The 115,343-nt window shown below is 44.7% G+C and carries 121 protein-coding genes, 8 pseudogenes and 1 other annotated feature (2 of these 130 running past the window's edge); of the genes and pseudogenes, 23 read left to right on the forward strand and 106 right to left on the reverse strand.

Annotated elements, in window-relative coordinates; all coding sequences use genetic code 11:
* Together dhaK and PAV_RS20905 are read right to left on the reverse strand one after the other, a co-directional pair.
* Positions 1-1,369, reverse strand: the 5' portion of a protein-coding gene (gene dhaK / locus PAV_RS33675; protein ID WP_005549614.1) for a dihydroxyacetone kinase subunit DhaK. It extends 392 nt beyond the left edge of the window; only the first 1,369 of its 1,761 coding nucleotides appear in the window; the start codon lies at positions 1,367-1,369; the stop codon falls past the left edge of the window.
* A 3-nt stretch (positions 1,370-1,372) separates the two neighbouring features.
* Positions 1,373-2,503 carry a glycerol dehydrogenase gene (locus PAV_RS20905; protein ID WP_005549615.1) on the reverse strand — a complete coding sequence of 377 codons (1,131 nt, stop codon included), beginning with the start codon at positions 2,501-2,503 and terminating at the stop codon, positions 1,373-1,375.
* Between the two features lie 199 nt (positions 2,504-2,702).
* Between PAV_RS20905 and PAV_RS20910 the strand changes: the two genes are divergently transcribed.
* Entirely contained in the window at positions 2,703-3,719 is a 1,017-nt protein-coding gene (locus PAV_RS20910) for a PocR ligand-binding domain-containing protein (RefSeq protein WP_005549617.1), read from the forward strand.
* An 81-nt stretch (positions 3,720-3,800) separates the two neighbouring features.
* Here the strand turns inward: PAV_RS20910 and PAV_RS20915 are convergent, their stop codons facing one another.
* From PAV_RS20915 to PAV_RS20940, 6 genes and pseudogenes are all read right to left on the reverse strand, one after another.
* Positions 3,801-4,493 carry a 4'-phosphopantetheinyl transferase family protein gene (locus PAV_RS20915; RefSeq protein WP_005549618.1) on the reverse strand — a complete coding sequence of 231 codons (693 nt, stop codon included), beginning with the start codon at positions 4,491-4,493 and terminating at the stop codon, positions 3,801-3,803.
* Between the two features lie 266 nt (positions 4,494-4,759).
* Positions 4,760-5,008 (reverse strand): acyl carrier protein, encoded by a 249-nt coding sequence (locus PAV_RS20920; protein WP_005549619.1) that lies wholly within the window; start codon positions 5,006-5,008, stop codon positions 4,760-4,762.
* Positions 4,992-6,057 (reverse strand): annotated as a pseudogene (locus tag PAV_RS20925) (HAD-IIIC family phosphatase). Before PAV_RS20925 ends, PAV_RS20920 begins: the two are co-directional and overlap by 17 nt.
* Positions 6,011-6,319: an acyl-CoA dehydrogenase family protein gene (locus PAV_RS32545; protein ID WP_005549622.1), complete on the reverse strand. Its 309-nt coding sequence runs from the start codon at positions 6,317-6,319 to the stop codon at positions 6,011-6,013. The pseudogene PAV_RS20925 and the gene PAV_RS32545 overlap by 47 nt, the downstream one beginning before the upstream one ends.
* Positions 6,320-7,600: 1,281 nt before the next feature.
* Positions 7,601-8,215 carry a class I SAM-dependent methyltransferase gene (locus PAV_RS20935; protein WP_005549625.1) on the reverse strand — a complete coding sequence of 205 codons (615 nt, stop codon included), beginning with the start codon at positions 8,213-8,215 and terminating at the stop codon, positions 7,601-7,603.
* 518 nt (positions 8,216-8,733) lie between these two features.
* Complete coding sequence (locus PAV_RS20940) at positions 8,734-9,204, reverse strand: SRPBCC family protein (protein WP_005549627.1); 471 nt, start codon at positions 9,202-9,204, stop codon at positions 8,734-8,736.
* A 337-nt stretch (positions 9,205-9,541) separates the two neighbouring features.
* On the opposite strand from PAV_RS20940, the gene PAV_RS20945 reads away from it, so the two are divergent.
* Both PAV_RS20945 and PAV_RS20950 read left to right on the forward strand, forming a co-directional pair.
* Positions 9,542-9,970, forward strand: coding sequence for a VOC family protein (locus tag PAV_RS20945; RefSeq protein WP_005549629.1), 429 nt, complete (start codon positions 9,542-9,544; stop codon positions 9,968-9,970).
* A gap of 535 nt (positions 9,971-10,505) precedes the next feature.
* Positions 10,506-11,855, forward strand: a complete 1,350-nt coding sequence (locus PAV_RS20950) for a lytic polysaccharide monooxygenase (RefSeq protein WP_005549632.1) — start codon at positions 10,506-10,508, stop codon at positions 11,853-11,855.
* 114 nt (positions 11,856-11,969) lie between these two features.
* On the opposite strand, the gene PAV_RS20955 is transcribed toward PAV_RS20950, so the two are convergent.
* From PAV_RS20955 to PAV_RS21070, 24 genes are all read right to left on the reverse strand, one after another.
* Positions 11,970-12,383, reverse strand: coding sequence for a 3-hydroxyacyl-ACP dehydratase FabZ family protein (locus PAV_RS20955; RefSeq protein ID WP_005549633.1), 414 nt, complete (start codon positions 12,381-12,383; stop codon positions 11,970-11,972).
* A gap of 116 nt (positions 12,384-12,499) precedes the next feature.
* Complete coding sequence (gene brnQ, locus PAV_RS20960) at positions 12,500-13,843, reverse strand: branched-chain amino acid transport system II carrier protein (protein ID WP_005549634.1); 1,344 nt, start codon at positions 13,841-13,843, stop codon at positions 12,500-12,502.
* A gap of 71 nt (positions 13,844-13,914) precedes the next feature.
* Positions 13,915-14,213: a binding site (T-box leader), on the reverse strand.
* A 197-nt stretch (positions 14,214-14,410) separates the two neighbouring features.
* Entirely contained in the window at positions 14,411-17,068 is a 2,658-nt protein-coding gene (locus PAV_RS20970) for an Ig-like domain-containing protein (protein ID WP_238555882.1), read from the reverse strand.
* A 5-nt stretch (positions 17,069-17,073) separates the two neighbouring features.
* A complete protein-coding gene (locus PAV_RS32555; protein ID WP_167549044.1) occupies positions 17,074-20,763 on the reverse strand; it encodes a S8 family serine peptidase in 3,690 nt (1,229 codons plus the stop codon).
* A 247-nt stretch (positions 20,764-21,010) separates the two neighbouring features.
* Positions 21,011-21,217 carry a hypothetical protein gene (locus PAV_RS20980; protein WP_005549635.1) on the reverse strand — a complete coding sequence of 69 codons (207 nt, stop codon included), beginning with the start codon at positions 21,215-21,217 and terminating at the stop codon, positions 21,011-21,013.
* A gap of 136 nt (positions 21,218-21,353) precedes the next feature.
* On the reverse strand, positions 21,354-21,839 hold the full coding sequence (locus PAV_RS20985; RefSeq protein ID WP_005549636.1) for an 8-oxo-dGTP diphosphatase: 486 nt from the start codon (positions 21,837-21,839) through the stop codon (positions 21,354-21,356).
* Positions 21,840-22,047: 208 nt separating this feature from the next.
* On the reverse strand, positions 22,048-22,737 hold the full coding sequence (locus PAV_RS20990; RefSeq protein ID WP_005549637.1) for an HAD family hydrolase: 690 nt from the start codon (positions 22,735-22,737) through the stop codon (positions 22,048-22,050).
* A 73-nt stretch (positions 22,738-22,810) separates the two neighbouring features.
* Positions 22,811-23,338: a hypothetical protein gene (locus PAV_RS20995; RefSeq protein ID WP_005549639.1), complete on the reverse strand. Its 528-nt coding sequence runs from the start codon at positions 23,336-23,338 to the stop codon at positions 22,811-22,813.
* Between the two features lie 93 nt (positions 23,339-23,431).
* The gene (locus PAV_RS21000) at positions 23,432-23,728 is read right to left on the reverse strand and encodes a DUF5316 family protein (protein WP_005549641.1); all 297 of its coding nucleotides are present in this window, start codon (positions 23,726-23,728) and stop codon (positions 23,432-23,434) included.
* Positions 23,729-23,923: 195 nt separating this feature from the next.
* Positions 23,924-25,618, reverse strand: coding sequence for a M3 family oligoendopeptidase (locus PAV_RS21005; protein ID WP_005549642.1), 1,695 nt, complete (start codon positions 25,616-25,618; stop codon positions 23,924-23,926).
* 111 nt (positions 25,619-25,729) lie between these two features.
* A complete protein-coding gene (locus PAV_RS21010) occupies positions 25,730-26,245 on the reverse strand; it encodes a hypothetical protein (RefSeq protein ID WP_005549644.1) in 516 nt (171 codons plus the stop codon).
* A gap of 13 nt (positions 26,246-26,258) precedes the next feature.
* Positions 26,259-26,687, reverse strand: coding sequence for a hypothetical protein (locus tag PAV_RS21015; protein WP_157267064.1), 429 nt, complete (start codon positions 26,685-26,687; stop codon positions 26,259-26,261).
* Positions 26,688-27,255: 568 nt separating this feature from the next.
* Positions 27,256-27,420: a hypothetical protein gene (locus tag PAV_RS34825; RefSeq protein ID WP_005549647.1), complete on the reverse strand. Its 165-nt coding sequence runs from the start codon at positions 27,418-27,420 to the stop codon at positions 27,256-27,258.
* A gap of 397 nt (positions 27,421-27,817) precedes the next feature.
* Positions 27,818-28,261 carry a GNAT family N-acetyltransferase gene (locus PAV_RS21020; RefSeq protein WP_005549649.1) on the reverse strand — a complete coding sequence of 148 codons (444 nt, stop codon included), beginning with the start codon at positions 28,259-28,261 and terminating at the stop codon, positions 27,818-27,820.
* Between the two features lie 188 nt (positions 28,262-28,449).
* Positions 28,450-29,196: a type I methionyl aminopeptidase gene (gene map / locus PAV_RS21025; protein ID WP_005549651.1), complete on the reverse strand. Its 747-nt coding sequence runs from the start codon at positions 29,194-29,196 to the stop codon at positions 28,450-28,452.
* Between the two features lie 167 nt (positions 29,197-29,363).
* The gene (locus PAV_RS21030; RefSeq protein WP_040736372.1) at positions 29,364-29,585 is read right to left on the reverse strand and encodes a hypothetical protein; all 222 of its coding nucleotides are present in this window, start codon (positions 29,583-29,585) and stop codon (positions 29,364-29,366) included.
* A gap of 62 nt (positions 29,586-29,647) precedes the next feature.
* On the reverse strand, positions 29,648-30,199 hold the full coding sequence (locus PAV_RS21035) for a DUF4269 domain-containing protein (RefSeq protein WP_005549655.1): 552 nt from the start codon (positions 30,197-30,199) through the stop codon (positions 29,648-29,650).
* A gap of 139 nt (positions 30,200-30,338) precedes the next feature.
* Positions 30,339-31,055 carry a pentapeptide repeat-containing protein gene (locus PAV_RS21040; protein WP_005549657.1) on the reverse strand — a complete coding sequence of 239 codons (717 nt, stop codon included), beginning with the start codon at positions 31,053-31,055 and terminating at the stop codon, positions 30,339-30,341.
* Between the two features lie 17 nt (positions 31,056-31,072).
* Positions 31,073-31,399 carry a PadR family transcriptional regulator gene (locus PAV_RS21045; RefSeq protein WP_005549659.1) on the reverse strand — a complete coding sequence of 109 codons (327 nt, stop codon included), beginning with the start codon at positions 31,397-31,399 and terminating at the stop codon, positions 31,073-31,075.
* Between the two features lie 226 nt (positions 31,400-31,625).
* A complete protein-coding gene (locus tag PAV_RS21050; protein WP_005549661.1) occupies positions 31,626-33,341 on the reverse strand; it encodes an ABC transporter ATP-binding protein in 1,716 nt (571 codons plus the stop codon).
* A gap of 128 nt (positions 33,342-33,469) precedes the next feature.
* A complete protein-coding gene (locus tag PAV_RS21055) occupies positions 33,470-34,291 on the reverse strand; it encodes a nucleotidyltransferase domain-containing protein (RefSeq protein WP_005549662.1) in 822 nt (273 codons plus the stop codon).
* A gap of 33 nt (positions 34,292-34,324) precedes the next feature.
* Entirely contained in the window at positions 34,325-34,519 is a 195-nt protein-coding gene (locus PAV_RS21060; RefSeq protein WP_005549664.1) for a hypothetical protein, read from the reverse strand.
* A gap of 120 nt (positions 34,520-34,639) precedes the next feature.
* A complete protein-coding gene (fosB, locus tag PAV_RS21065) occupies positions 34,640-35,065 on the reverse strand; it encodes a metallothiol transferase FosB (RefSeq protein ID WP_005549667.1) in 426 nt (141 codons plus the stop codon).
* 27 nt (positions 35,066-35,092) lie between these two features.
* Positions 35,093-35,641, reverse strand: coding sequence for a GNAT family N-acetyltransferase (locus PAV_RS21070; protein WP_005549669.1), 549 nt, complete (start codon positions 35,639-35,641; stop codon positions 35,093-35,095).
* A gap of 235 nt (positions 35,642-35,876) precedes the next feature.
* On the opposite strand from PAV_RS21070, the gene aac(2')-IIb reads away from it, so the two are divergent.
* Positions 35,877-36,602 carry a kasugamycin N-acetyltransferase AAC(2')-IIb gene (aac(2')-IIb, locus tag PAV_RS21075; RefSeq protein WP_005549670.1) on the forward strand — a complete coding sequence of 242 codons (726 nt, stop codon included), beginning with the start codon at positions 35,877-35,879 and terminating at the stop codon, positions 36,600-36,602.
* An 88-nt stretch (positions 36,603-36,690) separates the two neighbouring features.
* Here the strand turns inward: aac(2')-IIb and PAV_RS21080 are convergent, their stop codons facing one another.
* Complete coding sequence (locus tag PAV_RS21080; protein ID WP_005549671.1) at positions 36,691-37,629, reverse strand: DMT family transporter; 939 nt, start codon at positions 37,627-37,629, stop codon at positions 36,691-36,693.
* A 136-nt stretch (positions 37,630-37,765) separates the two neighbouring features.
* Between PAV_RS21080 and PAV_RS21085 the strand changes: the two genes are divergently transcribed.
* Positions 37,766-39,127: an aminotransferase-like domain-containing protein gene (locus tag PAV_RS21085; RefSeq protein ID WP_040736470.1), complete on the forward strand. Its 1,362-nt coding sequence runs from the start codon at positions 37,766-37,768 to the stop codon at positions 39,125-39,127.
* Between the two features lie 105 nt (positions 39,128-39,232).
* Here PAV_RS21085 and PAV_RS21090 read toward each other — a convergent pair whose 3' ends face one another.
* Complete coding sequence (locus tag PAV_RS21090) at positions 39,233-39,652, reverse strand: VOC family protein (protein WP_005549673.1); 420 nt, start codon at positions 39,650-39,652, stop codon at positions 39,233-39,235.
* 128 nt (positions 39,653-39,780) lie between these two features.
* Here PAV_RS21090 and PAV_RS34830 point away from each other — a divergent pair, with 128 nt between their 5' ends.
* The gene (locus tag PAV_RS34830) at positions 39,781-39,963 is read left to right on the forward strand and encodes an acyl-CoA thioester hydrolase/BAAT C-terminal domain-containing protein (protein WP_157267067.1); all 183 of its coding nucleotides are present in this window, start codon (positions 39,781-39,783) and stop codon (positions 39,961-39,963) included.
* Between the two features lie 106 nt (positions 39,964-40,069).
* Here PAV_RS34830 and PAV_RS21095 read toward each other — a convergent pair whose 3' ends face one another.
* The 13 genes from PAV_RS21095 to PAV_RS21145 all read right to left on the reverse strand — a co-directional run bounded on the left by PAV_RS21095 (position 40,070) and on the right by PAV_RS21145 (position 48,358).
* A complete protein-coding gene (locus PAV_RS21095) occupies positions 40,070-40,615 on the reverse strand; it encodes an NUDIX hydrolase (RefSeq protein ID WP_005549674.1) in 546 nt (181 codons plus the stop codon).
* A gap of 58 nt (positions 40,616-40,673) precedes the next feature.
* Positions 40,674-41,084 carry a hypothetical protein gene (locus tag PAV_RS21100; RefSeq protein ID WP_005549675.1) on the reverse strand — a complete coding sequence of 137 codons (411 nt, stop codon included), beginning with the start codon at positions 41,082-41,084 and terminating at the stop codon, positions 40,674-40,676.
* 59 nt (positions 41,085-41,143) lie between these two features.
* Positions 41,144-41,662, reverse strand: a complete 519-nt coding sequence (locus PAV_RS21105; protein WP_005549679.1) for a DUF6886 family protein — start codon at positions 41,660-41,662, stop codon at positions 41,144-41,146.
* Positions 41,663-41,788: 126 nt separating this feature from the next.
* Positions 41,789-42,331 carry a hypothetical protein gene (locus tag PAV_RS21110; protein WP_005549681.1) on the reverse strand — a complete coding sequence of 181 codons (543 nt, stop codon included), beginning with the start codon at positions 42,329-42,331 and terminating at the stop codon, positions 41,789-41,791.
* A gap of 78 nt (positions 42,332-42,409) precedes the next feature.
* Positions 42,410-42,622 carry an NUDIX hydrolase gene (locus tag PAV_RS21115; protein WP_005549682.1) on the reverse strand — a complete coding sequence of 71 codons (213 nt, stop codon included), beginning with the start codon at positions 42,620-42,622 and terminating at the stop codon, positions 42,410-42,412.
* Between the two features lie 34 nt (positions 42,623-42,656).
* Positions 42,657-43,211: a GNAT family N-acetyltransferase gene (locus tag PAV_RS21120; protein ID WP_005549684.1), complete on the reverse strand. Its 555-nt coding sequence runs from the start codon at positions 43,209-43,211 to the stop codon at positions 42,657-42,659.
* Positions 43,212-43,273: 62 nt separating this feature from the next.
* Positions 43,274-43,402, reverse strand: a complete 129-nt coding sequence (locus tag PAV_RS36965; RefSeq protein ID WP_268594685.1) for a hypothetical protein — start codon at positions 43,400-43,402, stop codon at positions 43,274-43,276.
* A gap of 2 nt (positions 43,403-43,404) precedes the next feature.
* Positions 43,405-43,575, reverse strand: a complete 171-nt coding sequence (locus PAV_RS34835) for a hypothetical protein (protein ID WP_157267070.1) — start codon at positions 43,573-43,575, stop codon at positions 43,405-43,407.
* 216 nt (positions 43,576-43,791) lie between these two features.
* Entirely contained in the window at positions 43,792-43,995 is a 204-nt protein-coding gene (locus PAV_RS21125) for a DUF4177 domain-containing protein (protein ID WP_005549687.1), read from the reverse strand.
* A 131-nt stretch (positions 43,996-44,126) separates the two neighbouring features.
* Positions 44,127-44,801, reverse strand: a complete 675-nt coding sequence (locus PAV_RS21130) for a helix-turn-helix transcriptional regulator (protein WP_005549689.1) — start codon at positions 44,799-44,801, stop codon at positions 44,127-44,129.
* Between the two features lie 339 nt (positions 44,802-45,140).
* The gene (locus PAV_RS21135) at positions 45,141-46,463 is read right to left on the reverse strand and encodes an aromatic amino acid transport family protein (RefSeq protein ID WP_005549691.1); all 1,323 of its coding nucleotides are present in this window, start codon (positions 46,461-46,463) and stop codon (positions 45,141-45,143) included.
* A gap of 361 nt (positions 46,464-46,824) precedes the next feature.
* Positions 46,825-47,715, reverse strand: coding sequence for an L-serine ammonia-lyase, iron-sulfur-dependent, subunit alpha (sdaAA, locus tag PAV_RS21140; protein ID WP_005549692.1), 891 nt, complete (start codon positions 47,713-47,715; stop codon positions 46,825-46,827).
* A 22-nt stretch (positions 47,716-47,737) separates the two neighbouring features.
* Positions 47,738-48,358 (reverse strand): serine dehydratase beta chain, encoded by a 621-nt coding sequence (locus tag PAV_RS21145; protein WP_005549693.1) that lies wholly within the window; start codon positions 48,356-48,358, stop codon positions 47,738-47,740.
* A gap of 848 nt (positions 48,359-49,206) precedes the next feature.
* On the opposite strand from PAV_RS21145, the gene PAV_RS21150 reads away from it, so the two are divergent.
* A complete protein-coding gene (locus tag PAV_RS21150) occupies positions 49,207-49,407 on the forward strand; it encodes a PAS domain-containing protein (RefSeq protein WP_005549695.1) in 201 nt (66 codons plus the stop codon).
* Here PAV_RS21150 and PAV_RS21155 read toward each other — a convergent pair.
* Positions 49,404-50,804: a transposase gene (locus tag PAV_RS21155; RefSeq protein WP_202950506.1), complete on the reverse strand. Its 1,401-nt coding sequence runs from the start codon at positions 50,802-50,804 to the stop codon at positions 49,404-49,406. The two genes, PAV_RS21150 and PAV_RS21155, sit on opposite strands and share 4 nt — an antisense overlap.
* A gap of 175 nt (positions 50,805-50,979) precedes the next feature.
* Between PAV_RS21155 and PAV_RS37725 the strand changes: the two are divergent.
* Both PAV_RS37725 and PAV_RS32560 read left to right on the forward strand, forming a co-directional pair.
* Positions 50,980-51,162 (forward strand): annotated as a pseudogene (locus PAV_RS37725) (PAS domain-containing protein); the annotation flags it as partial.
* A 30-nt stretch (positions 51,163-51,192) separates the two neighbouring features.
* Positions 51,193-51,486, forward strand: a complete 294-nt coding sequence (locus PAV_RS32560; RefSeq protein ID WP_005549697.1) for a helix-turn-helix domain-containing protein — start codon at positions 51,193-51,195, stop codon at positions 51,484-51,486.
* 279 nt (positions 51,487-51,765) lie between these two features.
* Here the strand turns inward: PAV_RS32560 and PAV_RS21165 are convergent, their stop codons facing one another.
* From PAV_RS21165 to PAV_RS21210, 10 genes and pseudogenes are all read right to left on the reverse strand, one after another.
* Positions 51,766-52,317 (reverse strand): GNAT family N-acetyltransferase, encoded by a 552-nt coding sequence (locus tag PAV_RS21165; protein WP_040736473.1) that lies wholly within the window; start codon positions 52,315-52,317, stop codon positions 51,766-51,768.
* A 60-nt stretch (positions 52,318-52,377) separates the two neighbouring features.
* Positions 52,378-53,016: a histidine phosphatase family protein gene (locus tag PAV_RS21170; protein WP_005549701.1), complete on the reverse strand. Its 639-nt coding sequence runs from the start codon at positions 53,014-53,016 to the stop codon at positions 52,378-52,380.
* A 253-nt stretch (positions 53,017-53,269) separates the two neighbouring features.
* Complete coding sequence (locus PAV_RS21175; RefSeq protein ID WP_005549702.1) at positions 53,270-54,073, reverse strand: AAC(3) family N-acetyltransferase; 804 nt, start codon at positions 54,071-54,073, stop codon at positions 53,270-53,272.
* 442 nt (positions 54,074-54,515) lie between these two features.
* Complete coding sequence (locus PAV_RS21180) at positions 54,516-55,190, reverse strand: carboxylesterase family protein (protein WP_005549704.1); 675 nt, start codon at positions 55,188-55,190, stop codon at positions 54,516-54,518.
* Positions 55,191-55,237: 47 nt separating this feature from the next.
* Positions 55,238-56,059, reverse strand: coding sequence for a GNAT family N-acetyltransferase (locus tag PAV_RS21185; RefSeq protein ID WP_005549705.1), 822 nt, complete (start codon positions 56,057-56,059; stop codon positions 55,238-55,240).
* Positions 56,060-56,159: 100 nt separating this feature from the next.
* Positions 56,160-56,693: a GrpB family protein gene (locus PAV_RS21190; RefSeq protein WP_005549706.1), complete on the reverse strand. Its 534-nt coding sequence runs from the start codon at positions 56,691-56,693 to the stop codon at positions 56,160-56,162.
* 424 nt (positions 56,694-57,117) lie between these two features.
* Positions 57,118-57,951: a phosphoenolpyruvate hydrolase family protein gene (locus PAV_RS21195; RefSeq protein WP_005549707.1), complete on the reverse strand. Its 834-nt coding sequence runs from the start codon at positions 57,949-57,951 to the stop codon at positions 57,118-57,120.
* Positions 57,948-59,191 (reverse strand): annotated as a pseudogene (locus PAV_RS21200) (Tm-1-like ATP-binding domain-containing protein). Before PAV_RS21200 ends, PAV_RS21195 begins: the two are co-directional and overlap by 4 nt.
* Positions 59,192-59,299: 108 nt before the next feature.
* Entirely contained in the window at positions 59,300-60,499 is a 1,200-nt protein-coding gene (locus PAV_RS21205) for a phosphoenolpyruvate hydrolase family protein (protein WP_005549710.1), read from the reverse strand.
* 188 nt (positions 60,500-60,687) lie between these two features.
* Positions 60,688-60,906, reverse strand: a complete 219-nt coding sequence (locus PAV_RS21210) for a hypothetical protein (protein ID WP_005549712.1) — start codon at positions 60,904-60,906, stop codon at positions 60,688-60,690.
* A gap of 245 nt (positions 60,907-61,151) precedes the next feature.
* On the opposite strand from PAV_RS21210, the gene PAV_RS21215 reads away from it, so the two are divergent.
* Complete coding sequence (locus PAV_RS21215; protein ID WP_005549714.1) at positions 61,152-61,721, forward strand: DUF1572 family protein; 570 nt, start codon at positions 61,152-61,154, stop codon at positions 61,719-61,721.
* Here PAV_RS21215 and PAV_RS21220 read toward each other — a convergent pair.
* From PAV_RS21220 to PAV_RS21240, 5 genes and pseudogenes are all read right to left on the reverse strand, one after another.
* A pseudogene (locus PAV_RS21220) lies at positions 61,710-62,842 on the reverse strand (HAMP domain-containing sensor histidine kinase). The gene PAV_RS21215 and the pseudogene PAV_RS21220 sit on opposite strands and share 12 nt — an antisense overlap.
* Entirely contained in the window at positions 62,839-63,513 is a 675-nt protein-coding gene (locus PAV_RS21225; RefSeq protein ID WP_005549717.1) for a response regulator transcription factor, read from the reverse strand. The pseudogene PAV_RS21220 and the gene PAV_RS21225 overlap by 4 nt, the downstream one beginning before the upstream one ends.
* Positions 63,514-63,539: 26 nt before the next feature.
* Complete coding sequence (locus tag PAV_RS21230; RefSeq protein WP_005549718.1) at positions 63,540-65,315, reverse strand: ABC transporter ATP-binding protein; 1,776 nt, start codon at positions 65,313-65,315, stop codon at positions 63,540-63,542.
* A 252-nt stretch (positions 65,316-65,567) separates the two neighbouring features.
* Positions 65,568-65,867, reverse strand: a complete 300-nt coding sequence (locus PAV_RS21235) for a carbohydrate-binding protein (RefSeq protein WP_040736380.1) — start codon at positions 65,865-65,867, stop codon at positions 65,568-65,570.
* Entirely contained in the window at positions 65,851-67,260 is a 1,410-nt protein-coding gene (locus tag PAV_RS21240; protein WP_167549045.1) for an MHYT domain-containing protein, read from the reverse strand. The genes PAV_RS21235 and PAV_RS21240 overlap by 17 nt, the downstream gene beginning before the upstream one ends.
* A 331-nt stretch (positions 67,261-67,591) precedes the next feature.
* Here PAV_RS21240 and PAV_RS21245 point away from each other — a divergent pair, with 331 nt between their 5' ends.
* The 5 genes from PAV_RS21245 (at position 67,592) to pgtP (ending at position 73,019) form a co-directional block, all read left to right on the forward strand.
* Positions 67,592-68,269, forward strand: coding sequence for a response regulator transcription factor (locus PAV_RS21245; protein WP_005549722.1), 678 nt, complete (start codon positions 67,592-67,594; stop codon positions 68,267-68,269).
* 28 nt (positions 68,270-68,297) lie between these two features.
* Positions 68,298-69,737, forward strand: a complete 1,440-nt coding sequence (locus tag PAV_RS21250) for a sensor histidine kinase (RefSeq protein WP_005549723.1) — start codon at positions 68,298-68,300, stop codon at positions 69,735-69,737.
* A gap of 73 nt (positions 69,738-69,810) precedes the next feature.
* The gene (locus PAV_RS21255; protein WP_005549725.1) at positions 69,811-70,632 is read left to right on the forward strand and encodes a DUF3919 family protein; all 822 of its coding nucleotides are present in this window, start codon (positions 69,811-69,813) and stop codon (positions 70,630-70,632) included.
* Positions 70,629-71,672, forward strand: a complete 1,044-nt coding sequence (locus PAV_RS21260; RefSeq protein WP_005549726.1) for an ABC transporter substrate-binding protein — start codon at positions 70,629-70,631, stop codon at positions 71,670-71,672. The genes PAV_RS21255 and PAV_RS21260 overlap by 4 nt, the downstream gene beginning before the upstream one ends.
* Positions 71,673-71,675: 3 nt before the next feature.
* A complete protein-coding gene (gene pgtP / locus PAV_RS21265) occupies positions 71,676-73,019 on the forward strand; it encodes an MFS transporter (RefSeq protein ID WP_005549727.1) in 1,344 nt (447 codons plus the stop codon).
* 101 nt (positions 73,020-73,120) lie between these two features.
* Here pgtP and lepB read toward each other — a convergent pair whose 3' ends face one another.
* The 8 genes from lepB to PAV_RS21305 all read right to left on the reverse strand — a co-directional run bounded on the left by lepB (position 73,121) and on the right by PAV_RS21305 (position 78,490).
* Entirely contained in the window at positions 73,121-73,618 is a 498-nt protein-coding gene (gene lepB / locus PAV_RS21270) for a signal peptidase I (RefSeq protein WP_005549728.1), read from the reverse strand.
* A 186-nt stretch (positions 73,619-73,804) separates the two neighbouring features.
* On the reverse strand, positions 73,805-74,998 hold the full coding sequence (locus PAV_RS21275; RefSeq protein WP_005549729.1) for an MFS transporter: 1,194 nt from the start codon (positions 74,996-74,998) through the stop codon (positions 73,805-73,807).
* A gap of 32 nt (positions 74,999-75,030) precedes the next feature.
* Positions 75,031-75,543, reverse strand: a complete 513-nt coding sequence (locus PAV_RS21280) for a MarR family transcriptional regulator (protein ID WP_040736477.1) — start codon at positions 75,541-75,543, stop codon at positions 75,031-75,033.
* Between the two features lie 372 nt (positions 75,544-75,915).
* A complete protein-coding gene (locus tag PAV_RS21285) occupies positions 75,916-76,650 on the reverse strand; it encodes a YdcF family protein (RefSeq protein ID WP_005549731.1) in 735 nt (244 codons plus the stop codon).
* 15 nt (positions 76,651-76,665) lie between these two features.
* A complete protein-coding gene (locus tag PAV_RS21290; protein ID WP_005549733.1) occupies positions 76,666-76,959 on the reverse strand; it encodes a hypothetical protein in 294 nt (97 codons plus the stop codon).
* Positions 76,960-77,191: 232 nt separating this feature from the next.
* Positions 77,192-77,398, reverse strand: a complete 207-nt coding sequence (locus PAV_RS21295; RefSeq protein WP_005549735.1) for a GrpB family protein — start codon at positions 77,396-77,398, stop codon at positions 77,192-77,194.
* Positions 77,399-77,503: 105 nt separating this feature from the next.
* Positions 77,504-77,902 (reverse strand): RidA family protein, encoded by a 399-nt coding sequence (locus PAV_RS21300; protein ID WP_005549737.1) that lies wholly within the window; start codon positions 77,900-77,902, stop codon positions 77,504-77,506.
* A 36-nt stretch (positions 77,903-77,938) separates the two neighbouring features.
* Positions 77,939-78,490 (reverse strand): GNAT family N-acetyltransferase, encoded by a 552-nt coding sequence (locus tag PAV_RS21305; protein ID WP_005549739.1) that lies wholly within the window; start codon positions 78,488-78,490, stop codon positions 77,939-77,941.
* A gap of 183 nt (positions 78,491-78,673) precedes the next feature.
* On the opposite strand from PAV_RS21305, the gene PAV_RS21310 reads away from it, so the two are divergent.
* Together PAV_RS21310 and PAV_RS21315 are read left to right on the forward strand one after the other, a co-directional pair.
* Entirely contained in the window at positions 78,674-79,465 is a 792-nt protein-coding gene (locus PAV_RS21310; RefSeq protein WP_005549741.1) for a helix-turn-helix domain-containing protein, read from the forward strand.
* Positions 79,466-79,509: 44 nt separating this feature from the next.
* The gene (locus PAV_RS21315; RefSeq protein WP_005549742.1) at positions 79,510-80,151 is read left to right on the forward strand and encodes a transglutaminase-like domain-containing protein; all 642 of its coding nucleotides are present in this window, start codon (positions 79,510-79,512) and stop codon (positions 80,149-80,151) included.
* Positions 80,152-80,436: 285 nt separating this feature from the next.
* Here PAV_RS21315 and PAV_RS21320 read toward each other — a convergent pair whose 3' ends face one another.
* From PAV_RS21320 to PAV_RS21335, 6 genes are all read right to left on the reverse strand, one after another.
* Positions 80,437-81,318 carry a GNAT family N-acetyltransferase gene (locus tag PAV_RS21320; RefSeq protein WP_005549743.1) on the reverse strand — a complete coding sequence of 294 codons (882 nt, stop codon included), beginning with the start codon at positions 81,316-81,318 and terminating at the stop codon, positions 80,437-80,439.
* A gap of 156 nt (positions 81,319-81,474) precedes the next feature.
* Positions 81,475-81,984 (reverse strand): AAA family ATPase, encoded by a 510-nt coding sequence (locus PAV_RS21325; protein ID WP_005549744.1) that lies wholly within the window; start codon positions 81,982-81,984, stop codon positions 81,475-81,477.
* A 42-nt stretch (positions 81,985-82,026) separates the two neighbouring features.
* A complete protein-coding gene (locus tag PAV_RS37380; RefSeq protein ID WP_313903368.1) occupies positions 82,027-82,179 on the reverse strand; it encodes a hypothetical protein in 153 nt (50 codons plus the stop codon).
* 4 nt (positions 82,180-82,183) lie between these two features.
* The gene (locus PAV_RS37385) at positions 82,184-82,411 is read right to left on the reverse strand and encodes a histidine phosphatase family protein (RefSeq protein ID WP_051135174.1); all 228 of its coding nucleotides are present in this window, start codon (positions 82,409-82,411) and stop codon (positions 82,184-82,186) included.
* A gap of 100 nt (positions 82,412-82,511) precedes the next feature.
* Positions 82,512-83,423, reverse strand: coding sequence for a PhzF family phenazine biosynthesis isomerase (locus tag PAV_RS21330; protein WP_005549746.1), 912 nt, complete (start codon positions 83,421-83,423; stop codon positions 82,512-82,514).
* Positions 83,424-83,575: 152 nt separating this feature from the next.
* The gene (locus tag PAV_RS21335) at positions 83,576-83,998 is read right to left on the reverse strand and encodes a hypothetical protein (protein ID WP_005549747.1); all 423 of its coding nucleotides are present in this window, start codon (positions 83,996-83,998) and stop codon (positions 83,576-83,578) included.
* A 231-nt stretch (positions 83,999-84,229) separates the two neighbouring features.
* Between PAV_RS21335 and PAV_RS21340 the strand changes: the two genes are divergently transcribed.
* Positions 84,230-84,829, forward strand: a complete 600-nt coding sequence (locus tag PAV_RS21340) for an undecaprenyl-diphosphatase (RefSeq protein ID WP_005549748.1) — start codon at positions 84,230-84,232, stop codon at positions 84,827-84,829.
* A 125-nt stretch (positions 84,830-84,954) separates the two neighbouring features.
* Here the strand turns inward: PAV_RS21340 and PAV_RS21345 are convergent, their stop codons facing one another.
* Together PAV_RS21345 and PAV_RS21350 are read right to left on the reverse strand one after the other, a co-directional pair.
* Positions 84,955-85,320, reverse strand: a complete 366-nt coding sequence (locus PAV_RS21345) for a DUF1634 domain-containing protein (RefSeq protein ID WP_372515460.1) — start codon at positions 85,318-85,320, stop codon at positions 84,955-84,957.
* A gap of 37 nt (positions 85,321-85,357) precedes the next feature.
* Positions 85,358-86,200: a sulfite exporter TauE/SafE family protein gene (locus PAV_RS21350; protein ID WP_202950514.1), complete on the reverse strand. Its 843-nt coding sequence runs from the start codon at positions 86,198-86,200 to the stop codon at positions 85,358-85,360.
* A 148-nt stretch (positions 86,201-86,348) separates the two neighbouring features.
* Between PAV_RS21350 and PAV_RS21355 the strand changes: the two genes are divergently transcribed.
* The gene (locus PAV_RS21355; protein WP_005549754.1) at positions 86,349-86,804 is read left to right on the forward strand and encodes an Lrp/AsnC family transcriptional regulator; all 456 of its coding nucleotides are present in this window, start codon (positions 86,349-86,351) and stop codon (positions 86,802-86,804) included.
* Positions 86,805-86,977: 173 nt separating this feature from the next.
* On the opposite strand, the gene PAV_RS21360 is transcribed toward PAV_RS21355, so the two are convergent.
* The 17 genes and pseudogenes from PAV_RS21360 to PAV_RS21435 form a co-directional block, all read right to left on the reverse strand.
* Positions 86,978-87,475, reverse strand: coding sequence for a GNAT family N-acetyltransferase (locus PAV_RS21360; RefSeq protein WP_005549756.1), 498 nt, complete (start codon positions 87,473-87,475; stop codon positions 86,978-86,980).
* A gap of 77 nt (positions 87,476-87,552) precedes the next feature.
* Positions 87,553-88,100: pseudogene (yqeK, locus tag PAV_RS21365) on the reverse strand (bis(5'-nucleosyl)-tetraphosphatase (symmetrical) YqeK).
* A 357-nt stretch (positions 88,101-88,457) separates the two neighbouring features.
* Entirely contained in the window at positions 88,458-90,404 is a 1,947-nt protein-coding gene (locus PAV_RS21370) for a TOMM precursor leader peptide-binding protein (protein WP_005549760.1), read from the reverse strand.
* Positions 90,401-91,918, reverse strand: a complete 1,518-nt coding sequence (locus tag PAV_RS21375) for a hypothetical protein (protein WP_005549761.1) — start codon at positions 91,916-91,918, stop codon at positions 90,401-90,403. The genes PAV_RS21370 and PAV_RS21375 overlap by 4 nt, the downstream gene beginning before the upstream one ends.
* A gap of 354 nt (positions 91,919-92,272) precedes the next feature.
* Positions 92,273-93,007 carry a YfjL-like protein gene (locus PAV_RS21380; protein WP_005549762.1) on the reverse strand — a complete coding sequence of 245 codons (735 nt, stop codon included), beginning with the start codon at positions 93,005-93,007 and terminating at the stop codon, positions 92,273-92,275.
* Between the two features lie 65 nt (positions 93,008-93,072).
* Positions 93,073-93,537: a VOC family protein gene (locus tag PAV_RS21385; protein ID WP_005549763.1), complete on the reverse strand. Its 465-nt coding sequence runs from the start codon at positions 93,535-93,537 to the stop codon at positions 93,073-93,075.
* Between the two features lie 95 nt (positions 93,538-93,632).
* The gene (locus tag PAV_RS21390; protein WP_005549764.1) at positions 93,633-94,193 is read right to left on the reverse strand and encodes a GNAT family N-acetyltransferase; all 561 of its coding nucleotides are present in this window, start codon (positions 94,191-94,193) and stop codon (positions 93,633-93,635) included.
* Positions 94,187-94,498: a GNAT family N-acetyltransferase gene (locus PAV_RS32570; protein ID WP_005549765.1), complete on the reverse strand. Its 312-nt coding sequence runs from the start codon at positions 94,496-94,498 to the stop codon at positions 94,187-94,189. The genes PAV_RS21390 and PAV_RS32570 overlap by 7 nt, the downstream gene beginning before the upstream one ends.
* 132 nt (positions 94,499-94,630) lie before the next feature.
* The gene (locus PAV_RS21395) at positions 94,631-95,197 is read right to left on the reverse strand and encodes a GNAT family N-acetyltransferase (RefSeq protein WP_005549766.1); all 567 of its coding nucleotides are present in this window, start codon (positions 95,195-95,197) and stop codon (positions 94,631-94,633) included.
* 53 nt (positions 95,198-95,250) lie between these two features.
* Positions 95,251-95,415, reverse strand: a complete 165-nt coding sequence (locus PAV_RS34840) for a hypothetical protein (protein WP_157267072.1) — start codon at positions 95,413-95,415, stop codon at positions 95,251-95,253.
* 68 nt (positions 95,416-95,483) lie between these two features.
* Complete coding sequence (locus tag PAV_RS21400) at positions 95,484-95,957, reverse strand: GNAT family N-acetyltransferase (protein ID WP_005549770.1); 474 nt, start codon at positions 95,955-95,957, stop codon at positions 95,484-95,486.
* 34 nt (positions 95,958-95,991) lie between these two features.
* Positions 95,992-96,411 (reverse strand): GNAT family N-acetyltransferase, encoded by a 420-nt coding sequence (locus PAV_RS21405; RefSeq protein ID WP_005549772.1) that lies wholly within the window; start codon positions 96,409-96,411, stop codon positions 95,992-95,994.
* Between the two features lie 255 nt (positions 96,412-96,666).
* Positions 96,667-97,619, reverse strand: a pseudogene (corA, locus tag PAV_RS21415) (magnesium/cobalt transporter CorA).
* A 459-nt stretch (positions 97,620-98,078) separates the two neighbouring features.
* A pseudogene (locus PAV_RS21420) lies at positions 98,079-99,022 on the reverse strand (5'-nucleotidase).
* A gap of 21 nt (positions 99,023-99,043) precedes the next feature.
* The gene (locus PAV_RS21425) at positions 99,044-99,472 is read right to left on the reverse strand and encodes a hypothetical protein (protein WP_005549780.1); all 429 of its coding nucleotides are present in this window, start codon (positions 99,470-99,472) and stop codon (positions 99,044-99,046) included.
* The gene (locus PAV_RS21430) at positions 99,454-99,741 is read right to left on the reverse strand and encodes a GNAT family N-acetyltransferase (RefSeq protein ID WP_005549781.1); all 288 of its coding nucleotides are present in this window, start codon (positions 99,739-99,741) and stop codon (positions 99,454-99,456) included. Before PAV_RS21430 ends, PAV_RS21425 begins: the two co-directional genes overlap by 19 nt.
* Before the next feature lie 24 nt (positions 99,742-99,765).
* A complete protein-coding gene (locus tag PAV_RS21435; RefSeq protein WP_005549782.1) occupies positions 99,766-100,140 on the reverse strand; it encodes a VOC family protein in 375 nt (124 codons plus the stop codon).
* 248 nt (positions 100,141-100,388) lie between these two features.
* Between PAV_RS21435 and PAV_RS21440 the strand changes: the two are divergent.
* The 4 genes and pseudogenes from PAV_RS21440 (at position 100,389) to PAV_RS21455 (ending at position 104,575) form a co-directional block, all read left to right on the forward strand.
* A pseudogene (locus tag PAV_RS21440) lies at positions 100,389-101,470 on the forward strand (ankyrin repeat domain-containing protein).
* A 420-nt stretch (positions 101,471-101,890) separates the two neighbouring features.
* A complete protein-coding gene (locus PAV_RS21445) occupies positions 101,891-102,232 on the forward strand; it encodes a DUF485 domain-containing protein (RefSeq protein WP_005549785.1) in 342 nt (113 codons plus the stop codon).
* Positions 102,233-102,235: 3 nt separating this feature from the next.
* The gene (locus PAV_RS21450; protein ID WP_005549786.1) at positions 102,236-103,783 is read left to right on the forward strand and encodes a solute symporter family protein; all 1,548 of its coding nucleotides are present in this window, start codon (positions 102,236-102,238) and stop codon (positions 103,781-103,783) included.
* A 282-nt stretch (positions 103,784-104,065) separates the two neighbouring features.
* Positions 104,066-104,575, forward strand: a complete 510-nt coding sequence (locus tag PAV_RS21455; RefSeq protein WP_005549787.1) for a GrpB family protein — start codon at positions 104,066-104,068, stop codon at positions 104,573-104,575.
* A 185-nt stretch (positions 104,576-104,760) separates the two neighbouring features.
* Here the strand turns inward: PAV_RS21455 and PAV_RS21460 are convergent, their stop codons facing one another.
* The 10 genes from PAV_RS21460 to PAV_RS21505 all read right to left on the reverse strand — a co-directional run.
* Positions 104,761-106,047 (reverse strand): hypothetical protein, encoded by a 1,287-nt coding sequence (locus PAV_RS21460; protein WP_040736385.1) that lies wholly within the window; start codon positions 106,045-106,047, stop codon positions 104,761-104,763.
* An 8-nt stretch (positions 106,048-106,055) separates the two neighbouring features.
* On the reverse strand, positions 106,056-108,683 hold the full coding sequence (locus tag PAV_RS21465; RefSeq protein ID WP_005549789.1) for a hypothetical protein: 2,628 nt from the start codon (positions 108,681-108,683) through the stop codon (positions 106,056-106,058).
* A gap of 838 nt (positions 108,684-109,521) precedes the next feature.
* Positions 109,522-110,622 (reverse strand): ethanolamine utilization protein EutH, encoded by a 1,101-nt coding sequence (eutH, locus tag PAV_RS21470; RefSeq protein WP_005549790.1) that lies wholly within the window; start codon positions 110,620-110,622, stop codon positions 109,522-109,524.
* A gap of 297 nt (positions 110,623-110,919) precedes the next feature.
* On the reverse strand, positions 110,920-111,465 hold the full coding sequence (locus PAV_RS21475) for a BMC domain-containing protein (protein WP_005549791.1): 546 nt from the start codon (positions 111,463-111,465) through the stop codon (positions 110,920-110,922).
* Positions 111,458-111,733: a EutN/CcmL family microcompartment protein gene (locus PAV_RS21480; protein WP_005549792.1), complete on the reverse strand. Its 276-nt coding sequence runs from the start codon at positions 111,731-111,733 to the stop codon at positions 111,458-111,460. The genes PAV_RS21475 and PAV_RS21480 overlap by 8 nt, the downstream gene beginning before the upstream one ends.
* 15 nt (positions 111,734-111,748) lie before the next feature.
* Entirely contained in the window at positions 111,749-112,483 is a 735-nt protein-coding gene (locus PAV_RS21485; protein ID WP_005549793.1) for a hypothetical protein, read from the reverse strand.
* Positions 112,484-112,501: 18 nt separating this feature from the next.
* Complete coding sequence (gene eutD / locus PAV_RS21490) at positions 112,502-113,140, reverse strand: ethanolamine utilization phosphate acetyltransferase EutD (RefSeq protein ID WP_157267137.1); 639 nt, start codon at positions 113,138-113,140, stop codon at positions 112,502-112,504.
* Between the two features lie 10 nt (positions 113,141-113,150).
* The gene (locus PAV_RS21495) at positions 113,151-113,966 is read right to left on the reverse strand and encodes an ethanolamine utilization cobalamin adenosyltransferase EutT (protein WP_005549796.1); all 816 of its coding nucleotides are present in this window, start codon (positions 113,964-113,966) and stop codon (positions 113,151-113,153) included.
* Positions 113,967-114,135: 169 nt separating this feature from the next.
* Positions 114,136-114,426 (reverse strand): BMC domain-containing protein, encoded by a 291-nt coding sequence (locus PAV_RS21500; RefSeq protein ID WP_005549798.1) that lies wholly within the window; start codon positions 114,424-114,426, stop codon positions 114,136-114,138.
* Between the two features lie 116 nt (positions 114,427-114,542).
* Positions 114,543-115,343: the 3' portion of an acetaldehyde dehydrogenase (acetylating) gene (locus PAV_RS21505; protein WP_005549799.1), read on the reverse strand. 675 nt of this gene lie beyond the right edge of the window; the window shows 801 of its 1,476 coding nt (coding positions 676-1,476); the start codon falls outside the window, past its right edge; the stop codon is at positions 114,543-114,545.

A 115,343-nucleotide genomic window follows, 5' to 3' on the forward strand; every position in this document is an offset into this window, starting at 1 on the left:
AGCCCCAAATAGGACCAGATGCGCCGCCGCAGTGCTCCATGATGACTAATGAGCATGCATGCAGGAATTCGCCAATATTGTTCGAATGGTGATTCATTATCTCATGCCATTCTCTCTTCAATTGCTTGAAACCCTTCGCTACACTCATTCCGAAGTCACCATCGCCTGCATGTGCATCCAACTCGCAGAACGGAACTTCGTTCTGAATGATGATTTCGCTCATTTTGTCTGTCAGGAAGATAAGGTTGTGAAGTGAGAAAGTGTCCTTTTCCGTTTTCGCATACGCTGGATTCGTTTCACTCTGATAAGATACTTCACGATCCACAACTGTATCCCCTTGCTGTTTCTCGACTGTAATCGGGTGCAATTCACCATGAAGCTGCAGCGCTGGCGTATCACAACTTGCTGCCAGATAATGCTTCAATTGCTCATCCAAGCGCATGAAAGACACAGATGCTCCAGCCATGTCGATGCTTGTCATGTAATTGCCAACCAACACCTTCATCACAGTTACGTTCTGGCGTTGAATCTCACGAACCACTGCATTTGCGAACAAGTACAATTCTTGCAGCGGTGATCCGCCAAATCCGTTAATCAACACGGCAAGCTCCTGCTGGGAACCCTCCGAAATTTTCATATCACGGAACAAATCCGCCACCATTTTGTGAGCCAATTCATCGGCAGACGCGATTTTCTCTCTGCGAATTCCCGGCTCGCCGTGTATCCCAACACCATACTCGATTTCATCGTCATTCAGTTCAAATGTAGGCGTGCCCTTTGCAGGAACCGTACAGGAGGTAAGCGCAAAACCGATGCTTCTTGTATGATCAATCGCATGCTGGGCAATTGCCTTCACTTCTGCAAGCTCCAAGCCCTCTTCCGCGGCAGCGCCGGCAATTTTATGAACGAGCACCGTACCCGCTACACCCCTGCGTCCGACCGTGTACAGACTGTCCTCAACCGCAATATCGTCGTCCACCTTAACATAGTCAACCTTGATCCCGTCTTCACCCGCCAAGTGGGCAGCATTTTTGAAGTTCATGATGTCGCCGCTGTAGTTCTTAATAATGAGCAGCGTTCCCTTCTTGCTCGCGGAAGCCTTCAACGCTTGGTAGACTTGGATTTGAGATGGAGAAGCAAATACATCCCCGCACACCGCTACATCAAGCATGCCTTGGCCTACAAAGCCAGCATGCGCTGGTTCATGACCGCTTCCTCCACCGCTAATCAACGTGACTTTGTCGCGATTCACGTTTTTTTTCTTCATAATCTTATATTTACTAATGAATTCCAGCTCCGGATGTGCAAGTACCATACCGTTACACATTTCTCGCACTAATGTTTCTGGTTGATTCATAATCTTCTTCATCGGTTATTCACCCTTTGCTTTGAATTGTTGCCCCATAAGGTCGGCCACTCGAATCGCGGAGACAACCATCTCTTCGGTTACCGGGAATGGCATGGAGTGAATAGATTCCTCAGGAATACACGACTTCTGAGCTACGGCTAGTAATTCTTCATTCGTAACGGTTGTTACACCGAGATCGGCCAAGCATACCGGAAGTCCGATGCTGACACAGAACTTCAATACCTCGTTGATTTCTGCCGCACTTGCATTTTCAAGAACCAACTGCACCAAGGTTGTAAAGGCTACCTTCTCCCCATGCATATAAGAGTGAGTGCCTTCAAGTGACGTTAACCCATTGTGGATGGCATGAGCTGCTGCCAAGCCGCTACTTTCAAATCCTAAACCGGACAACAAAATATTTGTTTCCACAATATTCTCCAGTGCTGGCGTGACCAAGTTCGCATCACAGGCCATCTTTGCTTTTGCGCCATCTTCCAACAGTGTCTCATAGCAAAGCTTGGCGAGAGCAAGTGCTGCTTTTGTACCCTTGGCAGGCCCGACTCCAGCCATTGCGCCGCAAGGCAGCCCTGCATTCACGTTTGAATAAGAACTTGCCGTTGCCCGTGCCTCAAAATATGTGGAAAGCGCATCCCCCATGCCTGCCACGAGAAAGCGAGTAGGCGCATTGGCAATAACCGTTGTATCAATCATGACTACACTTGGACTTTGCTTAAAGTAAGCATAGTCATCAAATTCGCCTTCAGGTGTGTACATAACCGCGGAATGGCTTGTAGGCGCATCGGTTGCAGCAATCGTAGGGACAATAATCAATGCATCACCTTCCGCTACACACTTCGCGGTATCAATTGCTTTACCTCCGCCAAGACCGATTGTACAAGAACAATTATGCTCAATCGCAAGCAATTGCAACCGCTTAACTTCTTGACGCGAGCATTCTCCTGTGAAACCGCTCTCAACTAAGGTGACGTTATATTTATTCATTGTATGTTCAAGCTTATTCTTTACACGCTGCACATCGTCAGGATGAGCAATTAGAAGAGCAGAATCTCCGAATGTTCTGATGAAATAACCCAAATTGTATAGTTCATCTTCACCTTGCACATATTTTGCTGGACTGATAAACGCTTTTCTCATGATTGTATGCCTCCTCTGTGTGTTTGAACATCTTTATTATAACTTCGTCTAAGAACAAGATCATGGAACTATTGTTGCCAAATAAAGCGCTATCATATCGGATTATCTTATCCTCCTCCTGCAAAATGGTATTATCTTGTCCTCGGATGAGAATATTATGTATAATGAGGCCAAGCGGACAAAAGGAGAATGAACCATCATGAGTACACGATTTAGCTTGGAAAGCATTATTGATATGGAGAAATGGCAGAAGCTGCAGGATTCGCTTTCCTTGGTTACGAAGATGGCCGTTATTACGACCGACTACAAGGGAGTTCCCGTTACAGCGCATAGCCATTGCCAAAGCTTCTGCAAAGCCATTCGGCAAGACGAATCGTTATCGCAATACTGCCAGAAGTGTGACGCGCGAGGCGGACTAGAGGCTGTACGGCTGAATAAACCCTATATTTATTTATGCCATTTTAACATTGTCGATATCGCCATACCTATCATCGTCAATAATCAGTACATGGGGGCAGTTATGGCGGGACAAGTGAAGCTGCGCGACAATCCGCTGGAGCTTGAACAGATTGTATCCCGTCCAGCCAATGCGGATTCAAATCGTAAGTTCATGAAGCTGGAACCGGAATACAGCGATTTACCAGTATTATCCTATGATGAGGTCGTCACCATTTCTGAAATGCTCTATCATTTATGCAATTACATTGTCGAAGAAGCGATTGCGAAAAATACGACCATTGATATGTACCGTCAGGCACTAGCGAGTGGTCATTCGACACCTAGCTTTTTGGCGGATCACAGCTACCGAAGCATCCAATCGTTTAAATCGGAATTGGACAACACACTGATTGACAATCAAATCAACAAGATGAAAAATCAGCAGAAGCTAGCTTCCAATTCCATTCTTCAGCCCGCATTCGATTATATATATGCTCATAAAAGCGAGAATGTAAAACTAGCGGATATGGCAGCTCTTTGTCACGTAAGTCCCAGCTATTTCAGTCGTATTTTTACAAAGGAAACCGGTGAGAACTTCTCTGTCTTCATCCCACACCTAAAGATAGAATGGGCGAAGCAAATCTTGGAGACGACCGATCTGTCCATCTCGCAAATTAGCAACGAGCTCGGCTTCAGTGAGCCAAGCTACTTCATTAAGTCATTCAAGAAGTTTGAACGAATTACACCCGCCCGGTATCGTCAAATATATAAACGATAAACTCAAAATGAAAAGCCGTCACTTCAAGTTCTGCTTCCGAACTAGATGACGGCTCATTTTTCATTATCTATCATCACATTTTTACCGAATCCAATCTCGCATCTCATCCATCGTTACAAATGTGATAGAGGGTGAAATCGCATCAATATGAGTACAAGCAGCGACTTTATAGCCGTGATCCAGCTCGTACGTATGGAAGCACACAGGCTCCCCATCCGGGTTCAATACAAATTTTCCCTCACTATTCTCCAAGATAGAGAAGGAATCCAGCGGTATGGATAAACCTTTTCCCGCTGCTTTGATGTAGCTCTCCTTTAACGTCCACTGCGTGTAGAAATAATTCAGCCTCTCCCCTTCTGATTTCTGCATGAGGGATTCTGTTTCTAGCACAGAGAAAAAACGATTTGCTATTGAAAGATCAATCTGCTGTACCTGCTCTACATCAATGCCGAGCACTCCATGTCCCCATATCATCATCACCCAGCATCCAGAATGCGAAATGTTATAGGAAAAATCATCATTTCCTACGACATGCGGTTTGCCATACTCATTGTGCTCAAATCGTATGTCTGAATTCGTATAGCCATAATCTTTGCACAAAATTGCTCTTACTAAAGCCTCGCCAAAAAGAGAACGATATGAGTCTTGAATGAACTTAAACCTTTTAACTTGATCTCTGCGCTGCGGTGCAACCTTGCCTAGGAAATATTCATAATCCTCTGGTCGAACCTGCTCCGGTATGCGAAATACTGCAATCTTCGTTATGCTAATCACCTATCCCGCCTAGATTCCCACTTACTTGAATCCCATTTTTGTTAACTAGCCTAGCACATATGCTGACATTTAATATTATCCATCATGTTGATGTTTTTGAGCAAATGCGCTTCACGTCTTTTTCTTGCTGCAGATAACGGATCATGCCTTCATATTTCCGTACCATATCCTCAGATTACCACAAACCGCCCGTATACGCTGCGCCCGATCCCCATGTACGCAAATAAAGCTTGGCGATTAATTGGATGTTTGAAGGGAAAGTTACTTTATAAGCTAACCTTTTTATGAATCAAGGCTATCAAGTTATTGATCGTGCTGAAGTTTTCCAAATCCAGATCATCATTCTCAACTTCAATTTCGAACTTCTGCTCCACGAAGTTTACAAGTTTCATTGCGAACAGTGAGTTGACAAACCCTAATTGAAAATAATTGTCGTCATCCGAAAAATTAATATTTTCTTCGCTAATGGACAAGTTTTGATGAATGAATCTTCTGATTTCAGTTTGATAGTTCATAGTATCCTCCTTCGCAATTCAGCAATTGGACTTCAATATACGGGGGAAAGTCTTGAATATTGATTAAATCATGCTCCAAGACATAGTTGCCTTGCCCATCTGATGATTTCTCGCGGAAACCAGCAAAGCGATAGCTGATGTACATCATGCGGTTGCGTCCCGTTTCTGTAAAATCAGCCAACAGCGGTATCTGATGTTTTCGAGCCTCTTGTAAAATGTAACTGAGCAGCACAGTTCCTACGCCTCGGGATACGACGCGGCAGGACATCAGCAGCATCTCAAGCTTCCAATGAGTGTCCAGCATATGAATCAAGGCCAGCCCGATCTTCCCGTAATCACCATACTTATCTTCCAATTGACAGACTAATAGCCGATGATAAGGAGATTTCCGCAACGTGTCCAGCTCTTCATAGCTGAATGTTCTTCCTGTGGCGTTCAATTGATTCGTGCGGACTGTCAATTCTTCGGCCCGCTGCAAATCCTCTTCCTGCGCAGGATAGATGGTGAACTTCATAGAAAGCGTAGCAAGAAAAGCTCCGACGGGCCCTCATACTCGCGTTCTGCCAGCTTACGTGCATAATCTGCCTGATATAATTTGCGTCTCCTTGCAGAGTCAACGGTAATAAATCGCGGGTTCAAGCCTGGAAGTGATAATAGCGTGTGAGTTTGATCCGCATTTATGCAGTGAACGCTCTCATGTACATTTTTACTTCTTCCAATTCAAATGGTTGATCGTCAATGAAGAGGATTGTGTCCATGCCAATATTAATATTTTTCTGGATCTCAGCAAGTGAGGTCGATTTGGCGCTCCAATGAATTTCGGGATAGAGGAAATAATTATCCAATCTCAATTCTTTCAGTTTGGCCATGGCCAAGTCATAATCGTTTTTACTGTCAATGGATTGCAGAATTCCTCGGCGATCGAGTGTCTTGATAATTTCACGAATGCCCGGCTTCAGTTGGACGTTGGCCGACTCCACCAGCACTCCATCCCACAGCGTATTATCCAAGTCCCACACAACGCACTTCCATTCTGTTTTCTCGCTCATACGCACCTCTTATTAAAATAATAGACCTCGCTTGTAATAATGTCGTAACGAATTGGTTACGAATACGGGAGTAGGATACCATCGCATCCACTCCTTCTTGTGCGATGCCAACTCCTGCCCATGCTATACTGTATCGGCCATTGTCCAAAGCATTCGATACGACATATTCGAAGCCAAAGTTCAGTTTCCCAATTACATGTGATTTCGGAACTATGACGTTTCGCAAATGAATTTCTGCAAGATGGGTCGCTCGTGATGCCATAAGCCCTTCTATTGCTTTCGTTTCAACACCGACGTAAGAACGTTCGACGAGGAAAAAACGGTGCTCTTGCCTTAATTCGATGCAACAACGAGGAACACATCGGCAATGCCGCCAAACGTTATCCACTTTTTCAACCCATTCATGACATCCTAACTTTCTTCCTCATGCCATGTTGTTTTGATGTTTTTAGCGTCTGAACTAACATCCGGCTCCTGACTGAAGATCGTCGCAATCTCCGCTTTCATAAAGCCACGATCTCTTCCTTGTTCATCTTCACTCTCCTCTCCATGATTTGTAAATTCAATGAGAAGTTGGCTCGAATGGATATTTGAAAAGACGGTGCCTCTAGCCCTATCATCAAATGGCCGGCAATTGTCAAGAAAGAACACACGCCTTCCTCGGATAAATAGCAACCCTCATTCAGGAGCTTGATAATCCTGCCAGCTACGGCGATATACATTCGCCAAGGATGAGCGACTGAGAGACAAATGCGGTGTAACCGATGTTGTTGAGCAGCCTGTAAGTGCTTAAATGATTTGTTTTGGAAAATGTCAATAATCGTGTGAGGTTCTTATGTAAGGTAGGAAGGTATGGTGAGAACGCTTAATCAAGCTGACGTGAAAGAGCGGAGCCGATGTGAGGCCAAATGCTCAACTTATTTCCTGCATAATTTGCTGCTTCAATCATACTTCCTACTTAGGATCACGCGAGAAGTCCGGCTTCGTCATATGATAGTCGATTCGATATGGACAACTAGGAGAGGCAAATCATCAATAATATCAAACCGCATCGTAGTGCATCCTGTTCTCCAATAAAGAGATGCAGCGCTTGTTCTAACCGAATTTCGTCTATCCCTTTTAAGCATGATAGAAGCGGTGATATTATATGAAAGAGGGTCATTAATTTGACAATCGAAGAATATGAAGAATATTACTTTTTAGAGCTTCAAGGAAACCATTGTTCCAAAGCTGTGCCACCGCCGAGACAATCGCTTCCCTCAGCAACAGAAACCACATAAGCATGCTCCACTGAATTAGTAGATTTGTTACCAAAAATAATAAAGTTGAAAAGATAAATCTGTCAACAATATTATTTTTGAAAGAACTTGGAACCTCAAATCGATAACAGCATGAACTTCACTAACATTTTATCCTTACGAGTCTGTTGTCAAGAAATAAATTGTAAATATCTGTTATTGACTAAAACAATACAGAGAGCCGTCTGCCAAGTCCTTCGAGAACTTTGCGACGGCTTCCCGCACTATGATATTCGCATTCTCCTTTATGGCTTGGTTTGTTTGCGTTTTAACAAATGAATATACCACTTCAACCCAGCATTATGATTGAAGAGGCTAACTTTATCCATCACTTCAAAGAAGCCGCACTGCTCGATTTCAGCGATTTTATTTTCAATGATGGCGAATGCAGGATCTTCCGTATTTTTATGTGAATATAAGGAAGAAATGATTACACCACTCGAAGTTACATAGTTCGAATACTCTAGCAGCTTGTTGGCCGTGTTAGGCACGTAGTGCAATGATTCGTTGAATACAATGACATCATATTGTTTAGCAGGTACATAATGATTAATATCTCCACAATGGAATATGTCCTGCGATGTTTTGGCTGATGCCAGCTTGATTGCTTCCTGTGACAGATCAACCCCTGTGTATCCTTCCTTTTCACTCTCAAGGAGCATATCGAACAGGATGCCAGTACCACAGCCCATATCCAGGATGCCCTCTTCTCCGATAAATTTCCTTATATACCCATACACCACCGAATATCGAGCGTATTCCGTAATATCCGACAAATAACTCCATACATTAGATTTATACTCCTCGTCCCATTGCTCCTGTTTGCTTTCTAAGAAATCTGGAATTGTTGTGTGTTCCATATTCGATTCCTCCTACGCATAAGATGTGAACTTTGCTCTGTCTTATCATTGATGTGTCGAAATGAAAAGCAATTTATAACGGTGAGTAAATCTAGTTGAAAAGCAAATCGTAGTGGTCAAAAGGTAGTTTGTATTATCATTGAGGTTGTTTTTTATACTAGTACGTAAACCATATCCTGTCAATCGATAAACGCTTTAACTTTATGAAAACTGCATTTTCGAATTATGAGCTGCTCGGTGCCATCCTCAAGTATCTTTAACCGTACAGGACAGCATTGCGAGGACCGATATGAATCGCTCTACTTCATTTTCAGGACAATCAAGACCTGCTTCGGCAAAGCATTCAAGCGATGATGAAGCAAGAAGCGATAGAGGATGTTGGATTGCATCCAGCACCCGCAGACCAGTTCGAAGGCAAACAGAACATCAACTTATGATCCCACGCCAAAATTCGTTAGGATGTTGTTCCTGTATATTCATGAAACTGCGACGATTATGGCAAGGGCTAGCAATTGCTCTCATTCAGCGATCTTCATACGCCTGTCAAGCTGTTCTAGTACCAATGGCCATGCTTGCTCATGTTGATTTTTGGAGACTTCGTCTGGAAAACCAGCATGCGTTAGGCTTAGCTTCGTTCCTTTGCCAAAGGGATGCAGACCAACGGTTACCACCGTCTCGGCTCCCTTCGTCCCCCCATTTCCTGTTACCCATGTCAGTTCTACTAGCCGATCCTGTTCGAGTCGCAAAAATCTCCCATAATGCGGATGGCGCTCAACCACAAGCATGGAGTCTGGTCGGTATACGGTTTCAAAATAAAAAACCGAATTCACCTCTCCCTTCATTATTACGCTCCCCGGTTCCGCGAACCAGTGATCAATCAGCCGTGTCCATGCTTCGTATAAAACTGCTGGAGGGTTCTGCATCTCACGTTCCACCGTAAGCCGATAAGGCCTTGATGAGAGATCGGGCACTGCAATCGGTTCTGTCATAAAGAAATCAATCCTTCCTTGTATGTAAAAGTGTTATATACCACCTTATACATTTCATTTTCTCCAATATATCCTACTTGGAACCCTGTTTAAACAATGCTCAATCTTCTCCATAACCCATGTAATAGGCAATAATAGTATCTTCGTTAAAATGACTTTCCTGCGATAGTATGCCTTATCTTTAAAACGAGAACTCTATAAAAATATAGATAAAATTTAAGAAAACCGAAAATCTTTTGCATGTATAATGAACTGTGAAACGACAATAATGCTAGTATGCACAAGGCCTGTTTGTCCCCTGGACAAACAGTTAACCAATTAAGGAGTGAAGCCAACCATGTCCATCCATCCTTATCTCAACTTCAACGGCAACTGCCGTGAGGCAGTCGAGTACTATGCCGAAGTGTTCGGGCTAGACAAGCCTCACATCATGACATTTGGGGACACACCATCAGATCCATCCAACCCTCTTCCTGAGGAGGCCAATAATTTGGTCATGCACACACGACTGAACATCCAGGGAACCATCGTGATGTTTTCTGACGTATGCCCGGGCATGCCGTTCCAAGCTGGCAATAATATCACTCTTTCCATTGTTGACACAGATGTCGATAAATTGACATCCATCTTCAACAAGCTTAAGGAAGGCGGACAAGTAGGCATGGAGCTTCAAGAAACATTCTGGAGCAAAGCCTACGGCAACTTGACGGATAAATTCGGCATTCAATGGCAAATCAATCATGATAATGGTGACTTTTCAAGCTAATCACATCACACAGCATTGCCCTAAGAAGGATGTATGCCTCTTCACGATAAAGGATGGCGCATCCTTCTTACTTATTTATACGTATGAACCACGCTTCGATCCCTGTTCATCCCTCAAAAGTTAATGCGGTTTAATTAATTTTTATAATAACAAGTGCAATCTAATTAAAATATTTCGTTCACACTTTATTCACACTTTCAAGTATGATAGAGACAAATAACGACACCAAGATTCCACAACATGTCTCCCTTCTATATCTCAACCACGAATGTGCTAGCTCAAGAATCCCGCTTTATCACTAATCATTTTCCTGTATTCCTTCATTACTTTGGCTGATTTTTGCTTCGTATATGAACTCTATTGAGTTTATATAAAAAGAGTTGCTAGAAGCTATATTCATAGCGTCATCTAGGAGCTCCCTGTTTTTTTTGACAACCTAATAAGGAAAGGAGGCCGACGTTCAAGTTTAAAGGGTTTAACATTTCATTTTGAATGGTTTTCGCGAGATCCCCATTATTCTTAGGAGGTAGATAGTGTGAATCAACTGCGCATGTCCAACCCCATAACAATGAAGCTGTTTGTCGGTCTTGGCGCAATGCTCGTAACCGTTATTTGTATGGTGCTTTTTGCTGATAAAGCCTTTGGTCATGGCTATGTCGAGGGGCCAGCAAGTAGAGCTGCTTTGTGTAAAACAGGTCAGAATAAAAACTGCGGAGCTGTCCAATATGAGCCGCAAAGTTTGGAAGCGCTTAAGGGATTTCCGAGTGCTGGCCCTGCGGACGGCAAAATTGCAAGCGCTAACGGCGCCTTCCCTGAACTGGATGAGCAATCCGCCACTCGCTGGACGAAGGTCAACATCACTCCTGGACAAAACACGTTCAACTGGAAACTAACCGCAGCTCATGCAACAACAAGCTGGAAATACTATATTACGAAGGAAAATTGGAACGCTAACGCAAAGCTGACTCGCGATTCCTTCGATTTAACACCATTCTGCAGCGTTAATTATGGAGGCGTTCGCCCGCCATTCACGTATTCGGATACTTGTAATGTACCGAACCGTACAGGATATCATGTCATCCTCGCAGTATGGGAGATTGCCGATACTGCAAACGCTTTCTATAATGTTATCGACGTTAACTTCGGCGGTTCGAACCCTGGTCACAACCAGCCTCCTACTGCTCCTGCAAACTTGGCAGTAACGACAACAACGGCAACAAGCGTGTCCTTGAAATGGGATGCTTCTTCTGACAACGTTGGTGTAACCGGTTACAATATTTACAATGGAAGTTCTCTTGTAGGAACGGTTTCAGGCTCTACACTCACCTATACGGTAAACGGTCTCACCTCCAATACAGCATACACATTTACCGTGAAGGCGTTGGATGCTGCTGGCAACCAATCTGCTGCAAGCAATGCAGTAAGTGTTACCACACCAACGGTTCCTATTGATAACGAGCCGCCAACTGCACCAAAAAACTTGCATGTAATGGGTACACCAACATCCACTTCCGTATCACTGATGTGGAGCCCATCAACGGATAATGTTGGCGTCGCCGGTTACCGCATTTATAGCGGTACAACATTAGTTGCTACTGTATCAGGAACGACTACGGATTATGTGGTTACAGGCTTGAGCCCGAAGACAACGTATACGTTTACGGTTCGCGCATTCGATGCTGCTGGCAATGTGTCTGCCGACAGCAATGCTATTTCTGCTACAACTGCTGATGCACCTGCTGTAGCTCCTTGGGAAGTAAATAAAGCTTATGCGGTTGGCGACAAAGTTACTTTCAATGGCACAGTCTACGAATGCCGTCAGCCTCATACCGCAATAGCTGGCTGGGAGCCGCCTAATGTTCCAGCATTATGGGATGTAAAATAAGTAATTGTATCGTTGAGCATTACAAAAAGAGTCGTCCACGGAATCCCTCGGACGACTCTTTGCTATGTATCACTTCAGCAATAAAACATATAAATAAGTCAACAGTCATGTTCGTTATTCAACTTGTGAATAAATCATAATTTCATCCGCTCTCAGAATGACTCGTCCTTCAACAGATGCCTCGCCTTTGCCAATCGTAAATCCCTTTTTGCTTCGCAGCACCTCATATGTCAGATCCAGCTTGTCACCCGCATATGCTCGTCCGAGTGATTCAACCCCCTTCAAGGAAGACAAGAGTCCTAAGCTCCCCGGCTGACGATGAATCGCTGTAAATGCGCCTAATTGAGCAAGTGCTTCAATAATGAGCGTGTCTGGCATAAAGGGCATAGCAGCGGATATGAACCATTCATTATGGGTAATATGCTTGTAGCCATGAGCTGACTTCCCCTCCTCTATATGAGTAACGCGATCAATCATAAGAAAGGGATATCGATGCGGCAATGCAGCCATCACTTCTTGAGTGTTCACAGTATCAACTCCTTGACATCTTTCACCAACCACTACCAATTATTTCATACAATTGGATTGATGTAAAGAAGCTAAGCGGACATATCATGTCGACTTAGCTTCACATTTATCTATCTTTATTTTTCTGTAATGTATGGCTCATTTCGTTCTTCCTGCCATATCAACCCCAGCAGATAGCCGAGGATCCCGCCTGCAATGGCTGGAACCAACCATCCAATCCCCTCATTGTACAGCGGAATCTGCTTCAGCCACGGCATGATAGAGTCAAACTCAATATGAGCTTGCTTCAACCCGTCAAATATACTGATTAAGAATGTACCGAGCAGCGCCCCAACATACACAGACCGACGGCCGCCGAACAAACGATGCACCAGTGACAAAATAATTAAAACGATAGATACTGGATAGATAACAAGCAAAATTGGAATGGATATCGAAATAATCTTATTCAAACCTAGATTCGCCACCAATAATCCAAGAACACAAATGATAAATGCGATCTGGTTATAAGTCAGTCGATGGATCAATTTTGAAAAATACTGACTGCACGCGGATACTAGTCCAATACAAGTGGTGAGACATGCAAGGGTAACAATACCGGCCAACAGCATTAATCCATATTGTCCGAACAACTGCTGTACGATTGACGTTAGAAGCTGCCCGCCATTTTGCGCGTATCCGTGCGCGGTAACACTGGTTACCCCCAAAAATCCGAGTGCCGCATAAACCAAAGACAACCCGATCCCTGCAATAATAGCTGCTTGTATCGCTGCTTTCGTAATCGCTTGTTTATCCTTAACACCTTGATCACGAATCGCATTCAGCACAATAATGCCGAAAGCCAATGCAGCAATCGTATCCATCGTTAAATAGCCTTCCATAAATCCTTTGAATCCTGGTGAAGTCGCATATTCCTTGATTGCAGGCTGCACTTCCCCAAGCGGACCCATCATCGCTGCGATAAACATGATTGCGATCGAGATCAACAGCAGGGGCGTTAATATATTCCCTACTCTCACAACCAGCTTAGAAGGATTCAAGCATAACCAATATACGACACAGAAAAAAACAAATGTGTAAGCCAATAAGACCCAATTGCTTGATTGGAGTGATTCGGGCACAAAGGAGCGCATCCCCATTTCAAATGCAACGTTGGCAACGCGTGGAATACCCATCGATGGACCAATCGACAAATAGACGATAACGGCGAATAATATGCCGAACTTCGGATGTACCCTTCCGGCTAGATGTTGCATATCTCGTCCCGACAAGGCGATTGCGATTACCGTCAACAATGGCAGTCCCACACCAGTCAAGATGAAACCTGCTATCGCATATACGAAATGATCTCCCGCCTGCTGCCCTAAGATTGGCGGAAATATTAAATTCCCTGCTCCAAAAAATAATGAAAAGAGCATGAGTCCCACGAAAAATACGTGGGTTCTCGACAATGACTTCATCTTTTACTCCCCCTAGACTTCTTATACATATATTAAAGAGTTATCCCCATACAACAAAAAAACCGTCCCTCGAAAGGGACGGATTTGATCCGCGTTACCACCCATATTCATGCAGCTAGATGATAGACATAGGCTGTCCCAATCCATCTATCATTCCCGCTCCATGCAGCTCTTCTTCGCATATACTCGTAAATACGAATTCCGAATAACGGTGGAATTTCCGGCGCAGCTTACTTACGAACGTTCCATTTGTTCAGCTGCGCTTCTCAGAGATGATGTTCAGTTATGCGCCGAACGTTGGCTTGCAGCAACTCACCAACTCTCTGGAGATCGGCATTCATAGCTTACTCGTTCTCGTCATTGAAGTTCATTGTATTGATTCAAGTTGTTATCTATTGTCACATGATTCCATCTATGATGTCAATGTACAATATCTCACAGAAGCTGCCGATAATTTCATCCTTAAAGCAAACGAATCCGCCCACTATTGGGCGGATTCGTCTGGCTTATCTCTGGATATTCATTACTTATTTGCTATTTTCCACTGTACTGCATATTTCTTTATTGCTATAGCTGATTCATAGACTTCATATATCGATACAGCAGCATTGCCGCCTGTGCACGTGTAGAAGTCAGGTCACTTCCGAAGCGGTTACCACCGATTCCCTGAACCCATCCTTGATCTACCGCATGCGCAATTGCAGCTTGTTCATCTTGAGATAAGTGTGAAGTATCCGTAAATCTAGACTTCATCGCATGACGTACATCCGCAGCCGACCTCTGTACGAGCAACCGCACCATTTCAGCCCGTGAAATTAGCTCATTAACATTGCCAGTTGCCCAGTATAAACGATCTGAATTTGCATTGCCTTCGTGTCCTTCTAGAGTCGGAGTCAAACGATCAAGCATCATCAAAAATTGCGCACGAGTAATGGTCGCATTAGGTGTATAATGTCCCTTGCTCGTTCCATTGACAATATGCTGTGCAGCCAGTACCTCAATCGCATCTTTACCCCAATGAGCTGCCAGATCTGTAAAACTTGGAGATAGCTCATGCACCGCATAGGCGCCAGATTGTGAGATGGTTAAGGCTAATCCATACGGATATCTGCTTGATCGATCAGCATATATCCATTTCTCATCCGTACTCTTTCGATATACGACTGTTTTGCGTGAATCTTTTACTTGCGTTATATCCCATCGCAGAAGCAGTGTAACCGGATGAATGAACTTGCCGCTTTCCGTTGAAATGGCCACACGATCGGACACAAGCCGGACTTGATCGTTTTCAGCCACCATCAGCTGATCTGCCCCCTGAACAGATACATTCAGCTTGAATTGATCATTAGATAGATAATCGGATATGGCTTCATTCGGAATCGTCAGTTCAAATCCCCCAGATGCGATGTGAAGCGCCTTGCCGGAAATCTGAAGCTGCTTCATCATTATTGCCTGGAAAGTAATCGATACTTGGCCGTAATTCTTAAAGTCCACATTCCGCAAATCCATCATCACTGGCTTATTTGCTGCGCCCTTAAGCTCGTCATTCATCCATTGAGCAAGAAGGGAAACCGATGCATTCTTTGTCAGCGACGTAGAAGCTGACTGCTCCACAAGATATCCGATCGTTTTGCCGTCAGCAACAACTGGAATCCGCTTATCTTTTTCAGGAACGGTTGTGCCTGAATTGGCCGAGCTGGACGAACCGCCCGAGGACGCAGGCGGCTCATACGGAATAGCACTCTTCCTTCGCACCGTAACCACTGCTTCTGTTTGTTTGTCTTTGTAGAATACCGTTATCGTTGCCCTGCCTTCGTTCCATCCTGTTACACTTCCTATATCATCTACCTTCGCGACATGCTCGTCAGAAGAACGGAACTGGAGATGCTCTCTGATTGGGGAAATTTTGACTTCCCCATCCCTATATACGACTGCTGCAACAGAAAGTGGCGCAGATTCACCTACATCTAATGCCAGCTTATCCGGATAAACGGTAATGGATTGAAGCTCTGGTTCTTTGCCATCATCCCCGCGATGAACGGTAATCGTCGATTGGTCACTCCATTGCTGATAGGTGACTCGAACAACAGATGTCCCTTCGCTCACACCCGTAACATGTCCTGCTTGATCCACCTCTGCAATAGAACTGTCTGAGGACGTGAATCGTAAGCCTTCCGTCAACGGCATCGGTATCATATTGCCGTTCTCATACACAGCCGCTGTAACCGCAAGTGTTGACTGTTCACCTGTTTTCAGCGACACATCTCGAGGCTGCACGGTAATCGATGTAATCTCCCCATTTTGGGCAGGGGCAATGTAATGAATTGCAATCGTTGGAGACTTACTCGTTGCTTGACCATTTGACTCTGCTACAGCATACAACTTGTTCTCACCACGTTCCAGTTGTACGGGAATCGCAAATTGTCCCTGCTGTACAACTCCAGTTCCGATGCGCGCGTCTTGGCGATATACATGGATCGTCGTACCGTCAGTTGGATACATTCCTTTTACAACTACATGAGCATCTGTAACCGTCGTTCCCGGCGCTGGTTCTGTAATGATCGGCTCTTCCGCAATCTTGGTAACGGTAGCTCGAATCATGTAATTGCCATCGCTGTTCCCGATCTTTTTCCACGTACCGCGATCGTTCTTCCAGGAGCGTCCTGAATAATTGCCAAGCTTCGTCATCGACAAGCCCGGTACATTCGGCATTTCTCCCTCTTGAATGTACGCTACGTAGAAATCGCCATTGAAAATAACCGGATTCTGTATCGTCACATTCGTCCAAGATCCATTCCGCTTCGCCTTGCCTTCATAAGGACCCGCCACTACTTTACCAGGAAGACCATCAGGTCCGCTGGCATCATAAATCGCGTATTTGAACTTCTCTCCACCGGGATTCGGCCATCCCTGATCCCAGAAGAAGAATTTCGCTCCCGTTACTTGTGCCGGCCCATCCGTTGTCATACGTACCGCAAACCCATTGCCGGAATCATAGAAAGCTTTTGCGTTATCTGCAACACCATCATCATAATGGATTTCTTCGGAAGATCCATGGAAGCCATGAAGGGCAAATGAAACGTTAACCGTGTCGTTGCCTGTAATCTTGACGTTGTCTTGCACGGATAAATAGTTTAGTACAGAGACGGACAATTGATAGTCACCTTCATAGGCTTCAAGCTCGAACTGTCCCTCTTGATTCGTCAATACTGGTGCAATACGCACATCATTCAACAATCTGATCGTCGCATTTTTAATGGCATGCCTGTAACAAAGTCTGTGATCTTGCCCGCGATTTTGCCTTTCGCCAGCGGCTGCAAATGAACATCCATCACTGCTTCTTTGTTTTGTTCAATGCTGATTGGCCTTTGTTCTGTCTTAAAGCCATAAGCCTCCACTTGCAGCAAATAATCTCCTGGTGGATGCTTCAGCGTGTATCGCCCAGTACCCGCATCGGATCGGGTTGCCCGCTGCGATTGTACGACACTTATATCTGCCATGATTGGCATACGCCCTGTGTTTGGCTGTTGTGCAAATGCCTGTGTGTGCCCGCCTTGATGCGAATCCTGGCCGCGCTTGGCTGATTTCAACATTTCGAATGTGAGCACATCAAGACTCTGCTTTTCCATTCCCATTGAAGCATTCTTTACTTGATCTCCACCTGAATGGGAGTAAGAGGTGGTTTTCGGTCGTGTCATCACTGGTGGAGTCTCCCTTACTTCTACATCATCGATGTACCAGCCGAGCTGGAGTGACGGCCGCTTGCTCTCAAATCGGAAGCGGATGTTGATTTTTTTCCCAATGTAAGAATCTAGGCCAAGCTCTTCCAAATACCAGAATCTGCGTGGATGATTCGTATCATAGCCCTGCTTCGGATATTCAGCGAGCGGCTGCCATGTGGCGCCCTGATCCTTGCTTATCTCGACTGTTCCCTTATCACCGTCATCAATATCGTGCCACTGTTGGAAATAGAGTGATGCATGCTTCACCTGAGTCAAATCAATTTCAGGCGATACGAGACTCTGGTTTACATCGCCCCCATAAGGTCCATTCAAGTTCGTGCCCCATACGTTCTGGCCAGAGACTGCCTTTTGCGGCCCCCTAGTCGGATGAGGAACACCATGCTCCCACTCATTTCCTTGCCCTTCGACTGTCCAGCCCTTATTAGCACCTTCGAACTCATCACCGAATATCACTTGGCCTTCTGTGAACGTCCAAGATACAATATCCGAATCCACACTAAGCGCATGGCTGACCGTTCTCGATTTCACCTTGTAATAATAAGTTCCCTTCTGTGGACTAGGCATGTCGGCATAATTATAGCCTAAGCTTGTGCCAATCTCACTCCATGGGCCACTGCGATCCGTGCTGCGATAAATGACATATTCTTTCAAAACGCCCGACGGCGCATCGTCAAAGTCGATGATGACTTTGCCTGGCGCGTTGCTTCTAACCTTAATTTTCGGCGGAAGCGGAAGCGTTGGATCCGGGGCTTGAATTTTAATATCATCGATATACCAGCCTTCGTCACTGCCGAACTCCCCTCGCAAATTAAAGACGACATAGATTTGATCGCCTGCATATGGAGATAAGTCGATATACTCGGTTGTCCATGTGGTATTGCGCATCGTATATGTTTTCACCCGTTCGAACTGGAAGTTCGACTTCTTGCTGCCAATAAACACCTCTGCTCGATCATAAGATGCATTCCACCAATCGCCAAGCTTGTACCAGTGAGCAAAGGATAGAACAGCATGCTGCTTATCCGTCAAATCAATAACAGGCATTTCAACATAACTGTTGGTTCCATTCGGATACTTGCCATCCAGTACCGTTGCCATTACTTTGCTGCCGGAAAATGCTTGCTTCGGCCCGCTCGTCGGAACTCCCCATTGCCATACACCCGAAGCATCTCCGAAACCGAAGCCATCAATCGAGGTCTCAAAATCTTGCGTATAGCCAATCTTGACTCCCTTCGATACAGTAACTGGGTACACCTCTGTCTTGCTTGCATGTCCTGAGAAATTTACAGCCTCAATATAATATTCAATTCCATTCAAGGACAGCTCCTTCAGAGGGATGCTTCCTTCATATAAACCTCTCATATGGCTGCCGGATGTACGGAGCATCGCATGTTTGCTCCAAGCATTCGTCCCTTTCTCACGAACGTACAGGTTCACATTCGTTACACTAACATCATCCTGCACCCGAGCAAATACATCCTTGTCCAAGATATTGAACGTCAACGTAATTGGATCATGTTCAATTGTCGGGATTCCTGCACTGATACCGTCTACTGTCACTTGACCAACAACCTTGCCCAACCCCTTGTCTTGGGTAGACACGGCATTAAGTGCATTAATAACCCCCCAGCCGTAACCGTTGTTCGGTGATTGTGGAAATACATGATCTGTTAATGCATCCGTTGTATTCTTCAGTATTTCTTCAATATCCTTAACCTTCAAGGAGCGGTTGGCCTGCTTAATCAGTGCAGCAACGCCAGCAGTATGTGGACTCGCCATAGAAGTTCCGTTCATGAGCGCATATTGTCCTCCAGGAACAGCTGATCGAATATGCACACCTGGTGCAGATACTTCCGGCTTCATTTGACCGTAGGGCGTCGGCCCTTGAAGTGAGAAGTCCGCCAGCTTGTTCTGAATATCAACTGCGCCAGTCGCGAAGGATTCGGGGTAATTGCCTGGTGCCGTAATGGAACCTGGCCCGCCATTATTTTCTGGAGGCTGAGCGTTTCCTGCTGAAAATGCCGGGAATATGTCTGCTGCAATCCATGCTTTCACGATATCATGGAAAAATTCATTCTTTCCAGCAGGCACATTTCCCCATGAATTATTCACGACATCAGGGGCTAATTCAGGATGCTTCACGCCATGCTTATCCGTCGGCGCAAGTATCCATTCTCCCGCTTTAATCAAATCCGCATCCGTTGTCTGTCCATTCGAATCAAACACACGAGCGGCAATCCATTTTGCATTCGGTGCAACACCGATCTTGTTGCTGCCATCTTTTTCAGAGCCGACCATCGTCCCCATAACATGGGTGCCGTGACCATTGCCATCAGTAGGAAACTTCTTCTTCTCGATAGTTGCATCGAACCAGCTTAGCTCTGGATCCACAATGTTTCCGCCTTGATCCAGTCCTCTCCATTTATGCTGTAGTGCCGGGTGGCTGCCGTCGACACCGGAATCCATATTCGCAACTACGACTCCTGTACCATCAAAACCAAGCTCCCATGCCTGTTCTGCATTAATATTGCGCAAGTTCCACGGGATCTCTTTTTTGCTGACTGCGAGTTGCGCACCCGACAGTACCATTTTCGATTTCATGTCGGTTTGAAGCGTATATGTATGGTTCGACATGATCTTATCGACTTCATCACGATCCGCAAGTTTTTCCATCGCTTCTTTTGTACTCGTAACTGCGATCGCATTTACGATATAGTAGGGATAAAAATCTCTTACCTCGCCTGCCGATTCCATTTTTTCTAATTGTTGAATGATACCTACCTGCGATTCATCTGCTGTACTCATCAGCGAATTCACGATGAAGTTGCGCACCGTACGTGTTTGCTTTGCCGAAGATTCGCCCTTTTGCAATGACCATTGCAGGGCATTTTGCGAAATTGCTTTTATATCAGGCTGTTCCTTTAGCTTTACAATATACGTTGCATACTTATCGGCCTGGAAGACTTGCAACAGCTTGGTATCAATTTCAACGCGGTCGCCGCCAAGCTGCTTCGAATTTTGATGGCTTGCATCTTCTTCCCCCGACAAGTTAGCCGACATCGCTGAAATAGAATGGCTTACATCAGGATGTGCCGCATACGTAAATGCTGGCGAACTGAAGATAAGAATAAAGACGAGTAATGATGCAATCCAACTTTTAAATGATTTCGCTTGCAATATCGTTCCCCCCATTATCTCTTCAATCTAGCATGTGGAATCAACTTCCTCTTTTTTGGACATCTTGTAATCTATCATATTTGTTTCCTTTATTCAATAGTTTTGTACCAGTGCAAAAAAAGTTGTAAATTGTTGCACCTTGGAAAGAATATAGTCTCTACGGCATGCCTAGGAGCAAATAAAGACCCAAAATAGAGAATTTCATCTCAATTCTGAGTCATAAATGCGGATATAAAATCGAAAAAACTTATCTATTTTTTTGGCCGATGTAGAACAAATGAGTTCCTGTTCCTAAAAGCGAAGGATCTGCTGCGGGCTCGTAGAACAATTGATAGAACTTCTCCATCTCTTCATCACCACAGCTCGACCAATAACGACACTGTTCTTCTGGTAGTGAGCTTCCGAGCCCAGATGAGCTAATCAATTGAATCCCCTCAAATCCATGTTCACGCATGAAGGGCAAAATCTCTTCTACATTGTAAAGCATCTGAAACATCTATTTGTTTTCAAAAATAAAAACACTTGGGTTTCCAAGTGTTTTTAGTCATTCTACATATTGAGATCAATAGTAATGATTCCTAAATGCTCTTTTATATAAGTAAAGCAATCTTCTCTTCTATCGGCTGCTTCTCCTCTTCATTCCATACCACGGATATTTCAAACGTCCCTTCCTTGAAAAATAAAGGAAACTTCCGCTTGAACCAAGATTGCATTGGCAAATCCATCACTTCTTGGGTTGGCACCCAAATGAGCTCTCCTTCAGGAGGATTGTCAAGCAGTTTACCTTCATAGGAGGTGGCCAAATAGTTAAACACCATATACCTAAAATTCGTTAAAGGAACAACATATTCATCCAAGCCCTTATAGATAAGTCCGCTTACTCGCAAACCAGTTTCCTCATATACCTCACGAATAGCTCCTTCGGTAAGGCTCTCTGGAAACTCGATCTTGCCTCCTGGTGCCAAATATCCCGGAAAACCCTTGCTGTCTGGACGATTCATAAGCAGTACCCGATCTCCATCCTTCACCATGCACATCGTATACATGCCATATGTAATTTCACTCGCTGCAACCATCGCAGACCTCCATGTAATCAGAAATATAACTATTGTCAATGCCGCTGTTTGTCTTCATGATTGCGCTGCATATTGTCCATTTGATGCTCCAGTTGAGCAATTCTAGCATGTAATTGATGCGCCCGCTTCCTCGATCGAATGATTAGAACTACAGTTGCAATGAACGTGTTCTCCCATACAAATTACATTGTGATATTCTCCTGCCAATCTATGAATGATTGTGCGCTTCTGCTTGCGATAATGCTGCAATAGTGTTGATTACCGCATGTAAGTCCTTCTCTGCCATTGAGCTTAATCGCCCATCACTGCCTGCGAACTCCATATGGGAAGTCACCTGGTTAGGCACTACTACACAGTTTACTCCCGCTGCCTTGGCAGCCGTCATCCCATGGAATGAATCCTCGAAAGCAACCGCTTCAAACCCGTTGATCCCTAGCTCACGGATCGTTTTCTCATATAAATCAGGAGCTGGCTTAATCCGCTCAACGTCGTCAGATGTATTCACGACTTCAAAGTATGAACGAATGTTGAACCTGTTCAAATAGGATTCAACCCAGTTCCGATTAGAGCTTGAAGCAAGAGCAATCCGAAGACCGCTTCGCTTTGCCTCTTCCAAGTAATCGATCACACCGGGACGCAATTGAGTATGATCCATAATGTCGGCGAACACCACATCAGCCTCTTGCTTGAATGCCTCACGGTCTACCTGACGATCCGCATGCTCCACTATATAATCCAGCGGATCAAATTCCTCAAAAGAAGCTCCTACACATTGTCCCCACACATCTATTTTCAAATCGACCCCATACGCCTTACTAACCTTGCTGTAAGACTCATACCAAGCCGTTTCCGTATCGACGATTAATCCATCAAAATCAAATATGACTGCTTTTATCAATTTGCGCTCGCTCCTTTTCCTTCTATAGGTGTATATGGATAGGCGGTTGACCATAGCGTTGCGGCTTTCATTTTTAGTTATCCAGTCGACGTTCTTCTTTAGCCATTCGAGACTGCTTTTTCATTCTCTTACGCTCTTCCTTTTTGAACTCTTCAACCACTTCAACTTCAAGCTCAAACAGTACATTCTCCAGCTTCTTCGGCTTAGCAAGCAAGTTAAAGGCTATGGCTCGCACTGTATGGATAGGGCCCGACGGAATTGCCCACCAGCCAAATAGGAGAGTATAAAGACTGAACGCCATATTCAGCAGCGGCGTCAAATGGTACCCTTTTACATAATAGCCTGTCTTCATTCGATAGCTGAATATGCCGAAAGATAAACATACCTCATACTGCACAAACTCAGAGTCACGATCGATCAGGCACTGCTCGTAGTTGGCACCTTTCTGACGAAGCTGATCGCGATTCAGGTACAGCCATATCGCAAATTCATTGCTTCGCTTCTGATCCTTGCGGAAAGCGATGTACAACAGAAGCAGCACACAGAGAACAATAGATTGAAATACGATGTTGCGATAGTCCTGCCGGATAATACTGGACACTAAAAAATGACAAAAAGCGCTGCTACAAGTAACAAAACCAAGTGCATGATTGATTCTCCTGTTGACTATTCAAGTTATGGAGTCGTTTACAAACTATCGACTGCTAGCTAATAAAATAAGGGATAGCACAATAAATGGGACAGACATCATGAGAAATAGCGTTCCCCACCGTTCACGGTTATGCCGCTCCTCCTTACTGCTCGTGCGATGGATATATCGCGCCTGATTCGGGTCGGCAAAAACTCCATACAATAAAGCGCTAATCCCCAATAGAATCGCAGCTATGGCTCCCAACCATTTGCCAGCCACAGTAAGGCTCATTGCACAAACAAAAATCAGTGTTAGGATAAGGCTGCCGCCACAGGCCATTCCAAACCACTTAAGCTTCATGCTATGCCCCTTTGCGCCCTTTCCTGCACAAAGAATTATCATGCGATAACTTGTTAGCTATATTATACACGACTAGCGTCCATTACGACCCCTATAATTACCAGATTGTTTTTCATGCTACGCCCAACTGCCATTTATGCAAAGACCACAAGCGCATGTACGCTTGTGGTCTCCGTTCGTATTTCTATTTTCGATTTACAATACAGCGTCATCGACGCCGTTCAACCAATTTTCGATATCGCCGATGACCGAAGCGATGCAGCCATTTTCGAACGGTGAAATCAGCCCTGCTACTTGAACCAAGCCTGTGAAGGATTGGCTGCCGCCTGCACGGCACAGCTTCAGATAATCAGCCCAAGCGGACTTCCAATCTTCATTCATGCGCTTCCAGAATTGGAATGCGCACAATTGAGCCAAGGTGTAATCGATATAGTAGAATGGCGATTGATAGATATGTCCCTGCTTCTGCCAGAATCCACCTTGCTCCAAGTATTCATTGCCTTCATAGTTCCTGTGAGGCAAGTACTTCTTCTCAATTTCACGCCAAGCCGCCTTGCGTTCTGCCGGAGTGGCTTCTGGATTGCTGTATACGAAGTGCTGGAATTCATCTACGGATACACCATATGGAATGAACAGTAACGCACCCGACAGATGAGCGAACTTATACTTCTCCGTGTCTTCCTGGAAGAACAGCTCCATCCATGGCCATGTGAAGAATTCCATGCTCATGGAATGAATTTCGGCCGCTTCATACGTAGGCCAGTTGTATTCAGGCACTTCGAAGTGACGGCTTTCGTACACCTGGAACGCATGACCCGCTTCATGTGTCAATACGTCAATATCGCCTGATGTACCATTGAAGTTGGAGAAGATAAACGGCGCGCCGAACTCACTTAAGTATGTACAATAACCGCCGCTTTGCTTGCCCTTCTTGCTGACAAGATCCATCAATTCATTTTCGCGCATGAACGTAAAGAATTCATTAATCTCTGGTGACAACTCAGCATACATTTTGGCGCCATTCTCGACGATCCAATCTGGATCTCCCTTCGGTGTCGCATTCCCTGTCTTGAAGTCGAATGATCCATCATAGTAGTACATTTGCTCAACATCGATCCGCTTGCGTTGACGTTCCTTCAGCTTCGTAGCGACAGGCACGATATGTTCGAGCACTTGCGCTCTGAAATTCGCTACCATTTCCGCATTGTAATCTGTACGGCACATCCGGTCATAGCCAAGCTGAACAAAATTCTCGTAGCCCAGCTTCTTTGCAATTTTCGTACGTACTTTCACCAAATCATCATAAATGCGATCGAACTTTGCTTCATTCTCCGCCATGAATCCGAATCTCGCTTCAGACGCACGCTTGCGCATGTCGCGATCCGTGGACAGCTCAAACGGTGTCAGTTGAGCAAGTGTACGCTCTTCCCCTTCAAATGGGACTTTCGCAGAAGCAATCAATTGGGAATATTCGGTTGACAACTTGTTCTCCAATTGCAAGTCCTCAATGATTTCAGGGCTGAACGTCTTGAGCATTTTTTCAGCCAATTGGAACAGTTGAATGCCCCATTTTTGCTCAAGCTCTGCTCTAAACTTCGAATTCACAAGTGCCCGGTAGTAATCTGTTATGTATTCTTGGATTACAGGTCCTACTTCATCCATGTACTCCTGCTCAGCTTTGTAGAATTCATCATTCGTGTTGATCGAATGGCGAATAGATACCAATTGGGTTTGTGTATCGAATTCACTGCGAAGCTTGTTAATGTCTGACATGATGCGTTCCTGCTGTTCGAAGCTTTCTGCAGCTTCAAAGGAACTAATCAATTGTTTAAATCGTTGTTCGATTTGTTTCGCATCAGGTCGGACATATGTGTATTCACTGAACTTCATCTCATATGCACCCTCTCTATTTAGATCATCCATAAATTATTATAACGGAATTGTTGTAAAAAATAACTATTCAAAATAGAGAGAGTGCACGATTTCAGCAAATTATGATCATTAGGTCACAAGCTCTACGAATTCTTCTACGTTATTATTAATATATAGATGGATGAGCTCAAGTGTTCTAGGAGCTTGCTTCTTATATGCATCGTATAAATGAGAGACCTTGCTGTACAGTTCCGTATTATGCTCCAAATCAGATACGATAGCTTTCCGCCAAGACCGATCAATCTGGCGATTGTAGGATTCGATAAGCGCTTCAACTTGTTCGTAAATGTGTAGCATTGCCTCGTCCTTGAATTGCTTCATGCCTGTCTTTAAGGAAGGCCATGCCTGCAAATCGCCTACGAAGTAAGAGGCAAACCAATAAAATTCCTCAACTGACTCGGTATGCTTGTGGAATACAAAAAACATAAACAACGCCTTTTGACCTTCGGTCAACTTCGCGTATACCTGTGACTTTTCAATCGGATCCTTGCCCTTGATTCGCTCAATGATCGGCTCAATCATTTTCCACCCAAGCGATTCTTGTGCAATTGTATGGTATACGTCTGTCGGCATTTTCACGATCACGAGTATCAACCTCCTAGTTGTACTTGCTCGATAACGGATTTCCGTCATGATCACGCGCTATGAACAGTCCTCCGTCCTGTATTGCGAATTCCATTTGACCTGCAGATACTTCAATCTCCTCCATCACCTGTCCCTGACCGTTGCGCAGCTCCAATGTCATGGAATACGTGAAGGTCTTCCCTCCATCTGCCTCGGACTCTTGCTCGAATTGGAACGAAGTAACCACAATATTGCATTGCTGCTTCCTCGCCGCACCAAGGGTAACGACCAGTGATCTTTCCCGGAACAGATAATAGTAGGACTCTTGCGTTAGATATGGCTTTATCTTTTCGTATCGTGCAAGCACCTCTTCCTGTGCTCCTGTAATCTGGGTATAATCAGGAACATCGTATTGGGCTTGTTTGAATGCTTTTGCCAGTTCCTTATATGGGGTCATTTCCATTGATGAACATCCCTGTGTAAACATCAAGATGCAGCATAGCAGTCCTGTCATCCTTATGATCCTCATCCTGACATTCATACCTCCATCACACAAAATGAGGAATACGACTGTACCTGCATAATTATTGAGTAGTTCGCTCTTGATGTTTTAAAATTTTGAGAATCATCATGGTCATCAGTTCATGTAAGCGTTTTATTTTTGGATAAGAGTTCGGCCGTGTTGCGAGTACATCCACATGACCATTCGATGCGAAGTTGAGCGACGAAGTCACACATTCACGGGAGGATCACATAAGACAACTGGTTGATTTTTCTTTTTATTGCACTTCCTGCTCTTGCACACTCTCTAATTTCTCTTTATTCGGGAGACGTATATGATTAGCGCGATGATGTATCTGAGGTGATAGTGAATATTTTGCCTAATAATTTAAGTGAAAATATTAACAAAAGCACAATTGATATATGGAATGAGCAAATGATCCCATAGGGTGATTATCTTGCGCTCCCTCGGGAATTACCTCCCGCATAAACAAAAACATTGTATAAGACCAAGACTAATGCTAGTAATCCTAGATTCCATTCCCCGATATTCTTCCGGTCGAAGCATAGTGCACGGTCATCATTTCTATTAGCTGGAGTTCAAGCAGCGTCATGACCAGCAAGCATACAACGACTCCAAGCACGACCCTCTGCAGCTTCGAGAGGATACTTTTGCATTTCAAAAAGTCAAACATCCGGAAACCACCAGAGAATTCTCATATATGACATATTGTACCATTTCTAACTTATCCAGATCAACCGATCAATGTGCGGAATCCGTGAACGATTGATGGCAAAAAGAAAAGAAGGAACGGTAATCGTCCTCCTTTCTTGAACCAGCAAGCACGAATGAACAAAATCGTCCTTCCATACTATGCATCAATATTCACCGTAATGCCTTCATCACATTTCTGATGAGCACTTGGAATTCTTCCGCATTCAGACAACCCAAGCAGATAAGCAATGGTATCAAGGATGGATCTGCTTCACCGAGCGTATCCAGAACATGAATTTCTATACCATTGTTTGGCTCGATACGATTTATTGCACACTTTCCCTCTAACAGCTAATTTTCATAGCCTTAAACTTACGTCACTTATTTAATGGCTTAATGAAGCCATATGTCGCATCCTTCGTAAATCCAAGCTTCTCATAAAATTGATGCGCATCCGTTCTCCACGCACTTGATAAAAGTACGACACTGCGACAATCGCTTTCTATAGCTATTTTCTCTATCGCTTCTACGAGTATTTGTCCAATGCCTTTTCGATGATGGCTTTTACTGACGATCATATTTTCCAGCACCATGAACGGACGACATTGACCTGTTAAGTCATAGCAGCGAATCCCCATTACGGAACCGACCAGCTTGCCGGAATTATCTACTGCACCTAAGAATGTATAGTCTGGATTCGATTGCAGCGCCGTAAATCGTTCTTTCAGCCTTTCAACGTTCGTCTCACTTTGATCGAGCTCCGTATATAACTCCGCCAACTCATCAAGTTGAGTTTGTGCAACGGTTTGTATATGTATCATCTCGTTCTTCTCCTCTTTCCCTATAGGCATATATATCCATTCTATATTCACTCTGGCAAATCTTTCAACCTATTCATTTACCAGGATATAAAAATAAAGCACCCTCAAATGGAATGATCTCCACCAGAGGGCGCTTGCACATGTACACATACGTAACGCGTGTAACAACTGCTCGCAGTTGCTCCCGCTTATAAGGTTGTCAAAATAACTGGGCCATCCTTTGTAATGGCGATCGTGTGCTCATATTGCGCGGACAATCCGCCATCAGCCGTACGTGCAGTCCAGCCATCACTGTCGAGCTTCACATGGTAGCGTCCCGTATTCAGCATCGGTTCAATCGTAATAACCATGCCTTCCTTCAAGCGAATGCCGCGATTTGGAGAGCCATAGTGCGGAACTTGCGGCTCTTCGTGCATATCCTTGCCAATGCCATGACCGATAAAGTCTCTAACAACGGAGAATCCGTTCGATTCCGCATAGGATTGAATCGCATGTCCGACATCTCCAAGACGGTTGCCTGGTACAGCCTGCTCGATTCCAAGATACAAGCATTTCTCTGTAACCGTGAGTAATTTGTCTGCCTGCTCCGATACTTGACCAACACGATAGCTCCATGCCGAGTCAGATAATGCTCCATTCAAATTGACGACCATATCAATCGTTACGATGTCGCCGTCCTTCAAAGGCTCTTTGTTCGGAAAGCCGTGACAAATGACATCATTCACAGATGCACATGTCGCAAACGGAAACCCATGATAGCCCTTCTGTTCCGGTGTTGCACCATGCTTATGCAAATAGCGCTCCACGAATTGATCAATTTCATGCGTGGTCACGCCTGGCTTAATCATACCAGCGAGCTCTTGATGTACCTGCGCAAGCAGTCTTCCTGATTCACGCATCGCATCGATTTCTTGTTGACTTTTCAAAATAATCATATTTCTACACCTCAATAGCTGCGTAATGACGTAATATATCTTATTGTACACCAAAACACTTTGCTATCCGGCCATTTATCACAAAAAAAATCCACATGGCATCAATTCCTATGTTTTAACACCACAAGACATCTTCATATTAAAGAAGAGCTGCCTGGTCAACTCTCCTATTCATCGGCTTGTATACTTTCAATTGCGGTGAAAAAAACATCCATCAAATCCATTTGAAAATAGTGATGCACATAGTCGGTAATCTCATGCAGCTCTTGCTCGGACTTGAATTCAAGTACTGGCCGTCCCTCGCATTTCAGCACTGTGCAGTTGTACTTTTCCTTCACCTGCTCGATGATATAATCCTGATTTACTGGTGCAACTGTTATCCCACTCATCGCTGTATTTTCGCCCCCCATATCCTTTTGCCAAATGTTACATATGTATTCTTTCTAGCAAGTCAACTCTCCTTAAGTCTATGATTTTCATCACAATCAATAAGCAGCAGTTGTTCATAGGGATCTCCTTCGAGCTGAAGAAGCTTCGCGAAGGCGGGTTCCGTTTTCATTCCGTTCCGCTTTAATTCAATAATCTGCTGGCGAAACGAATCGCCATATTTGCGCAGCAAGCATTCCTCGATAACCATATGTCGGAATCCATTTTGCTCGATTACAGGAATCGGTTGTCCGAAAATTTCGACAGGCCATTTGCCGCAGCAGAAATTCACCTTCACTCTTTCTACTTCGTTAACCGTTCGTCGTACGTATTCGAACGCTTCAAAGTGTTCAAAATGAACGCGCACAAGCTCCTCAAATGCTGCGAAGTCATACACCTCACAGGCAATATCCAGATCACTTCCTGGTATGTGAATAGAGAGGGGAAGCGTACCAATAAGAACGGGCGTGTACAGCTCTAGAACCGCCATAATCCGAAGCTCTTGGAGCAAATGATACACTTCAACCTGATCTGCATTGCCATGCTGTAAATAATCAATTGCAAGCCAATGATTCATGGATGTTACCTTGTCCCCTTCCCTGTTCGACAATCGGATCTAATGAAAAACTTACCCGGTGCCTAATGGCTACAGGTAAGTTCATATTACGTATCTCGTTACACAGCGTGCAATACATGCAATACGCGCAATATGCTTCTTAGCGTACCGTTACATTGCTCAAATCAGCCTTATTGCTCTTCAGAAGCGCATAAGTCAGCTTATCCATCGTGGCCCCGTCGAAAATCGTCTTCTTTACATCTGTTTTAAACGAAACATTGTTGAATACCGCATTACGGAATGTTGTCTTTCGCAAGCCAGCATAATCAAACACAACCCCATTGAATGTCAAGTTGTCAAAGCTGACGCCAGAGAAATCAGAGGACTTGAAAACGGTATTCTCGAAAATACAATCTGTGAAAATCGCCTTTCTCACGCTTGACTTCACAATTTGCGCACCTGATAAATTTGCTCCTGTAAAGTTAACCTGATCCAAGCTGCTGCACTTGAAAGAACTGTTTGTTAAATCCGAATAACTAAAGTCCGAGCCCTGCAAATTGCTGTAATTGAACTGTCCATCATGTACAGAAGTAGAGGTGAAATCGGAATTTTGCAAATTGCTTTTCGAAAAGTCCATCCCAACCTTCTGCTGCAGCTTGACCGTTTGCGAATTAATGCTCTCAATGAGTTCAGAAATCTCACCTATTGATTCTATCGTGAGAAGATAGGCTGCCTCGTCGTCATAGCCCTCCTTCTTCAAATCGCTCAGCTTCTCCTGTAAATCATACAACAGCTCTTCCTTCAGTTCCTGGATCTGCTTCAAATCTTCATAGGGTGAAAAGACACTATCCAGGTATCGTCTTAATCGCTCATCCATTGCATATTCCACCTTTCTTATATCAAAATATCTAGTATTTTCTTCGCATATTCCCAATTCTGCTTATTGTCTGCATACGTGACGCGTCCTTTGTCTGTAATGCGGTAATACTTCCGTCTACCGCCATGCGTCTCGTCCCCCCAATAGGAAGTAATGTTTCCTTCCTGCTCCAGCCGCTTCAGACTGGAATACATCGTGGCTTCCTTCAGCTCGTATAGTCCGTTTGATCCAGTGTGCACCAGCTTGCAAATTTCATAACCGTACTTATCTCCGCTCATCAGCAGCTTCAAAATAATTGTATCCGTATGTCCGCGCAGCAAATCGGAAGAAAGCTTCGCATTCATGCAAGGATCACCTCCTCAATAACAATATAGATCAAAGTACTATGACAGTCAAGGTACTATTATTATCATTGCAAAACATCCGCCCCCACCTACAAGAAGGCCAATGTGCTTCATTCGAACAAAAAAGCCTGACTCGAACGCAAACATGCGTGAATCAGGCTCCAAAATCTAATTTATTTTACCGTACGAGTTGGCCAAGCAAGCTGCTCAGCACATCATGCAGATGCTATTCTCTGAATTGCGCCTTGTGCAATCGGCTGTACAAGCCACCTACGGCTAGCAGTTCGTCATGACCGCCCTGCTCTACAATTCCCTTGTCCGTGACGACGACAATGCGGTCGGCATTTTTAATCGTTGCCAGCCGATGCGCAATAACGAGTGTCGTCCGACCTTCCGACAGTTCTGCCAAAGATTGCTGGATAGCTGCTTCCGTTTCTGTATCAAGCGCTGAAGTCGCCTCGTCCAAAATTAAAATCGGCGGGTTTTTCAAGAACATTCTTGCAATAGCGAGACGCTGCTTCTGACCGCCCGACAGCTTCACGCCGCGTTCACCTATTACAGTCTCCATCCCTTCTGGCTGTTCACGAATAAACTCGTCCAATCGAGCGCGCCGAGACGCTGCCCAAATATCCTGATCTGATGCGCCGAGACGCCCATAGGAAATATTTTCGCGAATGGTGCCCGAAAACAAGAACACATCCTGCTGCACGATACCAATCTGCTTGCGCAGCGATTGCAGCTTCATATCGCGAATATCAATGCCATCCACGGTAATGCTGCCTTCCAGAACATCATAGAACCTTGGCAGCAAGCTGCAAAGCGTTGTCTTGCCTGAGCCGGATGGTCCGACGAAGGCTACCGTTTCTCCAGCGTTGATGGCAACATTGATGTCCCGCAGAACGGGACGCTCCTGTTCATAGCCGAATGTTACATCATGGAATCGGATATTGCCGAGCAGCATGCCCACATCAACTGCATCCGGCTTATCCTTCACGTCTGGCTCGGTGTCGATAATTTCTACATACCGCTTGAAGCCAGCGATTCCCTTTGGATAGCTTTCGATTACGGTATTAATTTTCTGAATGGGTCCGAGGAATACATTCGTCAGCAAAATAAATGCAAGAAATTCGCCATACGATAGTTCCTTCTGAATAACGAACCACGTACCGCATAACAGTACAAACACGGTGACAATGCGCATCAAAATATAGCTGATTGACGTATTCCACGCCATGATGCGATAGGACATCAGCTTCGTATTGCGGAAGCGGCCATTGTTCTCAGCGAACAATTCCTTCTCATGCGCCTCATTCGCAAATGCTTGAACAACGCGAACACCGCCAATGCTGTCTTCAACGCGCGCATTGAAATCCGCAAGGTCAGTCATCAAACGGCGGAATGTCCCCATCATCTTCTTATTGAAGTAAACGGTAATCGAGCACAATATCGGCACGACGATAAATGTCAATACAGCCAGCTTCCAATTCAAGCCGAGCATGAGACCGAATGCGCCGAGCAGCGTCATAATTGCGATGAATAAATCCTCTGGCCCATGGTGAGCTACCTCGCCGATCTCTAGCAGATCATTTGACATGCGGGACATCAATTGTCCTGTCTTATTATTGTCGAAGAAGCGGAAAGACAGCTTCTGCAGGTGCTCGAACATTTTCTTGCGCATATCCGTTTCAATGTTAATGCCGAGCATATGCCCCCAATACGTGACGACAAAGTGCAGCACCATATTAATTCCATAAATAACGAGCAAGCCTACGCAAGCCCATACAATCCATGTCCAATTTCCCGTTGGCAGCAGCTTGTCCACGACTTGATTGACCGCCAGCGGGAAGCCGAGCTCAAGCAATGCAACGAATACCGCACAGGTGAAGTCCAAAAAGAACAGTCCCATATACGGACGATAATAGGAGAAAAACCTTCGCAGCAAACGATTCCCTCATTTCTCTATGTCAGTATAATCATAAGCAATCTATGTCATTATATAGTATTGATAATGATTATCATAGATAAAATAAAAAAGATTCGATCTTCCTCCTCGAGAGATCAAATCTATACTCATTTTTGCAAGGATAACGAAGCAACGAATTGATTGCATTCTTTGGTTATGTAATCCATATAAGCCAAAGCATCGCGCTTCCTCTTCCACTTCGACGCATACAACGATTCCCTGACACCCTTTCGTTGATTGATCGACTCTTGCAAAATGGGATGCCAGCATTCAGGAACATGCAGCAATGCGTATTCGCCTGCCCCTGCTTTACTTGTGATGGCTCGTTCACGGAAGGTATACCATTGCCTTGTTACCCCGAGCACCCCCCAAGCTATCTGCGCTCGGTTCAGCAGCATCAAGCCCTTAATAGAGTAAAAAGGCTTAGAGCTTCGTATCCAACGAGCCCAATAACGATTCAAGTTTTCATGCATTTCATTCAAGAAAGCGTCCATATCGAAGGCAATATCCAACTCAGAGACTGGCGGCCCAAGAATTGCAATTCCATGCTGCTTCAGTTCGTACCATGTGACAAGATTCAACTCGAAGTAGCCAGACTGCTTCATTTTGCCGTCGCAATAGTAAGGAAAAGGCGCAACATCCTTCGGCAGCTTCCCTATATCGTCCCATGTGATATAAATACCGTTCATATTGGGACGAGCTGAGAACCGGTTTACTTGTGCATGAATATCGTTAAGCTTGCTTATCTCTTCTTCATGGAGTCGAGCGCGTGTAATCGCAATAAAATCAATATCGCTCAATGCTAACGAATAATCGCCTAACGCAATAGATCCATAAATATAAAGCCCTTCCAGCCAATCCTGCTTGTACGCATGAATCAATTGGACATATTGTTCCAATATATCTGCAATTTCAGATCGCAGCTTCATGACAGATTCATTCCTCCCCCTTTATGAATTGCACTACTGGATAAAGGGATAGAGACAAATCGTGAGAAGAAGAAGTGTCAACAGAAGAGCCATCACGAATGCTAGGTAACGATAGCCACTCAAATGAGCCGTCTTCTTATCGAAATGTTCTCCTTTGCGACAAATACCGTAATACATTCCAAGCAGCAATTCAGCCAACATGAGTAGAAAGGTCTTCATTGTTCTCATCGAACCATCACTCCCTATCTCTTCTTTTCATCGGTTTGCATAGCCCACAGCCTTCATGCATTAGATCCTAGCAAATTATCGCAATGAGATCCATTATTTACCAAATTAGCAAGTAATAGGTCATTCATCAAAAAAAGTCATATGCGGCATCGTCTCCTTATAATAATTCAGACGATCATTCAATTGTCCGGTATGGAATTCGAAGCGATGTCCATCCGGGTCCGCAAAATATATAGACTGCTTATCCCGCTCGTCTCGTTCTCTGCCAGGCAGCAATCTGGCGCCATATTGTACTAGTCTTGCCCTCATTTCATCAAATTCTCGCTCATTGATTGTGAATGCAATATGGGTATAGGTAGGTTGTATGTCATAGCGAGGGACATCTCGCTCTTCATTTAACGCAATCCATAAGCCATTTAATCCAAAATAGGCAAGCTTGCGTCCTTTGACTAACAGCTTCGCCCCGAATATATGTTCATAAAATGCAATGGAGCGATCCAAATTAGATACAGAGAAGCATAGATGATTTAATCCTTGCACCTTCATTTATATACACTCCCGCAAAAGAAAAGCTCACTCATTTTGACCTTCATACTCTTCCTTCAAGATACTCATTACAATGACATCCCAATACTTGCCGTCCTTGTACATTTTCTGACGCAGTCTGCCTTCCTCCTTGAAGCCGCAGTTTACATAACAGCGATGGGCTCGTTCATTGAATTCGTATACCTCAAGCTCAAGGCGGTTCATATTTAATGACTCGAACACAAAGCCCTTCATTAGTTGAATCGCTTCCTTGCCATAGCCGACTCCAAGCAAATCTTTACGTCCAATTACGACGCCGAGCACTGCTGATCGGTTCTTCCAGTCGATATGATGCAAATCAATTTGACCGATATAGGCAAGCGTTTGTTTATCAGCTATAACAAAGCCCCTCGACTTGGACGCCCCGTCAATCATCATATCCAAGAAGGCTTCTGTATCTTGTTCTGTATGCGGGTACAAAAAGATATCACTTAATGAATTTGTAATGTCCGAATCATTCGCCCATTTCCGAATCCAATCATAATCTTCTCTTCGATATTCTCGTAATGTGATGCGATCTCCATGCAAATAAGCCAATGGAATCACGTCCTCTCTAATGTCGTATCGCACTTATCTGCCAATTTCTGATATCATATCAAGGAAGAACAGGTACATCAAGGTATATTTCAGTACAGGATATCCCTGCCTTAGATACGGATTGCTTCTTTTGCTTCTTCATCCTCTTGATGACATCACGCTATAATGACAAGATCGATATCTCATTGGATGTGGTAAAGGAGGAATACGAAACCATATATTCGGAGGTTAAGTTATGGAAATAACAAATAAGAGTTCAGGAGAGCCGCAACAGTATAAGCTTATGAACATACACGCGGGAGTCATGTTTACGCATGATGATCTTATGCGGCTTCGAACGATTAACGAACCATGGCCTGGTGAAAGTACGGCTCCGCGCTTTTTCCTAGGGCGAACGATTGATGGAGCGGCGATATGGAGATTCCGCTACGACGTTTCCGGCGTATTGGTTGAAAAGCTGGAACAATTATGTGCGGATGAGCCTGTCATTACCGATATTCATACACGACCCAAGCATTGTGAGGCTTATATGGATCTCCTTCAGTCCGACCATTATACGATGGGGCCTTGTTATTATGTTCCCCCTATATCGATGCCTGTTTTACAGACGACTAGCATCACGAAGGATAATATAACAGATTGGGATTATAGCGGATTTAAATGGCTGCTCTCGGAAATCGAGTATGCTCAACCTTGTATCGGGATTGCAGTCGATAACAAACTGGTCTCGATTTGCCGCAGTGTCCGTATTTGTCTCCAAGCTCATGAGGCAGGTCTTGAGACACTAGAAGCATTTCGTGGCAAGGGATATGCATCAGAAGCAGTTGTCGGCTGGGCGCAGGCTGTTCGGAAGATGAATGCGGCCCCATTGTACAGTACGTTCTGTGACAATCTCTCCTCACAGCGGGTCGCAGCAAAATGCAAACTGTCTATGTATGGAGTCAATTTCACGATCAAATAAACCTAACCGTCATCATTGTAACATGCAAAAAAGCACCCGGTTCGGTGCTTTTTTTGCTTTACTCCCATCGATCGTTATAGTGTCTATCTTATGCCTGCTTCTTAATTGTGCCGGCACGTTCACGCTGACGAAGCGGAATGTTCACACCAAGTACGCCTACGATAATAAGCCCAGCTCCAATTAGATGATATAGCTGCAAACTTTCGTGCAAAATGATAACGCCAGCCCCCATCGTCACCAACGTCCCTAATTGTGTAAAAACACTCACCTTTACAGCTTCTAGCTTCGACAGCGCATAGTTCGTCAAGTATGCGGTCATCAAGGAGGACAGTACGCCCAAGTAGAGAATAGAGAGCAAGAACATCGAATCGGTCAACGGCTGCAACACGTTCCATGTCGTTCCTGCGGCAATATGCTGGAAGATCGCCATCGAATTAAAGAGCACGAATCCAAAGGAAGTCATGATGAAGGTTACATCCATAACTCCGTATATGCGCGTTCTCTTACGTGCGGCAACATTGTATCCCGCTAAGGAGAGCACAGACAAGAAGACGAGCAAGATGCCTGATAAGCTTGTATTTCCAACGTTAACACCTTTCATCGCAAAGATATAAACAAGTCCCGAGACCGACAGAAGCAGTGCAATTTTCTGCTGCCATGTGGAATGTTCCTTCAGCCAATACGATGCGAATATCATGGTGAATATCGGCACAGCCGCCTGAATAATCCCAGCCTCCGAAGCGGATACGGTGACGAGCCCGAACGTTTGAAAGGCAAAAAACAATCCTGGGTAGAGAACTGCCAGCGGGACAATTGTGGCAACTTCCTTCCAACATAGGTTCAGCTTTACTTTTCCCAAAAGAACCAAGATCATGATGGCCGCAAAGGATGCCGTAAATCGATAGGCAAGCATGTCTAGCGAGTTTACGCTTTGCAGTGCGATTTTTACAAACACAAAGGAAAATCCAATAATCAGTGTATTTAGTATGGCGGCGATATACGCTTTTCTCACAGCAGAATGATTCATGATCAATCCCTCTTTTCCTTGCTTGCAAGCAATTGATTATTGAGAACCTACAATCATGTTAATCGCTGCAGCGTTATGCTACAATCAAGGAAAATATCATCTGTACCGGTACAGAATTGAGGTGAACGGATCATTCATGTATAAATATGAGCAGGTGATTCAGGAACTGGAGCACAATCTGGAGAAGCTCACCTTCAAGGATGGGGATAAGCTCCCTTCCATTCGCGAGCTCGCCATTCAATATGGGGTCAATAAGAGTACCATCATTCGGGCACTGCATGATTTGGAGGAGAGACATCTCATCTATTCGGTAGCGAAGAGCGGCTATTATGTGGTTCGGGGACGAAATCAAACAGATGACACGAAACAAGGGCTCATTGATTTTGTATCCGCCGCGCCTGACCCAGGCGTGTTCCCATACTTGGACTTTCAGCACTGTATCAATAAAGCGATCGACACCTACAAAAATGATCTATTCATCTATGGGACATCGCAGGGACTGCCCTCTCTGCTTGCGTTGATGCAGCGTCATCTAGCCAATTATCAGGTATTTACACAGTTGTCGAACATCTTTATTGTATCAGGGGTGCAGCAGGCCCTCTCCATACTCTGTACCATGCCTTTCCCGAACCAAAAAAGGATGATTCTTATTGAACAGCCTTGTTATCATCTGTTGGTCGAACATCTGCAAACGCATCAGCTTCCTGTAATGGGCATTCGCCGAACGGAACAAGGCATCGATATGGACGAGCTGGAACGAATTTTCTGTACGGAAAGCATCAAGTTTTTTTATACGATCCCAAGATTCCATAATCCGCTGGGCTCTTCCTACCGAACCGAAGAAAAGAAGCGAATCTCTGCCCTCGCACGCAAATACGACGTATATATCGTCGAGGATGATTATCTGGCCGATCTGGAGCATAATTCGAAGTCCGACCCTTTATTTGCATACGATGAATCTAAGCATGTCATTTACTTGAAGAGCTACTCGAAAATTATTTTCCCAGGGCTTCGCATCGGGGTGGCTGTTATTCCGGATACACTGATCCAGACGTTTAATCGCTATAAACGAACCCAGGATATTGACAGCTCCATGCTGTCGCAGGGCGCGCTCGAAATCTACTTGAAGAGCGGCATGTTCGAGCATCATCGCGAGAAAATACGAACCTCGTATGCCAAAAGGTCACAGCTCCTGCAGACCGTACTGCGTGATTTATCCCGGCAGCAGCATGAACATTTCACATTCCCAAGCGCTTCATCCCGTCTAACGGTGCATACCCATCTGGAACTGCATGACAGACTGCCTGTGCAGCGGCTTATTTCGGATGCAAAAAAGAAATCGATTCATCTCGAATCGATCGAAAAGCATTACTTAGCTTCATTCCCGGCAAGCAATTTGTTGAAAATCAATGTGACGAATGTGCCTGAAGATCGCATCGAGCATGGACTTCGTCAGCTCCTAGAGATCGTGAACAATATTCAGTTTAACAAAGGATAGCCTAAGCAAAAGAACCCATACAAATCGAAAAAGGAGCAGCTCTCCTGGAAGACGATGATTGACATTCAAGAGTCCGCTCCTCTTCCTTTCTCATGCAATTGCAAATTATGTATTCGCCAGATTCAACTGCCACGATACACCGAACTTGTCCTGTACCCAAGCAAACTTAGCGCTCCAAGACGAGGCCTCAAGCGGCATCAACACTTGTCCTTCCTCAGACAACTCCCGAAATACTCGATCAATTTCTTCTTCCGAATCGCATGTCACGAACAAGGAAAAAGCCGGCGTAAACTCATGGCGATGCTGCTTGTCCAGGCTATCAATGCACATGAACACCTGCCCTTTCAATGAGAACATGGCGTGCAGCACCTTATCCTTATCAGCTTCGTCCAAATTAGGCATTGCATCTCCATGTCGTACAATGCTTATCACCTCAGAAGGTTGAAATATGGAAGTATAGTGCTTGATTGCCTCATCTGCATTCCCGAAAAACATCAGAAACGGATTGATATTCGATGCGTTCATGCAAGCTCATCTCCTTTAGCCATTTATCTCCTCGCCACTCTACTAATATTTACGACTGCTGTCATACACATACCAAGCATCAGGTATAAATATGGCTTAAAATAAACACAGGGAAAGCATGACCTCATATGCCGCCTTTCTTTCCTACAACGGCCCGACAAAGCAAGAATATTGCTTATGGGGGCAATACCGTTGCAGATGCGAGTGCATCCGAGATGTTTTGGAGAGAGCTGCTTACCTTTCTTAGCGATTTTGATCATGGAAACTTGACTGCGTGGAAATCAAGTTCGTTACATCGATGCTGGAGATAAAAAATATAGCCAACGACACCCTTACCGCAGTGCCTTTGGCTTTATTTATCTCGTATCACTCCAACGTTTAGCAGTTGGATAATAACGACCTCTTTTCACTTCATGTTTATGAGGAATGGATCATAACTGCATATTTCTCCAAATACACCTCTCGCTGTACCTCATCCCATTCCAATGCAGGATCAATCTGAATTGCAATCATGTTCAGCAGCTTCCCTTTTTCAAATATGCAGTGATAGTCGTAGCAATGCATATCGCTTTTCATACCCTGAAGAACTTGAGGCATATTAGAGGCGACTCCTTGATTATGAACATCCATAATCCAGTCTACTCGTTTCCAATCCAAAATTCCTTCATCTGTTTTCATCGGCGTATCATAGGTAAAGCTCTCTTCCACGCTTGCTGCGTACAAATACATACCACCAAACCTCGTCCTGTCCACCATCCAACTGACGATACCCTTGAATGTCAAATCCTTGGGCGTAATCCCCGTTTCCTCCGCTAATTCGCGCTCCATTGATTCACGAGGAGATTCACCCGTTTCCAGCTTGCCGCCGATGCCGTTCCAGCACCCCATCCAGCTCGGCTTCTCTCGATTAAGCAGCAGAACCTCGTTTCCGCGTTGAATATAACAGATATTGTAGATTAGCATATTGTTTCTCCTGATGTTCTGTAATAGTTGTAATGATAGCAAGTTCGAGCCAAATCATCTATTGGCGAAACAACCTGATTTGCGTTCGAAGCTGCACGAGCATGATTCCAGTTATCGTTCCAAAAACTAGGCTGATTAGCGACAGCGGCAACCCGACAAAAAGTATCAGCATGCCTAATGCCGGATCGTCTTCAGGGGCATTCACAACGTTAAGATTGATAATCAGTTGGAGTCCAACCATCCATACGATAAACCAAACGATATAAGCAACTGATGAGATTAGAAACTGCCTCCATTGTCCCTTTGACACGAGCATGGTAACTGACGCTGTGATTGCCGTTACTATAATAAAGCCATACATAAGTACGGAACCGAGCGAATTCTCGTCAGCCAAAACCATAAATCTGATGTATTGAAGACTTGCGATAACATGCAGTAAGGCTGGCAGCGTGCGCAACAACCATTTCACCTGGTACCCGTCCCCCCAATCATAACATAGCCTTATGTATCAGGAGCATATCCTGTACGTTATTCAGCGCCTAATGGCTTGGCATGATGAAACCGAATCATAGAGAAAGCATCAATTGTAGATGCGAGTACTGCACTGCAAATAGGATGCAAATTCGGTGTAAACCGCAATTCCACCCCAGCTCGTACGATGTGCTGAATGAGATTAGTCATCGGCTCTATCTGAATGGGCTCGACCGTTCGTTCCGAAATATAGTATCCAGCATTCGCATCTAATAACTGAAAGGTAGAATCTTCAAACGTATATTTATAGATCGTGGTATTGCTTATCTGCTCAAGCCAGTCATTCTCAACTACGATAATTTTGTTTGCTACTGTGTGACCAAAGAATCTCGCTTCATCTTCCGTACTCATCTGGTCCGATTTTGCATAAATGACTCTAGGACAATCTCGGGGCAAATAATAGTGAACCGCATTTTCCTCATTTATCGCCCATACTGCCGGCGGAATATGCGATTGTTTGGCTGGACGCGGTACAAATGTGGAAATGGTTGAGTCTTCACTAAAATGGTATAACATCGCTGATCTCCTTCATATGATCTAGTAGTTCACGTACTATTTATAAATCTATTCTTGTTGCCTGTTTATCACCGATACCTCCTGACTTCATACACCCGCTCATTGTAAACAACAACGATCACTCACTTATTTGAATGTAGTATGATTGTTCACTTCCAACTCGATCAGTTCAACATGCTCCTCACCATAACTATCCGACCAGCGAAATTTGACATAACTGCCAGCGAAGTCATCCTTCGTCATGCTCCGCTCGAATTCAGTGGGCTTCCTTTGAATGGAGCCCAAGTGATCCAATTCCGATAAGATATGCACTCTGCCGTTCGTAGCTAGCATTCCACTCGTAAGAACCCCCTCTTCGCGCTCCCCGTGCTTCTCGTAATATTCAATATAGAACGATGAGGAATCCTTAATATCCTTGGTGTCACCCAAGTAAGTCAATGTAGCTGATCCCCTTCGTATCGAATTGGGCGTTCGCATTACCTGATAATGACGAAGCTGCCAGTGCTCTGACTGCCCCTCTAACTCAAACACATCCATCGTTGGCTGTACAACCGCCTCTTTTTCTTTCTCTTTCTCTTTCTCTGTCATAAGACATCCTATCGTGATCAAGTTTGTAATAAGCAAAATAAGCGCTATCCCCCATGCTAACTTAGAATGACGCACGCTCATGCTCTACCTCCTTGTTCCTTTGGTCTATTCTTCTATTACCACTTCTGAATATATCCCGCCTTGCGCAAATACATCTCATTAGAATGGATTCAAATCTGGAATCGGCTCATCAAGAGAGAAATACTTCACATCTAAACCCTCAAGATCATTAACAACCGGAATCCCCTGAACACCCAAAGCTTCATATACAGCAATTACATTGTAGGCTTGCCAAATATGAACATTTATTCCCAAATGGAGTGCGGCCATTATCCTAAAAATACCATGCGTTGTAAAGACGAAAAAAGCCATCCTTCCTCCGATAAGAAAAGCTGGCTGTTAGGGTCTAATTTGCATTTACGTAGTAGATGAGATGATCTGTCCACGCGTCATTCTCATAAATGAAACCTTTTCGGATACACTCAAACTTCATTCCAACCCCTTCTGCACATTTGATTGAAGGAGTATTCTCCAGGTTAATATGCGCCTCAATGCGATGGTAATTAAGTTTGTCAAACGCAAAAGTGATTGCTGCAGCTACAGCCTCTTTTCCATAACCCCTTCTCCAGTATTGATTATGAATCATATAACCTAATCTAGCCCATTGAAAATCATCCCGCAATAGCGTAGAAAAATCGATGGCCCCTACATGGGCGTTGTCTTCTTTTCGAAAGATGCCGAAAAAATATAGTTTATCTTCGGAAGCCAATCTTTGATGATTGTCTATCTCGAGTCGAAACCATTCTTCGGTGTATCTGCTCATCTCAACTTTGCCATCATCATATTTATGTTGTGCCGGCATCCTATTTTCATACCCAGCTAGCCAAGCGGAATAGTCTTCACCTTCAAGCGGTCTAATAACGAGCAGTTCTGACTCGATGCAGCAAGTGAATTTTTTCAACAAAACACCTCATCTTCAATCTTCAATCTTCAATCTTCAACGATGATTTTGATATAAAAATACTATTTCTTCACGGTATACAGATAATTTTTGAGCATATCTCTGCACTGATCGTTCTTAACGAGCTCTTTTTCGACAGCCATCCCAAGATTGCTTGCCACTCGCTGTGAGGCCATATTATCCAAATCCATACTCATACTCTTGATAGCGCGCGATTTGCCGAACCAACCATGGCAGACCAGAACCGCCATGGAGCATAAGCAGGATAGGAAGACCTTTGTTCGGTTCCACCGATCCGAACCTGCTCAATCTTATTGATGCCAGTATGAGAAATGTTGAACTCTCTTTTTGCTAACCATTTCAAAGAGCTCCTCCTTGCAATCAGTGCGTTTCACGCCAACGATACCAATAATTTTGTATGTAAGCTTCTCATCGAGATGCAAGACCTGCCAAGCATTCAATGCCATTTCTTAAAGGTGCTTGTTCCATTTTCTCCCCCTCCAATGAACGTTAGGCTGGATTCTACTAGCAGGCCCAGAACGGGATTGAATGAGAATCCAGTACTGGGCCAGTATGTACCTTATAAATAAACTTTGCGCTTGAATACTGCAATGATATCTCTGGACTGACCATTGGTGGTGCTTGTGTCGAAGCAGGACACTAACTCCCATCCTTCGTACCCCGCCTCATTCAGCATTTGCTCGAAGCCATCTTCATCGACCTTACCGCCCAGAAACCCGCCTGTCTTATACTTCATCGTTCGATATTCCCATTTGGTATCCAATGATATCATCTCCTACAATAACCATAATATCTGTCGCTATCATTATATCATGTTGCTTTGTACTGATTGTGACACAAGCACCAATCAACAAAAACCGGTAGACGAAGGTCATAAGCCTTGTTTACCGGTTTTCAGGTTTCCTTCTCGTTTTTGGGAGTATGATTGCGCAAATGCAAATAAACGGTATGTTTCGAAATTTTCAACATATTTGCCACGATAGTAGCCGCATCTCTCATATTAAACACTCCCCGATCATACAAAAGACCGATAATGTGCTTATTTCGATTTGCATGCGATATGTCAGGAGAAGCATCCACCGCTTCAATCGTCAGCTCTATCATTTCAAGAATCATATCCTCAATGGATGATGCAAAATTCTCCTCCTGTGCTCTTATTTCAAGACCCGCTTGCGGTAAAAAAGTTTGAAGAAATCCAGAAAACGATTCATCCAAGTTTATGTTAATGCACATAAAACCAATAATTTTGCCAGCTTCACCACGAATGGCTATCATACTTGATTTCATTGAGCGGTTGTTCTTGCTTTTGGTAAAATAACTGATCGCTTGCTTTGCTTCAGAGCACTTAATCTCACTCAACATCTGCAAGGCCATATTCGTAATCGGGACTCCTAATTCTCTGCCCGTATGATGCCCGTTCGCGATTTTGATGACGGTATTTTGATAGTCTTCCAAGCTATGCAGTACAATCTCGCTGGCATCTCCCAAATAATCGGCCAAGCCTTCCACGATGGAGTAATAGGATTGCAATATCGCCCGATCATATTCCGTAAAATTCTTATTCTTCATCGTTGGTAATCCTCCTTTCTATGAATATAGTTGCCAATAGAACTGATTGACTCAACATTTGTTCATTTAATTAACCAATTTATCAGTCCGTTCGGAAAAATGTAAAAGAGGCTCCAAAGTCAGCTTGGGCAGAGCCTCTTGTCTAAGTTATTCCCTTACCCAGTAGCATGAACGAGTACAACTGAAAAACTCCAGCTAAGACGGAATATTCATGCGACTAGGTTAAAGCCCCGATTCATCTCATGATTGAAATCACGAATGAATCGACAAATCAAATAATAAGAGAGCTTTCTTAGATGGCAATGACAAGCCACCTGATCAAGCTCTAAAGATATTAAATTAGAATAATGCTTTCAAACTTGCTAGGACAGTGAGAATGCCCACAACAGTGACAAAAACATTGCTAAGTTTTCCTTTGTATTTAGCTAGTGCAGGAACTTTATTGATCGCATACATTGGCAAGAGACACAAAATAGCAGCAACTAGCGGTCCGCTGAGAGTATCTATAATTCCAAGAATGCTTGGATTTGCATAAGCGGCATACCAGCATGTTAATACTACAAAAACAAGAATCGCTCTCTTAACTGTTTTTTCTTTTAGGTCTTTTCCGCGCGATTTACCGGCCGAGATAATCATGTCACGCATTACCTCGTATACTCCTACATAATGGCCAAGAAAGGACTTTGTTACGGCCACAAACGCAATAATAGGAGCTGCAATCGCGATTAGAGGCGAATTAAGCCGATTGGCAAGGTATGAAAGTATTGATAAATTCTGTTCTTTTGCCATTACAAGATCATCTGGAGTCAAACTCAAGACACTGCTCCAAACAAAGAACATAACAACTATGAAAGTCATGATATAACAAACTTTTTGTATTTGAGAACATTTGGCGTCAGTAGCTTGTATTCCATAAGTTTGTCTCTGTTTCATAACAAATGACGATATCATAGGAGAATGATTAAACGAAAATACGATAATCGGCAAAATCAACCATATCATATTGAAGTATCCTCCTACTCCTGTTGGAGCAGTAGAAACACTTGAAAAACTAAGCATCGATGTATTCCACTGTGGAATTAAAGATATTGAGATAAAAAGCAGCGAAGCTATAAAAGGATATACTAGCATACTCATTACCTTTACAGTAATATCTTGACCAAAATTCAGTATAGCTATAAGACCGAGTACTAATACAAGCGATAAAATGGCTCTTGGCGGCTCATTCATGTGCAATTGATTCACGATAAAACTGCTTGCAGTATTTGTTAGTGCAACCGAATACATCAGCACGATAATATAAATCGATAAGAAAAATACGATGTTAAATATTATACTTGCCTTATTACCGAAATACTCTCTTATCGTACCTGTAATCCCTTCATCAGCAGAATTGGAAGCGTATATCATTTTAGCAAGCGCCCTATGCGAGTAGTACATGACAGGGAATGCAAGTATTGTAATTAACAATAATGATAATAAACCTCCTGCTCCCGCATTAATAGGTAAAAAGAGTACGCCTGCTCCAATTGCTGTTCCAAAAAGGCCCAATGCCCAGGTGGTATCTTGCTTGTGCCACTTTTTAGGATCTGGATATTTTTCGATTTTCCCTGTAGTATCTTCAGCAGTAAATTCAAGTTTTTCCGCTGTATTCCCATTCATATGATAATTCCTCCTTTGTATACTGGTTAACTACTTTATCATTTCCTCTCCTTTAAAAAAGCAGATTCACTCCAGATTGCTTCCAGGATGAACCTTTTTGTAGCAACAATAGACATACTGCTGTAAAGATCAAATCTTAAGTTGTTTGCGTTTACAAAACCAATTAATTTAATATATTACATTATATAGCAATGATAGATATCGATTTACACTCCTCTCATCCTTGCAAGAGCATTGGAGAATGGGTCTTAACAATTGTTATCTTTTTCACAAAGTATAGTTTGTAATCTTATTTTGAGCTATTAGCTCTTACATTTCAATATAATTATTATAATTTTTTTACTATATTTATATTTTAATCTTATTTTCTAGTAACCTTTTCTTCGAAAATTTTGTTTTTAATAGCAATTCCTGTGGGGGTGGCTGCAATTCCGCCTAAACCTGTCTCTCTTAATTCGCGAGGCATCTGTCTTCCTACTATGAACATCGCTTCAATTACTTCATCAGCATTGATGATGTTGGTTACGCCCGCTAATGCAATATCCGCTGCTACTAAGGCATTAGCCGTTCCAATAGCATTTCTCTTTACACAAGGAACTTCTACCAAGCCTGCAACCGGATCACAAACTAAACCGAGTAAATTTTGCAGTGCAGTTGAGAAAGCGTCAGAAGATTGCTGAGGTGTTCCTCCGGCAGCTTCTACTGCTGCTGCTGCTGCCATTGCTGAGGCACTACCTACTTCAGCTTGACATCCTCCGAAGGCTCCGGAAATACAAGCATTATTTGCTACTATCATTCCTAATAAAGCTGAAGTGAATAGAAAATGAACCTTGTCTTCATGACTTAACTGTAAACTATCTTGAATACTAAACAGTACTCCCGGGATTGTCCCACTTGCACCTGCAGTTGGAGTTGCACAAATAACTCCCATCGACGCATTTACTTCATTAACTCCGATAGCGTTTTGGACCCCAAGCATCATCAAATCTCCAGAAAGGGTTTTTCCACTTTCACGATATTGTTTTATTTTAACAGCATCCCCTCCGGATAAACCAGTCGGAGAAAAAACTCCGTTGCCCTCAGCGCTTTTCTTTACAGCATTCTCCATAGTCACTAAATTTCTTTCCATTTTCTTCCAAACTTCTTCATAAGAAGTTTTAGTTTGCTCGATTTCCTGCTCGATTGCTAATTCATAAATTGGCTTTTTCCTTTGATTAGCTGCATCGATAATTTCCTTTATAGTCATGTACATAAATTTCTCACCCCTAATCTAATTAAAGAATAATGATATTAGCTGCACTGCTAGAATTTCGCAATTCCTTCTGAACATCACTAGATAATTGAGAATCCACATCAAATTGATATAAATATTTCCCTGACTTTTCCAAACTATTAAAATTGTTAATTTCCACATTATATTGTTTAAAGATCCTGCGTAATATAAATTCAAGGTCATCCCTCTCGGAAATCGCTATAATAACCGGCAATGGCCCTTGAAGATGTAAGCTAAACCCATCAATTTCTATATGTTTAATTTCGATTAATCCGCCACCGACTGAAGTTCCCATTGTTCTAATACTTCGATTTTCATCCTCCAGATAAATATCTGCAGTATTCGGATGACCGGCAGGACTATCACCTGCTTCTTCTAAAAATGTAATGTCAATTCCTTTAGATTCTGCTATTTCAATAGCATCAGGTACCCTACTATCATCGGCAGCAAATCCTAATATACCGGCAATAATTGCAAAATCAGTTCCGTGTCCTTTATGGGTTTCAGCAAATGATTCATAATACTTTACTACAACTTTTTTGGGAAGACCTTGAAATAATTTATTGGCAACTGTTCCAATAGCTAAGGCACCTGCAGTATGTGAACTGGAGGGGCCAATCATAATCGGGCCAATCACATCAAAACAACTTTTGTAATTAACAACCTTTTTTCTTTAACAGGTACTAATTTCATGTTCATATAAGTTTCCTCCCCATAGTTGCCGTACCAGTTACTAGTATTACCAATCTAAAATAAGTTGTAATTATTCCAGTAATTAATCTGCAATAACTTGTTTCAAAAGTAGGGACCGGACTACGATAATGTCAGCTTGAGTAAGAGGTTCAACAGCGACAGAAACTTTAATAACAGTTATTACTAAATCTCATTTTCCGGTGTCATTCTAACTAAAGGAATAATAGCGCCATGTAAGGGTTTTCAAAAGTAACACTAAGAATCATCAATTCCTTTCTTAGTACTAATTGATATTGAATACTTGGATAAATTATCGTTGCAATCAATGCCATCAAAACAACGATCATTTTCTAATCCTTCTCAATAAATTGAAATAATTTATTACAGTGATTATTTTTTATTACTACACAGACAGAGTACCACATAGATAATCGTGAAGTCAAACAAATGATAATAAATTATTTTTATGGTAATTTATTATTACAAATTTAATTTTTTCTCCCTTTTAAAATTCTACAAAACTTGTTATAAGTTATATTAGGGTTATCTATTTTGGATGCTGGCTTCTTCATTAAACGAAATCCTTGTCGCTAAAAGACCGAAGTTTGGTTGGCTATAGCAGAAAAAAGAAGAATGCACCCATGTACGAGAAGTAAAGCGCATCTTTTATCGAAAGGGATGAATAAATTTTTACTCAACCCTGGAATTGAATATGAATTCGCAAGCAATTTCATAGTGAATAAAATTCAGGAATAACGGATAAGGAGGAATACTTAAATGGATAATGAACTATTTCGACACTACCAAAATATAATGAATTATTTCGGGGAAATTTTGGGGTCTAATTATGAATTTGTATTACATGTTTTAAATCCTAATGGGGGCTCTCGTATCGGTCACATAGTCAATGGAGACTTAAGTGGAAGATCTTTAAATGGCCCTTTAACTGACTGGACAGTGAAAAGTTCTAACGCTTAAGAAGCCAGAAAATCGGCAGCAGAATCAGGTGTTTCTTGCTTGGAACGAATTATTTGGGTTATGGATAAGTGTGGATTTTGGGCAAACAGGCGAAAAATCGACTTGCGCAAATAAGCCGCTACCGTCGCTTCCGAGACGATGGACTTGGACGGTGTACGCAAATAGCGGAAGAACAGCGCAGGCGTTTTACCGGAAAAGCGTAAAGCGATCAACTGCACGATGCCCGTGGCGATGACGCTGCACATCACGAAGCCTTCGACGGCCTGAAGGGTCAACCGAATCCGATGCCGATCCGACTCGCTCTTCACTTGCTCCAGCGGATCGCTTTCGCCTTTGCGGCGGTAACGATTCAGCTTGGGCATCGATGCGCTCCAGAAGCGATAGCCGAATGCGCCGATCACTTGCTTCATTTCCCGAAACGTACATTCGATCTTGAACCGGTAGCCGTACAATTCGACGATCTCCGCGGCCGTAAGCGACAGATCGGTACTGACGAGAATGGCAAGGCGGTCACCGTGTCGAACGAGAACAAAGCGCAGTTTCTGGTAGAGGCCTTGCCCCCATAACAAATCCAGGCACAGGAAGGAAACGATCTCTTCCTTGCCGTAGAGAGTCACGGTGGCGGTTTGAAAATCGGCTGCGCGCGTTTGGAACAACTCAGCCAGCTTCAGCATCTTGCCTTTCTTCGGCGGACGACCGGGCCCCGACTTCTTCGGTGCAGGCTTTTCGTAGGCAACTGCATTCATTTTGGCTTTCGTAACGATGTGCATGGATCCATTGCCTTCGGCCAGCCGCTGCAGCGCGGGGATGGACAGGAAATACCGGTCCAGCAGGAGCAACGCTCCGCCGAAGGTACGCGCGGCGACGAAGGCCTGCTCGATCAGCTGCACAACATGGGAGCCATGGCGCTGCTCAGCATCGCCCGTCCAGTTGAAGATGGCTTTCACACCGTCCTGCAAGTTTATGAACAAGGGCAGGCAGAACCACTTGTGCCGTGTGCCCGCCAGAATGCCGATGGCGCCAAACAGATGACCGAAGATGTATTCGCCCTTGGAGACATTTTCGGATTCCTGATGCAGCTTCTTCACGCCCGGCATATGCCGTCCTTCCTTGGCCTGCTTCACGCCGTCGCCGACGAACACAACCCTTCCGCGCACGCGCATAAGCGGGGCCGAGCGGTTAACGACTCCCTGCCAAGCAAGCCGCATTGAATCCAATGACCATGCGGAGGAACGAAAGAAATGAAGCATCGATTCATAATGACGCGGATCGAGCGTCAGATCCCGGACGATGGAAGTGACACCGAGATGATCGGAACGGACCATCAAACCGACAACGATGACTACGAACCACTCGAAGGCGGCGGCGCGCGAGAAACAAGCACGAAAGGCAGACAAAATCTCATTTATAAATTTCAACATGGTATGGTCGGTCGCGACGAAATCGGGTAAACTAACAGAGTAACCCTTTCTGCGATCTGATCTCCTTTCTGACTTAGGAACCGTAAGGATACCACAGATTCGTCCGATTGGGTTATTTTTCTATGCGATCATTTTCAACGAGAACTTTTAACTGTCCAGAACTGACTATGCAAAAAAATTAATCAACGAAAAAGTATATTTAAATAAGGATTATGTTGTAGATTATATTGGAGAAGGACCAAGAGGTAAAAAATTCCGTTCATCAACTTTATTTATAAAAGATCGTGAAGGTCAATTACAAGGTCTTTTATGTATAAATTTTGATGCGGATGCCTATAGGAAAGTTGCAAAGGATATATTAAAATTGGCCAATCTAAGTTCAGATATAGAACTAATTGAACAGGAAACTGACCAGGAACAACCTATTGAGAAACTTACCGATAATATTCGTAATATCATCTATGCAGTAATAGATAAAGATATATTAGAATCCGGCGCTCAGTTATCACCTGAACAAAAGAAACTTGCTATTTTAAAATTAAAAGAATATGGGGTATTTGAAGTTAAAGGTACAATAAATGAAGTTGCTGAAATAATGGGAATGTCGGAATCAAGTGTGTATCGTTATCATCAAATGATATCTCGCAACGACAAGTAGCCCCAATCGAACCAAAACAATAAATCGAGCAATACTGTTTCTAGTAATCTAAAAATGGACCACAGTAGTTTGAAAAGAGGAGATTAAGAAACGAATAAAAGCCTTGGATCAATCTGAGGCCACTGAAGCACTTTCGTTTTCCTAAACCAAATTAAAATAGAGCGAAACAAAAGACGACTATTATTCTATTTATGGGAAAATAGTCGTCTTCCTATTACAGCTATAATCTCACTATAATCTCTGATCGACCTCATGATATCAATAGTGCTTCAAATTAACTTACTTTGCTGAGTTACAATATCTCTCCCGATATTCACGTGCCAGCATACTCATCATAATTGAATCGTGGTATTTGTGATTGTAGTACAGCGCCTCTCGCTGAACTCCTTCTTGAACGAATCCAATTTTTTCATACGCTCGAACCGCTCTTGCATTGTATGAAAATACAACCAATTCAATTCGATTGAGGTTCATCATTCCAAAGCCATAATCCAACATGAGAATCATCGCCTCTGAACCGTATCCTTGTCCACAGTCCTCTTCCGCAAATATCGCAATGCGTACGTGGCCGCTCCGATTCGATGAATCCATATCCATAATCGCAATTTCTCCGATTGGCCTGTCATCATCCTGCAGCGCTATAACAAATTGAATTCGTTCGCCATCCGATGCGATTCGCTCCAAATAGCTCTGCAGAACTTCTTTAGAAAACAACTTCTTCGTACCTGTCAATCGGCTTGACTCCGTTAAGAGCATCGCCTCATAGTACCATTCCACATCATCGCCTGAAAATGGACGCAAGTATATTCTTTTCCGGTTATACCTTTGCATGAATTGTGCATTATGCTTCACCGTCTTTGCCTTTGCTTAAATTTGAAATAGACAAAATATTTAATCTTGCAAGATAGTTTTATAGTGACTCGTATCTCCGTGCCGCACAATGACGACCTTTTCCCCTTCTAGCTCAATCTCTACCTGACTTAAACTTGCGGGCTGAATATATGGCGGATCCCAAAGTGCCTCGGACAGACGATGCTCAAAGTAGGCCATGAGCGTTTTGACGACCACAGTATGTGTAACTACTAGAATCGATTTGCCTGGATTGTCAGCAATAATAGATTGAACGTAAGGCAGTACCCGATTGCGAAGCTCTTCGAACGTTTCGCCATTCTCCGACTTGTACGCAGCCGGCTCATACCAGAATGCTTCAAACTGCTCTGGATAGGTGCGCTCCAGCACCGCTGCAAGCTGGCCTTCCCAATCTCCCAAATGTAATTCCTTCAGTGCATCACTGCTGATCATCGGGATATCCCGCTCCCCGCGAATGAGCCGTGCCGTCATATCTGTTCTGCCGCTGCTGCTGGCATAAATGCAATCAATCGGGGTATCCTTCATCGCTTCACCTAGCCATTGTGCCTGACTGACTCCAAGCGTTGTTAATGGCGAATCCATATGACCCTGCATGCGTCGTTCAACGTTCCATTCCGTTTCCCCGTGGCGGACAATATATAATGTCGTCTTCTTACTCATGAGATCACTCCTATTCGTAAGCAGTTACTTGCTCAAAAATTCCTTTTTCCAAATAAAGCTACATCGGCCGTATACCCAATGCATATCGAAATCGGTACGACAGTAATCTGGCAGAAATATAGCATAACCCGATCTGAGATATTCATTATCCTGGATCGGGCTATTCACAAGTCATTCCATTATTATACATATGAGTGCAGCATAAGAGGTTACAAATTCGTTGTTAGGAGGTACAACAAGCTTGTTCGCTCGCTCAGCGACGATTTTCCTCCATCCACTGAACGGCATAATCAACGAGCTCTCGGACAGGCATTAGCAATGCATCTGCATTTGCTATTTTCCCGCTGCGCACATAACCAGTATCACGGGCAAAATCAGCCCCAAGCTTTTCAAAGTCATCGGTATTGAAGTCTACATCTTGATACGCTACCCATGATTTTACACCGTCTACTAACATGGGGGCTTTCGAATTTATAACCTGCTTGCCTGTATAGTTAGCACGATACTCTGCCAAATGAATAGACGTGTTATTGCGATGCCCAACGCCCAGCAGCATGACACAACCATTGAGCTCATACAGCCTAGCTAATGGAGACTGCTCACCCAAACTGTAATTGAGACTGTGATTCGCAATGATCCGCTCCTGGTTCGATCCCCATGCAGCAAAGGAAACCTGTGGATGGCAGCTCCGCACAACCCCGCCCTGCTTCCGAAAAAGCTCCGGTATAAGCCCCATTTCCAAGCACGGTGTAAACGCACTATCAAATGCTGGCATATGTTCCCGAATCGGTTCCCACCAAGATTCCTGAACTGGTGGGCATCGCCATGTCGATGGATCTGATAAATCCACAGTATGTGTAGGCATGACAAGAGTTCCCTGCTCACCCAGCCGTTCTTCTAGCGCCAATATGACAGCTGACGCGCCGCCCGCTACCCAACCGCCTAATGATTTCATAGAGGAGTGCAGCAAAAGATTCATTCCCGGCTGCACGCCTAATGCCTCTAAATCTTTGATTAACGTACCGATCGTAATTAGTTCCCCGCTCATGACTTCCATTTTAACTCCACCTTATCTCTATATTGTTGATTAGGCGTTCGGATATAATAATACTATCTTCCATTTGCTATCCGCCTCTAGTACGAGTAAGTAATAGGAGACATTTTTTAATATGAAACGGTTGCCCCCTGGGCTCGTTTGAAAACCGTTATTCTACACAAGCTCTAATAAATGATACATATCGTAGCAAAATGACCGCTTTCTCGGTGAATAATTATGCATCAGCGGTGCTTCGTTGCCTGCTTGCTCTAATATTCGTCATCCATGATTCAATCTTCTTACATCTAGTTCATGCTGCTTGCTCCAGCACTAATAAATTGAATGACTAAGCGCTGTTCAAGGTCTTTAAGATTAACTTCCTTTGACATGGTCTCACTCCTTTATAGAAGTCTTGTCTTCGAAATAATCCTACAGCCGAAAGAGATCACTCATGGTCGATGAATTATGAATTCGTTTTATTCGCAGGCTTGGAATGGCTTAATAACCATTGATATAATTCTGGATTATTATAAGTTTTCGTCCACGAGTTGTGTTTCGTATTCGGATATACGGTAAGTTTCGCACTGCCGCCACTTGCTTCGACTGCTTTTACCATCTCTTGCGCCTGTTTAACCGGAGTAACATCGTCATTTTCTCCATGGAATGCCCATATCGGCGTATGTTTAAGTTGCTTGCTCTTTTCGAGATTTCCGCCACTGCATATCGGAGCTATAGCAGCGAATTTATTCGGATAATCAGCTGCCAGGTTCCATGCCCCGGAGCCCCCCATACTTAGGCCTGTGACATATACTTTACTTTCATCAATGTTGTGTGTTGCAATCAATTCATCCAACATGGCAATGACAGCGTCTGTCTCCATTTCCCACATCGAATTTTGCGGACATTGGGGTGACACGATAACAAAAGGAAATGCCTTGCCGTTGTCAATCAAGTACGGAGGTCCGTGCCGCTTGACCAGCTTAATATCGTTCTCTCTTTCCCCTGCACCATGCAAGAATAAAAGCAATGGCCACTTCACTGACTTATCGTCACCATACTTATCAGGCAGGTACAACAAGTAATGAATATCTACCTGCTTTCTGATTTCACGCTGCAGTCTGTGCTGGACTTGATTCATCAACAATTCTCCCTCCTCGGTTTACATAATAGGGAACACGTTGCCTATTAAAATTTATATCTATAGCCTCTGTAACTCATTTCTCTTTGGAACCCGATTCGCTCTGCAATTGCATTCGATGGCTTATTCGATGCTGTACAGTCCCAGCATATGCATTGCCCCTGGGAAAATAAATGCTCCACATAGGTACGAACTGCAATCTGCGCGAGCTTACGGCCACGATACTGGTCAATTGTGACAATTCCTAGCGCATGAATATGACGGTATCGAAAGCCGGTAATACACAAACTTGCGACAGAATGATTGTGCATCACACAAAATCCACCGCCGTCTTGTAGAAACCGTTCCGTAGATTCCCAATAGTCCAATACTCTTGATTCAAGAAATGAATGGTTCAGGATGCTCTTATTTTGCAGCAGCTCCTTCGAAACCTGAACAATCTCATATTCACCGTCAGGCAATTGGATCGCTTTATGCTTATAATCCGGCAACATTAGAGATCGTACATAAGATATCCATGAGGACAGTTCCCGATCTGCAAACATTTGCTCAATCGCTGTATTCCAACTCGGATGAGTGCCAATGCATTCCGCCCACTTGAGCCCTAATTTAAGTGCTTCTTCACGTATTACTTCATCCATATAAACTTTTATGCCCCTATTGAAGGACGAATTACTAGCGTCACCAACAAATAAAAAACCGTCTAAATTGCCCTGCCATATTAAAGCGGACTTCGGCGTGTCCGCATGATCGACAAATATTCTGCCAGGATTGTTGCCTGCTACGATTGCCTTCGACTCCAGCATCATTGTGCAATTTACAAGATCTGTACATTTATAAAATTGATCGCGTTCCAGCTCAACTATCATACTTCTTCTTCCTCCCGTTGGAAATGATACATTCCTAACAACGCATACCTTGAATATATCGCGTCCATGCGGTCGATCGCTTGTGAAAAAACAATACAAATCAAACTTTCCCTTCCTCGTTGACCTGTTCCTCGTGCGCCTTACTCATAATTTCTCGGATAAATGCGACCTTGCCAGCCGTGTAATGAACACGATCATGCGGGAATTTAGCCGCCAGAGCATGCTTCAGTTGGACATATTGCTCTTTGGTCGCTGGATGACTGCGCAAATAATTTCGGAAGCGAATATGGTTCTGCCACATCTCTCCTGCATATTGATACACATGCAAATGCTCCGTGCCAGCTCTCCACTTCCCTCTGCGGAAGAACAGCCTCTCTGGAAATTCTGGCTTATGTACATACTCATATCCGATCGCTTGCAGTCGTTCCTTATGCTCATGCTTGACGTCCGCTATTTCTCGTACCCCGAGCATCATATCAATAACAGGCTTGGCACCAAGCCCCGGAACGGATGTGCTGCCGATATGCTCTACAGCTATACAAATCGCTGACACTGCTTCCCGAATCTTATCTCGCTCTTCTTCGTACCTCTTTATCCATTCTGGATTATATGCATCAATGATGACTTGTTCCATGTCGTCACCTCTCTATGCTTTGACTTTTTGCCCAATGCTGCTCACCCCAAAGACTGTACGGCTTAACTGCCCTCAATTTGTTCCGAGTGTAGTTTTTTCTCCACCTGTCTACCATTTCCTCTTTTTGCTTCGCCTCCCCCCCAACCTACAGCCTCATGTCCGGAAATGAATTGCCATTTTCTTTACAACAGCGTGTTCGGTTCAAATCGGTATGGCAAAGCACTGTCCTTGGCATTGGACAGGACGTCAGTTAACCCATCTCGAAGCATCGGACCTGCTGTATTGCTCAGCGGTGATGCTTGACCTCCCAATGCACAGTCTGAGCCAAAGGGATAATGGAGCAATGAGCAAATAGAGGCGTATTTCCCGATACGCACAAAAAAGGAGAGCCTTAATTCGGCTCCCCTCTCTTTCAAGTGATATATTATGCCTTTAGCTTTACATTTTTGAACGCTTCCGCTTGCTGTCTAATTCCAACCTCAGCTGCAAACCGCTCAATGCTCGATGCACCGAAGAATCCATCAATGCCAGTCGTATGCTCGAAAATGTATTGTGCATCTTCAGGATCCGCGATCGGACCACCGTGGCAAATGACCAGAAGATCCGGATTGATGGAACGGCCGGCATCCGCAATCGCTTGTACTCGTTTCGCGCAATCCTCAAGCGTCAACGCTGTCTTCGCTCCGATAGTCCCTTTCGTCGTCAAGCCCATATGTGCAACCAAGATGTCTGCTCCCGCTTTTGCCATCTTAATCGCCTGCTCCTCATCAAATACATACGGAGTGGTCAGCATATCGAGCTCGTGTGCTTGGCGAATCATTTCTACCTCAAGGTCATAGCCCATGCCAGTTTCTTCGAGGTTTGCTCTGAATACGCCGTCGATCAAGCCGACAGTCGGGAAGTTTTGCACACCAGCAAATCCCTGTTCCTTCAACTGCTTCAAGAACACTTCCATGATGCGAAACGGATCTGTACCGCATACACCTGCCAGCACAGGTGTGTTCTTTACTACAGGCAATACCTCTGCACCCATATCGACAACAATCTTATTGGCATCGCCATACGGGAGAAGCCCTGCCAGTGAGCCCCGTCCAGCCATGCGATACCGACCCGAATTGTAAATAATGATAAGGTCTACTCCACCTGCTTCACCGCTTTTAGCGGATATTCCTGTTCCTGCTCCTGCTCCTAGAATCATTTCACCTTTCGCAACTTGTTGTTTGAGTTTGTTGATCATGTCTTGGCGAGATTGTTTCATTTTACTTCCTCCTTGTTGCTGTTCTTGTTGGTGCTGTACTTCATAAGCTCGATTAGCTTCTGAGCTGCTGCTACGGCAAAATTTGCATCGTTAATGTCGCTATCGAGCTCGATAAGCTCTACAGCGTCCTTATTGATATGAGTTCGAATGGTGTTAAATAGCGCCTCATCCTCCGCCGGTCCATAGAACGGCTGGCCCTCTACATCCAGTGCAGATACTCCCTTCAAGGGCAGCATCAACACCGTTGGTGCAGTCGCCTGATTCAGCTTCTCTGCAAGGATTTTGCCGAGTAGTATGTTTTCCTCAACCGTAGTTCGCATGAGCGTGACGGACGGATTATGCTTGTAAAAATTCCGATTCTGGAACCGCTCCGGCACCGTATCGAACGGCCCGAAGTTCACCATATCCAGCGCTCCTGTTGATACGACCTGCGGCACTTGTGCACGCGCAGCCGCTTCCAGCCGATGCGGCCCAGCGTTCAGCACGCCTCCAACCAATTCGTCGCACCATTCAGTCGTAGTTAAATCCAGAACACCTTCAAAATAGTTGGATTCGATCAGTCGTTCCATCGTTTTGCCGCCAGCACCTGTCGCATGGAATACAATAACCTCATAACCCTGCTGCTCCAAGTATTCCCTAGCTTGATTGACACATGGCGTGGTAACGCCGAACATGGTTGCTGCAACAAGCGGCTTCTTTTCTACATCAATCGCAGTCTCTTCCTTCACCATGCCTGCAATCGCCAATGCTGCATTCGTAAATATGCGGGTAGAAATCGAGTTCAAGCCTGATACGTCGACGATTGATGGGTACATCATAATATCACTTGTCCCCACATATTGGGATACGTTGCCTGATGCAACCGTCGACACCATGATCTTCGGCACTCCGATTGGCAGCGCTCTCATTCCTGGGGTGACTATGGATGTTCCTCCTGAGCCGCCGAAGGAGAGAATACCGTCGAACTTGCCTTCCCGATAAAGGCGAGGAATCAACTTTTCCATCCCTTTGGCCAATACCTCTGTTGCCAAGGCACGATTTTTTGGGAGGCAATCTCATGGATGTCCGCTTGCACCTCCTGAGCGACCTCCTCATTTGACACGTCCGGAACGAACATCGGATCAAATACTCCGCTGTGAATCGTAAGCGTATTCAACCCAAGGCCTTGCAAAATGTCCTTTACGAATAGAAACTCTTTACCTTTGGAGTCGAACGTACCGACTATCGCAACCGTTTTCAATATAACAACCTCCTTATCAAGTGGAAGTATATGAACTACTATCTAAGCCGGCTTACCATTCAAGTATAGGCTGAATCCTGTTCGGATACATGTGTATTTGTACGATATTCATGTGTTTTTGTATTGTCGTTGGTATTCTCTCGGGGATTTCCCTGTCTTCTTTTTAAACGTTTTGCTGAAATGTGCGTAATCATTGTAGCCGACCAGACTAGAGAGCTCTGACAGTTCCAACTCACTCTCCTTCATAAGCTCGATCGCCTTATTGATTCGGAATCGTGTCAGGTACTCCGGGAATGTGCATCCGACTTCTTTTTTGAACAAATGACTGAGATGTGTTCTTGAAATGTGCGCAACCTGTGCCAGCTCCGCAAACGAGATGTCATTCCTATAATTCGTCTCCACGTATTCCTTCACGAACTGTACGTAATCGTAATGTTTCGTCACACCCTCCAGCATTTTATGCAGCAGCTTGTCCTGCTCTGTTAGCCCCACTTCCTTGAAATCAATCGCTGTCTTCGTAATTGCAGCCTCCGATGGGATTCGTTCGAAGGATGATCCTCCCAGGTAACCAACCGCCCCTGTATTGTCATACATGTACTTCACATCTGTCGGCGTATTGACAGGACCGCCATATATCATTTTGAATACATGGGGATTACTATCTTGGCAAGCTTTGAAAATATCTGACGCTAATTCTGCAGCTGCCTTCAAGGAGAGCACCTTCGCCGCACCCAATATGCCGCCCTTGGTAAATCCTAAGTGCGCGCAGATCACATCCGCTCCCGCATCCGCCATCTGACACGCCTGCTCCCGATTGAACACGAACGCAATCGTGAACATTCCCATACTGCTCGCAATCCGAATAGCCTCCACTTCTGCATCGAAGCCAATCCCCTCTTCCTGAAGCGCCTCCCCGTACACGCCGCCAATCAGTCCTACAGTCGGATAATTATTAATCCCTGAAAATCCTTTATCGCGTATTTCTTGTATATAGGCTTCTAATTGTATGGTTGGATCCGTCGCGCATAAGCCGAATAATACCGGCACCTCTCTCACGAGCGGTACAATTTCCTTCGAGCCAAATTCCATAACCATCTCATTGCAATTGCCGAAAGGCAAAAGTCCCCCTAATGAGCTCAGTCCCATCTGTCTGAAGCGACCCGAATTCAAGGCCAAGATGAAATCAGCGCCACCCTTAACCGCATATCTTGCAGATATCCCCGCTCCCGCTGCAACGCCAATAATATGCCCATTCGATGTTAACTGGGCGTGCAATCTATTTCGTATCGTTTCGCGGTCAAAATACACGATGGTGCACCTCCTTCTAAACTACTGAACATCCCTGGCTGCTTATGTAATCCATCTTATTGTGAATATCATAACATTCTACATGCGACGGGTCGAATTTCATCTGATTTCTCTGAGGATATCGCAAAAAACTGTTCATTACATAAAAAAGCAGCTTACAAAGAAATTAGTAAGCTGCTGAAATCATCTTATTCCGTTTTCCTCATTGTCCGCCGCTGTGCAAGCAAACTGAGCAGAGCTGCCGTATTGCCCATCGCTAAAAAGAGGGATACGCTCGCAACGAACATCGTTTCCGACAGCATCTCTTTACCGCCTCTATATTCACTCACCATAAGGATTGCAGATATACAGAATACGATACAACATGTAAGCACAGCATAAAAACGCCGCTGGATTCTCTTCTCCATTCACATAACCTCCTAACAATCCGCCGTTCCGTCCTTTTTTCAAAACATTCTCTATGGTCACTACTAATATGGTCACATTTATTTTCATTACAGAACTCGTGATTCAAAAATTTACTCCTCCTCATTGCCCACAACCCATTTAAGGTGCATAATACGAGTAAGCACTACCAACATAAGGAAACAAGGAAATTCTCACCTATGAGTATTATACCTAAGATCTCAGACAGATAAAGGAGGAGTTTTCGATGATGACCCAGGCGGAAATCTCTATCGCCAACCATTATCTCCATGTCGTAACTGAGAGATTTGTCGAGTTGAAAAAGATGGCTGAACGAACGTTTGAGCAGTTAAACGAAAATGAGTGGAACTGGTCTTACAACGAGGAATCGAACAGCATTGCCGTGATCGTGCAGCATATGAGCGGCAATATGATCTCACGGTGGACCGATTTCCTCACAACTGACGGGGAGAAACAGAATCGGGATCGCGACGGAGAATTCGAGGGCAGCATGAGAAGCCGGGAATCGCTGCTGGACGTGTGGAATCAAGGGTGGAGGGTTTTTCTGGATACGCTTCATTCGCTAACAGCAGACGATCTTACCAAAACAATTACAATACGCCAACAGCCGCATACCGTCATCGAAGCTATTGAACGACAAATGTCCCATTACGCCTACCATGTAGGTCAGATTGTATATACAGCTAAGCAGTTGAAATCTGAGGAATGGAGCACGCTTTCTATACCGAGAAAAAACAATGACACATACCGTCTAACATCCATAAAAACAAAAGCGCCGCTCACCCTAATTTTGTGAAACGGCGCTGTCTTCATTTCGGGTCACAGATTGGACGGAAGCATCCAAGGGAAGCTTGACTGAGAACGTTGCTCCCTCCCCCTTTACACTTGTAACGTCAATCACCCCATGGTGAAGCTGAACAATTTTCTGCACGATAGATAGTCCCAGCCCATTGCCCCCGGCGGCACGGTTCCGTGATGCATCTGCCTTGAAAAATCGTTCAAACAGATGTGGGATATGCGCTTCATCAATTCCGATACCACTATCCGCAACATTTACCTCCACGATATGCCCCATCTGATGCGCTTCAATATGAATCGAACCACCCTCAGGTGTAAACTTGATCGCATTGTGTACAAGATTCATCCATACTTGACTCAGCATTTCTTGATTTGCAACAATCTCGATTTTGTCCAGATTCAGATCCAGCTCAATTTTCTTTTCCAGCCATTGCGGCTCACTGACGAGCGCAATATTGCGAAGCTGCTGATCCAAGCGATAGCTTTTCAGCTCCATTGGATGATGCTCTGATTCCAGTGAGGTTAGCTTCAGCAGGTTCTCACTAAGCTTGGAGAGCCTCATCGTTTCCATTTCAATGATTTGCAGGTAATTTTGCCGCTCTTCCTCGCTTATCTCCTCACTTTGCAAAGCACGGGCAAACCCGCGAATTGAAGTTAGCGGCGATTGAATCTCATGTGACACATTCGATATAAATTCCTGTCGCATCTGCTCCATTACCCCTAAGCTATCCGCCATTTGGTCAATCCCCTCGACGAGGGAGCCGTATTCATCTCGGAAATCCTCATGCATCGGGATACTGACGTCAAAGTTTCCTTGGGAATTTTTTTTAGCGCATCAAGAATCAATTGATAAAATTTAACATGCTTCATACGCATAAATGGGAACATAATCGCAAGAACCATGATGAAAAATAGCACGCCCATCACACATAAAACGAGAAAGGCCCAATAGCTGTCCCGTCTCCACCCCAGCCAATTCATCAGATACGGATTAATGAAATAGGACAATGACCAAACTCCCAAAATGATCAGTAATATAGTACCGATCCCTGTAATAAATTTCAGAACCCGACCTGTTTTTGTCAGCTTAAAGGCTGCATATCGCTTACGAAGGGTCATTCGAGCACCTCTAGCCGATAGCCTAGTCCACGGATCGTCTTAATCTTGAAGCCATACTCCTGCTCTGGAAATTTCTCTCGCAAGCGATTGATATGGACATCGAGCGTTCGCTCGTTGCCTTCAAAGTCAAAGCCCCATATATCCTCAATCAGTTGTTCTCTGGAGAAGGTCTTGCCCGGATAACCGCCTAGCTTGAACAACAGCTCAAATTCCTTCATCGGCAGCGGAATCTTCGCATCTCCCAATATAACCTCGAATGTATGCTGATCCATCGCAATCCGGCCAAATTGGACAAGCTTGGATACAGCAATTTGATACCGCTTGAGCAGCGCCTTTACACGCACAACCAGTTCCAACGGATCGAACGGCTTCACTAAATAATCATCCGTACCAAGATTGAAGCCTTTCACCTTCTGCGACGTGTCACCCTTAGCCGTCAACATGAGAAGCGGAATATCATACAGCGCCCTTAGTTCCCGGCATAACTCCCACCCATCCATGTTCGGCATCATAATATCAAGCACGACCAAGTCGACCTTATTGACCTCCATTTGGTTCAGCGCTTCAACACCATCGGGGGCTTCAATCGTTCTGAAGCCCTCCTTTTGCAAAAATACGGTGACTAGCTTGCGAATATGCGGATCATCGTCTACGACGAGTATAGTTGCCATCTTGCCTACGCCGCCTTTCTTCCTATCTAGCAAGCTTCTTCCGATTCATCGTGGATGCGAAGCTGCTGTGAAGCGAATTCATGGTACATCTCATGACTTTCAAACAGAGTTGCATGGGTTCCGCAGCCTGTCAGACGCCCCTTCTCTACAAATACGATCTGATCTGCATCGACTACAGTAGACAAACGGTGTGCAATGACAAGCGTTGTACGACCCTGCATTAAATTGTTCAATGCTTTCTGCACCACTATTTCCGATTTGCTATCCAATGCGGATGTAGCCTCATCCAACATCAAAATACGCGGATTGCGCAGCAGCGCCCGAGCAATGGCTATCCGCTGGCGTTGCCCGCCAGACAGCTTAATTCCGCGTTCTCCTACAGCTGTCTCATATCCATCGGCAAGTTCTTTAATGAAGCCATCCGCATAAGCCATTTGCGCAGCACGTTCCAATTCCTCATCCGTCACTTCACGGTTCATTCCATAGCATATATTTTCCCGAATCGTCCCATCGATAAGCGGACTTTCTTGAGATACATACCCGATTTGAGCTCTCCAAGATTGTAAGGAAAAATCATTGATATCATCCTTGCCCAGTTTAATCGTACCTGAAGTTGGCAAATAGAATCGTTCGAACAGGGAGAATAGTGTCGTCTTCCCTCCGCCGCTCGGCCCTACGATCGCCGTTACTTTACCAGCAGGAATCGTGAAGCTTATATCTTCTAGTATAGGCTCTCCTTGTGCATAAGCAAAGTGGACATGTTCCACATGAATCGTTTGATTCGCCTGCTCCACTTGCTTCCCGTTCACATGATCTTCTTCCTCTGCATCAAAAATGGTGATCATGTGATCAGTTGCCCCAATCGCCTTCTGCAACTGTGTGAAGAACATAGACAACTGACTCATAGGCATCACGATTTGAACCAAATATAGAATGAAGGCAACCAATTCACCCGCAGACAATACACCAGAGGATACCCGCATACCGCCATATCCAATAATTACGACAAGCAGCACCATTAACACAAATGAAATGATTGGCGCGATCATCGCCTGAACGACACCTTCTTTAATTCCAAAGTGAAGCAGGTTATTAATCCCCTTACGGCCATTCTCATACTCCCTGGATTCAGCATTTGATGCTTTTACGAGGCGAATCTCAGACAATACTTGACTTAATACGGCTGTGAAAGATGCAGTCTCATCCTGCATACCCTTCGATATTTTGAACATTTGCTTGCCCAGTGGGAAAAGAATGAGCGCCGCGAGCGGAATGACTACCAGCATAATCGCTGTCATCTGCCAGTCCAAGTACAGCAATACAATAAACGAACCGATAACGGATACAATTCCTGTAAAAAAGCTTGATAAATGCTCGGTAATGAAGCCTTTTACAATTCCGGTATCATTCGTAATCCGGCTTACTGTTTCGCCTGTTTTGTTCTCATCATAATAGGATACGGGCATTATCAGCAGCTTCTTCCACAACCGATCCCGCAAGCCAGCAACTACCCGTTGTCCAATGAGATTCAACATGTATATCGACAAGCCAGAAGCTACTGTCTGTATGATGAACGCTGCAGCCAAAGCCACAATCTGCATCGTATCCAGCTTGGACAAGGAGAAGTTGTCCACCATCCCCTTCGTGAACATCGGAATAACCAGTGATACTGCGGTTGAGCCGATACTCATTAATAATGCAATAAATAACATCAATTTTGATGGCTTGGTCTCATTGATGACGCGCAAAAATTGTCGCCAATTTCCGAGTGAGCCCTTCATACCTTCTAATTCTCTATCCATTGATCCCCAACTCCTTATTTATCATCAGCATGTGCGATTGAGTCCATCATAATCAATGAATGTAAACAGAATGTAAACGGGTACGACACTTCAACAAAAAAGCCGCCCTCAAACGTGAACAGGTGAGCAAAAATCACTTTCACCAGCTTCATTCGTTATTAGAACGGCTTCTTGTAATCCAAATCGAAATCCATATGGATACATACTATTCTTCTATATGGAACAAAGAAAAATTGCTATAAAACTCAACAATTATTTAACTAGCTGCCATACATCCGCTTTTCCTGGTGTTTCGCCTTTTGTCCACCATTTTGCTTGATACGTATGGTCTTCATAGGTAACCTTAGCTTGACCATCATATGCAGTCGCGGCATTCCATTCCAGCGCTGAATCGCTGAGCAGTTTCCACACGTCAGAAGAGCCTGGCTTATCGCCTTGTGTCCACCACTTCGCTTCATATTCAAGACCTTGATAGGTTACGCGATTGCCCCCAACATATACTTTAGCACTGTCCCACGTTGTAGACGTCTCCTCTTCAGGCTTTGTCGTCACTTGCAGTGCTGCACTTGGTGTAGATCGATTGCCCGCCACCGAGTCGGGAAATCGTCGCTTCATAGCCGGCAACACTGGAGATAATTCGTTTGCTCACGGCCTGCAAGAAAATATCGCCGTACGTATGTCCAAGCGAGTCATTAATCAGTTTGAACCTGTCGATATCCAAGGCCATAACACCAAAATACCTGCCATCCCGTTCGCTCTCTTGAATTAGCTTGGCTAAAATTTCATTGAACATGCGGCGATTCGGCAGCCCCGTCAGGTCATCATGATAAGCTAAATGCTTAATCTGCTCCTTAGCCTGTTTCTCTTCCGTAATATCTCGCGCGATAATATGATTTCCTGCTAGCTCACCTTCAATCTCTACGGGAACAATATTAATTTTAAGTTCTAAGCGGCGGCCATCCTTGGCCATAACTGCCGTATCATAGCTATGTGTCGCGAAACTTCTTTGGCTATGATATTCCTTTCGGGTTCCTTCATCTTCTCCTTCCGCAATATTTGCTTCGATATTTGAAATATTTTGGAGTATGTATTCTTCCGCACTCCCCCCAATCATTTGAATAACCGCAGGGTTCATGCTAATAATTCGACCATTTGTATCTACTGATATGATTCCATCTACATTGTTCTCGTACAAGCTTCGATACCAACCTGCATGCTCTTGGATGACCGAATCCTTCTGGGATAGTCGCTTCGTAATAAATATGCCGAACAAGGTCATGCCAAGAAGTAGAAATGTCGCACATGCAATAATATACGCGAGCACAGCCGGATCGATCAGCAATGTGGAACGCCGGCTCTTGCTCGGATCAATATAGAAATGAGCTGCGTACATGCCAGTGTAATGCATCCCTGCAATTCCACCTCCCATAATTAGCGCACTCCCTAGCTTGTACCAAGTCCCGCTGTCCTGTTGATCCTTGCGGAAATAAAAAAGCAGCCACAAAGCTACCGCAGAAGCGGATACCGAAATAGCAACAGATAGAATGACAAGACTCGTATCATATGTAATTCCAATCATCATCGCTTCCATGCCGACATAATGCATGCCTGATATTCCAACTGCCATTAATAAACCAGATAAAACAAGTTCCATGATGCCGATCTTCTTCCTCGCTATAGTGAATAGAGAAATGCTTGATACAGATATTGCGAGAATGACCGAAATGACAACATCATCGATGTGGTAATAAACCTTTACGGGCAATGACATGGACAACATCCCTACAAAATGCATAGACCATATGCCAAGCCCCATAGATGTTGCTCCACATACCAGCCAGATTAACCTTTTGCTCCCCTTACTCATACTAATTCGACTTGCCAAATCGAGTGCAGAGTAGGATGCTGTTACAGCGATTAAATAAGAAACAATAACGAGAAACATATCATATGTCCCCTGAATATGATGAACATGCCCCATTTCCTGTCACCTTCTTTCCCTTTGTTGATAGGCATTTTCCATCATTTCCAAAGCAACCGTTTATATGCGACAATCATACTATATAAATGATTAATTTTGAATATATTGCAGGTTATAAATAACTATTTATAGGTCATAAGAACCATATATTAGTTAATATTACCATGTATGCAAGCGATGCTTATCGTGTACAGTTAGGAGTAAGTGCACTTATTACCGTTCAACATGCCAGCAGCGGCCTTATTAAGGCTGCTTTTTACGTATGTTCGGATCATCAATTCACAAGGAGGACACCATGAATATTCTTGTTGTGGACGACGAAGAGAGCATCCTAAATCTCATCCGTCTCAATTTAGAGATTGAAGGCTACACGGTACATACCGCTGCTAGTGGAAACGCTGCACATGAACAGTGGCGAACACAGCAAATTGATTTCATTATTCTCGATGTGATGCTGCCCGATACAGACGGGTATCAATTGCTGCGTGAATTCCGAAGCAGCAACCCTGACATCCCCATCATTATGCTTACCGCTAAGGGACAAATCAATGACAAGCTGCTTGGATTGCAGCTGGGTGCGGATGATTACCTTGTCAAGCCATTTCACAGCACGGAGCTGCTGCTCCGCATTAAGGTAATTGAACGCAGACTTAATAAGCAAGCGCAAATGGACACCAGCGCTGCCCTTATCCAATTCGGGCCGTTCCGGGTAGATCAAGCGAAGCGCACTATATATGTACATGATGAACCATTGATACTAACATATCGAGAATATGATTTGCTTCTTCTACTGCTATCGAACAAGCAGCGCATCTTTACCCGCGACGACCTTCTCATGAAGGTGTGGAAACTCGATTATCCTGAAAATACGAGAGCCGTCGATATTATGATCCAACGCCTTCGCAAGAAGCTCGGCCATGAAGGCGAGCGCATCAAGACGATTTACGGCGTCGGCTATAAAATCGATTGTTGAACAGCCAATTGAACAAGGTGGATCGCTGATGACTTTGCAAAAACGAATTTATTTGGCACTATTAGCTCTTTTTATTCCCGTCATGCTGTTTCTGTATATTGTGCTCAATATTTCATTGCAGAACAATATTTATCAATCGGCTGTACATTCCCTGCAGAAGCTAAGCGTCGAGGCTCAAATTTATACAATTAATTATGTGGAACGCGAGCAGCAGGGCGAACCAAAAGAAACACTTCAGAAAGGGGCTCCGCTTATTGCCTCTTATCTGTCCAAACGAATGGGCGTTCGGGTACAGATCATGAATACACAGCAGCATGTCCTTGCGGATACGGAACGAGGTTCGCTGTCCTATGTAAATCAAGATACGGAGCAAGCTCTGCATGGCACCAAATCGTATATGATTCAAAAAGCTTCTCCTTCTCCGCTGCTCCTGTTCTCAAGTCCTATCTATGTGGACAATCAGGTCATCGGCTTGATTCGTTTCCTTCAACCGTTGGAGGAAGAGGCGCAATTGCTGAATCGAATGAATGCGACCTTTGCAATTGCTTTCCTAATGATTCTTGCCGTTGCTGTGCTTATTGCCAATCGCTTCGCGAAATCGTTAAGCAAACCAATTGAGCAGCTGCGAGATATGGCGAAGAAGCTTGCCAGCGGCAACTATAGTACTCGCATTGAATTAAGCGCTTATGAAGAAATCAGCCAGCTCGCTCACTCCTTCCATGCAATGGCGGACGCAATCGAGCTGCATGTGCAGCAATTAAGCCGTGAAAAGGACAAGCAGCGAGACTTTCTAGATCGAGTAACCCACGAATTAAAGACACCGCTTACCGCGATTATGGGGTACTCGAATTTAATTCCGCGTCTGAAATCAGCCGAGGATATAGAACAGAGCTTATATCATATATCCATTGAAAGTGAGCGCATGCTTGCGCTTGTCGAAGAACTGCTGACACAATCCAAGTACGGCAGCAGTCCGTTCTCGGTCTCTCCAACGATCTGTGATATCGCATCGATTACGGAGGAGGCGGTGTATGCGATCCAGCCTCGATTAGACAGATACCAGATTCAGCTTCACAATCAACTAATGCCTACAATGGTGGTGGCTGACCCTGACAAGACGAAGCAAATCTTTTTGAATCTGCTTGATAATGCAATTAAGTATAGCGATGCTTCAGAACTAAAAATTGAACATATTTCAAGTGAGCAGTATGTATCGATCGCATTCCACGATGATGGGATCGGTTTAAGTCATGCGCTTATTGAACGGTTCGAGAATGCTTCTGAAGATGATACGTTAAGCTCAAGTAAAGGCAATGGCTTTGGTCTGCTCATCTGTAAACAATTAATGGCCCAGCAAGGCGGAGAAATGTCCATCCATTCAGAGGAAGGGATCGGAACGACAATAACTCTAGCCTTCCGGTCACCAGCAGCACTTGAATCACATCCGCTGCCGATTTTCACGAAATAATACATTTACGAAACAATTACGAGGCGATTATGAAATGATAGTCGTTTATGCTATCGAAGGAGAATAATGAAGGATGAACAAGATGTTAAGGAATGCCTTTCTATTTGGAGGTGTCATCCTGGTGCTGTCAATCGCCGGCTATTACTTGAATGAACAAGTCTATCAAAAAGTCGGCCTTATCTATGATAAGCATGAAGTACTGCAAAAAGTAAGCGATTCCCTTCCTGTGCAAGCAACTATCTTTCATGGGAAATGGGGAACTCTCCAAGTCAATGATGAGGTTAGTTTGCATGCATTTATATCCTACGTGGATCGCATTAAGCAGCAGTATGAACCGAAACAGAATATGACTGCGAGAGATGAAGGACAAGCCATGTTCACCGGACGAATTCGCTATTTGAATGGAAGTGAGCAGGCCTTCTCGCTCGATAATACCTTTACCCTTGGCAAGTGGTCCTACGGCCCAGGACACGAGACTCCTATGCTTTCTGCTATGCAGACGCAGCTGTTAAGTCTGTTCTATACGCCAGAACATTATGCAGAATTTATTCGCTCTTCTAAAGAACTGACCTATCGAATAGATGGTGTTCAGGGAAGTCTGCAAGATGATGAAAAGGGTTACTTGGTATCTCATATTAGACAGGCATCTGAAATAAAAGATCTGGTTGAAATTAAACAGCTGCTGCTGCGCAAGCAAAAGCCGCTCGGTTATCTTACCGCATTCAAGCAGGATAATGAGATGCTGAATGACCGCAACAATCTGCTGCATATGGTCGTATACGCCGATTACATCGTCATGGAATACATGGGCGATGACAACGGCAATTCAATCTATTTGCGGACAGAATTGGGGTCGCTACTTCATGGAAAGAACATAGGGGCACAATCAAAATGAGACAATTCCTATACCTTCTATTATTTATCTGCCTATTCACGCAGGCAGGCTGTACCAAAGATCAAAATACGATCACCGTAGATGAGCAAGGTGTGCCCCAATTAAATGGGCGCCATATTGTTGCATACGTCGCCGCTCGTGAGGAAGTCGGAAGCGCATTGCTATCCTCCTTCTGTCAACGAACGGGCTGTACGTACGAGTACATTCGTTTGTCCACTGAAGAAATATTGCGGCGTGTTACACAGGAATCTGCCAAGCCGCAAGCGGATCTCGTCATCGGCGGAACGATTGACGCACATATGACAATGAAGCAGGAGAATCTCTCCTCCCCTATCCGCAGCGCGAATCTCGCTGCCATTCCTAGTTTCTTCAAGGATGAAGACGGGTATTGGGCTGGATATGAAATTGAACAATTGTCTATTGCTGTCAATCGTGACCGTTGGAATAAGGAATTTGCGCCATTAGGCTTAACGATGCCCAAGAAGTGGGAAGATCTACTGCTTCCTGCTTACCAAGGGAAAATCGTTATGCCCGATCCGAACTACTCTGGAACGGCATATACATTCCTTTCCTCCTTATACGAGGCGTGGGGCGAGCAGAGAACAACGGCCTTTCTAAAGGGTCTTATCCGCAATGTTGGACTTCTCACAGTGAACGGTTACATGCCAGCTCAATACGTTAGTTCAGGCGAGTATGTAATCGGTGTCAATTTCCTTGGAGATCAGCGCAAGCTGCGCGATGCAGGATTCGATCTTGTTAGCAGTGTTCCGAAGGATACGAGCTTATCTGTGAATGGGATCTCTAAAATTCGGAATGCACCTAATGAGACCGCTGCGGACTGGTTCATTAATTACAGCTTGTCCCAAGAGGCGGCAGCTGTTCTGGAACAAGTATCGTTCGGTACTCCTACCGTTCATCAGAACGAGCAGGATATTTCGAATTCGGCTGTACTTCCCGTACACAGCTCACTACGCAGACATGAACAGATTTTGGATCAATGGAACAACTTGCGTGCAGACACAAAAGGTCAAGGAGAATGAGAAATGTTTGGTTGGTTGAAAAAAGCTCCCGCCATACCTCGATTGCCGGAGCACATGATTGCGAAGATGTATCGAATGTTTCGTATTCGTACATTGATCGGCATTTCTGTCGGTTATGCAGGCTACTACCTAGTACGTAGCAACTTTACGTTATCCACACCTTATTTGAAGAACGAGCTTGGGTTTACCACTTCTCAAATTGGTATGTTGAGCGCGGCACTCGCCGTCACTTATGGAATAAGCAAGTTCTTCATGGGGAACTTGGCGGATAAGGCCCATACGCAGCGCTTTATCGCTGTTGGTTTGTTTTTGTCTGCCATAATTAACCTTATTATGGGCTCTTCTTCCTCGTTCGGTCTCATCTTCATGCTGCTTATCGTGAACGGGGTGTTCCAAGGCATGGGCGCTCCTCCTTGCAGTATCGTTCTGGCGAACTGGTTCTCGAAGAAAGAGCGCGGTACCTATATGGGAATCTGGAATACGTCGCATAATATCGGCGGAGGCCTCATTGCGCCAATCGTCGGTGTTGCATTAGGGATTCTCGGCTCTGCTTACTGGCAATCCGCAATTTTCGTCGTTCCTTCGATTATGGCCATGATTATCGCCGTATTCGTATGGTTCTCCGGCAGGGATACGCCACAATCGATCGGCCTTCCGCCAATCGACGAATATCGTAACGATTATGATGATGTAGAACGCAATCCAGATGGCGACAAGCTGTCTATGAAAGATATCTTGATCAAATATGTACTTAAAAACAAATTCATTTGGTTCCTGTGCTTGGCGAACGTATTCGTGTACTTCATTCGCTTCGGCGTCTTGAACTGGGTACCATTATACTTGACGGAAGAAAAAGGCTTCACGCAATCGCAATCTCATGTTGCATTTGCTGTTTTTGAATGGGCAGCCATTGTGAGCTCGCTCGTCGTCGGTATACTTAGCGACAAGTTGTTCAAAGGAAACCGGATGCCGCTCTGTATTATCAGCATGGTCGGCGTCGTGTTGGCTACGCTCGTATATTGGCAGTCTTCGAACGTCCTTGTAATTACAATCGCTGTATCCATTATCGGCTGTCTCATCTATGTACCGCAGTTCTTGATTGGCCTTAGCGCAATCGACTTCGTACCGAAGTTCGCTGTAGGTACAACTGTTGGTTTGACTGGCTTGTTTGCATACTTGTTCGGTAACTTGACTGCAAGCGCACTTGTTGGATTTATCGTTGAATCCTCCGGCTGGAATGGCTGCTTCCTGATGCTGCTCGTAAGCGGCGTATTGGCAGCATTCTTCCTGACGTTGATTCAAATCGGACGTAAGAAGCATTTGCAAAAGACAGCAAACCAATCGTAAATGAAGTGAAACATAGTTACGAAATAGGAACGAAAGAAACCCTCTGCTGGCGGCTATTGAGCCTCACCAGCAGAGGGTTTTCTGTATAAGACTATTACGTGCTATTTACTAAAAACATGTGTGGGCACAATAGCCAGCACCTTGCCAATAATCTCATCCTTTTTAACAAACGGCTTCGCCCATAAGTGAGAATCGTAGCTATTATTCCGGTTATCTCCTAGGAAGAAATAGTGATCCTGCGGTACCGTAATCGGTCCATAGGAGTAGTTCATTTTCTCTTGTATATAAGGCTCATCGACTGGGGCGTCATTTCGATAGAGCTTGCCGTTCTTGACTTCGATACGATCCCCTGGCAAGCCAATAAGACGCTTTACATACCGTTCTTCAGCAACCGGGGAATGAAACACAACTATGTCCCCATTCTGCAAACTAGTAAGCCACATCATTTTTTCCACGATGAGGTGATCCTTCTTCTCTATCGTGGGGATCATCGAGCCTGTTGGTACGCTCATAGCCTCTGCAACATAAGCCTTAATAAACAGTGAAAGACATACTGCTATTAAAATACTTGGAATCCATTGCTTAAACGATTTCCACATAGTTCAGCTCCTTTCCCCTAAGAATAGCGCTTTATGTAACTTTGAGTTGCTCCCCGCATTCCTGCGAATAATAAAATGATACCAAAAATGACTGACACTTGCCAACACGTCCCTCGCCTTAATCCCTTGTTCCACGGCAGTATCCAATATGTTATAGACCTTGTCCCCCATACTGCTCGGTCAAAACTATTTCGCTACATGATGAGAAACGGGTTGCACATGAATCCGATTCACCCCCCATATCGTCAGTATCGCAAATAATACGCCAAAAGCAGCAAATCCGATGCTTGAACCGAGCATTGCAATAACCAGTCTACAAATGAGCGGCCCAGCAGACATTCCAATATAACGAATTAGATTATATATACCCAAAGCACTTGCTCTCTGCTCCTCAAATTCATTGCTGACCATCGTTGAGAACAGCGGAGCGATTACCCCGCCAGCTATGCCGTACAATACTAATCCTATTGATAATCCTGCCAACGAAAACGATTCTGTCAAAGCAAAAATAATGATACTGCCTGCCGCTAATAGATTGCCATATAGGAATAATTTGCTGTGAGCAACCTTAGCTTGAATGGCTTTGTACACAACTGTTCCGATAATCGTACTAATTGCCATTGGCAAATAAAGCAGGCCGACAACGGCCAAACTCAAATGATAGTGATCTGTCAAAAGTGCAGGCAAGTAGACAAGGATTGCAAAGTACAGGAAGAAATACAAGAATCCAAGAGTGAGAATGCCTCTGCCTACAGAATTGCGGAATACAGCTCCATATTGAACCACCATGCTTCTAAGATTGATAGATGCCGCTCGTTTTGGCGTGTCCTTCGGATAATACGAGCCATTGGCGAGCAGCAAGGCAACAGATACCGCAGTAAGGAACCAGAAGATACCTGGATAGCTGTATCTTTCTCCGATAAAGCCGCCAAGCACCGGTGCTGCTGCAGGGGCGATGGACAACAGCATTTGATAAGATCCCATCGCGCTTCCCCGCTCCGCTCCATGAAACAAGCTGCCGATTGTCGTCGCCGCAATTAACGGAATCGCTGCCGTTCCGACGGCTTGCAATGCTCGAAACACGAGAAACCAAGCAAAATCCTTTGTAACCGCACAGCCAATGCTGGCAGCTATGGCAATGACGATACTAGGCATCAGAATGAACCGTGCCCCCTTCACATCAATAAGGGCTCCGCACACGATCTGCATGATAGCTACGATAAATATAAACACCGATACAGAAGCATTCACCATCGACAACGATACCTGAAAAGTATCTCTCAATAAGGGGATAATCGGCGAATATATATTTTGCATCAGTGAGGCGAAGAACGTACTTAAACAGACGATATATAAAATAAGCTTAGCGTTGGAACGCATATATTTCCCTCCTCTATCATTCAAATCTTGGTTTATTTCGATTCAGGTGCAGTGACAAGCAATTGTCCCTCCTGTATAGCCGTTATTCCATCCTGCAGGAGCTGCTTCATGAACTCCAACTGCTCTGTGCTGTAGCGGCTAATAAAGCGATTAAATAACTGATGTGCCCGATCATGATATTGTTCATGCAGGGAAAACACCTTTTTCCCCATCGGAGTCAACCGAAAGTATATCTCCTTCTTGTTGTCATTCAGTTGAGACTTGCGAATCCACCCCTCCTTCAAAAGCCTGCTATTGATCTTCGAAATATTCCCCTTGCTAATTCCCATCTTCTCCGCTATAGCTGTCAGGTTAATGGGCTCGGAATGTCCAATGCAGGACAGCACGTGAATTTCCGTTAGATGAAAGTTGTAGTGTTCCGAGACTGATTCTCTAATCTCCTCAAGAAAAGCTTCGCCTTCCAACTTCTCTTGAAGCTGCTGTTGATGAAGAAACTGTGTGTACAGTTCATGAACTTGATGTTTCAATGCCGAGTTATGATCCACTTCGAGCACTCCTTTGTGCATAATAGTTTCCTACGAAACAATATTAATAAGGTTTTATATGAGGTTATTATATTTTAATACTTATTATCGTTTCACATGAAACAATAATAAGATTACTACGCCTGGCAATTATTTTCAACCATTTTTTATCTTCGTATTCTTCATAACATCCTTTCTTGGTCAATTATCATGTCAATACTGTTTATCAAGCAGCATGTATTCATGGATGTGATTGCGGGTATCCTTGTCGCAGAAATGGTCTACACACTTATACGCAGATGGAGATAACGGCTCAAGTGCATCTTATCCGCTATTCTAAAAAAGGGAGAAGCCCGTTTCGGTACACGAGCATCTCCCTTTATTCCATATTGGTTACACAAGAAAAGCCTTAATCATCGCGAGAAATTCGCGAATCATATTCGTTGGTTTAAGATGTGTTGGGGAATCGCTGGAGATTCCGTATGGTGCGAATCCAATTCTCTTAGCAAGCATCTTGGATCGATACATGTGAAAGTCACTCGTAACGATCATCAGGTTCGTTTTAAAGACTCCTCTATCTTGAAGTAAAGCTTGTGAGAACCGCAAGTTTTCTTTCGTGGTTGTCGATTTGCTTTCTACAATTATTTGTTCCTTGGAAACGCCGTTTCGAATAAGATACTGCGCCATTGCAACCGCCTCCGGTATATCTTCGCCAGGTCCCTGGCCTCCCGAGACGATGACAGGTATTTGAGGATTTGCACGAATATATGGCAGGCTGGCATCGAGCCTATCTTTCAATGTAGCGGATAGCTCAGTGCCTTTAAGCCCGGTACCGAGCACAATTACATAATCAACGGGCATCTGATCACGATCATCCGAGCCCATCTCCGATAGGATAAGCGATTCAATGACGATAAATAGAATTAGGCATGCTGCTGTGCCAATGAGCAAAACGTTGCGGAACCACTTATGCTTACGATAGTTAAATTTACTCAACAGAATATAGAGAAAACTTAGTGAGCATATCAACGCGACCTCAAAAGTCCTCCCGTATATAACGAACAATCCAATACACAGCCCAATCAAAGCAATATCAATAAACTGTGACTTCCGATTCCAGCTATTCATCTCACTCTCCTGCTTCTATGAGTTCACCAAGGTTAATCCACACTCTGGACAAATACGCTCATCCTTGCTCACCCGTTGTCCACAGCCTGGACAGCATTCACAATGACGAGTATCATCGCCTTGGTTAACAGATTGTGGAGTTGGTGCATGAACGAGTGTATGCCCGTTACCCATGCGCATTTCCACTAATATATCTCTTATTTCTTTTATGTGCTCGGCCATCTTAGACTGTTCAACGGCAGATTGTATCAAATGATACCAAATATATAATCCGATTACAGCAAGAATGATGATAACAACAATCTCCAAATGATTCATCCTCTCAATTATGATGAAATAGAAAAACAAAATTAAATTGTGCAGAATGCCTCTATAAGTATCTTTGCTGTCTGCGGTTCTCTATGTCAAGAACCTATTTTACAAGCACTCGACAATTGAATGGCTTCATGGAATCGCATACGTTCTCACCCGGAGCTTCACGGAAATAACGCTTCGTCTTGTCTGAATTATCTGCTCGATGAATATAGCCAATCGACTTGAATTAGTGAACCATATGTTCAAAGTCATCCCACGAACGAACAGATATTTGAATATCGATAATCGGCTTGGCTGCCAATCCTTCCACAGAAGTAGAACCAATATGGTAGATCCGAGCAACTGCATCGCCTAGCGCTCCTCTTGTCCGTCGTCCACTCTCAAGAAATTCCGTTTTCCACGATGAATGGTAAGGCACAATATCAATCTCCATAAGTCTTGCTATCTCCTCAAAAGTCTTCTAGTTTCATGTGCATAGACAATTATAGATGGCGCACAGTCACTTCAACAGTAGCTGACACCTATCAAGTACCCCCGTCTATACAACCGTGTCAGTCACAATCGCCTGTACTTCGATCTCAACGAGCAGGGCAGGATCGATAAGCGCCTTAACTTCCACCATGGTAGCTACCGGGCAAATGTCGCGGAAAAATTCACCGTGAGCTCTGCCGATTTCTTCCCACTTTGATATGTCTGTGACGAATATTCTCGTTCGTACAACATCGGACATACTGGCCCCAACTTCGTGAAGCGCATCAGAAATAACTTGTAGAATATATGTAGTTTGCGCATAGGCATCATTCACACCGACCGCTTTACCATCGCGCATCGCTGTTGTGCCCGCAACTTCGACTTGATTGCCCACTCGTATCACTCGGCAATAGCCTACCAACGGCTCCCAAGGTGATCCTGTAGTTACCCGGACTCGTTCAGTCATGTATCCAACTCCCTCTATATTACTCCGATGTTACCATTAGAGCTTCTTATAATAAATAACGGTTGCGTGGTAACTTCCATCTGCAGACTTGGCGAATTCCGGAATCCGCCCAGCTTCTATATACCCATTCGAGTGGTACAACAAGTTGGAAGGATCTCCTTCTCTTGTATCAAGCACCAGCAGGCTTCGTGCTTCATCGTGCGCGCAGTCTTCCACAATACGCAGCAACCCCTTGGCAATTCCCATTCTTCGCTGGGATGGGTGCACCATCAGCTTCGCCACTTCCGCACGATGAAGGGCATTGGGCTTTTGAGCGAGATGCAGTTGAATTGTACCGCACACTTGACCGTTAACTACTGCAATCCACAGACGCATCCCAGGCTGCAGTACTTCGGCCCAATAGTCTTCCGCCATCTTACGATCCAGCGGAGGCAGGAAACCTATTGATGCATTATCATTCACGATGTCCATTAACAACGAAGATAACCCATGAAGCACTTCTTCATCCAACTGCTCCACCTGTCTAATTTGAACACGATTATCTATAGAACTCCACTCCGTTCGTCTGTCATCTATATTCCAGAACATGCTTCACAAAATCCTCAATTCCCATGATATCTATTATTATCCACTTCAACAGAGCCTGTCAAAGAAAGAAGTGCCTAAAAAACATCGACAATACTGCTCCTACTCTCTTTACTTCAATCGTACCGATAGGTATAATTCGAGCCAATGCTCCATTTGTCAATTCAGTATAGGAGGAGTAATAACATGCCTGAGATTGAGTGTCCCTACGGCCTTATTTTGTATTTTGGCAGCGACCATTTATCTTTTCTCACGAACAAGGTACAGGCAGATAATCACAGCCATAATTACATTCAGCTTACGATCGGCCTCCAGCAAGATGTAGTGATCACCGTAGAAGAACAAGCCTATCAAGCCTCTGGCTTCATTTTGCAGTCCAATGCCGTTCATGAGCTGCACGGACTTGGACAATGGCAATGGTATATGCTCGTCAACCCTGAATCCGCATTCGGTGAGCACCTGAAGCGAACCTATTTACAGAATTCGAAAATGCATGTCCTGAGCAGCATTCAAATAGAAGCGCTGCAGCATCTTGCAATCGCGCAATTATTCTCAATAAAGGATCCTGACGATTACGGCAGTACATGGAGCACATGCAAGCACATATTGGGTTTTCCAGATAACAGCCTCAGCAACCTGCAATCTGTTCTGGATGAACGTCTCCACAGCATCATGCAAGCAATTGAGACGATTCCTGCTCATCAATTGACCGTGAAGACACTTAGTAAGAAACTATTTCTATCTGAGAGCAGACTGTCCCATCTATTTAAAAATAGGGCTGGCATTTCACTAGCAAGTTACCTTGTTCATCACAAATTAGAAACTGCATTTCATGCCATCTTTAACGGAAAACCCATGACCGAGGCTGCTATGGACGCGGGCTTTAATAGCTCCTCTCATTTTTCAAGAACGGTAAGAGACAAGCTTGGCATGACTGCTCGCGCAATTGTTCAACATAGCAGATATTTGAAAGTATAACGTCCCCCACTCCCTTATAGTTGAAGGGAGAAGGGGGAATGGACATGAAATCCTATTTGCAGGCAACGTCGCTAGTCGATTATAACCATCCAACGATACAGAAGCTTATCTTAGAACGATTCTGGAATGAAGCCAATGACTACGAAAAGATTCGCCAAATATACGATTACGTGCGCAATCAAATTAAATTCGGTTATAACCGGGGAGACGATATACCCGCCTCAGAAGTTCTTGCAGATGGCTATGGCCAGTGCAATACGAAAAGCATCCTGCTTATGGCTTTACTGCGTGGAGTCGGAATCCCTTGTCGTATTCATGGCTTCTATATCGATAAGAAAATGCAAAAGGGAGCACTTACCGGCATTGTCTATACATTTGCTCCCCGCAACATTGTTCATGCCTGGACAGAGGTACAATATCAAGGGAAATGGATCGCTTTAGAAGGTGTCATTATTGATGATCCTTACCTATATCAAGTAAAAGAAATGCTTTGCAGCTATAATGGGGGCCATATCGGATACGGCGTTTCCGTGAAAGACAAAAAGAACATCAATTTATGCTGGCGTGGCGACAGCACCTATATTCAGAACTTTTCAATCACAGAGGATTTAGGCTGCTTCGATAGCCCGGATGAATTTTTTCCGCCTATAACAATACGCAGAGTCCATTCAAAAAAGCCATGTTGAATTTGCTTCGCAAGCGGATCAATCGACGAACAGACGCAATACGGGAAGGCAAGTTGAAATAATATCAAGCTAAAGCTAACCTCAACATAAACAGCCTATCTCTCCGAAGAGGATAGGCTATTTTTCTTTCTCCTTCCCAATCGATTTAGGGCAACCAAAATTCGCCGACAGAGCCGCCACACGTTAAATGAAGCCCCGTTCTCAATTAAGGTGAGACTTTCGCTTGCTCATTGTCCTTCTCGCAATCTCTTTCACTTTATTATTCATGTGACAAGTCCTGCTTCATTACGCCTGCGCGATTTTTGGGAGCTTTATGTGATCAAGAGATTGAAGACGATTCGGCAAAATGAATAAATTATCATCTGATGCTTCTGGATACTCGACCCTAAATCCACCTTGCTCAGGATGAAATTGATAGTACACCCGTTCCGTCTGTTCTGTAGCAATCCGATGTACAAGTTGCGAAAGATCAATTTGCTTAGGGGACAGGACATCGTACAGTTGTATCGAATTTCCATCTTGCATAAAAATAACGACTGCATCTAATTCTTCAATGAAATACAGATGATCCTCAAACACATGCAAGCAATACCAAGAGAAGATTCCTTCTGCATGAATAGCGTCGCACGTCGAACATCTTACGTTCCGTGAAGCATAGTATCGCATGACAAGCTCCCAATCCTGTACCTCTGTTACGTTTAGCTTCCGCATGTGAGGACGATGGTCGAGTGCCACTTGCGTATTTATCACCGAGTAGAACTCCGGTTCTTGTACTTTACGAAAACCAAACTTCGGGTAGAAATCGAGAACCGTTCGATTCGCATATAAGTACATAAAGCTGCATTTTTGCTGATATTCTTCGATTACGATTTCCATTAGCTTTCTCGACAGTCCTTGATTCCGATACGCTTCATCCGTCATGACCGTGCCAATCATAATGGCTTCGTGAATTTCATTGTTCACAATGATATCCATTACATTCACTGAGACATTCGCAATGACTCTATCTCCATCGGCATAGGAATAACAAATATACCGATCATTCCAGCATCCTCGCTGATACCAATCTTCAAACTGAATGCCGAATGATCGCTGCGCCAATTCATTGAAGCTTACACGGTATTTATCGATGTCTTTATAATCCTTAATAAATACGAGTTCATTCATAATAACGCTCCCTCATCGCCTTGTTCATTTACCGGCTACTTATACTAGGTGACGCTCCGATCTGATATCCAGCATACCTTTCTCACACGAAGAGATCCCTTCTTCCACAGATCCTAGGTGTTCAATATTCTCCTCCCAAGTAGAAACTGTTGGAAATTAAAGCGCTCGCCTTTCAATCGTATTCAGCAATGCACGGTTGTTGGCAATAATCACTCTCTTGCGATCATATTCATCAGTTAACTTCATAATGGCAGGAAGACTCTTCGCAAAATAATCCTTGTTCCAGACAAACAGCATCGTATATAAATTATGCAGTGTTTGCTTATAGTTGGCTGATTCAATTCCGAGCCTTGTTCGCACAAATCTGCGCACGACCCTAAATTGAGTTGCCAGCTTATTCGGTTTAATAATGACGATAATATCTGCTTGCCGAAAGCTATCCATCCCCCACTTGTAATGAACGCCTTCGATAAGCCACGAGTCCTGCTGCAATATGTCCATCAGGAGTGCGTCTCTGACCTCGACTGGATTTCGATGCTGTTCCTCCTCTGTACGATTCCATACGAGATTATCAAGCTCATAATACGGAACACTGTATTTCCTGGATAATTCCTTGGCTATGTATGTCTTTCCACTGCCGCAAGGGCCAATGATGCGAATTTTCAAGTCTCCCCACCTTCTTTCTTTTAAGTGGTTCCTATGGTTTTTCTATCTAGCATCAGGTACATTGTTCTGCCACAGCCTTGTGACTCCGCGCATTCGCATGCCCTCAAGCTCAAGCTTATAAATATCCGGCATTGTCGTGGAGCCCCAGAACTCGAATCCGTAGGCAGGATCAAAATCATTCATCATCAAGGTCATAATGTCACCATGTGTCCCGAGCATATGGGCTAGATGCAAAAACACCAATTGGCATATGGCGCAGCAACTCGACGATCTTCATCGCATCTTGTTCCCCAACGGCTGAAATTCCCCTTGAGCGCTCTTGCCCTTCGATATATGGTGATTCACAATGTCTTACAAAATAAAGTGTAGTCGTCACATCCACCCACCTCATTTGCAAATGCAAGTTTAGACTATGCCAATCGCTCATAACACTCCCCTTACACGACAGAACCCGACCAAAAAAGCGAGTTTTCAGTCGGGTTACGTGGGGTCTTGTTGCGTTCTATCACATTCCACTATTATACACTTCAATTATCAATAAAGGTAGAAGGTTCATGTTCAACCTCAATTTTCTGAACGAATACCGCTGTTCCTTCAATAAAGACCTCTATCCGATCCTCATTTCTCATAGCTCGAACTTTCACTCTGCCATCTCGATCGATTTCTTGTCCTTGCTCAATGTAGAAATCAGCAGCGTCCTGATCGGTTCGCATGTATTGTAAATAGTAGGCCCCCATAACGCCAGAAGCCGTGCCTGTTACAGGATCTTCTTCCATACCCGAATATGGAGAGGAGAAGTGTCTGCCGTGCATAAACGATTCTGAATGATAAGTCTCCATACAGAATGGATGCACAGACGCACGCGGGAACTCAGTCATTATACTTGGGAACATTGCATTCATGGGTTTCATGGTCTTACACTTTTCAAGACTCTTGATCGGTACGAGCAAAGTCCATACGCCTGTACTCCCATAGACAATAGGTGTGGTCATGTCGATATCTTCCGCCTGCAGTCCAATTGCTTCCGCTAATCGGGCGATATTGCCTTGAAACGGAATAAATTCCGAGCTGTTTTGCTTCATTTTAATGAATAATTGCCCTTCATGAAGCGTGAATTCGATCGGTAATATACCTGCTTTCGTCTCTATGTTAATGTGTGTCTTCTCTCCGAAAAATCCTTTCGAATGCAAAAAGTACAGCGAAGCAATGGTAGCATGGCCGCATAAATTCATTTCTTGGCCAGGCGTAAAATATCGCAATCTAACATCTGCTTGATCCGAATGAAGAATGAATGTCGTTTCATTAAATCCGACCTGTTTCGCGGTTCGCTGCATATCTTGTTCGCTTAATCCATCTGCATCGAGTACAATGCCAGCTGGATTTCCCTTATGTGGAATCGTAGAGAATGCATCATAGTGAAGTACAGTGATTGTGCTCATCGTTTTCCTGCCTTTCCCCCATTGATATGAACACCCTGTGTAGAATCATTTTACCATCATTCTTAGACAAAACAGCCTCTAGTCTCCTGCTCCTCATCCCCTGCACCAATTGCTTTTTCTCAGAAAAGTCTTTTTCGCGTGCCTATAAATAGTTAATCGATATCATAGATTAGCCATTTCGAATCCGAATCTTTCCCTTTAATAAATACATACTGTGACGTGATAAAATCATCGTCATTCAACATATCATCAGCTAAGAGAAGAACTTGATATGCCTTTTTCTGTTCCTGAATATGAATTGGAGCATGTAGCTTCACCGTTTTCAATTGATAGGTCGGCATGCCTATTATCGGACTATTTGGTGCAAACAACTTCATATATTCCTTCTCATTTCCATCATGCAAATACTCCATTCGTTTGTTAATCAACTGTACAATCTCGCGTTCATCCCGATTCAAATTCTTTGTTTCCAAATACATGGGCTCAGACTTGGATTTGCAGCCTTGAAGCAGAAGAAGAATCATGACGATACACAAAGTCTGCATGACGATTGCGTTTCTTCTGAATCGCCTCATTTATCCAACACTCCTTTGTTGCAGATTTGTTCAACATTTTCATTTTGAATTCTTAACTCATTTGCATCATTTATGATCTGTCACGTGATGACTTTGCGCCAATTATGATAAGATTTTAATCTAATATTAAGAATTTATTAAGGAGCAATTAAAGCCCTCTCTCTATACTAAGCATATTAGATGAATCCTACATCTATCATTTTATCGAAGTTGCAAGGAGGAAGAGTATACGTGTCATTATCACAACTTAATATTGAGATGTTTCGGGGAATCAATGATTTAGGCAAGCAGTTCTCATTTCTAAATCCGTCTGTCGTATTCATAGCTGAATATACGCTGTATATGTTAGCGGCTTGCATGTTGCTTTTTTGGTTCACACGTACAACATCCAATCGCATGATGGTTCTTCAAGCTGGATTTGCCTTCATTTTGGCAGAGATTATAGGGAAAGCAGTCAGCATGCTCCACTCGCATCATCAACCGTTCGCCGTACTGCCCCAGGTGAGCAAGCTGATTAACCACGCAATCGATAATTCTTTTCCGAGCGATCATACGATCTTATTTTTCTCCGTATGTGTATCGTTCTGGCTTATGCGCAAAAGAGCGGGCTGGGTGTGGCTCGTGTTGGCGGGTTGTGTAGCGATATCACGTGTATGGGTTGGCGTGCATTATCCGGTGGATATTGCGGCAGGCGCTGTCATTGGTATTGTTTCGGCTCTTATTGTGTACTGGTCGTCAACTAGATTTACTTGGCTGTCACGCTTGCTTGACATGTATGAGAATATGGAACAGCGTGTACTTCCAACGAAGAATAAATCGAACAATATGTAATGATAGGAGTATGAAAAGGGACGCACCCATTTTAGAAAATGATGAAATGGCGCGTCCCTTCTGTTATTTTAGTCGTGAATAGCTTACTTCGAGCGAGTGAACAGTAAACATAAAAATATTCCGCATCATCCTGTACTGCCAATGAAGAAACTGGCGATTAAAATCAAAAACACGATCAGGGTTATCCCAACGTACAAATAATCTTGTTCATGCATAAATACAAATATAGAGATAAAGACGCGGAGCACGGGTGTAGCAATGAGCATCAACAGTCCTGTCAGGATAATCGCATATGATTTCAGAGACAATAGACCATCGCAGATTCCATTCAGGCTTGTTGGGAACGTATTCGCTGGATAACCGCTCTCTCCAGAAATCAAGAATAACAGCAAACCGGTAAGGATAACCGCAGCACTAGCCAGTACGCCGACCCGGAGCCACTTACTAACGACAATCTCTACTGCCTCCGATTTATTATTCCGCTGCAGCAGTCTCTCTTCCTGTTGCAGCTTACCTTCTCGTTGCAGCTCACTCATAGAATCCCCCCACTCCCTGTACAATCATCTGTATGGCCACATATGCCAATACCGGAATGAACCATTTGCGTATCGTTTTGCTCTTCATCTTCTGCATCATTCTCGCACCAGCCGTTGCCCCCACAAGGACACCCAACGCCACCGGAGCCGAAATTGCCGGATCGATATCTCCCCTGAATAAGTAGACTCCAGCACTTGCTGCACCCGTAACGCCCATCATGAAGTTGCTCGTCGCACTGGATACCTTGAGCGGGAGCTTCATGAAGACGTCCATCGCCATCACTTTAAAACTGCCGCTGCCGATGCCAAGCAGGCCTGATATGACCCCTGCACCATACATGACGCCAAATCCACCATATACATTGTCCACCTTATACGCAACCGTTTGATTCAAGGCCTTATCGTAATATTCGCCCTGCAAGCGCAGCTTTTCAGCAACCGGATGCATAGTTACATCCTGCGGCAGCTCATCATTTCGCTTTTTAAGCATAGTCCCCGCCGAATAAAGCAGCAGCAGTCCGAAAATGATATACAACACAGTTGGCGCCATAATCCCGCCTAAAAATGCCCCGGTTATCGCTCCTACTGTTGTAGCAACCTCCAGAAACATGCCAACTCGCACGTTCGTAATCCGATCCCGGATATAGGCGATTGCCGCTCCGCTGGAAGTTGCGATAACCGAAATAATGCTCGCACCGATCGCTGTTTTAATATCCACTCCGAACAACAAAGTTAAGGCAGGCGTTACTATGATTCCACCCCCTAAACCAAGCACTGCCCCCACGATTCCAGCCAGTACGGAGATCAACAAAATTTCTACTGCTAGTAAAGACAACTCCCTCTCCCCTTCCGCGCCATGTTCTTCCACATACATATGTATACATCATTTTTTACATTCGATCAATAGATTACATCATTAACTTTACATTGTATGTGGTATAATGGTTTCAACAGGACTAGTACAAGTCGAAAGGGCTGATCGAATGCAGTTCCGGAATTTAGACGAGATCGACACGCGGATTTTGCAGTTGTTATCCGAAAATGGACGATTAAGCAATGCGGAGCTTGGACGAATGGTCAACTTGACCCGAGCGGCGGTGCGCGAACGAGTTCATCAATTGATGGAGGATGGAATTATTGACCGCTTCACCATAGTCGTCAATCCGTTAAAGGCAGGAAAAACCTTGTCGATGTATTTCGATATCGAGGTGGATTGGATGAAGCTGCAGCATGTCGTGGAACAGCTTAGAATGGCCGAGGAAATTACGAATGTGTATCAAATGAGCGGAAAACCGCATCTGCATGTGCATGCACTGCTGGACGATCCTGAGCATGCCGAGCAATGCCTGAAAAAACTTCAGGAGATAGAAGGCATCACTTCCGTCACCAGTGAGGTACTCATTGCGCGGCATAAAGAAAGAGGCGGACTATTGATCTAATCAAGTCTAGTCTAGCATTAAAAAATATCTAACAAAAAGCCCGCTAGGACGTATGGCTTGTGTGAGTATCAGCCATTCGTCAAGCGGGCTATTTCATTTGAATGCTCCTCTATTCCCTTCCTCTAAGGATCGCATGAGTGATATTGAATTGCTTACGTGACGAATCCTCTCTTCTACCGAAGCACATTGGAAAAGCTATGAATCGGACCGTCCCAGCCTTCTTCTCGAATCTCTTTAAAGTTATCGTTCGTGTACGCTGCAATCACCTTTCTCCAGAAATGCTGCGCAGGCACGTTCTCCTCCATTTGGCTGACCTTCCAGTTTCCTCGGAACTGATCAAATAAAGCCGTTGCCGCATACCTGCCTACACCGGAACGCCTATATTTTTTCATGACGAAAAATTCTGCCATGGAATAAACCGCACAATTATCTTCATCTGTTCCCAGTTTTCTTATGAGCGCCAATCCCGCAAGCTTTCCCTCTACACGGAAGAAAAACGGATATCTCCCTTCTTCCGTCCAGTAATGATCCAGATACATATATTCATATAGACCGTTTTCATTGACATCCTCTGGATCAAATTCACTAAAATCATATTTATACAGCTCCAGCAAATTGCGCAGCGTAGATTTTTGCTCGTACTCGACCTGATGCAGCGTTATCATGCTCATGCATTGCTCTCCTTTTTTGGACAGTGACTCTTCCAACTTCTCCCCCTGATCGTTCAGAATCACTCCACATTACGATTTCATTCCTGATTCAGCTTTTCGTTTAATTGTTCGTAAGCAGCCGCAAGCCAAGGATGAACAACCTTTAATGTATCCTTCCGTTCCCATAAATATTGAATGTAGGCGAACGCTGCATGTTCCAATGATTTTTTAGATTATGATGCAGTTCCTTAAGATAAGGAGGAGTGCCTTGCTGATCCCAAGCAATTTTGTCTGCTACAAATAATACAAGATCAAGTTGAGTCGCATTGGCTCGCAGCGTTGTATGACAGCCTACTGCATCCAGCACTTCATTATCTGTAATGCCAAATATGTCCCGCGCCATCACTTTGGATAGCTTTTGATGGATAATCATCGGGAACTGCTCCTCTTCAGGTAGTATCTCAATGCCAAGCTGCCTTGCTGCATGAATTCGTTCAGAATTCGGATACACGGCACTAACATCGTGCAGCCAGCCAGCAATTTCAGCTTGGTCAGGATCTGAACCATATCTAAGTGCAATTCTTCTAGCCTCAGTTCCAACATCAATATTGTGATCTGCAGTGTAATGACAGTCATTTGATGACAAAAAAGATGCATATCCCGTTTCAGATTCCCTGCATACGCTACGTGCTGTGTAAGCTTATGAAATATAGGATGCAATGTGATACGCCGCCTTCTTCTTTGTATAATATTTTTCCTGCTTCATTATGAAATGAATGGACACATGCTTTCACCCTCCCACATACACGAGAGAACAATCCTTGTTAAGAATAAAGATACGAATTCCTAGAAACTCCCAACCAAACCTAGTAGATTTGGTAGAAACCGTGGGTTTGCGGGGTAATCTTTATTTTACATCTGTGTTCAATACATTTCTAGCCTCGTCTGCCCTAAGAAATTTAGGGAGCATTCATGGTCACATTTGTATGAGTAACGACTCTATTTATGGAAATGGATGCGGATAAGGATTTAGTTCCTCAGGCGCAAGCCTGCGATTGACATATCCTAATTTCATTGGTACGTCGAGCACCCTATCTATCCCTTCTAGCCGGCGAAGATGATGACCGAATGTCATCGGGAGCATTCCCGGAATCAACACCTTTACGCAATGTAAGCCATTGCGGAGTGTCTCGCTGGACGATTGATCGACGACAATGACGTCCAACTGAAGCTGACGGAAAATGTCAACAACTCTCTTTACATCCTCCGTTAAGTCGGTGTTCAATTCCATTGCAGGAAATTCATCAGCAAATGAACGCACAGGCCGACCCTCATCAGCTATAAGAAATTGAAGTCTTGCCGCTGCCTCTGGCAAGCAATACAGTAAGGCGTGATCTTCCATTTGCAGTACTTCATACGAATCTCTGTACATGGAATGAGCTTCGGAACTGCGTTCTTTCCAACGATTTGTTACCATAAGGATCATCCCTGAAAGCTCATACACAGCACTCTTCGCCGCTCGCACAGGGTCAAGATGAGCTCCTGCAGCACAGACCAAGCTAACTTCGTGTTCAGGCTTCCCTTTTGCAATCGCCCAGATGCTCGGAATTCCATTCTCGGTTGTAGTATTGTATAAGTGCACTTCATACCCTAAGACTGCCTTGATCCGGTGAATCATTAACAGTAGCTCCTGATCTCCAGAAGTGTATGGATCAAGCCTAGGACATGGAAGCTTGGCATACCAGGCCATTAAGAAGGAATCACGTTCGACGACTTCAAATATTCCGTACAGCATCGCCTCTTCCAGACTACCGCCTACTGCACAACCATTAGAGGTTTCATATACGAAGCTCCCTTCATTACCCAAGCTATAATAAGCTAGCAGATGTGGAACCAGAATCGGACGCTCCTGCAAGAACGAATAACCCCATACCCATTCAATGGAGTTATCTGGATCAAATGGGACAAACGGAAAATATTCCTGTTCATATTGCACTTTCGCATGAAGTCCCACCGTTGTAGGGTTCAGAGCAACTTCCTTTAGTCGGCTATAACTGTCGAATATAACAGGACGCTTGCCTCGCGGAGAGATGCCGCAATACCGCTCTAAACCCTCTAATACAGCTGTAAGCTGACTACTTGCAAAGGAGTGGGAACGTCCTCCTGTTACCTCATCATAATAACCTAGCGGGAGATTCACGACTGCATCCGCAAATATAGAGGAAAGAAACAGTTCTACCTTATTAAATATTCCGGATCGACGATCCAAATAATCGTTGAACAGAACCTTCTGCAAATCGTTCATGGAACGACATCGAAAGCTGTTCCCTACCTTAAAAGATGGCTTAAACATAATCCATGCTGATTCTGGAGAATCATCTGGAAGCGATCCGCACACTGGGCAAGCACCATTGGGACAAATATAATGCAGCGAAGTATCCAAGCTCCGAAGGTTCATAATATACACGTGCCCCTCTGTGAATACCTTTTTCCCATTCAATATGTTCGCTGTCTCTTCCTCTATAAGTAAAGCCATAGAACGATATGCTGCCGTATCGATCCTAGGAGCATCCTGTGGAATATAGTCCGGAGAAACGAGCATCATGAGCATATCTTTACCCGGACTGCGACTGCTGCCTGCTAGCGATAACCTTGTGGCAGCGCATTGAAAGCAACCTGCTGAATCAGATCGGGTCAGCGGACCTATGATTCCTTTCTCTTCAGATATATAGGCTGGAAACCATGGAATTTCTAGCGGCTTCACCTTCTCATTCACTTCCAGCAGCAAGCCTAGGTTTTCCTGTTCTTGAAGCACTATCGCGATACTTGCCTTTGGCATATCTTCATTGATATTCCCTATTCGCGCTACCGTCCATTCGCTGTGTTCCTGCAGCCGGGTATACACGATATCCGCAAGCGTTCCTTTTCCAATGATAAGGACTGCACTCATGAAGACTCCTCCTCTCTGCGCACTGCCCCATAGATAAAGAACGGCTCTGAACCGAGGAAAGAACTGCAATGTAAATCATATACCTCTATGCAAGCATCGGCTTGCAACAACACGTGCCGAATCATCGAATTCCAATGTTCAAGCGGAGTTGGATAAGGGATACTAGGAATGACAAGAGAATGCCCCCATTTTCTGTCTTCACTCTGCACGAGAAATAGATCGGAAGCGAGGCCTTCCTTTTTGTTCAACGCCATCTGGAGTGTGTGACGAAGAGCCAGCGTGATTTCGGCATCAGTTCCGCCATACCATACATTGTCCGAATATACCCACATCACCGGGCATCCAAGCAGCGGCTCGCTTACAAATATAAGAGGCTCACCCCTTAATAAGCTAAGCGCTTGCATATCATATTGACATCTGGCATCTTCTATTTGTACATGTTCCACTCTGGTAACAGTAATAGGGTTCGAGTGTACTCGGCTTTGTTCTATTCGTTTTTCGAATTGTTTCATTAAGACTGCCCTTAATCCCCGTCCAACCGCTTCGGATGCATGAGTGCCTGCTCCTATTCCGACATTCGCACGCTGATCCGAACTCAACGTGGGGAATTGCAAGGGAAGCAGTCGCTCCGTAATAGCTTCCAGCCCTGCAAGTCCAGATTCACGCCTTGCCTCCTCATGTGTCAATCCGCTGCACACGATTTTGGTCAGCAGAATCGCATCATCCTCTGATAACGGATCAACCGGCTGAACCGAGCATTGTGCCAACGGCAGCTGAATCAGATCAGCTTCCTCCCATGCATGAAAAACTCCGTTAATCGAAGAAGTCAAGCGTTCGAAGCTCGTATACCAACCATTAGTAGATTTCTTATCTGCTAGAGCATCATTAGCAGCTATGACTTGTTTCAAATCAGGTATGCGGCTTGCTGGCTTTATTCGTTGTGCAAGTTCAAAAAAATGCTGACGTATAGAATGCCAGCTCCCTGTTAATGTCGCCGGATTGAAAATATAGCATTGATCTCTGCAGGCTGGTTCTTCGCCCTCAATTGCTTCTAAATGCCACTCATGGATAATCAGATTTGCAAGGAATGCAAGTGCCCTGTTCGAGATATTGTGTACCTGGGTATTTTCTAAAAACACTGTCGGATGCAGACTTCGCCATGCTGCTTCCGGTCGTACTTCCTCACCTGGTTGCAACAGCGGCCCTATTAATCCTGCTCCCCTGTAAATTGCTGCCGGAACTAGCTGTTTCCCTTCAACCACACAAGCATCTTGAATATCGCTGAGCTCTTGCAAATGATCAAGCTGAGCTACATATAAAATAAATTGGTACGGTCGAATCAGACTTCTCCAATTCGGTTCAGGTTGCTGTTTAGCATTGTAGGGCTCCCCAAATATCTTCTCAGCTTCATATACCGTGATTGCGGGATAACCAGCATCATACCAGGCCTCGATCAAAGTGTGCAGAAATGAACCAGAACCGATTGCGAGCACCTTGTCTTCTTGCTTTGACACGCAGTTCCCCCCTTCCCCCCTGATGTCCAAACTGATACAGCACCCCTGTATATCGTAACTCCATCATAAATATCATTGTTAACGTATGACGATGACAGCGTTACTATGACTTTCGCACTTTCCAACCTTATCCACAAAAAAGAGCTGTCTCATGTCATATTTGTCATGACAGGGACAGCTTTCTTGCAGGCACATAGCCTTTGAACCTCTTAGTCCATTTATCATTTCATCCCATTTGGATGAGCTTCATCCAGTCGCTGGAATACAGTCCACATTACATTTCATTATGGTCCTCCTGCAATTCGAGCAAATTTACAAATTAATCAATCTAGGTCATAACATTGGAATAGTTCATTACCAAATTTTGATTTCCCTCTTCAATTCGTCAATAGAATGAAGCTGCTTGAGTTTATCATGCTCAATATGAAGAATTGCCGTCTTAGTCATCTCGTTTTGCTGAGTCTTTTCCGTAGAGGCTGCTCTTACGATCACATCTATCGGGTTAGAGGTTTTCACCATATCATTTATGACCACACGCAGCTGAGTCAAAAAAGGATCACCTATATCGACAGTCTTTAATCGGATAGACAATTCAGGAATATCCTTGGGCTTCACGGGAATACGTACCCCATACTGATCCTTCTCGCTGCTAATTCCCTCTGTAAGCGATAAGGCATAATAAGCGTATTCAACCTGTATGGTGTCGATGTCCTCAAGTTGGAATAGATCAGGATACCTCTGCTTCAGTTCATGCCGAATCTGCTCAGACCAATATACAAGGCTGTAATCATCCTGCAATCGCCTTCCCACGTAAAGACCCTGTTCATCAAAATCACGTTCGTCTTCTACATGAATGATCACTTTGTCCGGATCCATCACGTTAAAAACCTTCGCAGTATACACTTTAAACTTGAAATTATAAAAGCTACCTGCTGCAACAGCATCCATATTATACTTTTGTTTCATGTATTCGATTGCTTCCCGCTTAACTTCTGCATGTTTCCAAGGCAAGCCTTCTAGTTCTGAATAGATGTAAAATCCAAAGGATGCAACCAAGACAACCGCCACAGAAAAGATCATCTTTTTCATGCAACACCTCGCAAGGCAAACTACTTCAACGATTAAGCAATGAAAGCAGTTTGCTCATTTTTTACTCACATCATGCTTCGATTCCTGAAAGGTGCATATCCTTCCTTAACCTCATCCACTGGATCCCATTTCGACCATGCCGCTTCAAGCATATTTCCTTCATTGTCTCGAAAATAAAAGTATTTGGCTTCGCCTTCACCCAATGTATAAAGCTCCTGCACCGCGACTCCATTCTCTTTCAAATAAGAATACGCATATTCAATGTCCGGACATTGAAGTGCCATAATCGGAAATGGACTCCCATTTCTGCTGATCTCTAGTCTATGTTCATCTTCCGTTTCAATTAACAGCAAGGCAATAGAATGCATATGCGGGTGATGCATAACCGCAAGGAATGAACCTCGATCTTCAAATTTGTTCATTAACATAAATTCCAAGTTTTTTGAATACCACGCGATAGATTCATCCAGTCTTGATGTCGGAACATATACGTACCCGATTCGTGTAAATGCAAACTGTGCAGCGCTCATAATCCGCCCTCCTTATTCGTTTCCTTCAGTATGTAACAATGATTGCGGTCTCTCTACTTTCATTTTCTTAATTCGTCTAGGATGCTCTCCAACTGCTATCCAAATATTTGTGCTGCAATTCCGTACAAGGTATTATTCCTCGCAGGCAACTGCTCTGCATTCTGAATCATGACTGGGGGATGAGTCTCTCTCGTAAAGCCAGCTTGCTCCAACAGTCGGATAAACGCAGGCTGCTCCTCAGGCACATCAATGCGAAGCAGCTTGCCCTGGTTGGAATCGGCTAAGAAGTGAATCACGGCCGCAGCCGCTTCCTGCTGAAGCGCTATAACCGGCCCTAACACAACATATTTCGGCCCTTTTACAGCTAATCCATATCCTAGCGGATTTCCTTCTGAATCCTGCACGATCACGCTTTGTTTTGCCTGCTTCATTCGAGCAGCAAGGAATATCTCTCTATCTGCGCCGATTGCTGCTTGATCCAGCTCTCGAACCAAGTTGAAGTGCTCCTCTTGCATAGGCAGCACCCGATACTTTGATTTGTCGCCAATTAGAATAGAAGAATTGCAGTTCGTGCACACAAGCTTATTTACATATGTAACCGTATGATAACCTAAGCCCTCATATAACGGCTTCCCTTCTTCCGTCGCAATCAGCATGATGGTGTCGTTATGACCGACTGCATACAGGCTTGGACAACCGCTTTTCCTAACCCTAAGCCTCTGTACCGACTATCTACGATAACCATGCCGATTGTAGATAATCCAGATCGATAAGGAAGGATTGCAGCACTTGATATAATCTCGCCTTGATCATTGCGATGCCCCCATACCGTACCAGCTGACATGATCGTCTGAATATCGTGCTCATCATAATCCCAACCGATAGATGCGGACAGGTGAATAAGTCCTTGTGTATCATTGGAATGAAATTGTTCTGCGGTCATTGCCTGAATCGGAATCATCCTATATATCACCTTTCTATTTAACCCAAGTTAGAAATAAAAGAACCCAGCTCTCCAAGATCATTGTTCTCTAGGGCTGGGTCGTAGTTGGGAAATTAAATATTTCATTATGATACATACAAATACCTTTTACTAAATTCTTTTCCCTTCATATTCGATCTTGAATGAGCGGCACGATGGATATTCATATTCATGCTTTAACATTCCCATTATAATCAAGGATTCATAGCCATCTTCCGTCCGTATACATTCACGTAGCATTCCTTCTACTTGAAATCCGGCGCTTTCATATACATGCTTCGCTCGCAAATTATGCTCCTTCACATCCAACCATAGGCGGTGGGCATTTACTATTTCAAACACAAAATGTGTAAGCAAACGGATTGCTTCTTTGCCGTATCCTCTTCCCTTATCGACAATATTGATCCGAACCAGCTCAACAGAGCGATGCGAGTTTAGCAAACCAGCCAATATGATATATCCGACCTTCTGACTATCCTTTGTATGTATGATGAAATGAAGGGTATCATCGCTTTGTATCGTATCAACATGCTTTTCCCGCGGCCATACTATAACATACTTGCTGTTCTCGGGATCTTTTTCAGCGGTTAATACGAAATCCAGATCTTCTTCTCTAGTTCTACTCAATTGGATATGTTCAGATGCAATGACTATAGTAGAGATAAATTTCTGTTCCATTGATTTTCAACCACCTTTTTAAGACCTGTACGTTGCAGCTACAATTCTATCTTTCAATAGATGATATAGATAAGCAATGGTATTGGCGGCAGTATGCTCATCCCCTTCTTCCATAGGGAAATCCTCATCTCATCAACCGCATCCTCCATGCCACTATCGTTGCCGATTGAGATATCTCCAACTTGAAATTCGAATACTTTCTTCGTATCGAATATCAACGAGGGGGTACCGCTAAAATGTTTAATTGTTAATCTAACAAAACTGAATTTCTCCGCTCTCCGTCGCATTAACTCAGAATAGTATCAAAGCACATCTTGTAAAATTCGTGCCTTCCTCCGTTCGTCTCCTGCTCGAATGTGTCAACAATCTTGAAGCCAGCTTGTTCATAGACCCTAATTGCTCTTTTGTTAAAGGATGCCACCGACAATGTGAACTTCTGCGGTGCATACTTCTCTCGAGCATAGTCAAGTCCTGCCTGAATAAAATCGTTTCCGATGCCTCGTCCAGTTAAATCAGGCCGCATTCCTAATCCGATATCAACTGTATCCGCTGACGTCATATGAAACGTATAAAATCCAACAAGCTCCTCATTTTGCAACACAACATAATGTGTACAACCACGCTGTTCAGCATCGAGAAATTCTTTTAAATCGTCCTCATCCGCCATAATGTCGTAAAATGAGTATATTCCAGAATAATGCCAGTTATATGCGATTTCTTCCGCCTGTGTTTGAGTCATTTGCCGAAAGTGAAAACTCATCGGTGCTCATCCTCTCTTCTGTTCCCCGTACTCTTCACGTTAATATGCACAAAAACCGCTCCACACCCGGATATTTTTCTCCAAGACTCGTAATATCAAAGCCTGCTTTCTGATAGAATCCAACTGCATCACGATCCGTTTCTGCCTCAAGTTTGCCGATATTGCTGCTTTGCATGAATTCATTGATCATGAATTGTCCAATTCCTTGACCTCGAAGGTGCTGTTTCACAGCAATATGGCGCAAGACGGCCCCTCCATTTTTTACGATGGATATCCCTATAAGCCCGACCAACTCTTCCTGATAGAATTGGCCAAACAATTGTAATGAAGGATCGGTTCGATATCTCTCAACCTGTCGATTTATTTTGTCATCATCAGGATACATACATTCTGCCAGCAATTCACGAACGCGATTCTGATCGGGATAGTCTATTACATTCACAAGTGCTTTCAAGTTACTTCCTCCGTGTTGATTGATTATGTATAAAAAACTTGCTAGTTATTCTCCAGCATTCCCCCTTGCCCTTTTCTTGAAGCACTGCATCGCAGACAGGAGGCACTGCCACATATTTGATGCCCCTAGGCTCTAATTGGTTTCCTATTCCTAAATAATTCACTACATCTAGGTAAATGTAATGATGAGCGTTGGCAAGCCTTCTCAAGGGAACCATGCATCGGAATGCGAAGACCAGATGTGTAACCCTTCTTCTCAATCAAACCAGCCTTTTCTTTTGAACCAGGCATACATTCCAATACCACCGACAATGAGAACTCCCAGAACGATAAAATAACCCCATTGCCAATGAAGTTCAGGCATGTTATCAAAATTCATGCCGTATATCCCGACAACGAATGTAAGAGGCATGAAAATGGTCGTTATTACAGTCAACGTCTTCATAATCGTATTCATGCGATTGGAATTTAAGGACATATAACTGTCTCGCATATCTGCAGTCATCTCGCGATTCGATTCGATCATTTCAGACAGCTTCAGCAAATGATCATAAATATCTGTAAAGTAGAGCAAATGACTCTGCACGCCTTCAATACGCTCGGAATTAATGATTCGGTACAACAAATCCCGCATCGGCACTATCGTTTTTCGCAGCTTCAGCAGCTTGGATCTGATTTCAAATATATCGTCCATTAAGCTCTGGATGGAGTCCTTCCCTTCATTGGATTCAATATCAGACAATTGATCTTCAAGCTGATATGCCGCCGGGAAATATTGATCGACCAACTTGTCGATTACCAAATGAGCCGCATACACATGTCCGGCTTCGAACAGTTGCTGCTTCTCCGCAATGCGATTCCATGCGTCGTCGATTTCCTTGGAAGGATTCAAATGAAACGTTACGATGAAATTATCTCCCCAAAATAAATCCACCTCTTCTGCCGCTAATGTATGGGGATGCAGCGAATGCAGAACAAAAAATGAGTATTTTCATAATGATCAACTTTCGGGCGCTGCAGCAAATGATGTAAGCAATCTTCGACGGCTAGTGTGTGGAAATGAAAATACTGCTCCAGCAGCCTCGCTTCCTCAGGCGAAGGTTCATTGAAGTCTACCCAATACCACTTTGGTTGTATATGCTCAAGTTCTTCTAAGGTTATATCTCGCCTTAATTCCATCTTATCCGTTACAGCCAAAATACGAAGCATATTTGCATCGATCCCTTCAAGTTAGGTAAATGACATGCAGTCGATAAAAATAGGATCTTCTGTAGTTAGTATGCCAGAACTATTACGTATAAATCGGGCATCCATTCAGTCGATATGCCCTCCATACCTTTGGAAAGCTGAAATACAGTCTCATTCTGCGATTTGTTCGCAATAGCTTGTACCGATTCGACCCCTATGCCAAGCGGCGTTCAAACCTACGCTCTTCAATAAATTCACTGGCACATACGGTTCACCATTAAAAGCTCAGATGTCTGGAAATATGGCATACTCGCCTGCAATGCGATGCTGTTCAATTTTCACTGTTTCAAACTATCGCCTTATCTGATTATGCATCTGTTCATTCTCGGAAACATGAGCGCAAACAACCCACTTCTAGCAATCAGCGAAAGGTGGGTTGAAGTAAGAAGCTGGAACATAGTATATAAATAGAGATAGACCTTACATACTGGTTTGCTTAGTTTCTGCATTTCTTACACCGAACGGGACATGCACGGAAGGCGCAATTCTCGCAACTCCTTCGATATGCCCGACCTGATCATCGAAAAAGATGTGAGGTTTAAAAATTTTCAGTACCCGCTCCTTCTCTACCCCACCTAAGAAAAGGCTTCATCAATCCGGATATCCAACTTCCTGAGTGTGGAAATGACCCGTTCATGCGCAGGCGCATTCCGCGCCGTTGCGATGGCGACTCTTATTTTCGGACGATATTTTGGATTCTCGATTCTTCGATTGATTTCTCTTCGTTGAAGCTTGGATATTTCGAGAAAGAAGCGAAGCAGCGGGCCAGGTGGCAACGGCTCCCCCGCCATTAGCTGTTCATGCTGATGAAATAATCCTATTGCCCCCTGCTGGTACACCGCTTCAGCCGAATCGTCTGCAATAATTCCGTCGAAATCAAATGCGATACGGAGCTCTTCATCTTCGTCATCATCAACGAAATCAGTAGGATACACGCAGCCCGCTGGCAACCCCAACCCGACGGCATGCTTCACATCATCTTTATTGCCAGACAAAAAGAGCGACGCATTAAAAGCATCCATATAAACAAACGGATCATTTCCAGTGACGAACACCGCCCGCGTAATAGGCAGACCATAGTGCTCTATTGATTTGAATACGCGCAGGCCGGTATCCGGATCATTGCGTGACAACAGAACGACCTCTACTGCTTGATCGCCGATATCCGTACCGTTCAGACCGAGCAATCTCTTAATAAGTGGGAAAGCTACTCCCTTATCAAGCACCCGCTTCTCATGCTCACGTTGGTACTTCCGATATTCCTCTTCCCCGTGTTCTTGAAAGACAGCATCCGATTCTGTCAAATCAAACAACGCGCTCGATGCTACAGCAACTACAAATTTATCTTGGATGTGATATCCCATGTGATTATCCTTCCTCTAGTTTTACTCTTGTATTTGACTCAAATGTTCACGCATTTTCTCCCCAATGATCTCATAGAACGAGACGATATTATCTTCTGGGCCGTTCACGATTCGTTTGAATGCTTTCGAGATTGGACTGGCCTTCGCACCTTGAGCATCCAGCAAATACCCGCCTTCTACCGCTTCCCAGTTGCAAAGTTCCCCCAGCTCGATTCTCATCACTTCTCCAACATAGGTGCCCCATATCGCGGCTATCGACCACACCTCTCGATCGAGCGGCTTGATCATATCTGGCTGACTCGCATAATCATTAGCATAATTGTCCAATATGTCCTCAACGCGATGTACGCTCTCGCTGCTGAAGTCCAGCGTATGACCCATCGATGCGGCTATCTGAATTGCCATTTTCGTGTGATGAACGACCATTTCATTCAAGCTGTATGTTTCCATGTTGTTTCCCTCCAATATATCCTCGTTGTCGTTATTCTCTGTCTTATCATCAACTTACTTGCCCAGCTCCGTGTACTTGTTAGAGTAGCGTTATCTGCATAAGGAGGCTTCAATTCCGGTATATAAGCCCTTTGCTCCTTCGATGCGTTCCAATCCGGTAGAAATTCCAAAATAGCAGGCTGCTGCGTTAATGCACAAATAGCATCCACATCTTCCATTCGATACTCACGCAGCAATATGTCGCCACAATCAATTGTTAACTCTGTCATCCCCGTCAGCACTCTCCTGATGATTCAATGTCGCTCCCCTAGAAGGGAGATTGCCATTCTTATATTGTGTAATCGCTTCCCGAAGGGATCTCGAACATAAAAGCGTCTTACTCCCCAAGGCTCATCTGCAGGCCCATACTCGATTGAAAAACCGGCACGTTCCATGTTCATCAGCACAACATCGACATCATCCACTTCGATCGATAAATCCGGCACAGGCGTATCTGACCCTCCTTGTGATGCGATACTCATCTGAACACTCATTTGAGCATCATTTCCATAGGTAGCAATCCAACCGTGATTCATCAGCAGATTCAGCCCTAATATTTCCTCATAGAAATGTTTGGCATCCAACAGATTCGATGCTGCAATATTCGCCACGATTCGTTTAACCGCCATAAATCCCTCCATCACAAGAGATCAATTTTACGACTGAAATATCCCTGGCTATTCCATGAACTTCCTGTATTGAGTGTACTTTACACTCATACGAAAGTATATACTTTCCTGATTTGTTCGGGGGAAAATCACAATACCTTTATGCGGTGGTATCAATCGAAACCTGTTGTTCAATTCACTCTCCACCATCTATACTGGAAAGAAGTAGACAAAAGAAGTAGATTCCTTACACGATCGGAGTTGATGAGATGTTTAAGCTAAAGGATATTGGAACCTTTACGTCGCTGCCTGAGCTTGCTATGCACATCTATGAAGGCAATCTATCAGCGCTGCGCGATGCCATTGCACAAGGCTGGGATATGGAACAAGAGATCAGAATAAGCCAATATACAACTGTGATCCCGCTAGAACTAGCCATAATTATGGAACAATTCGAGGTAATTAAATTGCTTATCGAGCACGGGGTGAATTTGAATCACAAGAAGGAACCGTCCTTCCTGCTAGCTGTTCGCTATTGCGAAGAAGAGATCATAAGATACGTCGTAGCACATGGAGCCAAAATCGATGCTCTGGATCATCTTAAGAGCAATGCCTATGTACAAGCTTATTACGGAAAAAACACAACCTCCCGCTCATCCATGAGCTTGGCTTAGATGCTGCCAAATATGGCGGTTACACACTACGCAAAGCCGTTGACGCTCGTGATTGGCGCACGATTGAATTTATGCTTCAGCATGGAGTGGATATCAATTTCAATAAGCCGGATATGGTCTACCCGTATTGTTCTACCCCTTTAACCGCTGCTGCACGAAATGGCGATTTAATGATGGTTCGATACTTGGTTGAACATGGAGCGGACGTGTGTATATGTGAAAAAGGCGGTGATCGTGCCTATACGATTGCTGTGCAAAATAAAGATAGCGCTATGGCCGAGTATTTAAAGTCATTGGAGCCTGCAGAATTTCATAGCATTGAAAATAAAAGATTGGCATTGAAGAGCTATAAGCTGCCACAAAACCTTATTGATTTTCTAATAGGAGACAAGCTGCGAATCGAATTGCCTGACAACGACTACGAAATCGGCTACATTGAGTTCTTCCCTTTTACGGAAACGATTGAAATGAAAGCAGGCAGGAAGAAATTGCTGCGTCTCTCCGCGGGCGTGGATAACTATACTTCGATTCTCCTTGTCTGGAATCCAAAGACGAAATGCATCGGCTACTATGATGAGGAGCATCAGGAATACGGCGATGTATGCAGTTTCGAGGATTTTCTTGCACTGCCTGAGCTGTATCTAACCAAGATTGTGGAGGGTGAATTGGTGACATGAAGCAGTACTTCTAATTTTAGAGTCATACATACGGTATATAAGAACCAGATTAGCAAGCTCTCGAAATATCGAGAGCTTCTTTATTTTATATCTCTAAAGTTAGGTGCTGCCTTCTATAACAGTCTTCCACTACATTTGCCTAATCGCCGTACACACCATATTGCCAAATATTCGAATGTCCTCAAATAATCATAACCTACAGGATTAGCGCCTCAGATTTGACTGATTAAAGATACAAACAAATTTATATCTTTACAACTTTAACGGTTATAGTATAATGTTTTCGAATTGTATTTTTCACAAGTTGTTCACATTTCAATTAAAGGTGGTGGCCGCTAACAACTGTATGGCACAGCATCTTTTGTAAGCGCTTCGTTTTTGTACGATGCAGGTATACTCATTGAATGAGAGGGAATGCTGATGGCAAATAAAACGTTAACCGCCGAGCACTCGAGGCAGGAATTAACTCCCGAACAATACTCATCCATTGCGAAGTCAGATAACTTCAGAAAGCTGATTCGAACCAAGAAAACCTTCATTATTCCTTTCACAATCTTCTTCCTTTGCTTCTATTTCGCCTTACCGATCCTTACATCCTACACGGACATCTTGAATTATTCCTTTTACGGCAGTATTACATGGGCTTGGGTCTTTGCCTTTCTGCAATTTGTGATGACCTGGGCATTTTGTATGATTTACTACAAAAAGGCTTCTACATTTGATAAAGCCTCCGACCAAATAATTGTTGAGAAAGGGAGGTAGACCATGAATACTGCTGCATTTCTTATGTTTTTGGCCATCGTTGCCTTGACACTCGTTATTACATATTGGGCTTCGAAAAAGAGTAAATCTGCAAGTGAATTCTATACAGCCGGAGGCGGCTTGACCGGATGGCAGAACGGGATGGCAATTGCCGGGGACTATATGTCAGCAGCTTCGTTCTTAGGGATTGCGGGGTCGATTGCGTTAGCAGGATTTGATGGATTTTTCTACAGTATCGGCTTCCTTGTTGCTTACTTAGTCGTACTCTTCTTAGTCGCAGAACCTTTACGAAATTTAGGGAAATATACGTTTGCCGATATGATTGCAGCTCGCTTCAAAACGACAAAAATTCGCGGATTCGCTGCGTTTAATACCATTGCCATATCCATCTTCTATATGATTGCACAGCTTGTAGGTGCAGGAGCCTTGATCAAGCTGCTTCTCGGTATTGATTTTGCAACCTCCGTCATCATCGTAGGTATTCTTATGACCGTCTACGTCACGTTTGGCGGAATGCACGCAACGAGCTGGGTACAGATTGTCAAAGCAATTCTGCTTATGGGCGGAACGTTTCTGATCTCGATTCTCGTGCTATACAAATTCAACTGGAGCCTCACAGGCATGTTCGATCATGTCAAGGATGCAACGCCACTCAAAGAGAACTTCCTTAATCCTGGCGTTAAATATAAAGATGGTCTTGATACACTGTCTTTGACGATGGGATTAGTACTTGGAACCGCAGGCCTTCCTCATATTCTTGTCCGCTTCTTTACGGTTAAAAATGCGAAAATAGCTCGCAGCTCTGTTGTATACGCAACTTGGATTATCGGTATTTTCTATGTGATGACGATATTCCTGGGTTTTGGCGCTGCTGCATTCGTTGGAAATGGTGATATTACCGCTGCGGATAAAGCAGGGAACATGGCTGCACCGCTCCTCGCAAAAGCACTGGGCGGCAATATGCTATTTGCATTTATTTCTGCTGTTGCCTTCGCAACTATTCTCGCCGTTGTAGCTGGACTTGTACTTACCGCCGCTGCTGCCTTCTCCCATGACTTCTACAATCAAATCTTAAGAAAAGGGCAAGCGACAGAGAAGCAGCAAGTCAATATGGCACGTTATGCTGCCATCGGGATATCTGTTATTTCTATTATTCTAGCCTTATTTGCACAAAACCTTAATGTTGCATTCCTCGTATCGCTAGCGTTTGCCGTTGCTGCGAGTGCAAACCTGCCTGTTATTTTATATACAATATTCTGGAAACGTTTTAATACGAATGGCGCGATCTGGGCCATGATGGTTGGTCTGATCGCCTCCGTAGGACTCGTTCTCGTCAGTCCGAACGTATTTCATCCTGAAGCTGGAAAAGCAATCTTTGTTGGTAACGCGCTTTATCCGCTTACGACTCCAGGTATTGTATCCATTCCGCTCGGTTTCATCGCTGGTTACATCGGTACCATGCTGTCGAGTAAAACAGGAAAAGCAGACAATCAAGTTGAATTCGATGAAATTCTCGTACGCTCCAATACAGGAATCAATACCACGATGTGACCCTAAGTTTATATTGTATGCACAAAAGCATCCATTCAGCGGATGCTTCTTTTTTACGTATGTCTTTCTTACCGATGCAATATTGAAACAAGATGTTGCATCTGCGACGCGAGCCCACTCGTCATGATAGCCAGAATACCTATTCCTAATGATTAATGAACCGCAACCGCTAATCAAAACGTTTACTTCTTATTTAGCTCCCCCTATGATATATCTACAGGATAGATTTCTAGTTAGATACACATTCGTGCTGGTTCAAAGTGAAGGAGGAGATCTGTAGCAATGAACGTAATCGTAACGAAATATAATGATGACTGGAACCGTATGTTCGAAGATGAAGCTCGAAAGATAAAAACGATTTTCGGAGATGAGTTGACCGACATCCATCACATTGGCAGCACTTCTGTTTTTGGATTACAGGCTAAACCGATTATCGACCTGATGCCGGTTGCAAAGGACATTGGAAAAATCGATGCTTTCAACGAGCAAATGACAGAACTAGGCTATGAATGTATGGGCGAATTCGGCATGGAAGGACGAAGATATTTCCGAAAGGGCGGGGAACATCGGACACATCATGTACACGTTTTTCAAGCAGATAACAAGGAAGATATTCAACGTCATTTGGCTGTAAGGGATTATTTGCGCGCACATCCTCAGGAAGCTGAGCAGTACGGCAACTTGAAGGAAAAGCTGACAAGTCAACATCCGAATGATATTGAAGCATATATGGATGGAAAGGATTCGTTTGTGAAGAACCTCGAAAAGAAAGCATTGGATTGGCTTGGTTAAAGCACTAGTATATAGTGGATAGAAAAAAGTAATTCCCCATATTCTTATCCGCTCCCTCACTATTACTCTGATTAAAACACAAATGACCCACAAGCGGGTCACTTTTTTCAAAGTGTCCTTCTTATGGGTCACAGTTCAACGTATCTATACGGTGATACACTGACTCACTGCTTCCCAAGGATTGCTTACCTTTGTCTCACCGCAAAGAATGTCGGATCCGCGTGCGCAAGTGCATGGGACATCATTCCTCGCAGGAAAAGTCCGTGGCCGTGGTAGCCACCGAGGTGGTATTCGTCGTCTTGCCATCCTCGTACCTGATTCCCGATGATCTCCCGACCATTTTTACCTTCATTTTCGAGATAATAACGGAAAAACGATATGGGCAGACACATGAGGCCGAACCGTCCATCCGAGGCGTAAGTCTCCGATGCAACCCCTCTCTTCTCGCCTGGCTTTTTTTTCGCATCTGCATCGAACCAGGAAACGTCCTCTAAGTTCACGTTGACGGTCTCACTCCAGCGGTTTCCTCTGGGTATCGGATTATTTAGGCAGTGGTTATAGTGGCTCCGGTAGGCCGTGTACACGTAGGCTCGCGCCTTCCTGTTGACGGTTGCCCACTGCCGAGCGCCCTCCCACAGCCGGGCCAATTGGGGAAGCCTTTGCTGTTCGGTGTCGCCAAGGTTAATGTCGAACGCGTTGAGCTGTATGAGATGCTGGGTGAAGAACGGCTTCGCGCTGAACTGGGCCATCAACTCGACGAGCCGATTTCCGCTGCGGCTGTATCCCGACACCATGACATGCCCGATTGTGTCGAATCTCGGCTTGTCTGGTGCGTTCAGCAGCGTCAACAGCGAGCGGTAGACATCGTTGAGCGTGCCGAGCATGCCGTCTGGTGTGATCATGTCAGCGAAATTTCCGGCGTGATCGGCGACGGGGACAACATAAGCAAGATTGGGTTCACGACGAGTGACGGCCATGACATGATGAGCGATGCTTTTGAAGTCGGAGCACAAATATCGGATCCCGAGCCTCACGTAGTACGGCACTCCGTCTGCCGGCAGCTTACCTGTCCAGTATGGACGCGTACCTTTGTACTCTTTCTCGTAGGTCGGCGGATGAAAGAGTACATGGAAGTTGAGCGGGGCGAGTAGAGTCCCGTTGCTAATCCGGTTGACCAAGGTGGTCGGCATCCATACGAAGAACAGCCGCGTCGTGCCGGAGTCACGTTCCAACACGAACGCACGCCCGGCGATGTCTTTCCTGTTTCCATCACTGATTCCGGCGGAGCTGAATGGTACGGGCTGATAGCTGAAACCGTCGGAAGCTCGCTTGTCGAGGATCGTCCACCCGAACTTTCGTAAGTTGGCGCCGGGGAGGAGCGCATCAGGATCTTGCTCTACTTCCCCGGACGATCCGCGTCGGAACAACCCAACGGGATAAAGGTCGAAGACCGTGCGGCTAACATCCTTCATCACCATCGCTACGAGATGGTAGCGAGGTTCGAGGTGACAGCAATGTCTGTACCAGACGTCGGGGTGTATTCGTTCCACTCCGCGATGAGCGCGCCCTTCTCGCCGGGCTGCAGAATCGGCACAGGAGCTTGTGTGCCTCTATGAGCGAATGTCACCTTTGCGACGGTGATGGTCGTCGCGTTAGGTATAGCGATGATCGTTTGCGCCTCCTGGATATGCTGTTCATCCTCCACGTCGATGACGACCGGTAGGCCGACAACGAACCCGGAGCTGTCGGCAACCTTGATGTTCACGGGATTGCTGCTCGGCGTGATGTCCATTGTCGACGTCGTGAAGACAGCGTCTTGGAGGTGTACTGCCGCTCTTCCAGGATTCGCTGGCGGGATGCCCGGATAGTTGCGGTCGTCGTATGCTGCGATCTCCCTAGCAATGCTCAGGTATGGTGCTGGGATGGGCGCACCGATGGAACCCCCTTCGGCGTACCGCATCCACCGCTCTTCCCAGCCCTTACGCACTGTGAGAACGACCCGTGCGCTGCCGGCTCGCAGGAACGCTTGCCTGGTTGGATCCGAATGGCGGAGCTGACGGATGAACGGCCAACTTGGCGGGACGTCCCAGAAATACGAGTACAGGAACGTTACCACGTTCTCCCACTCGATCGCCTGGTTAATGAACCGGATGACGTCCTCATGCTGTCGAACCAGCGTCCATTGCTCAGGGGTCAGCCCGAGGCTCGGCTGGTCGAAGCCAATACCGTGTTGAAGGTCGACATTTGCCGCCATGAAGGCAGCCAGAACGTTGGCTGGCATAAAGTCAAAGTCAGTGCCGAGGATGAACTTCAGCACACACTTCATGATCTCGTCGCTTTCCTCACGCCGCAACGTCAGAGTGTCGACGTTTGCCAGCTTCTCCTCGATGGCGGCAATGCTTGCTGCTATTTCCTGCTGTTGGGCGAAGTGCTTGGTCTGCGCGGCGTCATACAGGGCGTTCCAGACGTCAGTCCGCCATTGCTCGATGGCCTCCGGTGTCAGCTCCAAATGCACGGTGAGACGGCACAGTACTTGCTCTGAGTGGTGGAAAAAGAAGGTGACCTTATGGTGACCGGTGTAGCCCTGCATGAAGGGCACCCCCGAGGAAACCGACATGATCTTGTGATCTCGAATGATCAACGCCTCGGTTTTGCCCTGCCATCCTGGTTCGATGTGGGAGCCGATGACGTCGAAGTTCATCTTGTCGTCGGAGTCATCCTTTCCTATCTGGGCGTCCAGTCTGATCTCCCGTATACGTGTGCCGCCGGGAACGTCGAATTCAGCGTCGAGGAACCACCATCCGCCGTTGGTGTTATCGCGCGCGGTCGGCGTCAACGGAGTCGGTTCCGCGGGATACGCTTTGACCGAGACGCCTTGACGCTCAGCGAGCCACTGGTATTTCGGGATGCCGTTGGGGTCGGGAATGCCGTCCTGATTTACACGATCCGTCGTAATATCAGAGCGCTTCACGTTGAACGTGAACGGCCCCTGCTGCGCCCTCAGCAATTCAAGCTCTGCGTATGCGCGCCGCATTGCCGCGCCCGGTTCAGGGACGACGATATCGTACGTCAGCCGCAGCCCGTATCGGTACAGCCTGACCCGCCACTTCCTCATCAGGCTGAAGTAGTCAATCCGTATTGGGTTGACGTTGTTCGTGTTTTTAAGCATGCGTGTCGAGGTCTGGGACGTTCCTGTTTCCGTGGTCGTCGATATGGTGACCTTGTGTTCACGCCTCGACCGTGCCGATGCCTTCATAGTAGTGGTCCGAGCGTGTTTGATGCTTTCGCTGGCAGACACCGACTCCGACCCTTGCGCTGTGAAGCCGGTTGTGCTCGAACCCGAGATGATGGGAATGCCGCCCTGGACCGTTCCCGTGATATTGAACTGGTTGGAGTGCTGGCTCTGCGACGACGTCGACTGGGAAAGATCGGTGTTGTCCGTCACTCCTGTTTCGCTGATCTCTTCCAGCGAGTCAGTGACGATCGTCGTGAACTCTTTCGATGTGACGGACCATTCTTTGTACGTGACCGCGGTCTCCTCTCCTGGGGCAAGCGGAATAGTTGACACGAGTTCACCGCGCTGGATCCCTACGGGAACCATCTCGATTCGTTCAAGGTTGAGCATTCCTATCGGTGGCGTCGCGGTACCGGTTGTGAGAGCGCGCAGGGCAACGGCGGCGGAGTTTAGCGCCTGGGCGGATCGGCCGATCTCGGTGGGGGAGTCCGCCTCTACCTTCCTCATGTGCTTGGTGCGCTTAACGATAAGGGCCTCGGCAAACGCCGCCAGTTCACATCCGGGAATTCGCGAGATCGCCGTGAGATCCGGGCGTAGTAAGGACACCAACGGATCCTCGAACGCCTTCAGAAGCTCTAGCGTCTCAATGGAGACATGCGCCGTGTCTCCATCGTGCTGATCGATGTTCCCCAGTCGGTCACGAACATCATCGGTATCCCCAGGAGCCAAGGCCAGTTGTCGAATTGCGCCCAATTTGACGATTCCGCCCACAGGCTCGTCGCCGACCGCAGGAACGTTTACTGGCACGAGCGTTCCTTTGAGAATCTCTCTGGCCGAGTTGTCGAGAACCGGCGCAGATTCCGCTACATCCATAAAAATCCACTCCTTATTTTTTATTATCTAGTAGTATTTCCATTAATACTATTTTTATGTCGTACGATAATCAGGCGAAAGGGTGACCTTCCTTCGAGACTTAGATTTGCACCTGAAGGAACTAGTTCTCCTGACTGGGGAATGGGGTACCCGCCAAAGAGGCGGGTCATTGCACGAGAATTGCAGTGGGAACCCGTTTTTTGAACGGAGAGGCTGGAAATGGGTGAAATTAAAATGATTATTGATGGAGCTCAAGATGTACGGAAAGTGGATTGATTTAAAGGATGCTTCGCCTTGATGGAATTTAAATGGAAGACGAACAGAATAGTATTAAATGAATTATAGAGCCAACCAAAATGACCTCGCCGGAATAGGTTCTAGGGTTGCATTATATTTAAGTGTTGATCTACAATCCCCCCACCGTTATTCAGGTGTAGAAATGCGGTTTGCTTTTAAGGATTATAAAATTCTATTCATATAGAGCAATTCTGATATTAGAATCGATTTAAGGAGGAATTTCATTTACTGTCAAAAAACATTTTATGAGCTTCAAGAAATATTAATACGGCTACTCTTTTCTAATTTTATATCACAAAGGATAGTCAAAAATCTTTGTTGCTACGTGCCTCGCTTTAATTTTGGTTCATTTGCTGACGCTTCGTTCCCTAATTGCGCATTACAATTTTGCATTATCGACCGATCAAAATCATTACACGTAGATAAAAAAGAACTCCCCTTAGGCTTTTACCTATTGAAGAGTTCAAAACAATTTATATCATGCCCATATACATAAAATAGAGAGATAGAGTGCCCATACCATTCATTAGACCGATTCCGGCTATTCTTCCTTCAGATCCGGTTCAGGTGCTAATTTTTTAGCTAAGAACATAGCCACGATAACCGCTGTAATCCCGCCGACAAGCTTGCCGACGATCATTGGGAAGATCATTTCTTTTGCGACCCCAGCCGTAAAGCCGAGGTGATCGCCGAATACGAATGCGGCAGAGACGGCGAATGCAACGTTGATAACCTTGCCTCGCACATCCATGTCCTTCATCATACCGAACATCGGGATAACGTTGGCCAGCGTCGCTACCAGACCTGCTGCTGCAATCTCGTTCATCCCAAGCATTTTGCCCAGCTTCATAAGAGGCTTGTTGAATACCTTCGTAATAACGAATACCATCGCAAAAGCACCAGCCAAAACAATGGAAATGTCGCCAACGATCTTAATTCCTTCTTCAATCGGTGCAAGTCCCGGAATGATTGTAATATCCGTCAACTGCTGCGTGATGCCAGCCGCAAGACCAAGCGTTGCAACAATGACGATGAACTGACCGAAAATCGTGAAGCCCTTGATCATCCCGTTCGGGAATTTCCACAATCCCAACACAATCAGTACGGCGAACAGGATGATAGGAACTAGGTTGGACAAGATCATTGAGAGCGAATAACCTGCCACCAAGCCGCCGATTAAGCAGCCAAGCGGAATCGTTACAATACCAGCCAATACGCCAGTAGCCAAATACTTCTGGTCTTCCTTCTTAATAATGCCAAGTGCGACTGGGATGATGAATACGATTGTAGGTCCAAGCATCGCCCCTAAAATCGTACCCGCGAACAATCCCGCTTCCGGCGTTTGCGCCAATTCCTGCGCGAGTGAGAACCCGCCCATATCGTTGGCTAACAGCGTCGTTGCAAACATGGCCGGGTCTGCGCCGAGCGCGCTGTACAGCGGCACAACGACCGGACTGAGTACCTTGGCCAATACTGGGGACAGCGAAATAATTCCGACCATCGCCAGCGTAAGCGACCCCATAGCCATAATCCCCTCATCGAACTGGTGCCCCAATCCGAACTTGTACCCAATGCATTTGTCGATTGCTCCGAGAATCATGAAGATGACCATGCCGTATATGATGATTTCATTAATCTCCACGAACGTGTTCCTCCATTCTTACCTAAGATCAAAAGCGTATTTTTCAATCACGTTTAAAAAGATCGGTTGTCAGCACCGAGAAGGTTGCGGGAACTCGAAGCCTATGCTTTCGTAGCGAGTTTTGCGTTGCAAAACTTGTAAGGAGCAGCGCAGTGTAGGCAAAACTACATGAGCAGCTAAAATGTTTCCAAAGGAAACATACTTCGGAAGCATATGCTATTCGAGAGTGAACGCAAGATTCGATGCCGAGTTGCTTTCAATTTTACTTCGTGATCAAAAGCGAGCTTTTTAAACTACCTATCGGAAGTGTTGTTTGAGTTCTTCAGAAGGAGAAGGAATTACGGAATAATGAATCATCCGCTTTTGATCCATGGAGGATACGAACACCTTCATCCCCTGCTCGACATCGCTGACACTTCCCGTGAATGCGGCGAGGAACTTACCGCCGATCGCCATGCCGAGATTCATTTTTTTCACTCGAATATCACATTGCTTTACTGCCTCATTCAGTGCGAAAATGCCGGAAGACACCGTAGACGTCTCCACGATTCCAAGCGCGTCCACAGGAATTGAGCCATTGCTTCGCTTCAATCCCTCCACAATATCGGAATGAACGCCTAGCAGCTCGAAGTCGCTGATTCGGAAGTCTCCCGCTTCCTCCCGCGCTGATTCCATCGCGGCTTGAACATCTGCGGTATCCCCACTCATCATAATGAGGAACTTGCCTGGACAAATCGGCTTCATATGATGCACACTGACGGGAGATGTCTTCAGCATGCGGTCAGCCGTTTCGTAGCCTTTGCTTATGCTTCGCAGCTCAATAACACCGATTGCACTAGTCATGGGACACCTCGATGGAATCGACGATGCCGACTATGACTGCATCGACGGGGATGTCCGAATTGGCGAATGATGCCCGGGCAGCGCTTCCCGTCGTTACGAGCACAGTATCTCCGATGCCTGCTCCCGCGTTGTCTGCTGCGACGAAATAATCGCGTTGAACAGGTTCATCATGATTCGATAGAGGCTTGACCACTAGGAAGGTCAGACCATTCAGCTTGTTGTCCTTGCGAGTTGCCCACAGGCTTCCCGTAACTTGTCCCACGATCATAGCTTCACCCCGCCGTTATCTTCTGTGCACCTGCATTTTCTGCATACGCAAGTAGTCTTGAGCGAGCGGCGTTATAATGCTATGCCGATCAATCACGATCTCTTTGCCGTTATGCAGGCGATACTTCTTCAGTTCTGCTTCCGTAATCACTTTGCGATTCAGCACGAACTCTTGAGCATGTGGAGTACTTGGAGCGAATTCTACATGGGAATCTTCCTGTTTTTCCACTAGCTGTTGTTCAGCTTGAAGTCCTGATCCTGCTTCCACATGGCTGTCCTCCAGACAGGCTGCCAGCAGATCATGTTCCTTCACCAAGCGAATGCCGTAAGCACGAAGCTTGTTTGCAAACTCATCATACAGCTTGTACAAGAGTACAGGCGCTGTCGCCTTATATTTGCGGTACAGCAATCCTTCCTCGAGCGCAATCACTTCCCGCCCCTTGAGCAGCATCGTTAAGACAAAGCGCTCGCGCGGGCCAGCACTTAACCCGTTTGCGAGATTGGAAAGCAATTGCAGGCACAGCTTTGGAATGATCAGCACATCGCAATCTCTAAACGATTCATCATAATAGAGAACATCATAGTAGGGCTTCAGTACATTCTCTAATTCCGGTACCGCTTCCACCGTTAGAAGAACCGCTCGTTTTTTTGCTGGAGCCGTTTCTTCCTGACGTTCTAGATTCAATCGCTTCATCACTTCTGCAGTAACAGCTTCAATGATTGCAGCTCGCTCTTGAGCTTCTATGTTCATTTTTTCACACTCCTAAACCTAGATGCTCTGCTTCACAATTTTCCCCTTCATTCCCTTTGTAAAGCCGCAAGCATTCGCCTCGTCGTAATCGATATGCATATAAGTTTCATAATTCGCACTAACGCGAACAAGCACATCATCGAAAATAAGCGGGCGCTTGCCAAATACTTTCACCTGCACAATATCGCCGTTCTTGACGTCGAACTTCTCTGCATCTTCTGCCTTCACATGAATATGGCGTTGTGCGGCGATAAGTCCTTTTTCCAAACGAATCATATTGCTGCCCGAAGCAATCACGATACCTGGTGTCCCTTCGAGCTTGCCGCTTTCCTTCACAGGAACCGATACGCCCAACACAACGGAATCCGTCAGCGATACTTCCACTTGCGACTCCTTGCGCTCTGGTCCAAGCACGACTACATTATGCAGCGAACCCTTCGGGCCGATCAGTGTAACGCGTTCCTTGCAGGCATATTGCCCAGGCTGGGACAAGTCCTTCGCCTTCGTCAATTGGTAGCCCTTGCCGAACAAGGCATCAATCGCTTCGCGACTCAAATGCACATGCTTGCCGGATGCCTCCACCTCGAAGCAGGTTTTTTCATTCTGCACCCGCTTCACCACTTCATTAATGATGCTTTCTACCAGTTGGTTTTCCACCATTTTCACCTCATCCATCGTAGTGTCCAACACGGATACGGAACATAATTATCCAGAATAAGGAGGACAGTCGGTTCAATGAACGAATGATATCCTCGCGATCTGCTTCGCCATGCTCCTTCTTGAAGGCCTGATAAGCCAGCAGCTCCGTTTCCCTCGTCAATGTGCGCAACGCATTTATAACAACAACCGCTTCGCCCATATCATAGCTGGGTTGAAAATGTTCCAATCCAAAGTGTTTCTTGGGAAAATGGGACTGCTCGCGCAGTTCCTTGGCGTTCATCCCAAGCAAATGAAACTCTTCAATGCTCTCGCTCAATACCTCGCACCGTACGATTCGCCGTACGAATTGCAGGATTTCTTCCAAATCATCGACCAACTTGGTCATGTTCAGCTTGAAGCAGCAAATTTGCGCTTCTAATAGTTTGGTTTCCAGTGAATCCAGCTTCCCGCGGAATAAGATCCGTGGATGATCCTTGAATACCAGCATATTGCCATACAAATGAGTCATATGTTCCGGTTTCGTTTCCAAAAAACCGCCATACAGCGTACGGAACCGTTTTTTCCCTTCTGTCGCAGGCTCGACATCCAGGTTTTTCGTAACTTGAACCTTAACTTCTTTTTTGGGCGCCGGTGTCTCTTGTACAGCCATATTCGCCCCGGGTTCAGGTGCTTTCAGATATCGAAGCTCAATCTGGTGATCCGCCAAGAAGCTCTTGGCCGATGGCGTCAGAATTGTTCCTGCCGCCGTTTCATATACGGCAACATCCTTCAAATTCCGATTTCGAAAATGCTTGCGAAGTTCGCTTTCCGTAATCACAGCCATGTTCTCACATCCTTCTCGTGCGAATGCGTGTTGTTCAAATCCTTATCGTTACGCACAGCATATCGGCTTGAACAAGCCGATTCATCACGACAGATGAGATGCAGGATGCCAAGCGCGCTGCGCCAGCATCCTGCTCCACCTTATTCAGTAGGCTCGTCCGGAATCCGAATTACTCTACTGTTTTTGTTTTAGGCAAGATTGCGTCCACTTCGGAATGTGGTCTTGGAATTACGTGTACGGACAACAATTCGCCAACACGTTCTGCAGCTGCCGCGCCTGCATCTGTAGCTGCCTTAACTGCACCTACGTCGCCGCGAACCATTACGGTTACGAGACCTGCGCCGATTTGCTCTTTACCGATCAAAGTAACGTTAGCTGCTTTCACCATTGCGTCTGCTGCTTCAATTGCGCCTACCAAACCTTTCGTTTCTACCATTCCCAATGCGTTTGCGTTTGCCATGATTAAATTCCTCCTAATTAATTATCATTTGAATTTTTGTTTATATAAAATGTTGAGTAACCGCTATTGTGAAACAGATAAATAAGAATACTAGGACTCCCGATGAATCTATCAACTTACATTTTTTCAAGAATACGAGCGACGATCATGCCGATCAGCTCTTCTTTGTCTCCTAAATCAAGGCCAGCCAATTTATCTTGTACATTCGCAGGCTGCTCCTGCTCCAACAAATCTTCCATTTCACGGAGGCCATAAGCGACTCTACGGATATTGAGCAAATTAAGCGGGCTGATGTTGTCGGATGTCGAGCTTCCGCCAACCGCGCCGCAACCCAGCGTAAGAGCCGGTGCAATTGCTGTTGTTGCGCCGATGCCGCCAAGTGTACCCGGTGTATTTACAAGTAAGCGCGATACTGGCTTCTTCAATGCGAACTCGCGAATGATTTCTTCATTTTCGGAGTGAATGACCATCGTATGGCCTGCGCCCTCGCCATGTAGAATCTCAATGCAGCGCTCGCATGCCGCTTCCCAGCTGTCTTCTGTGTAGAAGGCAAGAATCGGAGCCAGCTTCTCGCGAGAGTATGGAACCTTCGGTCCAACTTGCGTTTCTTCTGCGATCAGCACGCGTGCATTAGCTGGAATGTCCAGGTTCGCCAATTTCGCGATATGCGCCACACTGCGTCCGACGATTTGCGGGTTCATCGTGCCATTGGCGCGCATAATGAACTTGCCAAGCTGTGCTGCCTCTTCCTTGGAAAGGAAGTACGCTCCCTGCTTTTTAAATTCCGCAATTACCGCATCCTTGCTGCATGCTTCTACAACAACGGATTGTTCGGATGCACAGATTGTGCCGTTATCGAACGTTTTGGAATCCATGATGCGCTTGACTGCAAGCGGGATGTTCGCGCTCTTCTCAAT

The organism is Paenibacillus alvei DSM 29, assembly GCF_000293805.1.
Lineage (GTDB): Bacteria > Bacillota > Bacilli > Paenibacillales > Paenibacillaceae > Paenibacillus_B > Paenibacillus_B alvei.

Coding starts and splice junctions, on each gene's coding strand:
- PAV_RS21195 (WP_005549707.1), bottom strand. CDS start 57,951: ATGAAACAATCTCGCCAAGACATGATCAACAAACTCAAACAACAAGTT.
- PAV_RS34825 (WP_005549647.1), bottom strand. CDS start 27,420: ATGTTTGACTTTTTGAAATGCAAAAGTATCCTCTCGAAGCTGCAGAGG.
- PAV_RS32545 (WP_005549622.1), bottom strand. CDS start 6,319: ATGGCATCACGAGCGACCCATCTTGCAGAAATTCATTTGCGAAACGTC.
- pgtP (WP_005549727.1), top strand. CDS start 71,676: ATGTTTGGTTGGTTGAAAAAAGCTCCCGCCATACCTCGATTGCCGGAG.
- PAV_RS21135 (WP_005549691.1), bottom strand. CDS start 46,463: ATGAATGGGAATACAGCGGAAAAACTTGAATTTACTGCTGAAGATACT.
- PAV_RS21385 (WP_005549763.1), bottom strand. CDS start 93,537: ATGAGCGCTGCACAGTTTGCATTTACACGAATCGGGTACGTATATGTT.
- sdaAA (WP_005549692.1), bottom strand. CDS start 47,715: ATGTACATGACTATAAAGGAAATTATCGATGCAGCTAATCAAAGGAAA.
- PAV_RS21370 (WP_005549760.1), bottom strand. CDS start 90,404: ATGAGTGCAGTCCTTATCATTGGAAAAGGAACGCTTGCGGATATCGTG.
- PAV_RS21460 (WP_040736385.1), bottom strand. CDS start 106,047: ATGAAGGATGTTAGCCGCACGGTCTTCGACCTTTATCCCGTTGGGTTG.
- PAV_RS21285 (WP_005549731.1), bottom strand. CDS start 76,650: ATGAATAGCTGGAATCGGAAGTCACAGTTTATTGATATTGCTTTGATT.
- PAV_RS21445 (WP_005549785.1), top strand. CDS start 101,891: ATGGCAAATAAAACGTTAACCGCCGAGCACTCGAGGCAGGAATTAACT.
- PAV_RS21170 (WP_005549701.1), bottom strand. CDS start 53,016: ATGAGTAAGAAGACGACATTATATATTGTCCGCCACGGGGAAACGGAA.
- PAV_RS21180 (WP_005549704.1), bottom strand. CDS start 55,190: ATGAATCAAGTCCAGCACAGACTGCAGCGTGAAATCAGAAAGCAGGTA.
- fosB (WP_005549667.1), bottom strand. CDS start 35,065: ATGAAGGTGCAAGGATTAAATCATCTATGCTTCTCTGTATCTAATTTG.
- PAV_RS21360 (WP_005549756.1), bottom strand. CDS start 87,475: ATGAGCATGATAACGCTGCATCAGGTCGAGTACGAGCAAAAATCTACG.
- map (WP_005549651.1), bottom strand. CDS start 29,196: ATGATTATTTTGAAAAGTCAACAAGAAATCGATGCGATGCGTGAATCA.
- PAV_RS21240 (WP_167549045.1), bottom strand. CDS start 67,260: ATGTTTCTCGTTATTGTTTCTTATTTAATCGCTGTAACAGCATCCTAC.
- brnQ (WP_005549634.1), bottom strand. CDS start 13,843: ATGAAGTCATTGTCGAGAACCCACGTATTTTTCGTGGGACTCATGCTC.
- PAV_RS21455 (WP_005549787.1), top strand. CDS start 104,066: ATGAACGTAATCGTAACGAAATATAATGATGACTGGAACCGTATGTTC.
- PAV_RS20945 (WP_005549629.1), top strand. CDS start 9,542: ATGTCCATCCATCCTTATCTCAACTTCAACGGCAACTGCCGTGAGGCA.
- PAV_RS21310 (WP_005549741.1), top strand. CDS start 78,674: ATGCCTGAGATTGAGTGTCCCTACGGCCTTATTTTGTATTTTGGCAGC.
- PAV_RS21190 (WP_005549706.1), bottom strand. CDS start 56,693: ATGGAACAAGTCATCATTGATGCATATAATCCAGAATGGATAAAGAGG.
- PAV_RS21210 (WP_005549712.1), bottom strand. CDS start 60,906: ATGGAGAAGAGAATCCAGCGGCGTTTTTATGCTGTGCTTACATGTTGT.
- PAV_RS20985 (WP_005549636.1), bottom strand. CDS start 21,839: ATGGTTGCAGCGAGTGAAATTACATATGGCATGTATACGATGTGCATG.
- PAV_RS21480 (WP_005549792.1), bottom strand. CDS start 111,733: ATGATCGTGGGACAAGTTACGGGAAGCCTGTGGGCAACTCGCAAGGAC.
- PAV_RS21295 (WP_005549735.1), bottom strand. CDS start 77,398: ATGGAGATTGATATTGTGCCTTACCATTCATCGTGGAAAACGGAATTT.
- PAV_RS21005 (WP_005549642.1), bottom strand. CDS start 25,618: ATGAAGTTCAGTGAATACACATATGTCCGACCTGATGCGAAACAAATC.
- PAV_RS21400 (WP_005549770.1), bottom strand. CDS start 95,957: ATGAGTTTTCACTTTCGGCAAATGACTCAAACACAGGCGGAAGAAATC.
- PAV_RS20910 (WP_005549617.1), top strand. CDS start 2,703: ATGAGTACACGATTTAGCTTGGAAAGCATTATTGATATGGAGAAATGG.
- PAV_RS20920 (WP_005549619.1), bottom strand. CDS start 5,008: ATGAACTATCAAACTGAAATCAGAAGATTCATTCATCAAAACTTGTCC.
- PAV_RS21315 (WP_005549742.1), top strand. CDS start 79,510: ATGAAATCCTATTTGCAGGCAACGTCGCTAGTCGATTATAACCATCCA.
- PAV_RS21430 (WP_005549781.1), bottom strand. CDS start 99,741: ATGACAGAGTTAACAATTGATTGTGGCGACATATTGCTGCGTGAGTAT.
- PAV_RS21245 (WP_005549722.1), top strand. CDS start 67,592: ATGAATATTCTTGTTGTGGACGACGAAGAGAGCATCCTAAATCTCATC.
- PAV_RS21030 (WP_040736372.1), bottom strand. CDS start 29,585: ATGAGTGGGATAACAGTTGCACCAGTAAATCAGGATTATATCATCGAG.
- PAV_RS21300 (WP_005549737.1), bottom strand. CDS start 77,902: ATGACTGAACGAGTCCGGGTAACTACAGGATCACCTTGGGAGCCGTTG.
- PAV_RS21080 (WP_005549671.1), bottom strand. CDS start 37,629: ATGAATCATTCTGCTGTGAGAAAAGCGTATATCGCCGCCATACTAAAT.
- PAV_RS21015 (WP_157267064.1), bottom strand. CDS start 26,687: ATGGAAATGACCCCATATAAGGAACTGGCAAAAGCATTCAAACAAGCC.
- PAV_RS20940 (WP_005549627.1), bottom strand. CDS start 9,204: ATGACAGAACCGATTGCAGTGCCCGATCTCTCATCAAGGCCTTATCGG.
- PAV_RS21000 (WP_005549641.1), bottom strand. CDS start 23,728: ATGAAGCTTAAGTGGTTTGGAATGGCCTGTGGCGGCAGCCTTATCCTA.
- PAV_RS34830 (WP_157267067.1), top strand. CDS start 39,781: ATGCCGCCTTTCTTTCCTACAACGGCCCGACAAAGCAAGAATATTGCT.
- PAV_RS21425 (WP_005549780.1), bottom strand. CDS start 99,472: ATGGAAACATACAGCTTGAATGAAATGGTCGTTCATCACACGAAAATG.
- PAV_RS21435 (WP_005549782.1), bottom strand. CDS start 100,140: ATGGCGGTTAAACGAATCGTGGCGAATATTGCAGCATCGAATCTGTTG.
- PAV_RS21165 (WP_040736473.1), bottom strand. CDS start 52,317: ATGCAAAGGTATAACCGGAAAAGAATATACTTGCGTCCATTTTCAGGC.
- PAV_RS21040 (WP_005549657.1), bottom strand. CDS start 31,055: ATGGATGAGCGATTAAGACGATACCTGGATAGTGTCTTTTCACCCTAT.
- PAV_RS21035 (WP_005549655.1), bottom strand. CDS start 30,199: ATGAATCATTGGCTTGCAATTGATTATTTACAGCATGGCAATGCAGAT.
- PAV_RS21465 (WP_005549789.1), bottom strand. CDS start 108,683: ATGGATGTAGCGGAATCTGCGCCGGTTCTCGACAACTCGGCCAGAGAG.
- PAV_RS21145 (WP_005549693.1), bottom strand. CDS start 48,358: ATGATTGGCCCCTCCAGTTCACATACTGCAGGTGCCTTAGCTATTGGA.
- PAV_RS20935 (WP_005549625.1), bottom strand. CDS start 8,215: ATGGAACACACAACAATTCCAGATTTCTTAGAAAGCAAACAGGAGCAA.
- PAV_RS21450 (WP_005549786.1), top strand. CDS start 102,236: ATGAATACTGCTGCATTTCTTATGTTTTTGGCCATCGTTGCCTTGACA.
- PAV_RS21230 (WP_005549718.1), bottom strand. CDS start 65,315: ATGGATAGAGAATTAGAAGGTATGAAGGGCTCACTCGGAAATTGGCGA.
- PAV_RS21110 (WP_005549681.1), bottom strand. CDS start 42,331: ATGAGCGTGCGTCATTCTAAGTTAGCATGGGGGATAGCGCTTATTTTG.
- PAV_RS21045 (WP_005549659.1), bottom strand. CDS start 31,399: ATGAATGCGAAGCTTTCTTCCGATTTGCTGCGCGGACATACGGATACA.
- PAV_RS21380 (WP_005549762.1), bottom strand. CDS start 93,007: ATGAAAAAGATGATCTTTTCTGTGGCGGTTGTCTTGGTTGCATCCTTT.
- PAV_RS21105 (WP_005549679.1), bottom strand. CDS start 41,662: ATGTTATACCATTTTAGTGAAGACTCAACCATTTCCACATTTGTACCG.
- PAV_RS21055 (WP_005549662.1), bottom strand. CDS start 34,291: ATGAAGCTGCGATCTGAAATTGCAGATATATTGGAACAATATGTCCAA.
- PAV_RS21115 (WP_005549682.1), bottom strand. CDS start 42,622: ATGGCTTTTTTCGTCTTTACAACGCATGGTATTTTTAGGATAATGGCC.
- PAV_RS21185 (WP_005549705.1), bottom strand. CDS start 56,059: ATGATAGTTGAGCTGGAACGCGATCAATTTTATAAATGTACAGATCTT.
- PAV_RS21390 (WP_005549764.1), bottom strand. CDS start 94,193: ATGCTGATTGCGACGGAAGAAGGGAAGCCGTTATATGAGGGCTTAGGT.
- PAV_RS21275 (WP_005549729.1), bottom strand. CDS start 74,998: ATGCGTTCCAACGCTAAGCTTATTTTATATATCGTCTGTTTAAGTACG.
- PAV_RS21320 (WP_005549743.1), bottom strand. CDS start 81,318: ATGAATGAACTCGTATTTATTAAGGATTATAAAGACATCGATAAATAC.
- PAV_RS36965 (WP_268594685.1), bottom strand. CDS start 43,402: ATGGATTTGGATAATATGGCCTCACAGCGAGTGGCAAGCAATCTTGGG.
- PAV_RS21355 (WP_005549754.1), top strand. CDS start 86,349: ATGCAGTTCCGGAATTTAGACGAGATCGACACGCGGATTTTGCAGTTG.
- PAV_RS21060 (WP_005549664.1), bottom strand. CDS start 34,519: ATGAGAACAATGAAGACCTTTCTACTCATGTTGGCTGAATTGCTGCTT.
- PAV_RS21225 (WP_005549717.1), bottom strand. CDS start 63,513: ATGGCAACTATACTCGTCGTAGACGATGATCCGCATATTCGCAAGCTA.
- PAV_RS21085 (WP_040736470.1), top strand. CDS start 37,766: ATGTATAAATATGAGCAGGTGATTCAGGAACTGGAGCACAATCTGGAG.
- PAV_RS20980 (WP_005549635.1), bottom strand. CDS start 21,217: ATGCGTGAACATGGATTTGAGGGGATTCAATTGATTAGCTCATCTGGG.
- PAV_RS21395 (WP_005549766.1), bottom strand. CDS start 95,197: ATGGAACAGAAATTTATCTCTACTATAGTCATTGCATCTGAACATATC.
- PAV_RS21255 (WP_005549725.1), top strand. CDS start 69,811: ATGAACAAGATGTTAAGGAATGCCTTTCTATTTGGAGGTGTCATCCTG.
- PAV_RS21495 (WP_005549796.1), bottom strand. CDS start 113,966: ATGGCTGTGATTACGGAAAGCGAACTTCGCAAGCATTTTCGAAATCGG.
- PAV_RS21260 (WP_005549726.1), top strand. CDS start 70,629: ATGAGACAATTCCTATACCTTCTATTATTTATCTGCCTATTCACGCAG.
- PAV_RS32570 (WP_005549765.1), bottom strand. CDS start 94,498: ATGATTCCGATTCAGGCAATGACCGCAGAACAATTTCATTCCAATGAT.
- PAV_RS21475 (WP_005549791.1), bottom strand. CDS start 111,465: ATGACTAGTGCAATCGGTGTTATTGAGCTGCGAAGCATAAGCAAAGGC.
- PAV_RS21090 (WP_005549673.1), bottom strand. CDS start 39,652: ATGAACGCATCGAATATCAATCCGTTTCTGATGTTTTTCGGGAATGCA.
- lepB (WP_005549728.1), bottom strand. CDS start 73,618: ATGTGGAAATCGTTTAAGCAATGGATTCCAAGTATTTTAATAGCAGTA.
- PAV_RS21020 (WP_005549649.1), bottom strand. CDS start 28,261: ATGATACATATACAAACCGTTGCACAAACTCAACTTGATGAGTTGGCG.
- PAV_RS20905 (WP_005549615.1), bottom strand. CDS start 2,503: ATGAGAAAAGCGTTTATCAGTCCAGCAAAATATGTGCAAGGTGAAGAT.
- PAV_RS21150 (WP_005549695.1), top strand. CDS start 49,207: ATGGATAATGAACTATTTCGACACTACCAAAATATAATGAATTATTTC.
- PAV_RS21485 (WP_005549793.1), bottom strand. CDS start 112,483: ATGAACATAGAAGCTCAAGAGCGAGCTGCAATCATTGAAGCTGTTACT.
- PAV_RS21175 (WP_005549702.1), bottom strand. CDS start 54,073: ATGGAAGTCATGAGCGGGGAACTAATTACGATCGGTACGTTAATCAAA.
- PAV_RS21215 (WP_005549714.1), top strand. CDS start 61,152: ATGATGACCCAGGCGGAAATCTCTATCGCCAACCATTATCTCCATGTC.
- PAV_RS21500 (WP_005549798.1), bottom strand. CDS start 114,426: ATGGCAAACGCAAACGCATTGGGAATGGTAGAAACGAAAGGTTTGGTA.
- PAV_RS21250 (WP_005549723.1), top strand. CDS start 68,298: ATGACTTTGCAAAAACGAATTTATTTGGCACTATTAGCTCTTTTTATT.
- PAV_RS21095 (WP_005549674.1), bottom strand. CDS start 40,615: ATGCTAATCTACAATATCTGTTATATTCAACGCGGAAACGAGGTTCTG.
- PAV_RS21305 (WP_005549739.1), bottom strand. CDS start 78,490: ATGTTCTGGAATATAGATGACAGACGAACGGAGTGGAGTTCTATAGAT.
- PAV_RS37380 (WP_313903368.1), bottom strand. CDS start 82,179: ATGACCTTGATGATGAATGATTTTGATCCTGCCTACGGATTCGAGTTC.
- PAV_RS21335 (WP_005549747.1), bottom strand. CDS start 83,998: ATGAGGCGATTCAGAAGAAACGCAATCGTCATGCAGACTTTGTGTATC.
- PAV_RS21330 (WP_005549746.1), bottom strand. CDS start 83,423: ATGAGCACAATCACTGTACTTCACTATGATGCATTCTCTACGATTCCA.
- PAV_RS21130 (WP_005549689.1), bottom strand. CDS start 44,801: ATGAAGAATAAGAATTTTACGGAATATGATCGGGCGATATTGCAATCC.
- PAV_RS37385 (WP_051135174.1), bottom strand. CDS start 82,411: ATGAGCGATTGGCATAGTCTAAACTTGCATTTGCAAATGAGGTGGGTG.